This is a genomic window from Metabacillus sp. SLBN-84 (assembly GCF_053629595.1).
The window spans coordinates 634,081-749,423 of record NZ_JBRJIP010000001.1; the positions used below are offsets into that span (position 1 = coordinate 634,081).

General features: G+C 42.7%; 103 protein-coding genes, 1 pseudogene, 8 riboswitches and 1 other annotated feature (2 of these 113 only partly in view). Of the genes and pseudogenes, 71 read left to right on the plus strand and 33 right to left on the minus strand.

Translation table 11 applies throughout. The annotated features are described in order from the left end of the window. On the minus strand, positions 1-506 hold the beginning of the coding sequence (gene msrB / locus RKD52_RS03100; RefSeq protein WP_454098620.1) for a peptide-methionine (R)-S-oxide reductase MsrB. The gene continues 616 nt to the left of window position 1, outside the view; 506 of the gene's 1,122 nt are visible here — the first part of the coding sequence; the start codon lies at positions 504-506; its stop codon lies off the left edge, out of view. Between the two features lie 171 nt (positions 507-677). Between msrB and RKD52_RS03105 the strand changes: the two genes are divergently transcribed. Both RKD52_RS03105 and RKD52_RS03110 read left to right on the plus strand, forming a co-directional pair. Further along, entirely contained in the window at positions 678-1,055 is a 378-nt protein-coding gene (locus RKD52_RS03105; protein ID WP_454098621.1) for a DUF4363 family protein, read from the plus strand. 9 nt (positions 1,056-1,064) lie between these two features. Further along, positions 1,065-1,754, plus strand: coding sequence for a DUF421 domain-containing protein (locus RKD52_RS03110; RefSeq protein ID WP_454098622.1), 690 nt, complete (start codon positions 1,065-1,067; stop codon positions 1,752-1,754). Positions 1,755-1,805: 51 nt separating this feature from the next. On the opposite strand, the gene RKD52_RS03115 is transcribed toward RKD52_RS03110, so the two are convergent. Next, entirely contained in the window at positions 1,806-2,087 is a 282-nt protein-coding gene (locus tag RKD52_RS03115) for a hypothetical protein (protein WP_454098623.1), read from the minus strand. A gap of 197 nt (positions 2,088-2,284) precedes the next feature. Between RKD52_RS03115 and fumC the strand changes: the two genes are divergently transcribed. The 4 genes from fumC to RKD52_RS03135 all read left to right on the plus strand — a co-directional run bounded on the left by fumC (position 2,285) and on the right by RKD52_RS03135 (position 4,491). Next, positions 2,285-3,670: a class II fumarate hydratase gene (fumC, locus tag RKD52_RS03120; RefSeq protein ID WP_454098624.1), complete on the plus strand. Its 1,386-nt coding sequence runs from the start codon at positions 2,285-2,287 to the stop codon at positions 3,668-3,670. Positions 3,671-3,760: 90 nt separating this feature from the next. Next, positions 3,761-3,937: a hypothetical protein gene (locus tag RKD52_RS03125; protein WP_454098625.1), complete on the plus strand. Its 177-nt coding sequence runs from the start codon at positions 3,761-3,763 to the stop codon at positions 3,935-3,937. 72 nt (positions 3,938-4,009) lie between these two features. Continuing rightward, on the plus strand, positions 4,010-4,165 hold the full coding sequence (locus RKD52_RS03130; protein ID WP_454098626.1) for a hypothetical protein: 156 nt from the start codon (positions 4,010-4,012) through the stop codon (positions 4,163-4,165). A gap of 86 nt (positions 4,166-4,251) precedes the next feature. Beyond that, positions 4,252-4,491, plus strand: coding sequence for a hypothetical protein (locus tag RKD52_RS03135; RefSeq protein ID WP_454098627.1), 240 nt, complete (start codon positions 4,252-4,254; stop codon positions 4,489-4,491). 10 nt (positions 4,492-4,501) lie between these two features. On the opposite strand, the gene RKD52_RS03140 is transcribed toward RKD52_RS03135, so the two are convergent. From RKD52_RS03140 to RKD52_RS03150, 3 genes are read right to left on the minus strand one after another with little or no spacing between them, the layout of a single operon-like run. Next, on the minus strand, positions 4,502-5,500 hold the full coding sequence (locus RKD52_RS03140; protein ID WP_454098628.1) for a peptide ABC transporter permease: 999 nt from the start codon (positions 5,498-5,500) through the stop codon (positions 4,502-4,504). Next, the gene (locus RKD52_RS03145; RefSeq protein ID WP_454098629.1) at positions 5,501-6,385 is read right to left on the minus strand and encodes a hypothetical protein; all 885 of its coding nucleotides are present in this window, start codon (positions 6,383-6,385) and stop codon (positions 5,501-5,503) included. Beyond that, the gene (locus tag RKD52_RS03150; protein ID WP_454098630.1) at positions 6,379-6,687 is read right to left on the minus strand and encodes a TIGR04104 family putative zinc finger protein; all 309 of its coding nucleotides are present in this window, start codon (positions 6,685-6,687) and stop codon (positions 6,379-6,381) included. The genes RKD52_RS03145 and RKD52_RS03150 overlap by 7 nt, the downstream gene beginning before the upstream one ends. A gap of 150 nt (positions 6,688-6,837) precedes the next feature. On the opposite strand from RKD52_RS03150, the gene RKD52_RS03155 reads away from it, so the two are divergent. The 3 genes from RKD52_RS03155 (at position 6,838) to RKD52_RS03165 (ending at position 10,581) form a co-directional block, all read left to right on the plus strand. Further along, positions 6,838-8,496, plus strand: coding sequence for an AMP-binding protein (locus tag RKD52_RS03155; RefSeq protein ID WP_454098631.1), 1,659 nt, complete (start codon positions 6,838-6,840; stop codon positions 8,494-8,496). Further along, positions 8,493-10,052: an acyl-CoA carboxylase subunit beta gene (locus RKD52_RS03160; RefSeq protein ID WP_454098632.1), complete on the plus strand. Its 1,560-nt coding sequence runs from the start codon at positions 8,493-8,495 to the stop codon at positions 10,050-10,052. The genes RKD52_RS03155 and RKD52_RS03160 overlap by 4 nt, the downstream gene beginning before the upstream one ends. A gap of 70 nt (positions 10,053-10,122) precedes the next feature. Further along, complete coding sequence (locus RKD52_RS03165) at positions 10,123-10,581, plus strand: NUDIX domain-containing protein (RefSeq protein ID WP_454098633.1); 459 nt, start codon at positions 10,123-10,125, stop codon at positions 10,579-10,581. Positions 10,582-10,715: 134 nt separating this feature from the next. Here the strand turns inward: RKD52_RS03165 and RKD52_RS03170 are convergent, their stop codons facing one another. From RKD52_RS03170 to RKD52_RS03180, 3 genes are all read right to left on the minus strand, one after another. Then, entirely contained in the window at positions 10,716-11,267 is a 552-nt protein-coding gene (locus RKD52_RS03170) for a dihydrofolate reductase family protein (RefSeq protein WP_454098634.1), read from the minus strand. 147 nt (positions 11,268-11,414) lie between these two features. Beyond that, positions 11,415-12,758, minus strand: coding sequence for a sensor histidine kinase (locus RKD52_RS03175; RefSeq protein ID WP_454098635.1), 1,344 nt, complete (start codon positions 12,756-12,758; stop codon positions 11,415-11,417). Continuing rightward, positions 12,758-13,426 (minus strand): response regulator transcription factor, encoded by a 669-nt coding sequence (locus tag RKD52_RS03180; protein ID WP_454098636.1) that lies wholly within the window; start codon positions 13,424-13,426, stop codon positions 12,758-12,760. Before RKD52_RS03180 ends, RKD52_RS03175 begins: the two co-directional genes overlap by 1 nt. 268 nt (positions 13,427-13,694) lie before the next feature. Here RKD52_RS03180 and RKD52_RS03185 point away from each other — a divergent pair, with 268 nt between their 5' ends. The 16 genes from RKD52_RS03185 (at position 13,695) to RKD52_RS03260 (ending at position 34,047) form a co-directional block, all read left to right on the plus strand. Continuing rightward, complete coding sequence (locus RKD52_RS03185) at positions 13,695-14,948, plus strand: S1C family serine protease (RefSeq protein ID WP_454098637.1); 1,254 nt, start codon at positions 13,695-13,697, stop codon at positions 14,946-14,948. A gap of 360 nt (positions 14,949-15,308) precedes the next feature. Beyond that, positions 15,309-16,787, plus strand: a complete 1,479-nt coding sequence (locus tag RKD52_RS03190) for a UDP-N-acetylmuramoyl-L-alanyl-D-glutamate--2,6-diaminopimelate ligase (protein ID WP_454098638.1) — start codon at positions 15,309-15,311, stop codon at positions 16,785-16,787. 331 nt (positions 16,788-17,118) lie between these two features. Beyond that, on the plus strand, positions 17,119-20,853 hold the full coding sequence (locus tag RKD52_RS03195) for a S8 family peptidase (RefSeq protein WP_454098639.1): 3,735 nt from the start codon (positions 17,119-17,121) through the stop codon (positions 20,851-20,853). Between the two features lie 128 nt (positions 20,854-20,981). Next, complete coding sequence (locus RKD52_RS03200) at positions 20,982-21,188, plus strand: helix-turn-helix transcriptional regulator (protein ID WP_454098640.1); 207 nt, start codon at positions 20,982-20,984, stop codon at positions 21,186-21,188. After that, the gene (locus tag RKD52_RS03205) at positions 21,185-21,508 is read left to right on the plus strand and encodes a hypothetical protein (protein ID WP_454098641.1); all 324 of its coding nucleotides are present in this window, start codon (positions 21,185-21,187) and stop codon (positions 21,506-21,508) included. Before RKD52_RS03200 ends, RKD52_RS03205 begins: the two co-directional genes overlap by 4 nt. Before the next feature lie 85 nt (positions 21,509-21,593). Beyond that, positions 21,594-22,040, plus strand: a complete 447-nt coding sequence (hutP, locus tag RKD52_RS03210) for a hut operon transcriptional regulator HutP (protein WP_320154577.1) — start codon at positions 21,594-21,596, stop codon at positions 22,038-22,040. A gap of 118 nt (positions 22,041-22,158) precedes the next feature. Next, complete coding sequence (hutH, locus tag RKD52_RS03215) at positions 22,159-23,691, plus strand: histidine ammonia-lyase (RefSeq protein WP_454098642.1); 1,533 nt, start codon at positions 22,159-22,161, stop codon at positions 23,689-23,691. Continuing rightward, the gene (gene hutU, locus RKD52_RS03220) at positions 23,688-25,340 is read left to right on the plus strand and encodes a urocanate hydratase (RefSeq protein WP_454098643.1); all 1,653 of its coding nucleotides are present in this window, start codon (positions 23,688-23,690) and stop codon (positions 25,338-25,340) included. The genes hutH and hutU overlap by 4 nt, the downstream gene beginning before the upstream one ends. Before the next feature lie 11 nt (positions 25,341-25,351). Further along, entirely contained in the window at positions 25,352-26,635 is a 1,284-nt protein-coding gene (gene hutI, locus RKD52_RS03225; RefSeq protein ID WP_454098644.1) for an imidazolonepropionase, read from the plus strand. Continuing rightward, positions 26,607-27,548: a formimidoylglutamase gene (hutG, locus tag RKD52_RS03230; RefSeq protein ID WP_454098645.1), complete on the plus strand. Its 942-nt coding sequence runs from the start codon at positions 26,607-26,609 to the stop codon at positions 27,546-27,548. Before hutI ends, hutG begins: the two co-directional genes overlap by 29 nt. A gap of 63 nt (positions 27,549-27,611) precedes the next feature. Further along, a complete protein-coding gene (locus tag RKD52_RS03235) occupies positions 27,612-28,256 on the plus strand; it encodes a nitrite reductase (protein WP_454098646.1) in 645 nt (214 codons plus the stop codon). An 891-nt stretch (positions 28,257-29,147) separates the two neighbouring features. Continuing rightward, positions 29,148-29,894: an IclR family transcriptional regulator gene (locus RKD52_RS03240; RefSeq protein ID WP_454098647.1), complete on the plus strand. Its 747-nt coding sequence runs from the start codon at positions 29,148-29,150 to the stop codon at positions 29,892-29,894. A gap of 31 nt (positions 29,895-29,925) precedes the next feature. Beyond that, on the plus strand, positions 29,926-30,879 hold the full coding sequence (locus tag RKD52_RS03245) for a sugar kinase (RefSeq protein ID WP_454098648.1): 954 nt from the start codon (positions 29,926-29,928) through the stop codon (positions 30,877-30,879). A 26-nt stretch (positions 30,880-30,905) separates the two neighbouring features. Further along, positions 30,906-31,538: a bifunctional 4-hydroxy-2-oxoglutarate aldolase/2-dehydro-3-deoxy-phosphogluconate aldolase gene (locus RKD52_RS03250; protein WP_454098649.1), complete on the plus strand. Its 633-nt coding sequence runs from the start codon at positions 30,906-30,908 to the stop codon at positions 31,536-31,538. Between the two features lie 17 nt (positions 31,539-31,555). Next, positions 31,556-32,704: a galactonate dehydratase gene (dgoD, locus tag RKD52_RS03255; RefSeq protein WP_454098650.1), complete on the plus strand. Its 1,149-nt coding sequence runs from the start codon at positions 31,556-31,558 to the stop codon at positions 32,702-32,704. A gap of 11 nt (positions 32,705-32,715) precedes the next feature. Beyond that, complete coding sequence (locus RKD52_RS03260) at positions 32,716-34,047, plus strand: MFS transporter (RefSeq protein ID WP_454098651.1); 1,332 nt, start codon at positions 32,716-32,718, stop codon at positions 34,045-34,047. Positions 34,048-34,224: 177 nt separating this feature from the next. On the opposite strand, the gene RKD52_RS03265 is transcribed toward RKD52_RS03260, so the two are convergent. Continuing rightward, positions 34,225-35,100 carry a 5'-methylthioadenosine/S-adenosylhomocysteine nucleosidase gene (locus tag RKD52_RS03265; protein WP_454098652.1) on the minus strand — a complete coding sequence of 292 codons (876 nt, stop codon included), beginning with the start codon at positions 35,098-35,100 and terminating at the stop codon, positions 34,225-34,227. A 157-nt stretch (positions 35,101-35,257) separates the two neighbouring features. Then, positions 35,258-35,361, minus strand: a riboswitch (purine riboswitch). A 159-nt stretch (positions 35,362-35,520) separates the two neighbouring features. Between RKD52_RS03265 and RKD52_RS03270 the strand changes: the two are divergent. Next, a pseudogene (locus tag RKD52_RS03270) lies at positions 35,521-35,772 on the plus strand (IS3 family transposase); the annotation flags it as partial. A gap of 394 nt (positions 35,773-36,166) precedes the next feature. Here RKD52_RS03270 and metG read toward each other — a convergent pair. Then, the gene (gene metG, locus RKD52_RS03275) at positions 36,167-37,783 is read right to left on the minus strand and encodes a methionine--tRNA ligase (protein WP_454098653.1); all 1,617 of its coding nucleotides are present in this window, start codon (positions 37,781-37,783) and stop codon (positions 36,167-36,169) included. A 51-nt stretch (positions 37,784-37,834) separates the two neighbouring features. Then, positions 37,835-38,092 (minus strand) — a binding site (T-box leader). A 163-nt stretch (positions 38,093-38,255) separates the two neighbouring features. Here metG and RKD52_RS03280 point away from each other — a divergent pair. Continuing rightward, positions 38,256-39,221 carry a cell wall-binding repeat-containing protein gene (locus RKD52_RS03280; RefSeq protein WP_454098654.1) on the plus strand — a complete coding sequence of 322 codons (966 nt, stop codon included), beginning with the start codon at positions 38,256-38,258 and terminating at the stop codon, positions 39,219-39,221. Between the two features lie 94 nt (positions 39,222-39,315). Here RKD52_RS03280 and RKD52_RS03285 read toward each other — a convergent pair whose 3' ends face one another. Both RKD52_RS03285 and RKD52_RS03290 read right to left on the minus strand, forming a co-directional pair. After that, a complete protein-coding gene (locus tag RKD52_RS03285) occupies positions 39,316-40,239 on the minus strand; it encodes an ATP-binding cassette domain-containing protein (protein WP_454098655.1) in 924 nt (307 codons plus the stop codon). Beyond that, positions 40,239-40,934 carry an ABC transporter permease gene (locus RKD52_RS03290; protein WP_369734324.1) on the minus strand — a complete coding sequence of 232 codons (696 nt, stop codon included), beginning with the start codon at positions 40,932-40,934 and terminating at the stop codon, positions 40,239-40,241. The genes RKD52_RS03285 and RKD52_RS03290 overlap by 1 nt, the downstream gene beginning before the upstream one ends. Before the next feature lie 395 nt (positions 40,935-41,329). Here RKD52_RS03290 and RKD52_RS03295 point away from each other — a divergent pair, with 395 nt between their 5' ends. Then, on the plus strand, positions 41,330-41,824 hold the full coding sequence (locus RKD52_RS03295; protein ID WP_454098656.1) for a PH domain-containing protein: 495 nt from the start codon (positions 41,330-41,332) through the stop codon (positions 41,822-41,824). Further along, the gene (locus RKD52_RS03300; protein ID WP_454098657.1) at positions 41,821-43,332 is read left to right on the plus strand and encodes a PH domain-containing protein; all 1,512 of its coding nucleotides are present in this window, start codon (positions 41,821-41,823) and stop codon (positions 43,330-43,332) included. Before RKD52_RS03295 ends, RKD52_RS03300 begins: the two co-directional genes overlap by 4 nt. Positions 43,333-43,414: 82 nt before the next feature. Here the strand turns inward: RKD52_RS03300 and anmK are convergent, their stop codons facing one another. Beyond that, positions 43,415-44,569 (minus strand): anhydro-N-acetylmuramic acid kinase AnmK, encoded by a 1,155-nt coding sequence (gene anmK, locus RKD52_RS03305; RefSeq protein ID WP_454098658.1) that lies wholly within the window; start codon positions 44,567-44,569, stop codon positions 43,415-43,417. Between the two features lie 29 nt (positions 44,570-44,598). Beyond that, the gene (locus RKD52_RS03310) at positions 44,599-46,161 is read right to left on the minus strand and encodes a family 10 glycosylhydrolase (protein WP_454101126.1); all 1,563 of its coding nucleotides are present in this window, start codon (positions 46,159-46,161) and stop codon (positions 44,599-44,601) included. A gap of 280 nt (positions 46,162-46,441) precedes the next feature. Between RKD52_RS03310 and murQ the strand changes: the two genes are divergently transcribed. The 10 genes from murQ (at position 46,442) to RKD52_RS03360 (ending at position 55,720) form a co-directional block, all read left to right on the plus strand. Next, positions 46,442-47,326, plus strand: a complete 885-nt coding sequence (gene murQ, locus RKD52_RS03315; protein ID WP_454098659.1) for an N-acetylmuramic acid 6-phosphate etherase — start codon at positions 46,442-46,444, stop codon at positions 47,324-47,326. A 31-nt stretch (positions 47,327-47,357) separates the two neighbouring features. Next, complete coding sequence (locus tag RKD52_RS03320; protein WP_320154560.1) at positions 47,358-47,666, plus strand: PTS sugar transporter subunit IIB; 309 nt, start codon at positions 47,358-47,360, stop codon at positions 47,664-47,666. A gap of 36 nt (positions 47,667-47,702) precedes the next feature. Beyond that, the gene (locus tag RKD52_RS03325) at positions 47,703-48,998 is read left to right on the plus strand and encodes a PTS sugar transporter subunit IIC (protein WP_454098660.1); all 1,296 of its coding nucleotides are present in this window, start codon (positions 47,703-47,705) and stop codon (positions 48,996-48,998) included. A gap of 388 nt (positions 48,999-49,386) precedes the next feature. Then, positions 49,387-50,739, plus strand: a complete 1,353-nt coding sequence (locus RKD52_RS03330; RefSeq protein ID WP_454098661.1) for a 6-phospho-beta-glucosidase — start codon at positions 49,387-49,389, stop codon at positions 50,737-50,739. A gap of 35 nt (positions 50,740-50,774) precedes the next feature. Then, the gene (locus tag RKD52_RS03335; protein WP_454098662.1) at positions 50,775-51,101 is read left to right on the plus strand and encodes a PTS lactose/cellobiose transporter subunit IIA; all 327 of its coding nucleotides are present in this window, start codon (positions 50,775-50,777) and stop codon (positions 51,099-51,101) included. Positions 51,102-51,121: 20 nt separating this feature from the next. After that, positions 51,122-52,207: a DUF871 domain-containing protein gene (locus RKD52_RS03340; protein WP_454098663.1), complete on the plus strand. Its 1,086-nt coding sequence runs from the start codon at positions 51,122-51,124 to the stop codon at positions 52,205-52,207. 60 nt (positions 52,208-52,267) lie between these two features. After that, positions 52,268-53,167 carry an N-acetylglucosamine kinase gene (locus tag RKD52_RS03345; RefSeq protein ID WP_454098664.1) on the plus strand — a complete coding sequence of 300 codons (900 nt, stop codon included), beginning with the start codon at positions 52,268-52,270 and terminating at the stop codon, positions 53,165-53,167. Positions 53,168-53,186: 19 nt separating this feature from the next. Further along, entirely contained in the window at positions 53,187-54,050 is an 864-nt protein-coding gene (locus RKD52_RS03350) for a MurR/RpiR family transcriptional regulator (protein WP_454098665.1), read from the plus strand. Positions 54,051-54,242: 192 nt separating this feature from the next. After that, on the plus strand, positions 54,243-54,998 hold the full coding sequence (gene nagB / locus RKD52_RS03355; protein WP_454098666.1) for a glucosamine-6-phosphate deaminase: 756 nt from the start codon (positions 54,243-54,245) through the stop codon (positions 54,996-54,998). Then, positions 54,995-55,720 carry a GntR family transcriptional regulator gene (locus RKD52_RS03360; RefSeq protein ID WP_454098667.1) on the plus strand — a complete coding sequence of 242 codons (726 nt, stop codon included), beginning with the start codon at positions 54,995-54,997 and terminating at the stop codon, positions 55,718-55,720. Before nagB ends, RKD52_RS03360 begins: the two co-directional genes overlap by 4 nt. 399 nt (positions 55,721-56,119) lie before the next feature. On the opposite strand, the gene RKD52_RS03365 is transcribed toward RKD52_RS03360, so the two are convergent. After that, positions 56,120-57,472: a PTS transporter subunit EIIC gene (locus tag RKD52_RS03365; protein WP_454098668.1), complete on the minus strand. Its 1,353-nt coding sequence runs from the start codon at positions 57,470-57,472 to the stop codon at positions 56,120-56,122. 318 nt (positions 57,473-57,790) lie between these two features. Here RKD52_RS03365 and RKD52_RS03370 point away from each other — a divergent pair, with 318 nt between their 5' ends. The 3 genes from RKD52_RS03370 to RKD52_RS03380 all read left to right on the plus strand — a co-directional run bounded on the left by RKD52_RS03370 (position 57,791) and on the right by RKD52_RS03380 (position 61,373). Continuing rightward, on the plus strand, positions 57,791-58,990 hold the full coding sequence (locus tag RKD52_RS03370; protein ID WP_454098669.1) for an enolase C-terminal domain-like protein: 1,200 nt from the start codon (positions 57,791-57,793) through the stop codon (positions 58,988-58,990). A 139-nt stretch (positions 58,991-59,129) separates the two neighbouring features. Further along, on the plus strand, positions 59,130-59,846 hold the full coding sequence (locus RKD52_RS03375) for a GntR family transcriptional regulator (protein ID WP_454098670.1): 717 nt from the start codon (positions 59,130-59,132) through the stop codon (positions 59,844-59,846). 501 nt (positions 59,847-60,347) lie between these two features. Next, the gene (locus tag RKD52_RS03380) at positions 60,348-61,373 is read left to right on the plus strand and encodes a serine hydrolase domain-containing protein (protein WP_454098671.1); all 1,026 of its coding nucleotides are present in this window, start codon (positions 60,348-60,350) and stop codon (positions 61,371-61,373) included. A gap of 579 nt (positions 61,374-61,952) precedes the next feature. Here RKD52_RS03380 and RKD52_RS03385 read toward each other — a convergent pair. From RKD52_RS03385 to RKD52_RS03400, 4 genes are all read right to left on the minus strand, one after another. Continuing rightward, a complete protein-coding gene (locus RKD52_RS03385; RefSeq protein WP_454098672.1) occupies positions 61,953-62,825 on the minus strand; it encodes a 5'-methylthioadenosine/S-adenosylhomocysteine nucleosidase in 873 nt (290 codons plus the stop codon). 141 nt (positions 62,826-62,966) lie between these two features. Then, a riboswitch (purine riboswitch) is annotated at positions 62,967-63,069 on the minus strand. Positions 63,070-63,897: 828 nt separating this feature from the next. After that, positions 63,898-64,095, minus strand: coding sequence for a helix-turn-helix domain-containing protein (locus tag RKD52_RS03390; RefSeq protein WP_454098673.1), 198 nt, complete (start codon positions 64,093-64,095; stop codon positions 63,898-63,900). A 340-nt stretch (positions 64,096-64,435) separates the two neighbouring features. Beyond that, on the minus strand, positions 64,436-65,038 hold the full coding sequence (locus tag RKD52_RS03395; protein ID WP_454098674.1) for a hypothetical protein: 603 nt from the start codon (positions 65,036-65,038) through the stop codon (positions 64,436-64,438). Between the two features lie 31 nt (positions 65,039-65,069). Beyond that, positions 65,070-66,044 (minus strand): LacI family DNA-binding transcriptional regulator, encoded by a 975-nt coding sequence (locus RKD52_RS03400; RefSeq protein ID WP_454098675.1) that lies wholly within the window; start codon positions 66,042-66,044, stop codon positions 65,070-65,072. A 177-nt stretch (positions 66,045-66,221) separates the two neighbouring features. On the opposite strand from RKD52_RS03400, the gene RKD52_RS03405 reads away from it, so the two are divergent. The 10 genes from RKD52_RS03405 to RKD52_RS03450 all read left to right on the plus strand — a co-directional run bounded on the left by RKD52_RS03405 (position 66,222) and on the right by RKD52_RS03450 (position 82,497). Next, entirely contained in the window at positions 66,222-67,679 is a 1,458-nt protein-coding gene (locus RKD52_RS03405; protein WP_454098676.1) for a glycoside hydrolase family 32 protein, read from the plus strand. Positions 67,680-67,727: 48 nt separating this feature from the next. After that, entirely contained in the window at positions 67,728-68,732 is a 1,005-nt protein-coding gene (locus RKD52_RS03410) for a carbohydrate kinase family protein (RefSeq protein ID WP_454098677.1), read from the plus strand. Between the two features lie 139 nt (positions 68,733-68,871). After that, entirely contained in the window at positions 68,872-74,850 is a 5,979-nt protein-coding gene (locus RKD52_RS03415) for a GH32 C-terminal domain-containing protein (RefSeq protein ID WP_454098678.1), read from the plus strand. Between the two features lie 210 nt (positions 74,851-75,060). After that, positions 75,061-76,032: an ABC transporter permease gene (locus RKD52_RS03420; RefSeq protein WP_454098679.1), complete on the plus strand. Its 972-nt coding sequence runs from the start codon at positions 75,061-75,063 to the stop codon at positions 76,030-76,032. A 12-nt stretch (positions 76,033-76,044) separates the two neighbouring features. Next, entirely contained in the window at positions 76,045-76,962 is a 918-nt protein-coding gene (locus RKD52_RS03425; RefSeq protein ID WP_454098680.1) for a carbohydrate ABC transporter permease, read from the plus strand. Positions 76,963-76,992: 30 nt separating this feature from the next. Further along, the gene (locus tag RKD52_RS03430; RefSeq protein WP_454098681.1) at positions 76,993-78,585 is read left to right on the plus strand and encodes an ABC transporter substrate-binding protein; all 1,593 of its coding nucleotides are present in this window, start codon (positions 76,993-76,995) and stop codon (positions 78,583-78,585) included. Between the two features lie 75 nt (positions 78,586-78,660). Beyond that, the gene (locus RKD52_RS03435) at positions 78,661-79,431 is read left to right on the plus strand and encodes a LamG domain-containing protein (protein WP_454101127.1); all 771 of its coding nucleotides are present in this window, start codon (positions 78,661-78,663) and stop codon (positions 79,429-79,431) included. Continuing rightward, the gene (locus RKD52_RS03440) at positions 79,376-80,821 is read left to right on the plus strand and encodes a glycoside hydrolase family 32 protein (protein WP_454098682.1); all 1,446 of its coding nucleotides are present in this window, start codon (positions 79,376-79,378) and stop codon (positions 80,819-80,821) included. The genes RKD52_RS03435 and RKD52_RS03440 overlap by 56 nt, the downstream gene beginning before the upstream one ends. Positions 80,822-80,845: 24 nt before the next feature. After that, positions 80,846-81,457: a DUF624 domain-containing protein gene (locus RKD52_RS03445; RefSeq protein WP_454098683.1), complete on the plus strand. Its 612-nt coding sequence runs from the start codon at positions 80,846-80,848 to the stop codon at positions 81,455-81,457. A gap of 17 nt (positions 81,458-81,474) precedes the next feature. Next, positions 81,475-82,497: a LacI family DNA-binding transcriptional regulator gene (locus RKD52_RS03450; protein ID WP_454098684.1), complete on the plus strand. Its 1,023-nt coding sequence runs from the start codon at positions 81,475-81,477 to the stop codon at positions 82,495-82,497. Positions 82,498-82,984: 487 nt separating this feature from the next. Here the strand turns inward: RKD52_RS03450 and RKD52_RS03455 are convergent, their stop codons facing one another. Next, positions 82,985-87,514, minus strand: coding sequence for an Ig-like domain-containing protein (locus RKD52_RS03455; protein WP_454098685.1), 4,530 nt, complete (start codon positions 87,512-87,514; stop codon positions 82,985-82,987). A gap of 519 nt (positions 87,515-88,033) precedes the next feature. On the opposite strand from RKD52_RS03455, the gene RKD52_RS03460 reads away from it, so the two are divergent. Beyond that, positions 88,034-88,408, plus strand: a complete 375-nt coding sequence (locus RKD52_RS03460) for a YciI family protein (protein ID WP_454098686.1) — start codon at positions 88,034-88,036, stop codon at positions 88,406-88,408. 105 nt (positions 88,409-88,513) lie between these two features. Here the strand turns inward: RKD52_RS03460 and RKD52_RS03465 are convergent, their stop codons facing one another. Beyond that, positions 88,514-89,248, minus strand: coding sequence for an AAA family ATPase (locus RKD52_RS03465; RefSeq protein WP_454098687.1), 735 nt, complete (start codon positions 89,246-89,248; stop codon positions 88,514-88,516). A 29-nt stretch (positions 89,249-89,277) separates the two neighbouring features. Further along, on the minus strand, positions 89,278-90,048 hold the full coding sequence (locus tag RKD52_RS03470; RefSeq protein ID WP_454098688.1) for an alpha/beta hydrolase: 771 nt from the start codon (positions 90,046-90,048) through the stop codon (positions 89,278-89,280). 70 nt (positions 90,049-90,118) lie between these two features. After that, positions 90,119-90,225, minus strand: a riboswitch (SAM riboswitch). Between the two features lie 148 nt (positions 90,226-90,373). On the opposite strand from RKD52_RS03470, the gene RKD52_RS03475 reads away from it, so the two are divergent. The 5 genes from RKD52_RS03475 (at position 90,374) to RKD52_RS03495 (ending at position 94,982) form a co-directional block, all read left to right on the plus strand. Further along, positions 90,374-90,796, plus strand: coding sequence for a DUF4395 domain-containing protein (locus RKD52_RS03475; RefSeq protein ID WP_454098689.1), 423 nt, complete (start codon positions 90,374-90,376; stop codon positions 90,794-90,796). Positions 90,797-90,861: 65 nt separating this feature from the next. Then, positions 90,862-90,967: riboswitch (SAM riboswitch) on the plus strand. 83 nt (positions 90,968-91,050) lie between these two features. Continuing rightward, a riboswitch (SAM riboswitch) is annotated at positions 91,051-91,155 on the plus strand. An 87-nt stretch (positions 91,156-91,242) separates the two neighbouring features. Then, the gene (locus RKD52_RS03480; protein WP_454098690.1) at positions 91,243-92,274 is read left to right on the plus strand and encodes a methionine ABC transporter ATP-binding protein; all 1,032 of its coding nucleotides are present in this window, start codon (positions 91,243-91,245) and stop codon (positions 92,272-92,274) included. Continuing rightward, the gene (locus RKD52_RS03485) at positions 92,264-92,914 is read left to right on the plus strand and encodes a methionine ABC transporter permease (RefSeq protein ID WP_454098691.1); all 651 of its coding nucleotides are present in this window, start codon (positions 92,264-92,266) and stop codon (positions 92,912-92,914) included. The genes RKD52_RS03480 and RKD52_RS03485 overlap by 11 nt, the downstream gene beginning before the upstream one ends. A 12-nt stretch (positions 92,915-92,926) precedes the next feature. Further along, the gene (locus tag RKD52_RS03490) at positions 92,927-93,757 is read left to right on the plus strand and encodes a MetQ/NlpA family ABC transporter substrate-binding protein (protein WP_454101128.1); all 831 of its coding nucleotides are present in this window, start codon (positions 92,927-92,929) and stop codon (positions 93,755-93,757) included. Between the two features lie 19 nt (positions 93,758-93,776). Continuing rightward, positions 93,777-94,982 (plus strand): M20 family metallopeptidase, encoded by a 1,206-nt coding sequence (locus RKD52_RS03495; RefSeq protein ID WP_454098692.1) that lies wholly within the window; start codon positions 93,777-93,779, stop codon positions 94,980-94,982. 150 nt (positions 94,983-95,132) lie between these two features. Here RKD52_RS03495 and RKD52_RS03500 read toward each other — a convergent pair whose 3' ends face one another. Continuing rightward, positions 95,133-95,330 carry a PspC domain-containing protein gene (locus tag RKD52_RS03500; protein ID WP_454098693.1) on the minus strand — a complete coding sequence of 66 codons (198 nt, stop codon included), beginning with the start codon at positions 95,328-95,330 and terminating at the stop codon, positions 95,133-95,135. Positions 95,331-95,622: 292 nt separating this feature from the next. Between RKD52_RS03500 and RKD52_RS03505 the strand changes: the two genes are divergently transcribed. Beyond that, entirely contained in the window at positions 95,623-96,579 is a 957-nt protein-coding gene (locus RKD52_RS03505) for an alpha/beta fold hydrolase (RefSeq protein ID WP_454098694.1), read from the plus strand. 2 nt (positions 96,580-96,581) lie between these two features. Here the strand turns inward: RKD52_RS03505 and RKD52_RS03510 are convergent, their stop codons facing one another. The 3 genes from RKD52_RS03510 to RKD52_RS03520 form a co-directional block, all read right to left on the minus strand. Further along, positions 96,582-97,427: an SDR family oxidoreductase gene (locus tag RKD52_RS03510; RefSeq protein WP_454098695.1), complete on the minus strand. Its 846-nt coding sequence runs from the start codon at positions 97,425-97,427 to the stop codon at positions 96,582-96,584. 310 nt (positions 97,428-97,737) lie between these two features. Further along, positions 97,738-98,193 carry a DUF3278 domain-containing protein gene (locus RKD52_RS03515; protein ID WP_454098696.1) on the minus strand — a complete coding sequence of 152 codons (456 nt, stop codon included), beginning with the start codon at positions 98,191-98,193 and terminating at the stop codon, positions 97,738-97,740. Then, positions 98,190-98,390 (minus strand): helix-turn-helix transcriptional regulator, encoded by a 201-nt coding sequence (locus RKD52_RS03520; RefSeq protein WP_454098697.1) that lies wholly within the window; start codon positions 98,388-98,390, stop codon positions 98,190-98,192. Before RKD52_RS03520 ends, RKD52_RS03515 begins: the two co-directional genes overlap by 4 nt. 255 nt (positions 98,391-98,645) lie before the next feature. On the opposite strand from RKD52_RS03520, the gene RKD52_RS03525 reads away from it, so the two are divergent. The 4 genes from RKD52_RS03525 to RKD52_RS03540 all read left to right on the plus strand — a co-directional run bounded on the left by RKD52_RS03525 (position 98,646) and on the right by RKD52_RS03540 (position 100,806). Continuing rightward, on the plus strand, positions 98,646-99,137 hold the full coding sequence (locus tag RKD52_RS03525; protein WP_454098698.1) for an RNA polymerase sigma factor: 492 nt from the start codon (positions 98,646-98,648) through the stop codon (positions 99,135-99,137). Next, positions 99,127-99,675, plus strand: coding sequence for a hypothetical protein (locus RKD52_RS03530; RefSeq protein WP_454098699.1), 549 nt, complete (start codon positions 99,127-99,129; stop codon positions 99,673-99,675). Before RKD52_RS03525 ends, RKD52_RS03530 begins: the two co-directional genes overlap by 11 nt. Positions 99,676-99,762: 87 nt before the next feature. Then, positions 99,763-100,197, plus strand: coding sequence for a MarR family winged helix-turn-helix transcriptional regulator (locus RKD52_RS03535; protein WP_454098700.1), 435 nt, complete (start codon positions 99,763-99,765; stop codon positions 100,195-100,197). A gap of 84 nt (positions 100,198-100,281) precedes the next feature. After that, positions 100,282-100,806 (plus strand): NAD(P)H-dependent oxidoreductase, encoded by a 525-nt coding sequence (locus tag RKD52_RS03540; RefSeq protein ID WP_454098701.1) that lies wholly within the window; start codon positions 100,282-100,284, stop codon positions 100,804-100,806. A gap of 218 nt (positions 100,807-101,024) precedes the next feature. Here RKD52_RS03540 and RKD52_RS03545 read toward each other — a convergent pair whose 3' ends face one another. From RKD52_RS03545 to RKD52_RS03560, 4 genes are all read right to left on the minus strand, one after another. Beyond that, a complete protein-coding gene (locus RKD52_RS03545; RefSeq protein WP_454098702.1) occupies positions 101,025-101,924 on the minus strand; it encodes an EamA family transporter in 900 nt (299 codons plus the stop codon). A gap of 12 nt (positions 101,925-101,936) precedes the next feature. Beyond that, complete coding sequence (locus RKD52_RS03550) at positions 101,937-102,251, minus strand: DMT family transporter (RefSeq protein ID WP_369734302.1); 315 nt, start codon at positions 102,249-102,251, stop codon at positions 101,937-101,939. Further along, positions 102,251-102,589 carry a DMT family transporter gene (locus RKD52_RS03555; protein WP_282035336.1) on the minus strand — a complete coding sequence of 113 codons (339 nt, stop codon included), beginning with the start codon at positions 102,587-102,589 and terminating at the stop codon, positions 102,251-102,253. Before RKD52_RS03555 ends, RKD52_RS03550 begins: the two co-directional genes overlap by 1 nt. Positions 102,590-102,946: 357 nt before the next feature. Further along, entirely contained in the window at positions 102,947-103,516 is a 570-nt protein-coding gene (locus tag RKD52_RS03560) for a TetR/AcrR family transcriptional regulator (RefSeq protein ID WP_454098703.1), read from the minus strand. Between the two features lie 214 nt (positions 103,517-103,730). Between RKD52_RS03560 and RKD52_RS03565 the strand changes: the two genes are divergently transcribed. Then, entirely contained in the window at positions 103,731-104,909 is a 1,179-nt protein-coding gene (locus RKD52_RS03565) for a D-alanyl-D-alanine carboxypeptidase family protein (protein ID WP_454098704.1), read from the plus strand. A gap of 47 nt (positions 104,910-104,956) precedes the next feature. Here the strand turns inward: RKD52_RS03565 and RKD52_RS03570 are convergent, their stop codons facing one another. From RKD52_RS03570 to RKD52_RS03580, 3 genes are all read right to left on the minus strand, one after another. After that, the gene (locus tag RKD52_RS03570; protein ID WP_454098705.1) at positions 104,957-106,339 is read right to left on the minus strand and encodes an amino acid permease; all 1,383 of its coding nucleotides are present in this window, start codon (positions 106,337-106,339) and stop codon (positions 104,957-104,959) included. A 259-nt stretch (positions 106,340-106,598) separates the two neighbouring features. Beyond that, positions 106,599-107,933, minus strand: a complete 1,335-nt coding sequence (gene glnA / locus RKD52_RS03575) for a type I glutamate--ammonia ligase (RefSeq protein WP_454098706.1) — start codon at positions 107,931-107,933, stop codon at positions 106,599-106,601. 107 nt (positions 107,934-108,040) lie between these two features. Next, positions 108,041-108,174, minus strand: a riboswitch (cyclic di-AMP (ydaO/yuaA leader). 253 nt (positions 108,175-108,427) lie between these two features. Next, complete coding sequence (locus RKD52_RS03580; protein WP_369734296.1) at positions 108,428-108,796, minus strand: DUF2294 domain-containing protein; 369 nt, start codon at positions 108,794-108,796, stop codon at positions 108,428-108,430. 345 nt (positions 108,797-109,141) lie between these two features. After that, positions 109,142-109,278, plus strand: a riboswitch (cyclic di-AMP (ydaO/yuaA leader). A gap of 368 nt (positions 109,279-109,646) precedes the next feature. On the opposite strand from RKD52_RS03580, the gene RKD52_RS03585 reads away from it, so the two are divergent. The 7 genes from RKD52_RS03585 to kdpC form a co-directional block, all read left to right on the plus strand. Further along, entirely contained in the window at positions 109,647-110,036 is a 390-nt protein-coding gene (locus RKD52_RS03585; RefSeq protein WP_454098707.1) for a hypothetical protein, read from the plus strand. Positions 110,037-110,097: 61 nt separating this feature from the next. Beyond that, a riboswitch (cyclic di-AMP (ydaO/yuaA leader) is annotated at positions 110,098-110,249 on the plus strand. A gap of 153 nt (positions 110,250-110,402) precedes the next feature. Beyond that, complete coding sequence (locus tag RKD52_RS03590) at positions 110,403-110,786, plus strand: hypothetical protein (protein ID WP_369734294.1); 384 nt, start codon at positions 110,403-110,405, stop codon at positions 110,784-110,786. 18 nt (positions 110,787-110,804) lie between these two features. Further along, positions 110,805-110,912, plus strand: coding sequence for a signal peptide protein (locus RKD52_RS03595; RefSeq protein ID WP_454098708.1), 108 nt, complete (start codon positions 110,805-110,807; stop codon positions 110,910-110,912). Continuing rightward, positions 110,912-110,989 (plus strand): potassium-transporting ATPase subunit F, encoded by a 78-nt coding sequence (locus RKD52_RS03600; protein WP_369734487.1) that lies wholly within the window; start codon positions 110,912-110,914, stop codon positions 110,987-110,989. Before RKD52_RS03595 ends, RKD52_RS03600 begins: the two co-directional genes overlap by 1 nt. An 18-nt stretch (positions 110,990-111,007) precedes the next feature. Beyond that, positions 111,008-112,684 (plus strand): potassium-transporting ATPase subunit KdpA, encoded by a 1,677-nt coding sequence (gene kdpA / locus RKD52_RS03605; RefSeq protein WP_454098709.1) that lies wholly within the window; start codon positions 111,008-111,010, stop codon positions 112,682-112,684. A 19-nt stretch (positions 112,685-112,703) separates the two neighbouring features. Beyond that, complete coding sequence (gene kdpB / locus RKD52_RS03610; RefSeq protein ID WP_454098710.1) at positions 112,704-114,827, plus strand: potassium-transporting ATPase subunit KdpB; 2,124 nt, start codon at positions 112,704-112,706, stop codon at positions 114,825-114,827. A gap of 20 nt (positions 114,828-114,847) precedes the next feature. Beyond that, positions 114,848-115,343, plus strand: partial view of a potassium-transporting ATPase subunit KdpC gene (gene kdpC / locus RKD52_RS03615; protein ID WP_454098711.1) — the 5' portion only. The gene runs 89 nt beyond the window's last position; the window shows 496 of its 585 coding nt (coding positions 1-496); it begins with the start codon at positions 114,848-114,850; the stop codon falls past the right edge of the window.

Below are 115,343 nucleotides of genomic sequence, written 5' to 3' on the forward strand. Positions count from 1 at the left end.
TCAAACCGTCCTGACTCGGCAAGCGCGGCTTTTGATGACTCCGCTTCTTTTTTCTGCTCTTCGCTGTGGAAGAAGATGGCGGTTGAATACTGCTTTCCCCGGTCGACAAACTGTCCGTCTGGATCGGTTGGATCTACCTGTCTCCAGTAAACGTCCAGAATTTCCTTATAGGAAATGGTTTTCGGGTCGTACACAATCTGGACGGATTCAACATGTCCTGTCTGACCTGATGAAACGTCGTTGTACGAAGGATTCTCTTCTTCACCGCCCGTATAACCAGAGATGACGTCCTCTACCCCGTCAAGCTTTTCAAACGGCGGTTCCATGCACCAGAAGCAACCGCCTGCGAACGTTGCCACTTCAAGGTCTTCTTCCTCATAACTCGCTTTTACAGCCGTGCTTCCAGTCGATCTAGTAAAGAGGGCTTCGCCTCCCTTGACCATGACAAAAACAAGACTTGGTATCAGCACAATCGACATGATGATTTTCGCGTTTCGTTTTTTCATATCATCCCATCCTTTACCTTTATAAAAGGTAAAACGTTAATTGAGTTAAAAAAGATCACTTTTCTATATAAAAACTACCTAATTTTTTTCAGCAGGGACAGTTTTAATGTGCTGTCTGATTACACGGGCCGCAACATGTCCAAAATGAAAAGAAAAGAAGGTGGGGCCAGTATGTCGCAAAGACGGATTTCAATCAGCCTGTTTGCGCTTTTGTTTGTTTCCTATATCGGGCTGTTTGCCTGGCAGCAGGCTGTCTTTTTTCAGAAGCATCAGTCGTTCTATGATGAGCTTCATGCTGTCATGAAATCATCAAGAGAAGGTGACTGGACAGAGGCTGCGGAAAAAGCAGAGAACGTGGAAAACATGTGGGAGCGCGGAAAGGTCATTATATCCATTAAAAGCGGAGGGACAAACCAGGCTCTCCTCAATATTTCACTCAAACAGCTGAAGGGCGCGATTAAGGAAAAAGATTTAAAATCCGCCATCCGGGAGGGTGAAACTTCAATGATGCTGTTTGAAAATCTGACCTCTGTTACACCAAGGTTTTAGGAGGAAACTATGGGCGATTTCTTAACAGATTTATCAATCTATATCATCCGCTCTGTGATTGTCATTGCCGGAACGTGGCTTGTAACCAATTTCATCGGGAAAAAATCAATCGCACAGCTGACGCCTTATGAAATAGCGATCCTATTTATCCTTTCAAATGTGGGCGCACAGCCCCTCGTGTCCATTGATACGTTCAAAACAGCGTTCGGAATGGTGATCCTTGGCATCAGTATTATCCTGATTTCAAAAGTGTCGTTATCCAAGATGTTTTACGGAATGAATGCAGAACCGGCGATTGTTATCTCAAACGGCCAGATTGACCGCCAGCAGCTTAAAAAGAACCGGATGAGTATTTATTCTCTGTTATCTATGCTGAGAGTACAGGGTTATTTTAAGGTAGAGGATGTAGAGTACGCCATATTGGAGCCGAGCGGGGATTTGTCCGTGCTGCCGAAAGTGAGCACAAGGCCGGTTACGCCGGAAGACATGAATCTTAAGCCGGAACAGGATGTTCTCTCCTATGCGGTCATCATTGACGGCGACATCAAGGAGCATGCCCTGGCGTCTGTTCAGCAGTCTAAAGAGTGGCTGATCAATGAGCTGATGGCCCAGTATAAAACAGCGAGCAAAGATGTGCTGTACGCTGAAGCCGACAGCCAGGGGAATTTATTTGCAAACATTAAAAAAAGCGGGGCGTAATGCCCCGCTTTCTTGTCTTTCAGAAATTATTTTGCGCTTCCGCTTTTCTTCTCAAGCATGGCTCTTCACTCTGCGGGAGTAAAAACGTCCGATGAAAATGACGACCGCAAGAGCCGAACCAGCTGTTAGGAGCATGCCGTCCGGAGTATGATGGCTTCCGGCGAGCTGCCATAGTTTATAAGGGATAACAGAGATGGAAGCGATAATAAGAAACCCGAGGTAGATTTTAAGTATTCCTTCTTCTTTTTTCTCGGATTGTTTTAATTTTGCAAGAGAGTCCAATGAAAAAACCAACAGAAGCAAAGCAGCAGCAATAACAGCGATATCTCCCATTTTTTCACCTCATTTATTTTTAAACAAACGTTTGATTAACCGGTTTAAGCTTGATATACGGGTCTTTTGATATGAGCAGATTTTCTTCTGTTTCTTTATTTTATCAAAAAAACCAGCTGGAAAATGGGGAGAATGAAAGGTTTATATGAACATTTCTTGAATAAAAAGGGTAAAGAAAAAGAGACGGAGGTGGAAGCATGGATTATCGTATTGAAAAAGATACAATGGGTGAGATCAAGGTTCCTGCTGATAAGTTTTGGGGTGCTCAAACACAGCGAAGCAAAGATAATTTTAAGATTGGGACAGAGCGTATGCCGATGGAGATGATTGATGCATTTGCGGTTCTAAAGAGAAGTGCCGCTAAGGTGAACAGCAGCCTTGGCATGCTGAGTGAAGCGAAGGAGCAGGCGATTGTTCAGGTGTGTGATGATATTCTGGCGCGGAGACTGGACGGACATTTTCCTCTTGTTGTCTGGCAGACCGGAAGCGGTACCCAGAGCAACATGAACGTCAATGAAGTCATCGCGAACAGGGCAAATGAGCTCTTGAGAGGGACGGATGAGACCGTTCATCCAAATGATGATGTGAATATGGGGCAGAGCTCCAATGATACATTCCCAACAGCGATGCACGTGGCAGGAGTGCTTGCTGTCTTTGATTCTCTTATTCCCGCGATTGATAAACTCTATCTGACACTCTTGAATAAATCAAAGGAAAATGAAGATGTCGTGAAGATTGGGAGAACCCACCTGCAGGATGCTACACCGCTTACTCTTGGCCAGGAAATCAGCGGCTGGGTTCACATGCTTCACAAGTCCAAGGACATGATCAGGCTTTCCGTTGAAAAGATGCGCGATCTTGCCATCGGCGGAACGGCGGTAGGAACCGGTATTAATGCGCATCCTGATTTCGGAAGGCTTGTGGCAGAGGAAATCAGTCTATACACAGCTACAAAATTCCAAACTTCAGAAAATAAGTTTCATGCACTCACCAGCCATGACGAAATCGTATTTGTGCATGGTGCCCTTAAGGGTCTTGCCGCAGATTTAATGAAGATTGCAAACGACGTCAGGTGGCTCTCAAGCGGACCGAGGTGCGGAATCGGCGAAATCACCATTCCTGAAAATGAACCCGGAAGCTCCATCATGCCCGGAAAAGTCAATCCAACTCAAAGCGAAGCCATTACCATGGTCGCCGCTCAAGTAATGGGAAATGACGCAGCCATCGGCTTTGCAGCAAGTCAGGGAAACTTTGAACTCAACGTGTTCAAGCCGGTGATCATTTATAATTTTCTGCAGTCTGTCAGGCTTCTGTCCGACTCGATCCATTCCTTTAATGACCACTGTGCCATTGGCATAAAGCCAAATTTAGCAGCCATTGAGAAAAATCTGAATGAATCTCTGATGCTTGTCACAGCCTTGAACCCTCATATCGGGTATGCCAATGCGGCGAAAATTGCAAAGGAAGCCCATACAGAAGGGATGACGCTCAAAGAAGCAGCCGTAAAGCTGAACCTTCTGACCGAATCAGAATTCGATGAGTATGTAAATCCCCTTGATATGATTGGGCCGAGAGGAGAATAGACAGGTGTGCCGCTCACTAATAGAGCGGCATTTTTTATGGAAAAATATAACTTTTAGTGTATAATCACTTTTGAAGGGAGATGGAAGATTATGTCCAGGAGGATTATCGGAGCTGTACTTATTTTACTTGGTGCAATTGTTATGGCAGTCAATGTTCTGTGGTTTCAAAACCACGAACTGTACGATACTGTGAGAATCGCTTCGTTTGTCAGTTTCATAGCAGGATTTTTGCTGATTCCGAGGTATCAGGAAAGAAAGAATTCATAGTAGAAGGTTAGGCCGTTATCTAAGAAAAAACTTTCAGACCAGTTTCCTCCCACGGGAATGAAGGAGAAATTTATGCAAAGGAACGATAAAAAAAGGCTCATAGATAAGAAATACAGAGAGATCATCAACCAAAAGAAAGATGAAAAGAAGCACACGACAGAAGCGTTCTTCATTATTTTGTTTTTCGTTTTGATTTTTGTTCTGAATGCATTCTTTAAAGGATTTTAATTGTCTGGAAGGCTGTAAGAAAGTGTTTCTTCGTCTTTATAAACACTCAGAGTTAACTTAAATTAAACAATCCATGGGGTGATAGAATGGAAGAAACAGAAAATAAAAAGAAAAGTCCGCCGGGGATAATAACCGGACTTATGGTGTTTATACCGCTGGTTCTTGGCGGATTCATGCCTCACATCGCATGGATCTATTTAATGGGTGCTGCAATCTTTGGATACAGTATTTACCTTAACCGAAAATCAAAGAGTATTGTTTTAAAAGATAGTTCTTTGTTTTTGTTCTTTATCGTCTGTATTTATCTTATGGAAAAACTAATTTAATAATTTCCACCTATTGTATAAAGTGAAAGGGACCGCTGCCTGACTTGCCGGAGGACCTTTCTTCAGCACTTGTGCCAGATGTCCCCGTTTGACCGCCGTTAAAAATAACCTCTTTCAATGCATCATTCATCAGAGCAAAGCAGATGGCCGTGACAGCGAAAAAAGATATGGGAACAAGGGCAATCCATTGCTGAACATACAAGTAGCCGAGGCTGTCTCCAATCATACCGGACCACTCATAGGAAAAGGTCCGCGGCGGATCACCACCCATTCCATACGAGACAACGGTTCCTCCGAAAAAAAGTTTAAAGACCCCTAAATGTGCAAGAAGAAGCAGCACCTGAATGAGCTGCTGGCCAAATAAAAGCATCCAGCGTTCATAGAGGACAGGGATGATGTGTTTCATGAAAAGGTGTGATTTTCTTCCGCCAAGCGTTTTTGAGGCTTCGATAAAGCTCTCATCCAAGGTCATCCGAATTTCTCCTGAAAGCTGCATCGAAAGGGACGGGACAGCGATCAGGACAAGAACAGCCGTATGAAAAGCAACTCTTTCAAACATCGTGGACTGAAATCCTTCGGGAGGCATCCACAGGACACTATGCAGAAGAAAAAAGGCAATGATGGTCTGCGGAACGACTGAAAAGGGTTCGCTTAGAGTCTTGATGAGCTTAAAAAAGAAAGGCTTCATGGAGCAGATGAAGTAACTGAAAATCAGGGAGCAAATCATCCTCAAAAGCGCAATCAGAATGGTCATGCCAATTGTATACTTTGCTCCTTCCACTATCATGTGAAGAAGATCGAATCCGAAACGGTCTGAGCCCAGCAGAAATACTTCAAGAGGAGCATAGGGCGGAGCGTGTTTTATTCCGCCATCTGAATCTTTTACATATCTGATCTGCTGGATCTCGCCGTCATTAATGAGTGTATTTCCAATACTTAAAATCAGAAGGGCAGATAGAAAAAGAAAGCTGATCAGAAATCTTTTTTTCTTAAATAATTGGACAATCATTTACTGAGTTTCCTTTCTAATAGAGCTGCTGATTCTCTCGAAAACCCTGTATAAAAGGAAGAGCGGAATAAAAAGAGTGATACAGCTGAGTGTAAATACTTCGGGTGTAGAAGCAGTAAACACAAAACTCAACAACCCGTTTAAGTTAAACAGGTATTCAACAACAGCCATGGTAGACAGCATGGACCAGAACACTGTTTTTGCCGAACCGAACAATGCGCCTGCAATGTTTCTCATTACATGCATGTTCAGAATATAAGAATAGGAAAAACCCATCGAGCGCACCAGCTCTATGTATCTCTTATCTAACTCTTCTGTAATGTATTGAATCAGCATTTTTGAAAGGGAAAAAGAGACTGGCAGGGCAATGCACAATATGGGAAGAAGGACGGCCTGATTTTCAGAGCCCGTCGTTGCAAACTGGGCAAGTTTAATGCCTGTAGCTTTTAAAAAGGCAATGACGCCTATCTGAAAAATGACGAAAATCATCACATCCGGAACAGATTCAAGGATTCCCAGCATGTTAGTGATTACTTTCAGTTTTCTCCGCATAAGCAATAAGGAAGCGAAGGCTGCAACAAACGAAAAAAAGAATGCCGCCGCAGCGCCTCCGAGGAAAATCGGGATGGTGATACCGGCGCGTTCCGCGATGATCGGCACCATGGGCACTCCTTCATATGTCATTTCATGCAGCATGAGCAGCTGCATGGCGATTTCTGCTGTCTTTTCCGCGTAGCCGGCTGGATCAAATTGAAAGCCATTGATCAGTACCGGAAGTGAGCCAATCAGGATGAAAACCGCGATGGAAAGAAGAATCTGCAAAGCGAGCAGCAGGAGCTGCCTGCCGAAAAATTTCACGCGCCAAGAAAGCTCTGCCTCTACCAAAGCGGCTTATCCTCTTCAATATATTCATAGTAATAAGGCGATAAAAGAACAGACAAAAGACCGGCTGCAACGATGGCGCTGACTCTCACACCGGTCGATGCACCCATCATAGTACTGATAAAGCTTGCAGCGATGATGGGAACGGCAATAAGCAGCGTTCCCTTTGTCCGTGATTTCGGTGTCGGATACAGCTTTGTGCCGCATTTAGGGCAGGTTAGGATTCGGGTGAATTTCAGAGATGTCATAAGCGTTTCCTTCCAGGAGAAGGAATAGCGGCAGGATGTGCAGACTGGCAGTTTCAATGGTGGAGCCCCCTGTTGTTTTCTTTTTATTTTAGCATGTTTATAGAAAAATTTAACATAATCATTTCTATGAGAGTGATCTATTTGTATAATAAGAGGACAACATACTAACCGGTCAGTCTGAAAATCTCGATGAAATGGGGAACGTATATGACAGCCTATTGGCCAGATTATCTTTCTGAAACGTTAGTCTATCAACAAGGAGAGAAACCTCTTCATGAGTACATGAAGAGGCACGCCGAAGAAAAGCCTCACTCGCCAGCCTATATTTACTATGGAAATAAGATTACGTGGAAAGAACTTTACAGAAAAACCTGCCAACTGTCAGCATACCTGAGCCGCAATGGAATTGGCCAGGGTGATGCCGTTGGGCTCTACATGCAAAATTGTCCGCAGTATATTATCGCCCACTATGCCATTCAAAAAATTGGCGGGGTGGCTGTTCCGCTTAATCCGATGTACAAAGAATCCGAACTGTCTTATTTCCTGAAAGAGTCAGGCATGAAAGCTGTCATTGCAGGACAAGAGCTGTTTCAAAGAGTAAAAACAGCCGCGGAATCAAATAAGACTGATCTATTGGCGGTAACGGTCCACTACGGGGATTTCCTGCCTGATAATCCAATCTTTAAGCTTCCTTCCGAATTGGAAAGGCAAAAACAACAAAAATCGTCTGCCAAAGATATTCAGGACATTTTTCAGCATGAGGACCCGCTGGAAGAGAATGCTCCTATTGATTTATGGGAAGGCGAAGGTCTGATGGTCTTTACTTCGGGAACAACAGGCAGGCCTAAAGGAGCCCTGCTCTCTTGCGGAAGTTCCCTTTACAAAACGGCTGCAACAGCTCAGGCAAATGAGATGAGAGAACAGGATGTTTCTCTTGCCGCAGCGCCGCTCTGCCATATTGCAGGGATGGTCATGGGGGTAAACATTCCTGTTTATACAGGAAACACGTGTATTCTCCTGACAAGGTTTGATCCTGAAACTGCCGCCGAGGCAATTGAAATCTATAAAGTGACTGCCTGGTACAGCATAGCCCCCATGAATGAAGCAATTCTGAAGACTCCCGGAGCAAAAGACAGAGATTTATCATCCTTGAAGCATAATCCGGCGACAAGTTTTGGAACGGCTGTAACAAAGGAGCTTGCTGACAGGTGGAGAGAGTTTACAAAAGGATGCCTGATGCACGAGGCATCTTACGGACTCAGTGAAACCCATACATGTGATACCTTCATGCCGAAAGATAAGATTAAGTTCGGAAGCTGCGGAATACCCGTCTATCAAAATCACATTCTGATCGTGGATCCCGAAACCGGTCAGCCGTGCGAACAGGGAGAGCGCGGAGAAATCGCGGTCCGCAATCCGGGAATTTTTAAAGGATATTTGAACAGACCGGATGAAACACAGAAAACAATTGTAGAGGGCTATGTGAGGACAGGGGATATCGGAATGCTGGATCCGGATGGCTATCTTTACTTTTACGGGCGGTTGAAAGAAATGATAAAAACGTCAGGCTACAGTGTGTTTCCTGAAGATGTCGAGGCGCTGCTGAACGAGCATCCAGCGGTTTTGCAGAGTGCGGCAATCGGAATTCCCGATGAAGAAAAGGGAGAATGTGTCAAAGCTTTTATCGTTCTTGATCCCGAATACAAAGACAAATTGACGGAGAATGAAATTTTAACTTGGGCAAAAGCGCATATGGCCGTCTATAAATCTCCGGCAGAAGTTGAATTTCTGGATGCTCTGCCTGCCACAAGCTCAGGCAAAGTGCTGAGAAGGGAATTAAAATCAGCGAGGGAGGCAGCGAAATGAAAACACATTTAAACGAGATCGATTATGCAGTACTTGATTTGGACAAAAGAAAACAAAAAGCGCTCCTAGGAGGAGGACAGGACAAAATAGACCGTCTGCACAGCAGCGGATTTTACACGGCGAGAGAAAGAATTGCCCTGCTTGCAGATGAAGACAGTTTTCTTGAGCTCGGAATGCTGAATCATTCAGACAAAGAAGGAGCAGCCGAAAAAAGCTACGGGGACGGTCTGATTACAGGTCTTGCAAAAGTCGACGGACGGCCTGCCGTTGTAATGGCCGGTGATAAAACCGTTTTTGCCGGCACTGAGGGAGCAGTCCATATCCGCAAATCAAAAAAAGTACATGAATATGCTTTAAAAAGAGGTCTGCCTCTTTTTAATCTGAATGAAGGCGGAGGACTCAGAATGCCTGATGGAATGGGATCTGACGGGATCAGCGACAAGCTTTTCCCGCAGGAAATGCTGACTCATTCGAGGCAGGTTCCTTTAATGACGGCGATTCTCGGCGACAGCTTTGGCGGCCCGACATGGATGGCCGTTTCATCTGACTTCGTCACGATGCTGAAAGGAACCTGCATGGCGATTGCGGGGCCGAGAATGCTTTCTATGGCTACCGGACAAAAAGTAGAAACGGAAGAGCTTGGAGGCTGGAGGGTTCATGCAGATCACACAGGCCAGTCAGATTCTTTTGGCAATACAGAAGAAGAATGCATCCTGCAGATGAAAAAATTCTTCAGCTATATGCCTCTGAATAGCGGGGAGGAACCCCTGTTTAAAGAAACAAATGACGATCCGTACAGAAAGCTTGAAAGGGTTCTTGACATTCTTCCGAAACAGAAAAACAGAGTCTATGATATGAAAGAGATGATTAAAGACATCGCTGATGCAGGGGAGATGTTTGAGTATAAAGCGATGTACGGGGAAGGCCTGATCACGGCTTTTGTGAGAATGGGAGGAAGAACGGCAGGCATTGTAGCCAATCAGCCGAAGAAATTTGCCGGTGCAGCAGGCCCGAAAGAGTGCGATAAAGCCATTGATTTCATTTGTTTATGTGATTCTTACCATATTCCGCTAATTTTCCTGCACGATACTCCCGGATTCAGAATAAGCCAGGATGCTGAACGTGAAAAAATGCCGACTAAAATTATGATCTGGAACCAGGCTCTTGCCCAGTCCACTGTACCTAAGATTTCAGTTGTCATCAGAAAAAGTGTCGGGGCAGCATACGGCAATATGTGCGGTCCTTCAATGGGAGCGGATTTCGTTTTTGCCTGGCCGACAGCCGAGATTAATTTCACGGGACCTGAAGTGGGTATTAATGTCGTGTATGGAAGACAGCTGCAGGAAGAAGCCAATCAGGAAGAGGCACGGAAAAAGCTGCTCGAGCAGTGGGCTTTTGACAGTTCTCCCTATAAAGCAGCTTCCAAACACTACCTGGATGATGTCATTGATCCAAGAGATACAAGGAAATATTTGTGCAAGGCGCTTGAATACGCCTCATACAAAAATGGAACGAAAAGCGAGCGCAGGCTTGCCAACTGGCCGACCGGCTATTAAAATACCTGTTCGAATACCGGAAAGTCCTCTATAATAAAAAAGCTATTATTTTCCAAAGGGGGATTTCACTATGGTTCGGACAGCATCAAAAGCCATCATTTTAAAGGACGGAAACCTTGTTGCCATCAAGAAAGAGGATGAGCAGGGCTATTATTACATTCTGCCTGGAGGCGGACAGGAGCAGGGAGAGAATCTGCACGAAAACCTGCGCAGGGAATGCCTTGAAGAAATAGGAGTGGAAGTAGACATTCACGAGCTGGTGTTTGTCAGAGATTACGTCGGCGGAAATCACGGATTTGCTGATCACGGATTTCATCAGTTGGACATGATGTTTCTCTGCACCATCAAAGAGGGCCAGCCGGAACCTTCAGCGGGAACGGTGCCGGATGACGGGCAGGTTGGGGTGGATTGGCTTCCTGTAGAAACATTGAGGGATCATAGGCTGTATCCCATCACTGTGAGGGATGAGATTATGAAGCTTCATCTTGGGGAAAAACCGGAGAAGGTTTATTTGGGGGATGTTAATTAGCTCACCTGTGCTAACAGCGGATCCTGCTAGATGGTTATTGAATGTCTACCGGGTTCAGTTGCAGAGCGCTGATCAATTTAAATAGTAAATAAAAGAGCATACCAATTAGCTGCTGGTATGCTATTTAATGTACATCAAGGATAAATAATATCGTAAGTAGCTTTAAAGACTCCGCTGGAATATTGTTTTATGTCCACCAGCCCTAATTCATAACATGGCTTCTCACTGCCAAATAAAGAGATGCCTTCACCGACCATGATTGGATTAACCTTGAGTACTAATTGATTTATGAGTTTATGTTTAAGCAATGAACCAGCCAACTCTCCGCCGCCGCATAGCCATATCTTTCCGGTTTCTTTTTGTTTAAGTTTTTCAATAAATCCTATAGCATCTTCTTTGACCAGTTCGACTTCTTCGTTCGACTCAAATTGCATGGAGTTCGAGAAGATATAGTGTTTTATGCCCTTATAGCCGGGTTCACCAGGTTTAGCGCCGAATTGAAACCCAAACTCATATGTTTTTCCACCCATTAAAACTGCATCGTATTGCTGAATATCTGATAAAAAATACGGGACATGATCCCCTTCGAATAAAAAGAGAGAATTATCTATATTTCCATCTATCATCCCTTGATCTGCTATAAAGTTGTCCAGTGAAACAGCAACATGATATATGATTTCACCCATCTGTCATCCCTCCAATAAAATAACTGATATTTCCATGTTAACATAGGTGCTCTCTGTAAATAGTTCATTTTATAATGAAAAAGCAAACCATAACATGTGTTAAATGGTTTGCTTCGTTTCTCATGTTCTTTTTTAAATTGCAGATTATCAAATCGGAACCTTCACATAAAATGTACTCAAACCCTGTTCATTGACTGCCCAGACCTTTCCTCCGTGCAGCTCAGCAATACGCTTGACAATGTTCAGGCCGAGGCCGAATTCTCCGTTGCTACCTTTATGAAATGGTTCGAACAGGTGCGGCAGAATATCTTCCTCAATCGGAGGGCCGTCGTTCCAGATTTTCATCAGATAGTCAGAGCCTTCACGGGTAAGCCTGGCGCCGATGATTGTACCTGCATATCTCAGCTGATTTTCAAACAGGTTTTCGAGGAGTTTCATCCACAGCTCCACGTCTCCGTGGATGACGGCTTCTTCAAGCTGGATGGTGTAGTCAAGTTCCTGCCGGCTCCATCTGATCCGGTCGATGACCTCCTGGACAATCCGGTTCAGATGCAGTTTTTCCTTTGAAGCATTCCGGGATGAGAGATAATCAAGCTTAGTAATATAGAGAAGATCTTTGATTTTTTTCTCAAGCCGTTCTGATTCTTCTTCAATGACGTCCATGGTGCTGGTCAGGTCGCCCTTCGGATAGATGCCGTCATTGACGGATTTGGCATAGCCTCTGATGACCATGACGGGCGTTTTCAGATCATGGGAAATGTTCTGCAGCAGCGTGCGCTGGGCTTCATCTTTTTTCACAAGCCTCTGACGCATTTGTTCGATGGAAGAACCAAGCTTTCCAATTTCATCGCTGCGCTCAAGAACGACAGGCTCATGCCAGTCCTCATTAGATATTCGTTTAACATCTTTTTCGAGTGAAACAAGCGGGCGCGACAGGTATTTAGCAAGCCAGATGGACGGAATCCAGCTGAACAGAAAGACGATGATCATGACTAAGACAAGCTGTTTAAACAGGGTCAGCACAAGGTCGTTTCTGTAGGAGTCCCATGCATAGGAAAGCAAAAAGGCGGGCTGCCCGTCGAGCGAGACTTTTTTGATGACAAAAAAGAGCCGTTCATCGCCTATCACTCTTGAATATTCCTCTGTAATGGCTTCCTGTTTCGCTGCAAGAGACTGGGTCTCCTGCAAAAAGCGGAGCGGTAACTTTTTTTCGTTATAAAAAAAAGGCGCATTTTCAGGAAGAATGATGTGCTGAACCGAGCGGTCCGGAGACAGCTTTTCTCCGTTTGGATTCAGCGGGTCCATATCCATATCCCCCTGCAGCCGGTATTCCGTCAGGATGTGCTGTTCGTTTTCAATCGTATTGTAGATTTCATTTGTAAAAAAGTTTCTCAGGGTTGTAGGGAAAATGATCATTAAAACAAGCGAAATTAATAAAAGAATGCCTGAAATGACAATCCAGATCTGAAAGGCGAGGGATTTGTTTTTCATCAGGCAGTCAGCATCCTGTATCCGTACCCGTAAATGGTTTCAATTTTCAGGTCCGGCATTTTCTTTCTCAATCTCCGCACAAGATCATCCACGACCCGGTCCGTCCCGAAATAATCACTGCCCCAAATGTGCTCAATCATCTGCTCGCGTGAAAAGGCCTGTCCTTTGTTGTGCAGGAACAGCAAAAGTAGGTCAAATTCCTTTGATGTTAAGTTCAGGTTTTTCCTGTCAAGCGAAACGGAACGGATGCTTTCGTCAATTGTGTACGGCGGCAGCGTCACCGTATTTTTCGCCGGGGCGGATTCGTATAAACGGGTCAAAAGCTTCTGAACCCGGATGACGAGTTCCCTCGGGAGAAACGGCTTCGATATGTAATCATCGCTCCCAAGCTCAAGGCCGAGCACCCTGTCAATATCCGTATCCCGTGCGGATATGAAAATGACAGGTGTATCCGGTGAAGCCGCTTTGATTTCTTTAATAAGCTGGTAACCGTCTACACCGGGGACCATGATATCGAGCACCCACAAGTGCGGAGTCTTCTCTATTGCCGCGCGCGCGCTTTCTCCGTCTGTAAACGCGGTCACGCTGTATCCTTCTTTTTCAAGGTATTTTGTCAGTAAATCATTGAGATTCTGTTCATCTTCAACAAGGAAAATCGAATACGTCATTCTGATTCACCCTCCTCTTAATGGTCATTATACTATGGGGGAGCGGGGGAAATCATTTTTTTGTGTCTAGCTCCATCGCTCAACTCCTCTGCCAGAACAAATCCGTCAAAAAAGTCAAACCCGGACTTTTCCGCCGGATTCTTATCTGGCTCCCGGAGCTAAACGAGCGATTCCGCTTTTCTTACAATTTCCCACATTTCTCTCATCTTTCTCCCAAAAAGATTTCTTATAGTAGAGTCAACAAAGAAATTCACCGGGAGGAATGAAGATGGGATATTACGATGATACGGAACGGAAAGAGGCAATGGAGCAGGAATCACGGGAGACTTTCAGATCCGCAAAGCCAGAGAAGAAGCCGTCCAGAATGCGGGGCGTTCTTTCATCGGTTATCAGCGGTGTAGTAGGCGGAGCGCTGGTTCTTGGTGTTCAGCCGTATTTTGAAGAAGAGACCGGCAGCAATCAGCCATCTTATTCTGTTGATTCCAACACGGCTCAGGAAAACAGCACGAATGAGGTGAATACGCAGCCGATCAGCCAGACGAATGATATTGCTGATATGGTCGAGAACCTGTCCCCTGCGATTGTCGGTATTTCAAATAAACAGCAGCAGCGCAGCTTTGGAGGCGGCACGCAGAGTGCTGAAGCGGGCACCGGCTCAGGGGTTATTTTCAAAAAAGACGGGAACACAGCATACATCATTACAAATAATCACGTGATTGAAGGCGCAAGCAGCATTGAAATAACGTACTCGGACGGAGAGAAATCAGAAGCTGAACTGGTAGGTGCTGATCCGCTGACAGATACGGCTGTTTTGAAAATTGACAGCAAGTATGCAAAAGCCGTCGCGCAGTTCGGAGATTCAGGCAAGCTTCGTGCAGGAGAGCGGGTTGTAGCGATTGGAAATCCGCTTGGTCTGGATTTCTCCCGCACAGTGACGGAAGGAATCATCAGCGGAACAGACCGGACTGTACCGATTGAAACGTCAGAAGGAAATTGGGATTTGAGCGTCATCCAGACGGATGCTGCGATTAACCCGGGAAACAGCGGAGGCCCTCTGCTGAATATGAACGGTCAGGTTATCGGCATCAACAGCCTGAAGATTACCCAGGACGGCGTTGAAGGCATTGGCTTTGCGATCCCAAGCAATGACCTGCAGCCGATTGTGGATGAACTGCTTGAAAAGGGAAAAGTTGACCGCCCGTTTCTTGGAGTAGGCCTGATTGATCTGAGTCAGGTGCCGGAGCAGTACCGCACAAATACACTTAAGCTTCCTAATGATGTGGCAGAAGGTGTGTTTGTACAGGGTGTAAGCCCGGGTTCGCCTGCATCTGAAGCAGGCATGAAAGAAGGAGACGTCATCGTTGCCATGAACGGCACGAAGATTAAAAGCTCAGGTGAACTGCGCAAATTCCTCTATTCACAAACGGCGATCGGGGATGAAATAGACGTAGAATTCTACCGTCAGGGAGAGAAGGTCACGGAAAAGGTGAAGCTTTCTCAAAAAGAGGTTGTGAATAGTTAACATAGATCCCCCTTTTGTTGGCGGCTCCTTGAATGGAGCCGTTTTTTCTGTTTGGCTTGTTAGGATGCCTGTTTGGACTGTTAGAAAGGCAAATTCGCTTGTTAGAGCGCTGATTTGGCTTGTTAAAGCGGTCTGTTGGACTGTTAGCTTGTATTTAGCCTGTCCTTGGCAGTCATCATTGTCCCACAAATACCAGCCTTACGACCCATTTCGACAATATCCAACATTTTCATCCTCCGCTTCCCTCAAAAAAACGGAATGGTTTCGAACAAATATGGTATCACAAAACGCATAATTGATAACAATGCTCTTTTTGATGCAACATAACAGAACGGATGCCATGAAATAAGGAGATCAACGATGAATTTACTAACTTTGCTTGAGCAGACCGGTCATTCCATTTTTCATCAGGATGAACTGGGAGCTTGTGAAATTACGGGAATTGAAGCAAACTCAGCCAAAGTCAAAGAAGGCTGCTTATTTGTAGCGATCTCAGGCTATGCACGGGATGGCCATGATTATATAGAGGATGCAATCAGAAGAGGGGCTTCGGCTGTTATTGGAGAAAAAGACCTGACAGGTTTACCTGTGCCGTATGTAAGAGTGGAAAACAGCAGAGACTCACTTGCCAATCTGGCGGCGCATTTTTATGACTATCCCTCAAGAAAACACATCATGATTGGCATCACAGGTACAAACGGAAAAACGACCACTTCCTTCATGCTGAGACACATTTTGCAGCACGCCGGGTATTCATGTGCGCTTTTTGGCACGGTTCACAATGTCATCAATGGACAGGCATACAGTTCAAAGAATACGACGCCGGATGCGCTTGAACTGCAGCGGTTGTTGGCTGAAAGCAAAGACGAGGTTGTCATTATGGAGGTGTCCTCTCACGGCCTTTCTCAAAAAAGGCTGGAAGGAATCGAATTTGATCTCGGTCTTTTTACGAATCTTGCTCATGAACATCTCGATTATCACAATACAATAGAGGAATATTTTGAAGTAAAGCAGCAGCTGTTTTCAAAACTGAAGCAGGGCGGACAGGCTATTGTCAGCACGCATGATGAATGGGGCCAAAAGCTCACCGGCATTCTGCGGGAGCGGAATATTCAGGTGTCTACATTCGGGCCGTCGACAAGTGATGATCTAAAGTTTACATCTGAAAATGATGTTCACTGCTCTGATTTTGAAGTGACTGAGAAGGGTGAAAAGCTTCATTTTTCCATGAGCATTCCGGGTCTTCATAATATTTATAACGCTTCTATGGCGTATTTGGCCGGGCGTAAAATCGGCGTGGATGGTGCGAAGCTGATTGCAGGCTTCAGATCGTTTAAAGATGTACCAGGACGTTTTGAAATGTACGATCATCCGGAAGGCGCCACAGCTGTTATTGATTATGCCCATACGGCGGATGCGTTTGAATACATCTTGAAAACCGCAAGAGACTGCGGAGCAAAGCGGATCTATCATGTGTTTGGATTCAGAGGCGGACGCGATGAAAGCAAACGGGCGGAAATGGTGGAAATCTCATCAACGAAGAGTGACTGCTCTATTTTGACATATGACGATCTGAATGGTGTCAACCCAGAAGAAATGACAGAGGAATTGAAAACGTATCTTATCGATTGCGGTAAAAAAGAAGACATTGTCATTTCTGACCGGACGCTTGCCATCCAAAAAGCATGGGAACTGGCTGAAGCGGGTGACTGGATTCTTGTGACCGGAAAGGGAAGTGAAACGTACAAAGATTCATACGAACTTCCTGCAGGTTCAGACCAGGAGACGTTTCACCTTTTATTAAAAGAAAAAGAAGCGGCAGCATCATTTCCTCTTTAAAAAATAGATTTAACCCTAAAAGGAATCTCCATTAAAAGGAGGTTCCTTTTTTCATGTGTAGAAAAAGGTCGTTTAAGCAAAAACCCCAATTTAAAACCTCTTGCACTAGATATTTAGAATCAGATACCTGCTGTTTTTATTCAAATACCTCTCAATTTTGATGATAAATAGGTCTCAAAGTCCGCTTAATAACCCCGATTGTACCTTCCAGTCCGGCAATATACAATTCTAGTAACTTATTCAAATCATCTTATGTGATCACATTCTTTTCAAGTCTATTGCATCCAGATGAGCGCAGGGAACCAATTTAATTTTTTTAGGGGGATGTTTGGTGAAAAAATCTGTTTTAAAGTCGCTAATCGCAACATCTGTATCTGCCGTTATGCTTTCCTCAACGTTCAGCAGCGTCAAAGCTGTTGATCAGACAAGTGTCGAAAAAACGAATCAATCTTCTGCCATCGTTCATGCAGCAGCGGGTAAGGGCGAGCACAAAATCACCCTTATTACAGGTGATGTGGTAACGGTTCAAGAGATTGGTGACGGCAAAAGTGCAATCAATGTGGAGCCTGCCGATCAAAATGGTGCAGGAGCACAGGTCATGACCATCGGTGAAGAAACGTTCGTGATTCCAAATTCGGCAATGCCATACCTGGCAGCTGATAAATTGGACAAAGATCTATTTAACGTAACGGAATTAATTGAAAATGGCTATGACGACAAGAGTCTCACTTCTCTTCCCGTAATCGTGGAATATGAAGAGACGAAAGCGCGGGCAGCTCAAGTGAAATCGGAGCCAAAAGGAGCTAAAACAGTACGTACACTTGAAAGTATAAACGGGGCTGCGATTTCTGCATCGAAAAAAGAAGCAGATACCTTCTGGAAAGATATCACACCGGAATCAGCGGCTTTAGAAAAAACGAAGCCGGAAACAGCTGAGTTTGAAAAGGGAATTGAAAAGATCTGGCTGGATGGAAAAGTAGAAGCATCTCTTGCACAGAGCGTGCCGCAAATCGGTGCTCCTCAATTATGGGAATCCGGGTTTACAGGGGAAGGCGTAAAAGTAGCTGTGCTTGATACGGGGATTGACCCGGCCCATCCTGATTTCTCCGGCCAAATCGAGGCGTCAAAAAGCTTTGTTCCAGGCCAGCAGGTGGACGACAAACACGGTCATGGCACACATGTTGCATCAACCGTTCTTGGAACAGGTGCTGCTTCTGAAGGGAAGAATAAAGGGGTTGCCCCTGATGCCCGTTTAGTAGTTGGCAAAGTACTTGATGACTCAGGAAGCGGTCTTGATTCCTGGATTATTGACGGCATGGAATGGGCAGCTGAAAACGCGAAAATCGTGAATATGAGTCTTGGAAGCTCTGAACCTTCTGATGGAACCGATCCAATGGCACAGGCAGTCAACCGGATCAGTGAAGAAAAAGGAACGCTCTTTGTCATCGCAGCAGGAAACTATGCAGCGGAAGGGGCGATTGGGTCACCTGGAGCAGCAGATGCCGCCTTAACAATTGGAGCGGTTGATAAGTCTGATAAGATCGCGAACTTTACATCTAAAGGACCGCGATACGGAGATAAGGGACTAAAACCTGACCTGTCAGCTCCGGGAGTCGGCATCGTTGCTGCACGCTCAGGCCTTTCAGCAGGAACCGGCTTTTATAAGAGTTTAAACGGAACGTCCATGGCTACACCGCACGTTGCCGGTGCTGCAGCCCTTCTTTTGCAGAAGAATCCCGGCTGGAGCGGCACTCAGTTAAAAGAAGCACTGATGAGCACGACTAAAAAATTGCCGTATTCTCCTTATCACATCGGTACAGGCCGTCTTGATCTGCCGGCTGCTGCAGAAAGCAAAATCCGGGCAACCGGTCCTTTGTCCTTCGGTTTCTTTAAATGGCCGAACGCCGATGCACAGCCTGTTCAAAAAACAGTCACGTATACAAATGATTCGGACACGGCTGTCACATTAACTCTTCAGGCTGATTTTAAGAATACAAACGGAAACGCCGCACCAGATGGTATGCTGACGATCTCTGAAAACGAAATCACGATTCCGGCAAATGGAACAAAAACTGTTTCTGTCACGCTTGATCCGCAATTTGGTGAAGCAGGAAGCAGGTATGAAGGTCAATTAACGGCATCGGAAAACGGCAAACAAGTGGTTCATACAACAATGGGTATGGTGAAAGAAGAGGAAAAATACTCATTAACGCTTACCGCTAAGGACCGCAGCGGCAACCCTGCTATTGCATATGTCGGCCTTGTAAATAAGGACATGGATCCAGAGTTTGTAGCTGTAAATGGAACGGCAGAATTCCGTTTGCGTCCTGGAACATATTCCGCTATGTCCATGATGGAAGTAGATACAACTACAGACCACCGCGGGGTTGCATTAGTCGGAAACCCTGAAATTGTTCTGGACGGCCCGCAAACCGTGGAACTTGATGCCAGAAAAGCAAATGAAATAAAAGTGCATGTGCCAAAAGAGACAGAGCCAAGCTACCAGCGCCTCGAATATTACCGCTCTCTTGACGGCAAAACGATGAACCACGTGTACTTAGCTCCGGTTTGGATCGATAAACTGTATGCTGCTCCGACAAAGAAAGTGAATAATGGGGAATTTGAAATGCTGACCCGCTGGCGTTTAATCAAGCCTTATCTTCAAATTCACTTTAAAGATAAAGTGCTCGATGATATTCCTTTAGCAGGCAGCACGCTGCTTGATGGAAAATATAACTTATCAACGGTTTATGCAGGCAGCGGATCTCAGGCTGATTTTGAACGGTTGAATGCAAAAGGAAAGGCTGTCGTTGTTGACCGCAATGCAGATGTCACTCCTTCACAGCAGGCTGTTGCCGCACACGCAGCAGGAGCGAAGCTGTTAATCATCGTCAACTATGAAAATACGGAGTTCAGCGTATATGCTGGAAATCCGGATTATACAGACATTCCCCTTGCTGTTGCCGGCATCAGCAAAAGTGAAGGAGACAAGGTGATAAAGGCTGCACGTTCAGGCAACCTGAAGCTGTTTGTTGAAGGTGAGCCGAACACGCCATATGTCTATGATTTAATGGACGTTCATGGTGAACATATTCCTAAGGATCTCACTTATGCTCCTTCTACGCGTGAGCTTGTAAAAATTGATGCACGCTACAAGTCTGATCAGGAAACTCCTGGCGGAGAATTCCGTTTTGACCTGCGTCCGCATACATTCAGAGCGGTAGGTTTCTTGTATAAAATGCAGTTTCCTTCTGTTCGAACCGAGTGGGTCTCAGCAGTTGAAGGGACGCGCTGGTATCATCAGGCAAGAGTTCTTGACAGTCCATGGGAGGTCCGTCAGCCGGCTGTTACGTATGAAGAAGGCGAAAGACTCAACGAAGAGTGGTTCTCTCCGGTTGTCCGTCCGCGGCTTGGAGTCGGCTACTGGACACCTAACCGTCAGGGGAACGTACTTCAGTTCAACATTCCTGCCCTGGCAGATTCGGGAACTGGATCAACCGGAGGCTCGGAATATGACATCGCTCAAAATACACAAACACTTAAGCTTTATCAAGGGGACACACTGATTAAAGAAGGAAAAGGACAGGCAATGAATGTATCAAGCGGCATATCAGAAGAAAGAAAACAATACCGCTTAGTAACAGATGCAAAGCGTGATTCAAACCGTTGGGATACGTCCGTAAGCACCCATTCGGAGTGGACTTTCTGGTCTGAAAAAGGAAAAGATTTCAAAGTGGTCCTTCCGTTCTATTCACTTGACTACAAGGTTGAAACGGACATGAACGGCGATGCATTAGCAGCTCCATCAACGAACCTGGAACTGTCTGCAGCAAAACTGGATGGAGTTGAAGGGTACGGAAAATTGCAAGGTGCAGCGCTCGAAGTTTCTTTCAATGAAGGGAAGTCATGGAAGACAGTAAAGCTTGAGCAAACAGCAGAGAACAAATGGATCGCTAAAATCAACAATCCAAAAAACAGCAAACATGTTTCACTCAGAGCGTCTGCGTGGGATGATGCCGGCAATAAAATCACGCAGGATGTGATTAAGGCATACGGATTGAGATAACCGCAAGAATGGAAAGCAAGAAGAGAGGCGTATGCTTCTCTTCTTTTTATTTTAAGCGGAAAAGAGTTTACTTTTTATTCCATGTAAAGTAAGCTTAACGTAAAGGAAGCTTTACAAGGTGGATTGACATGAAGAACAGAATCAGGGAAATGCGCGCAGAAAAAGGAATGACTCAGGAACAGCTGTCGGTTCAGGTAGGCGTTTCAAGACAATCAATCATTGCGATTGAATCAGGAAAGTACAATCCGTCTTTGGAACTGGCGTTTAAGATCGCCAATTCGTTTACGTGCAGAATTGAAGAGATTTTTATTTTTGAGGATGGGGGAGAGGAATGATGGAATCGGCTGGGGCTTTTATCGGGTTATACGGAGGCATGGCAGCGGGTCTTATGGCCTGGTGGCTTGGTCTTTATTTTGCGAAGAAAAAAAGGGGAGTGGATGAAGTTTTTCACTTCATTGAACAGAAATCACGGTCAGTCGCATGGATCTTTACGATGATTGCCATCTATTTTTTCTTCACCCTTCTGCTTTTCGGAGTGGATTTGAGCCCTGCGATGATGCTGTCTCTTCTCCTCTTTGTTCATTTGGGCAGCTGGGCGATTGCAAAAGTTATTCTTTCGGTCCGTTTCAGCAGTACAGGGTCAGACATCAATTAAACCCTTGACACTTTTTACATTCAATCATAAACTAACGATAGACACTAGTTTATCAGAAAATTCAGTACGAAGTGAGATATGACGCATGAGCATACAGCCAGATCACCGTATCGGAAAAAATGCCATGCAGCTTGTTCTGCTTGAAGAAGAGGAGCAGCTGTACGGAGAAAAGCTGAAAGAACAGGGATTTCAATTTTGCCTTGGCAAGACAGGATCAATGGAGACGCAGAAAGTAGTGGCGGCCATTGAAACGGCAGCGAAGCGTTCTGGCGTGATTTCGCCCGACGGATACCGGGAAACGCATGCTTTGTACCATGCGATTATGGAAGCGCTTCACGGTGTGACGCGCGGCCAGGTTCAGCTCGGAAGCGTGCTCAGGACAGTCGGTCTCAGGTTTGCGGTTGTCAGAGGCAAACCGTACGAGGCAGAAACAGAAGGCGAATGGATTGCCATTGCATTGTACGGAACCATCGGTGCGCCGGTGAAAGGCTCCGAGCATGAGGCAATGGGGCTTGGAATTAACCACATATAAGATGCGCCCATAGTTATGAGATAGCAGGGGGCTGTATCAGTAGAAAACACGTTTCGAGTGTTTCTATTGGTATGGCCTCCTTTTTGTTTGTCATTTTTCTATAAAAAGGAGCAGCGGCATGATTGAATTAACGGGACATTCCTTAACAATTGAAGCGGCCAGAAAGATTATCTATGACAAAGAAGCAGTGCATATACCTCAGCATGTATGGGGAAAAGTCGAGAAAAGCCGGAAAGCGGTTGACGCCATTGTGGCGCAGAAAAAAGTTGTATACGGCATCAATACGGGATTTGGAAAGTTCAGCGATGTGCTGATTGATGCCGAGCATGTGGAAGAACTCCAGATCAACCTGATCAGAAGCCACGCCTGCGGTGTCGGGGATCCATTTCCTGAAGAAGTATCAAGAGGGATGCTGCTGCTCAGGCTCAATGCACTTCTGAAGGGCTTTTCGGGGGTGCGGAAGGAAGTGCTCGAGCTGCTTGCCGAGCTGATCAACAAGAAGATTCACCCTGTGGTGCCGCAGCAGGGATCACTCGGTGCAAGCGGGGATCTCGCTCCGCTTTCCCACATGGCTCTCGTTCTTGCTGGAGAAGGAGAGGTCCTTTATCAGGGGAAGCAAATGGAGACAGCTGAAGCCTTTCATACAGCAGGCCTGGAACCTGTTACTCTTCAGGCAAAAGAGGGCCTCGCTCTCATTAACGGCACACAGGCCATGACGGCGATGGGGCTTGTCAATTACATCGAAGCAGAATCAGTCGCCCTTCAGGCGGATTACATTGCGTCCATGACACTAGAAGGATTAAGAGGAATCATTGATGCATTCGATGAAGACATTCACCTTGCCAGGGGCTATAAGGAACAGACGGAAGTAGCCGAGCGTATTAGAGGCATCTTAAACGGCAGCTATCTCGTGACGCATCAGGGAGAGCTCAGGGTGCAGGATGCCTACTCGCTAAGATGCATTCCCCAGGTACACGGAGCAAGCCTTCAGGTGCTTTCATACGTAAAAGAGAAGCTTGAAATTGAAATGAATGCCGCGACAGATAATCCGCTCATTTTTGATGAAGGCAGAAAAGTGCTCTCAGGCGGCAATTTCCATGGGCAGCCGATTGCGTTTGCGATGGACTTTTTAAAAGTGGGAATGGCAGAGCTTGCAAATATTTCAGAGAGGAGAATTGAGCGCCTCGTCAATCCGCAGCTGAATGACCTCCCGCCGTTTCTGAGTCCGATGCCGGGTCTTCAGTCAGGTGCCATGATCATGCAGTACTGTGCGGCGTCTCTTGTTTCTGAAAATAAAACCCTCGCCCACCCGGCAAGCGTTGATTCCATCCCGTCATCGGCGAATCAGGAGGACCACGTCAGCATGGGGACGATTGCCTCAAGGCATGCCCACCAGATTATCCAGAACGTGAGAAGAGTGCTTGCGATCGAACTTATTTGTGCCATGGAAGCGGCGGCTTACAGGGGAATCGAAAAAATGGCGGAGACAACGAGACGCTTTTATTTTCACGGCCGGAATGCTGTACCAGCAATCACGAAGGACCGGGTGTTCTCAAAAGATATCGAGGCGGCGGCAGCCCTTCTGAAAAAAACAAATATGAAACGGTTTGAAAAAAATCATAACGACACAAAGGGGGAAATTGTATCATGACATTGAAATTTACGGGGGCAAAACGGGGAACAGAGCTTGAATGCAAAGGCTGGGAGCAGGAAGCGGCTCTTCGGATGCTGATGAATAACCTTGATCCTGAGGTAGCGGAAAAACCGGAAGACTTAATTGTCTACGGGGGGATCGGAAAAGCGGCGAGAAACAGGGAGGCGCTTGACGGTATTATCCGCTCGCTGAAATCACTTGAAGGGGATGAGACGCTGCTCATTCAGTCAGGCAAGCCTGTCGGGATCTTTAAAACCCATCAGCATGCTCCGCGCGTTCTGCTTTCAAACTCCGTTCTTGTCCCGAAATGGGCAGACTGGGAGAACTTCCATGAGCTTGATCAAAAAGGGCTGACGATGTACGGGCAGATGACAGCGGGCAGCTGGATTTATATCGGCACGCAGGGAATCCTCCAGGGAACATATGAAACCTTTTCTGCTGTAGCTAAAGAGCATTTCGGCGGAAGCCTGAAAGGAACCATCACGCTGACGGCTGGACTCGGAGGCATGGGCGGAGCGCAGCCGCTCGCTGTCACAATGAACGGCGGCGTAGTCATTGCGGCAGATTCGGATCAAAGCAGAATTGAGAAAAGACTTGAAACCAAGTACTGCGACAGGCTCACACATTCATTCGACGAAGCAGTGAAGTGGGCGGAGGAAGCGAAGGCAGAAGGCCGTGCGCTTTCAATCGGTCTTGTGGCAAATGCCGTGGATGTGCTTCAGGAAGTGCTGGCAAGAAAGATAAAAATTGACGTTCTTACTGACCAGACCTCTGCCCATGATCCGCTGAACGGCTATTTCCCGCATGGAATGACGGTAGATGAGGCACTGCAACTGAAAAAGGACCATCCAGACCTTTATGTTCAAAAATCAAAGGCATCGATGGCGGAGCATGTCCGCTGCATGATTGAGCTGCAACAGCGGGGAACCATCGTTTTCGACTACGGCAACAACATCCGCCAGGTGGCAAAAGATGAAGGAGTGGAAGATGCTTTTGCCTTCCCGGGGTTTGTTCCGGCCTATATCCGGCCGCTTTTCTGCGAAGGGAAGGGTCCGTTCAGATGGGCGGCACTATCAGGGGATCCTGCTGATATCCACCGTACAGATGAGCTTATTAAAGAGCTGTTTCCGGAAAACGAAGCTTTGCTTCGATGGATTGACATGGCTCATGAACACGTTGCCTTTCAGGGGCTGCCTGCACGGATTTGCTGGCTTGGCTACGGAGAGCGGGTGAAGATGGGCCTCGCCATCAATGAACTAGTCCGAACAGGAGAGCTGAAGGCTCCGGTTGTCATCGGCCGCGACCACCTTGACTGCGGCTCTGTCGCCTCGCCGAACCGGGAGACAGAAGCGATGAAGGACGGCAGCGACGCCATCGGAGACTGGGCCGTATTGAATGCGCTCGTAAACACATCTGCAGGAGCTAGCTGGGTTTCCTTCCATCACGGCGGAGGTGTCGGCATGGGATATTCCCTCCACTCAGGCATGGTCGTGGTGGCGGACGGGACGGAGACAGCAAAGAAGAAGCTTGAACGCGTGCTCGTTTCAGATCCGGGCATGGGCATCATCCGCCATGCAGATGCCGGCTACGCGGAAGCTCAGGAGTTTGCAAAAGAACACAATGTCCGCATCCCGATGCAGGAATAGGAGGAGGCTTTATGCAATTCGACTTAATACTTGAGAATATCGGCCAGCTCCTGACAATGGATTATGGAAAAGAAGGACCGCTCTGCGGAAAAGAAATGGATCAGCTGATTGTTCGTGAAAACATGACAGTCGCTGTTAAAGACGGCAAGATAGCGGAGATTGCACCATCATCTGCGGCAGCGGACTGGGAGGCGGACAAACGGATTGACTGCGGCGGCCGCCTCGTCACTCCCGGTCTCATTGACCCGCATACCCACCTTGTCTTTGCAGGATCCCGTGAGCACGAGATGGGCCTCAAGCAGCAGGGCATGCCGTACCTGGAAATCCTGAAGCGGGGCGGGGGGATTCTTTCGACTGTTGAAAAAACAAGAGCCGCAAACGAGGTGGATCTATATAAAAAAGCAGCCGGGCACCTGAATGAAATGCTGTCATACGGAACAACTACGGTTGAAGCGAAAAGCGGGTACGGGCTTCAAGCCGATGCGGAGCTTAAACAGCTGAGGACGGCCAAAAAGCTAAACGCGGAACATCCTGTCGACGTCGTTTCCACGTTTCTCGGCGCCCATGCCATTCCTGCAGAGCGCAGGGATCAGCCTGAGGTGTTCTTAGACGAAATGTTCCAGCTGCTAGATGTCATTGAAAAAGAAGAGCTTGCCAAATTTGTGGATATTTTTTGTGAAACAGGTGTGTTCACAATCGAACAGTCCCGTGCCTTTTTAACAAAGGCTAAACAGAAGGGATTCGGGCTTAAGATTCATGCAGACGAGATTGACCCGTTAGGCGGGGCAGAGCTTGCCGCAGAGCTCCGCGCTGTCAGTGCCGAGCATCTGGTAGGCGCTTCTGACACGGGCATTAAGCGTCTTGCAGAGACCGGCGTCATCGCCTGTCTTCTTCCGGGAACCTCTTTTTACCTGAACAAACCGGATCATGCCAAGGCGCGGAAGATGCTTGATGAGGGTGTTGCGGTGACCCTTGCAACAGATTTTAATCCAGGCAGCTGCCCGACTGAAAACCTGCAGCTGATCATGTCGTTTGCAGCCGTCATGTACAAAATGACAGTGAAGGAAATCTGGAATGCGGTCACGGTAAATGCCGCCCATGCCATTGGTCTCGGCGGACAGAGAGGCGTGATTGCCCCGATGCAGCAAGCTGACCTTGTCATCTGGAACGCAGATAACTATGAGTACATTCCGTACCATTTTGGCGTGAACCATGTAGGGACCGTGATAAAAAAAGGCGCTGTCGTGTATGAAAAGGGGGACTGTCATGAGCGGGCTTCCCTATCTTTCACATGAAGCAGGATTTACAGACAGAGGCATTACCAAGGCCGGAAAGCTGCTTGAAAAATGGAAAGAGGGAGACGCTTCAGGCATCGGTCTGATCGGAGTCCCCCTGTCAAAACCGTCAATCAGCCACTCCGGCGCATCCTTTGCGCCGCAGACAATCCGGAAAATGATGAACGCTTTTACCACATATTCCATCCAGGATGATATGGATATACAGCGAATCACAGATTTCGGGGACATCACCATGCATGTAACCGACCTGTCAGATTCAATCAGACGAATCGAAGAAACAGCAGCAGGCATTCTGAACAGGTACTCTGATATTCTTCCAATCTTCCTTGGCGGGGATCATTCGGTCACGGCCCCTCTTTTTAAAAGCTTTAAAGAGACAAGGGGCAAAGCGGGGATCATCCAATTTGATGCCCACCACGATCTCAGGAACCTTGATGATGGAGGCCCGTCCAACGGAACGCCCTTCAGACAGCTGATTGAAAAAGGCGTCCTTGAAGGGAAGCATCTCCACCAAATCGGAATCCGCAATTTTTCTAATGGCAAAGTCTACACGGATTACGGAAAACAGCATGGCGTCCGCATTTATACGATGCAGGATGTCTATGAAACCGGCATTCTGCCAATCTTGGAGGCAGCCGTTCACGAACTGCTCAAAGAAACAGACCAAATCTACGTATCTCTTGATATGGATGTCATGGATCAGGCGTTTGCTCCGGGGTGTCCGGCGATTGGTCCGGGCGGAATGGATGCAAGGATGCTGATTGAAGCCATGCGTTTTCTTGGGGAAACGCCTCAGGTGAAGGCCCTTGATATTGTGGAAATTGATCCCGCCGTCGACTTCAGGGATATGACGAGCAGACTCGCTGCCCATGCCATCTTAACGTTTCTGTCAGGCTATCAAACCCGGTAATAGTTGTTCACACTTTTCTGACAGAAAGGTATACTTAAAAGAAAACGGGGGAGTGTGCAGCTTTTGATCACAGAAGAAAAAACCGTAAAATTGGCGGTGAATGGAGGAATCGGCTTCGGGGCCAAATTGACCGCCAGGCAGCTTTTGACGCTTGCCGCCTATATGGAAGAGGACCAGGAACTTGAGCTCACAACCTTTCAGCAGCTCTATCTCGACATTCCTGAAAGCAGGCTGGAGGAAGCCAAAACAGCCTTTCAGCTCTGCGGTCTGCAGTGGTATCCCGTCGGCAGCTTTGTCAAAAGCCTGCGCACCTGCAACTTCTGCAAAGGCGCTGAAGAGGAAGGAATGCCCACCGCAATCGAACTGAACGAAAGAATACAGGGAAAACCGGTCCCGTTTCCGCTCAAAGCAGCCTACACCGGATGCCCGAATGCCTGTGGTGAGCCTCTCGTAAACGACATCGGCGTGATTAAAATGAAAGATACCTACGACCTGTACGTCGGCGGCAGGGCAAAAGGCATGAATGCCCAGACCGGCACGCTGCTGTTCGAAGGACTCACACCCGCGCAGCTGTACTCTGCTGTTGAGAAGATCATTGACATTTACGCGGCAAACGGAAAAAAGCGGGAGTATTTTGCGAAGTTCTTGAAACGGTACGGGGTGGAGAAGCTGAGAGGGGAAGCTTCGTTTGAGGTTTTTAAAGTATAAATATCCCCTTTATTGAGGCGTGTAAAAGCGGATTGCATCAGGAAACTCCGGACTGGAATGAGTTCGGAGTTTTTTCTGAATATAAGGCTTTTTAGTACTGCCACATACAAAAGGGGGATCTTTCACAATTTGGCGTTATTTCCTAAAGTGGTGCCACTTTTCAGGGGAAAGTGTCCGCATAAATGGTGCCATTTACCGAAGTGGTGCCTTTTTTAGGGGAAAGTGCCTGCATAAGTGGCGCCATCCCAGGTAGTGATGCCACTTTCCAAGGGGTAGCGTCGTCATAAGTGGCGCCATTCTCCGAAGTGGAGCCACTTTTCAAGGGGTAGCGTACACGTTAGTGGCGCTATTCTCTTTTGTGTTGCGGAGAATGTCACTTTTTAAGCTTTTACGTTTCCTCCCCAATTCTCTCCGGAGACCAGCTGGGTCATTAATTGCAAATAGATTGAGTGTTTAGTAGACGATAGCCAGATCATGTTTGCTGTAAAAACTCTGGTGATCCATTCAGTTATGGTGTAGTGCTGCTGCGACAATCCTCCTAGTTTCATTGATATCCCTCTGATTAATCGAATACGTTTTTATCATTTACTCTATTCATAGCATATCCATTTTGAAACTTTGGACGGCGGAATATCGAATTTTCTATTGGAAAAATAATTGCAATCGGTGTGTAGACAAACCACCGTGGATAACAAGAATAGATACAGTTCCTGCTGTAGACAAAGCTCTCTTTTCTTTAATTCATGCTCTCAATTTAGAAAACGACACTAGCGCCCATTACATGCCTAAGCAAAAATAAAATAATTGTATAGGGTATTATGATATGGTATTATAAAAATATTAAATCACATATATGATTTAAAATCACATATATGATTTAGGGGGTATGACATGTCAGTAAAATCTGCAGAACGAGTATTAAGAGTCTTTGAATTAGTAGCTCATCACCCAGAAGGTCTAACCATTAAAGAAATTAGTGAAAATCTTTCGTTCCCACAGAGCAGTACATCTAATTTAGTTGGTACTCTTTTTGAGGAAGGATATCTAACCCAAGATTCCCTTAAACGATATAAATTAGGGCCTAAACTGGTTCAGCTTGGAACGCTTGCAATGGAATCTCTGGACATTTCTTCTCAAGGAACACCACATCTTAAAAAACTGATGGAAGATGTGCAGGAAACAGTATTCATGGCTGTATTATCTGAAAAAGAGTTAGTTTACGTGGCTAAGATAGACAATAATCGGTCTATTCGAACAACCGCTCAACCGGGTTACCGGAAACCTTTATATTGCACGGGACTAGGCAAAGTATTTCTGGCTTTCCTGCCCCAGAATGAGAAAAATGCTATTTTGGACTATGCTGAACTTTCCCCTATTACAAAAAATACAATCACGGATCGCCAAGAATTAGAGAAGGAATTGAAAAGGTTTGCAGGTTTGGGATACTCCATTGATGATGAGGAAAATGAAGAGGGTTTATATTGTTTAGCAGCACCCATTTTCGGTGCAGATCATACCATTCAAGCAGCCATTAGTGTAGCCGGGCCGAAAGAAAGAATGATCAGCCGCAAGGAGTTCATAGCGGATAAACTTCTTCAAACATCAAAGAAAATCTCCAAAAGCATTGGGCATTCATAAGAGCTGCAAGAGATAGAAAAGGAGGCACAGTATGGATGTAGTGAGTATGGGAGAAACGATGGTTTTGTTTACTCCGGATACACAAGGGCAGATGAGGTACGCCAGGAATTTCTCGTCAAAAATGGCTGGTGCCGAAACTAACACATTGATCGGGCTGGCAAAGCTCGGTCACAAGACAGGATGGATCAGTCGTGTAGGGAAGGATGAATTTGGATCGTTCGTCCTTTCAGCAGTCAGGGCTGAAGGAGTCGATACAAGTCAAGTCACCACTGACAAAAATGCACCAACAGGTATCTTTTTTAAAGAGATGCTGAATGAAAAAAATGTTCGAATTTACTACCACCGAAAATATTCTGCGGCCAGTTTTCTGGATCCTAGTCATATTAAAGAAGAGTATATCGCAAGCGCGAAATACCTATACATAACAGGTATTACTCCAGCACTAAGTCAATCTTGCCTCGATAGCATTTTCTATGCTATCGAGGTAGCAAAGAAACACGGGAAAAAGATTGTCTTTGACCCTAATATTCGCCGTAAATTATGGAGCGATGAAGAAGCTCGAACAACACTTTTGGCAATAGCAGAAAAAGCAGATATTGTACTCCCGGGCATTAATGAAGGAGAATTTTTGTTTGGAACAGAGGATTGTGAAGAAATAGCTGAGCTATTTCATAATCATGGAGTTGCAACCGTTATCATCAAACGTGGAGAAAAAGGAGCTTATTATTCGACTTCTGCTGAAAAAGGATATGTACAAGGCTTTGAAGTGGAAAAAGTAGTGGATCCAGTCGGTGCAGGTGACGGGTTTGCAGCTGGTGTGATTTCAGGTTTATTGGATGGGCTTCCTCTTGAGAAGTGTGTGCAGAGAGGCTGTGCCATTGGAGCTTTAGTAACGACTGTTAGCGGAGATATCGAGGGGCTGCCTGACCGAGAAATATTGGAAGCGTATACTAAGTTGCCGGGTTCAGATGATGTTACACGTTAAATAGAAAGAGGAGGACCATAATCTCTATGAATACATTGTCAAGCATTCTAGAAAACAAAATTGTAGCTATTATCCGCGGTGCAAATCCAAATGATGTGATAAAGATTGCAAAAGCACTTCATGAAGGCGGAGTAGGCGCTTTGGAAATTACGATGAATTCTCCAAAACCTTTATCTGTGATTGAAAAGGTATCAGATGAACTGGGAGATCAAGTGATAATTGGGGCAGGAACAGTTTTGGATCCTGAAACGGCCCGTGCCGCTATCTTAGCGGGAGCTAGTTTTATTTTGTCTCCTACTGTCAATATTGAAACGATTAACATGACAAAGAGATACGGGGCGGTAAGCATTCCGGGTGCGTTTACTCCGACTGAGATTCTATCAGCCTATGAAAATGGAGGAGATATTATTAAAGTTTTCCCTGCTGCTTTAGGACCTGGTTTCATAAAAGATATACGGGGACCTCTTCCGCAAATTCCATTACTTCCAACAGGCGGTGTTGATTTAAGCAATATTCAGGCATTTATGAAAGCGGGTGCTATTGGCTGTGGACTTGGAAGCGCTCTCGTGAATACAAACCATGAGGTAACAGATGAATATTTAGTGCAATTAACAGAAAAAGCGAAACAATTTGTTTCAGCTGTAAAATCAAACAACTAAAAAGGGGAGTATTTATTATGAAAATTACTAGTTATGAATTGTTTCAAGTACCGCCGCGATGGTTGTTTTTAAAAATTGAAACAGATGAGGGAATTATAGGATGGGGCGAACCTGTTATTGAGGGGAGAGCTGAGACGGTAGGAACAGCAGTAAAAGAATTAATGGAGTATTTGATTGGAAAAGATCCGTTAAGAATTGAAGATCATTGGAATTATATGTATCGCTCAGGTTTTTATAGGGGCGGCCCTATCTTTATGAGTGCAATTGCAGGAATCGATCAAGCTCTTTGGGATATAAAAGGAAAATTTTATAATGCTCCCGTTCATCAGCTATTAGGAGGAGCATGCAGGGATTCTATTCGTGTTTACTCATGGATTGGCGGAGATCGTCCTGCTGAAGTGGGATCATCAGCAAAGGCAGCTGTTGAAGCCGGATTTACTGCGATAAAAATGAATGGAACCGAGGAACTGCAGATCATTGATTCCTATGAAAAAATTGATCAGGCAGTCGAACGTATTGCTGCTGTTCGTGAAGCTGCCGGACCTTATGTCGGAATAGGTATTGATTTTCACGGTCGTGTACATAAACCAATGGCTAAAATATTAGCAAAAGAACTTGAAGCTTACCGGCCGATGTTCATCGAAGAGCCAGTGCTTCCGGAGAATAATGAGGCGTTAAGGGAGATTGCTCGGGCAACCAATATACCGATTGCAACAGGTGAAAGAATGTTTTCAAGATGGGAATTTAAGAACCTATTAATGGATGGTTATGTAGATATTATTCAGCCGGATTTATCCCATGCAGGCGGTATTACAGAATGCAAAAAAATAATTTCGATGGCTGAAGCATTTGATGTTGCTGCAGCTCCGCACTGTCCTTTAGGGCCAATAGCATTAGCTTCATGTCTTCAAGTTGATGCTACGTGTCACAATGCGTTTATTCAAGAACAGAGTCTTGGCATTCATTATAATCAGGGCAGCGATTTACTGGATTACATTGTCGATAATCGTGTATTCAAATATGAAAACGGTTACGTGAAAATACCTGAAGGTCCTGGTTTAGGAATTGAAATTAACGAAGATCATGTGAGGAAGATGGCAGAAATCGGTCATAATTGGAGAAATCCAGTATGGAGACATACTGATGGAAGTATCGCAGAGTGGTAAAATAAATACGGATGAAGCGGGTGGTTAAAGTGAGCAAGAGAATGACAAAAGTGCGGTATGGTGTTGTTTTTATGTTGTTTATCACCGTCATTATTAATTACATGGATCGAAGCAATATTGCAGTAGCTGCCCCATTTATTTCAAAGGAACTAGATTTAGACCCTGTGCAGATGGGACTTATATTTTCGGCGTTTGGATGGACCTATTGTGCTCTTCAAATACCTGGTGGATGGATACTGGACAAGCTGGGAAACAGAAAAACCCATGCCATAGGCATTGCTGGATTCTCTATAGCAACTTTACTGCAGGGGTTTGTAAACGGCTTCTCCGGATTTATCTTACTTCGCGTTGGATTGGGAGCGTTTGAGGCACCAGCTTTCCCGACAAACAGTAAAGTAGCGGCCAGCTGGTTTCCGGAAAAAGAAAGGGCTAGAGCTGTTGCGATTTATACCTCTGGACAGTTTATAGGATTGGCCTTTTTAACTCCAGCCTTAATTTTTTTACAACAATGGTTTGGCTGGCGGGGCCTATTTATTATTACAGGAATTATAGGAATTTTTTGGGCAATTCTCTGGTATTTACTTTATCGTGATCCTCAGCACAGTAAAAAGGTTAATAAACAAGAACTAGATTATATTCGTGAGGGCGGGGCAATCTTTGATGCTATTGCAGATGATAATTCTGTAAAATCTACAATAGGATTAAAAGACTTTGCAATCGTGTTAAAAAGCAGGAAGTTATGGGGTATTTACATCGGACAATTTGCAGTGGCATCAACACTATGGTTTTTCTTAACCTGGTTTCCCACGTACCTTGTTGAGTACAGAGGTTTAACGTTTGTAAAAACCGGCTTACTAGCTTCATTACCATTTTTAGCAGCATTTGTAGGTGTATTATCTTCTGGATTCTTGTCTGATTTTCTTGTGAAAAAAGGAATTTCTGACAACGTTGCTAGAAAAGTGCCTGTTATTACTGGGTTACTGCTGGCCACCTCTATAATAGGAGCAAACTATGTGGAAAATACGAATCTAGTCATCATGTTTATGTGTATAGCTTTTTTTGGTAACGGTTTCGCGTCAATTACCTGGGTGTTTGTTTCACTGTTGGCACCAAAACGGCTCGTTGGAATAGCTGGAGGAGTGTTTAACTTCATTGGCGGTACGGCATCTATCATTATTCCTATTGTAATTGGTTTTTTGGCGAAAGGAGGAAATTTCGCTCCTGCACTTACCTTTATCGCCATTGTTACTCTGATGGGAGCTTTATCTTACATTTTCTTAGTTGGAAAAGTTGAGCGGATTCAAGTAAAAGAAGAATCTTTAAAAGGTTATGAATCTGCATAACTTAATAAATCGTTATATTCAATAACATTGGTGCCTGACCCTAAGTTCGTTAGACAGCAAACATGTAAACAGTGTTTGCTGTCTTGTTTTTTAAACATGATTTCCGCGATGAGGGTAATAACGTGCACCTTATTTATGGTATCCGTTATGCAGAAGATAGTCACCGTAAGAAATAACCTAATTGGATTTAGCAGTAATATATTGTTTTACAACTTCATAGACATAATCTTGATTGGCAGCTGCCGTATTTGGGTTGTATTTCCCGCCATTTACTTTATTATTCGATAGAACACGAATACCTAGGAAAGGAACGTCGTAAGATTTAGCGATTTGTGCTGCAGATGCTCCTTCCATCTCTTCCACAGATGTACCAAACTTCGAGTGAAACCATTCAATGCGATCGACTTCGTTATTCCAAACATCTGCCGAACCAATCGTACCTTCAACAATTTTTCCCTTTGTATACATATCCTTCACTTCATGGGCAGCTGCAAGCAGCTCCTTGTCACCCTCGTAGTAACGGGCTTTTTCAGCATTCGGATCTTCTCCTGCACTACCTTCAGAAGCCATTAAATCCATAGGTTTCCATGCTGTTGGATCAATTCCTTGTCCAGCTTCTTTATCTGCTGTTTTCAAAGAACCCAGGTTTACCGTTCTTTTTCCCAGGACAATATCGAAAACATGTAGATTTGGATCATGTCCTCCTGAAGTTCCTTGATTGATGATGGCAATGGGGTTGTATCTTTCAATGGCGATTGCAGTGGCTGCTGCCGTATTCTCCATCCCTTTACCTGTTTTTACAACGATTACAGGATACTTGTCGAGCGTCCCTTTATAGAAAACGAAATCTCCGGATTTTTCTTCTTTAACATTTTTTAAGCGTTTTGCAAAGTTCTCTGCTTCTATGGGCATTGGTCCCTGTACAATAATCGGGCGTGCTTTTTCTTTTCCAGGTGCAGCTTTTTGTGAATCGTTCCAGCCGGCCAGTACAGAGGTGAATAGGACAGCAAGTATTGCTAAGAAAGCATACTTTTTCAGTTTTGCGTTTACCATTTAGACAGTCTCCCTTGTTGTTTGATTTACTCGGTCAAAAAGAAATGGTCCAGAAGTAGACGTGATTCTACGTTCCGGACCATAGTGAGCCAAAGTATGAATAATGCAGCAAAAACACAATGCTGCATTAACCAGTAATGCAGCTGAAAAATCAGGGCGACTGGTTACTTTAACTCGTAGTCCGGTTCGTTTATTGGGAACCAGGTAGAAACACTCAGACCATATTACCGAGCATATACGAGTAATGATAAATAAGACTAATACTTTACTAATATAGCAGACTGATGTGAGAGATACAAGTAAAAAACGAACATTTTATGTATTTTCTTTATTTATGTTCGTATTTAAAGGCTGTCAGTAAATATAAGACGAAATAGCTATACCTTTGAACTTGTATCACAAAATATCAACGACATCGACGCTTTAGAGACGTTTGGAATCAAACGATCACTAAGTATGAAAGGCTGCCCCTACGATAATGCGGTAGCTGAAGCCACGTTCAAAATCATCAAGACAGAGTTTGTAAAACGTCGTCATTTTGCCAGTTTAGAAGAGTTAACACACGAATTTAATCAGCACGTTCATTGGTTTAATGATGTTCGAATCCACAGAACATTAGGTTACATAAGCCCGAATGAATACAAACAAAGACACCTTAAAAAAACTGTCTAGTTTAGTGTTGACCTACCAACTTTCCAAGGGGTAGCGTCGCCATAAGTGGCGCCATTCCCCGTAGTGGAGCCACTTTCCAAGGGGTAGCGTCGTCATAAGTGGCGCCATTCCCCGTAGTGGAGCCACTTTTCAAGGGGTAGCGTCGCCATAAGTGGCGCCATTCCCCGTAGTGGAACCACTTTTTAAGGGGTAGAGTCCCCATTATTGGCGCCATTCCCCGTAGTGGAGCCACTTTTCAAGGGGTAGAGTCCCCATAAGTGGCGCCATTCGCCGTAGTGGAGCCACTTTTCAAGGGGTAGAGTCCCCATTAGTGGTGCCATTCCCCGAAGTGCCGCCACTTTTCAAAGGATAGCGTCGCATAAGGGCGCCATTCTCCTTTGTGCTGCGTAGAATGTTACTTTTTAAGCCTTTCTGTTTCCTCTCCAATCCTCTCTGGATCAATCCGTTCAAACAGCGGGTTCACATCCTGAACGGTAAATGACTGCTGCTCTAAAAATGTCCATGCTTCTGCTGATAGGTTCAATGTCTCCTGTAATTTGAGGCAGGAAAAAGGCAGAAAAGGCTGCAGGATAACCGACAAGTTGGCAATGGCCAGCGTACAGGTGAAAAGTACTTTTTGGCAGTCTTCTTTATCTTGCTTGACTGAAATCCATGGTTTCTTTTCATCAAAGTATTTATTCAAATGCCGGATGAAAGCGAAAATGGTTTCAAGCGCGGCTTTGAACTGACCGCTTTCTATCAGTGCTCCTGTCTGATAATAGAGAGCCTTCATTTCCTGTTCAATCCCTTGATCAGCTGATCCTGAAATCGTTCCATCAAATGACTTTTCAATAAACTTTAACGTCCGGTTTACAAGATTTCCAAAAGCTCCAAGCAGCTCTCCGTTGTGAGAATGGATAAATTCTCTCCACGAAAAATCGGTGTCTCTTTTTTCCGGACCGTTAATCGTCAGGAAATAGCGGATGGAATCGGGATGATAGCGTTCAAGAAGATCAGGCGCCCAGACAGCCCAGTTCTGGCTGGTGGACAGCTTTCTTTTTTCAAGGGTTACATACTCACTGGAGATGATATGCTCAGGCCGTTTCAGTCCGCCAAGGGCTGTAAGGATACCAGGCCAGATGATGGTGTGAAACGGAATGTTATCCTTGCCGTGAACGTAGTAAGAGGAAGCATCATCATTCCAGAAGTCTTTCCAGTTCTCTCCGTTATCTTCCGCCCAGAGCCTGCTTGCAGATAGATAGCCTGATACCGCCTCGATCCAGACATAGATTTTTTTCTTTTCATAGCCTTTGACCGGAACCGGCACGCCAATCGGCAGATCACGTGTGGCACACCTGTCCTGAAGGCCTTCTGACAGGTATCGTTTTGTGAGATTCACCGCATTTTCCCGCCAATTTGAACCGTTTTCGAGAGCATACTCTTCCAGCGCTCCCTGAAGGGAAGCAAGACTGAAATAATAGTGGGCGGTTTCTCTGGCTTCAGGCTCATGCCCGCAAAGCTTGCATTCTTTGTCAATCAGATCAAGCGGGTCGAGAATGGCAGAGCACACGTCACACTGATCTCCCCGGGCCCGCGATGAACAGGAGGGACAAACGCCTTCCACATACCGGTCGGGCAAAAACTGTTCACAATGTCCGCAGTATGCCTGCCGGGTTTCTTTTTCGTAAAGAGCCCCGTTCCCAAGTAAAGAAAGGAAAATTTCCTGGACGGTCCTGTGGTGATGGGGCGCATCTGTTCGTGTATAGCAGTCATACGTAAAGCCAAGTCTTCTGAAACAATCGGAAAATTCCTGGTGATAGCGGTCTGCAATAACAGCTGCCTCCACGTTTTCCTGTCTGGCTCTGATTGAAATAGGTGTTCCATTGCAGTCACTCCCTGAAACATACAGTACCCTTTCTCCTTTAAGCCTGTAATAGCGGGCCAGAAGATCACCCGGCAAAAGACTGGCAATATGTCCGATATGCAGGGATCCATTTGCATACGGCCAAGCTCCTCCAATAAAAATACTCATTATTTTTCCTCCTTTTCCACGCAAAAAAACCCCGTCCATAGACTGAAACAGTCTAAGGACGAGGTTTGAAGTCGCGGTACCACCTTAGTTTACAGGTCAATTGACCTGCCTTTGTCCGTACGGGGCATGAAAGCCTGATACGTATGCCGTTGTAACGTCGGCAACCACGTCACAGTCTACTTGTGCACGTGCACGTTCGGTGTGAAGCTCAAAGGTCATTTTCCGTGCGGGCTGCCACGCTTCTTTTCAGCTGCCGAAGCTCTCTTTGGAGGTGTCCCTGCATGTACTTTTCCTTCTCATCGCTTTTCATTTGTTCTCATTTTATCCAAAAGAAGGAAGATTGTAAAGGGGGGGATTTGTCGAAAAATTTTAGACTTTTTATGTAAAAAATTGTAATATATTGCATTCCGTTTTATTCTTTCAAAAAGTATAATAGAGAAGTTTGATAGATTAAATACAGGGGGATCTTTACATGAAAAAAACGATTGTACTATCTGCGTTATTTGCTTTAAGCCTTCCGTTTGCCCAAGTAAGTGCAGCAGAAACAGCGCCTACTTACCGCTATGCGGGAGAAAACCGCTTTGACACATCAGTGGCGCTTGCTGATGAGTGGCTTGAGTCAGATGTGGCTGTTCTTGCTACTGGAAGAAATTATCCGGATGCACTGAGTGCGACTCCGCTTGCTGTGAAGCACGAGGCTCCGCTTCTTCTTACAGACACAAAGGCTGTACCAACAAAAGTGCTGGCAAAATTAAAAGACCTTGGCGTAACAAAGGTTTATCTGATTGGCGGAACTGGCGTTATTTCAGCTGATGTTGAAACTCAACTGAAAAATAACGGAGTAAAAACAATTGTCCGAATCGCTGGAAATGACAGATACGAAACATCTGTAAAAGTGGCAAAAGAAGTAGGAGTTGATGGCGGAATCGTTGTAGCTTCTGGTGAAAATTATCCGGATGCCCTTTCCATCGCTCCTGTTGCAGGAATCATTGGAGCTCCAATTCTTCTAACGCGCAGCGCTGATCTTCCGGGCGTTGTTAAGACGTATGTGAAAACAGCTGGTGCGGACTACTCCATTGTTGCGGGCGGATCTTCAGTCGTTTCTGCTAAAGCAGCTGCATCCCTTCCGGATATGACCAGACTTGGCGGAAGCAACCGTTATACAACAAACACTCAGATTGTAGATTATGCATTTGAGGAAGGAATCTATGACATGGACTATCCGTTCATCGCTACTGGCGCTGATTTCCCTGATGCCCTGTCTGCTTCTGCACTTGCAGCAGGCTGGTCGAACGGTATCATTCTAACTGATCCAAATGAGCCAAAAACAACGACAAAAGAGACTGTTCAGTATTATTCTGATCTGGTTGAAGAATATGAAATTGTCGGCGGAGTAAAAGCACTGCCTGACAGCACGGTTGCGAAACTGTTTCAATAAGAATGAGTGAGAGCCCTGATTAAGAATCAGGGCTTTTTTAAGTGTCATTTTTTATTTTTTATAGAAAAAAGCATTTCATTGGGCAATTATCCCCCTAAACAACGCTCTGTTCCTTACGAAGAAAGATATCCTGAAGAGTGGGCTCCTCTACTTCAACACGTAAGATATCAAGATCAGAGATAATCATGGCACGGATGACGGCTGAAATTTTATGTTCTTCTGCTACTGTAAAATGGACATATTCATTCGTATACACAATATCATCAGCCATGCCTGAAAGGACTTTCTTCAGCACGGTCTTTTTGCTGCCTATATCCTGCCTTAGTTTGATTGATACTCTGTACGCTTTTTGATGCTGCTTTTTCAGCTGGTCCATCGAACCAAGACTGCTGATCGTGCCGTCTCTCATAATGCCGATCTTTGTGCAGATTTTTTCTACCTCGTCAAGATTATGGGACGTCATGAAAATGGTTTTTCCTTCTTTATGGAGTTCAAGAATCAGCGAGTGTATGTCAAGGATGGATTCCGCATCTACACCTGAGGTTGGTTCGTCCAGAAAGATAAGGTCAGGATCATTAATGAGGGCCTGCGCAATTCCCAGCTTTTTTTTCATCCCAAAAGAAAATTTCTTGGTTTTCCTGTGAGCTGCCTCACTTAAACCGACGCGATTCAGCAGATGGAGTAAATCAGTTCTGCTTTTTTTCGTCTTAAGGATGCTCGAATAAAACTCCAGGTGCTGCAAAGGGGATAGGTCATCATAAAAGGATGAATAATCAGGAAGGACGCCAATTTTGTCTTTCATTTTTTCTATCTCGTCCATGCCTGAACCGAGAAGCTTGTATTCACCGGAAGTAGGCAGGATGATGCCAGTTATCATATTAATAAATGTTGATTTACCGGCGCCATTTGTACCAAGAAATCCAAAAATCTCTCCTGCTTCAATTGTTAATGAAATGTCGTTAACGACTGTAGTTGCTCCATATTTCTTTGTCAGAGACTTCGTTTCAATCACGTTCATTAAAAATCCCTCTTTCTGAAGATAATGACCGATCCCATCACCATAAGCAAGGTTAAAATAAGCGTTAAATAACTGAGAGCCGGAGTGTCTGTAAAACTGAAGAAATAGTAGGGCGTAAAAACACTCAGGATATTAATAATCATATTGCTGTCACTCACAAGGCCCCATATTCCGATTACCGGCAGAGCTATGCTCAATATGATTCCTGAAAACATCGTCAGGGCAGGGCGGCCGATTATGATGCTCATCAGCAGGCTCAGTGCGATGAAATAGGACAAGAAAACGATGTTTTCAATAAAAGGAAGAAGATAAAATGATTGAGTAAAGATCGAAATCAGCACCAGTGCTGCAAACAGACAGGCAGTCCAGAAAGCTGTTATTCCAAAGAACTTGCCGAGCACAATGTCATCCCGTTTTACTTTTGTTATCAGAAATCTCATTGTTCTGCTCTGGGTTTCCCTATTAATGATGTCGTGGGAGAGACTTGTTACAAACAGCGGTCCAAAAAAATACATTAAGAACATCAGGCCTGATATGTATCCATTTTTAAGACCGAGTTCTTCTAGTTCCTGAGGGGGAATGCCGGACATTACATCACCTATCAAAAATGTCATCCCGGTTATAATCAGGATGAAAATGACAGACTTCATACTTTTAAATAAGCTAAGAAATTCTCTTCTGCAAATGGCAATCATGATAATCCTCCTTTTTTTTCATCATACAACGAAAAAATTAACCTAAAACAAACAACGGCTTAAACTTACCTTAAATTGTAAAAAACACGGGGGCAGTGCATTTTTGGGATCCTGCTTTGCAGATGATTCATTTCACAAAGCATCAAGCAAAAGAGATGAGGACATAAACAGAGTGGTTCTTGAACAAAAGCCTTCATATGATAGCGTCTTCAAAGATGGAATAAGCCGACTGCCTTCACGTATTTACTAGAAGAAAATAGGAATTAAGTAAAAAATAAGGATGTGTTTCGAAGAGGATAAGAATAAAGAGATAGAATGATGGTGGAAATGGAGTGGAAGCAGAGGTTTTTTCTCCTGAAAACAAAAAAGTTTAGACATTTAGGAAGTGACTATTTATGTATACTCAAATGAATGCACCTGAAAAAAGATTATCCAAGGATGCGGTTAAAGTTTGGCTTATTAGTGAAGCAATCACGAACCTTATTGGATTCATGATCCTTGGACTATTGTTTTACCTGGATTACCGCTTTTCATGGAAAGAATGGATTGGCTGGATTCTGATCGGCTTAACAGTGATTTCTGTAATAGGTTCTGTCTGGTCATGCATCAACCCGTTTTTGCTGTATAAAAACTGGCGCTACGATGTAGATGAAGAGTTTTTGCAAGTAAAGTCCGGCGTCTTATTTGAAGAGCATCAGCTAGTCCCAATGACAAAAATCCAATCGGTAGCAACCAAACAAGGTCCGTTACTCAGAAGATACGGACTCTGCACAATTTCTATTGAAACGACGGGATCATCCCATACAATTCCCGCTCTTTCCAAAGAGGTAGCTGCTTCATTGAGACATCAGATTGCCCGTTACGCAAAGATTAAGGAAATCGAATCATGACAGAGACGACACGATATCATCCACTGCTTGTTCTTTTTCGCTTATGGAAACTGGTCAAGAATTCCATTTTCTTTGTTGTTTACTTGTTCATTATTAAAGCTGATTCAGAATCTGCTTTTGTAGAGTATGGCAGGCTTCTTTTTTTCGCGGTCTTTGGAATCATCTTTATTTCCATCATCTTGAAGTGGTTTACTCACAAATACAAACTGGATGATCAATCTTTTCACCTTTATAATGGGATTTTCAGTAAATCAGAGCGAACCATCCCCTTTTCGAGCATTCAAAATGTGAATCGGCATACCTCTTTATTTCACAGGATGTTCCATGTAACGTCGACCAGTTTTGAAACGGGAATGACAGGGGAGGAAGCTGGGGTGAAATTTGAAGTGATTTCTCAATTAGATTCAGAACGAATCGAAGCCCATATAGCAAGGGCAGATCACAGCGGGCCGACCACGGTCTCTCCTGACGTTGCCAATATCGAATTATCTTCTCAAAAAGAAACGGAAAGAGTGAGTTTGAATCGAACCACTCATTTTAAACCTTCCAAATTGTCCATTTTAAAAGCATCCTTTACATCACTTAGCTTTTTGGTGCTTGTTCCTATAATCGGCTCTTTTTATTTCAAAATCGATGAGATTTTTCATGTGAAAGAAGAAGCAGAAGGTCTATTCTCTGCTGTCATGAGCTCTGCATGGCTGGTTATAGTCATCACCATCATACTCGTTGCTGCTTCAGCAGTTTTCGGCATTGTGCGGACATTCTTAAAATACGGGAAATATCACATCTCTTCAGACAATGAACGCATCTACATTACGAAAGGTATCATCGAAGAAACAACCTTTTCCATATCCAAAGATAAGGTGCAGGCGATCGAAATCAATCAATCCATCATGAAACGCTTGCTAGGACTTGCAGAAGTAAAACTGATAAGTGCAGGCAGTCTGAGTCTTGGCGAAGATACCCTTGAGATAAATTCTCTCTATCCATTTTTGCCTGTTAAAAGGGCATATGAAATGATATCTGAAATTTTGCCTACTTATGAGGTAACATCAAAGATGACTCGCCTGCCAGTCAAATCCCTTTGGGTCCGTATGTTTAAGCCGAGCTGGATCTGGATCACAGCAACGGCCGCCCTCTTTTATTTCAAACCGGCCGTTCTTGGTATGGAACAAGCTTGGTGGATATTATCCGCTGTCCTGTTCATCACGATCAAAGGAATAAGGGTGCTCGACTTTTTAAATACACGCTACACGTTGAACGATCGCTTCGTCCAATTCAAAACCGGCAGTCTGACTACGTGTTTATTCGTTTCCAAACGAGATAAAATCATTGAAGTAAAAGTAACCCGGAACATCTTGCAGAAAATGGCCGGCCTCGCATCGATCGGAACCATCAACCGGGCTAAGCCGGTCCGTCATGCCGGTGTCAGTGATGTGCCGTTGGAGATGGCTGCCTCGCTATACAAGTGGTATATGGAGCGGAGAAGAGAGATCGAGGTTGAGTGATTTCCAGGTTGCTGAAGCGATCATTTTAGTGTATAAAAAGACGCTTTATCTTGAATGGATAAAGCGTCATGTCATACTGAATTTATTTTCTGCCCTTAGGAGGATATGTTAAACTTCCGAGGATAACAGCCTGTTTAGCACCTGTAGCAGATGGGACGTTACCTGCATTTCCGTTGTACGTTTCATTTGCAAGAAGAGCAAAGGCCACTGCTTCTTTTGATTCCGATGAATAACCCAATTCTTCTTGAGTCATCACTTTAACGGAGCTTCCAAGAAGGGTTTGCATCATTTCCAATAGTGTGTGGTTGTAGCTGCCGCCTCCGCCTATAATCACCTCATCTATTTTGGTCTTTTGGAAAACATAGGCCTGGTAATTCGCAACGATAGATTTTGCGGTAAACATGGTAACAGTTGTGACTATGTCTTCTTTTGAGAGGTTTTTAAATTCTTCTAAGAGTTTCATGACGTATTGTTTTCCAAACAGTTCTCTTCCGGTCGATTTTGGAGGAGCGCTCATAATGTATGGGTGGTTCATACAATAGGATAACAGCTCCTCATTCACTTTTCCCTGCTTTGCAATCCTACCGCCCTTGTCATAATTCACCCCGAACAATTGGCGACACACTTCATCGATGATCATGTTTCCCGGTCCTGTATCAAACGCTACCATATCACCTAATGACGCCCCTCTTGGAAGAACCGTAACATTTCCTATTCCTCCAATATTCTGGAGAAGTCTTCCCTTTGTCTCACTCCGATAAAGAATATATTCGGTGTAGGGAACTAGAGGTGCACCCTGCCCTCCGGCGGCCATATCCATGGTACGGAAATTGGATACGACCATTGTGTCTGTATCGTGGGCTATGACAGCAGCTTCTCCAATCTGAAGGGTAGACGGTATGAATTGGTTTTCTTTTTGCGGCTGATGATAAATGGTTTGGCCATGAGAACCAATGAGATCTAGTTTTTCCAATGGAAGATTCGCTTTTTTACATACTTCCTTTACTGCTTCAGCAAATAACTTCCCTAATTTAAAATTTAAACTGCAAATCAGCTGAACATTAGAGTTCTCAACTGATAAAGATTGGATGATTTCTGATTCAATGTCTTTTGGAAAGGGATAAGTAATGAACTCCATTATTTCCAGTTCAGTGTCAAGTCCGCTGCCGCAAACCTTAACGAGTGCAGCATCTATTCCGTCTAAAGATGTACCTGACATTAATCCTGCAATGTACATTTTATTTACCTGCTTTCTTACGTTAATTTTTATTTCACATGTATTGGTCCAGAGGGTTTGCTTTCATTGTGGGTCCGGTCAAGAGCTGTTACAGCGTATGTATATGACCGTCCTTTTACTGCTGTTTTATCAGTGAAGATCTGATGGTCCATTTCCTTGCGCACAGTGGCTATTAGATTTTTAGGATCTTCTACATTTCCACGTTTTTTTCCTTCAAAACGGTAGATGGCATAATAGGATGCATCACTGCGCTCATGGGTTTCCAACATGAGTTGTATGCCACCTGGGTGTTGCTTAGCCTGCTTCACTTTCGGAGCATGGGGCGGCTTGTCGTCTATCCATGCCATCGGCGGAACCAGAGCAGGCTGCTTATAAAGATCTGCTGTTAGGCGGTCTGCGATGCCAAGTGGATTTTTACGCAAATCTTTCGCGCTGAAATGCATACTTCCATCAAATTCGTTGTAAGTTCGATTCAGCTTAATCTGATTTGGCATTTCTTCTGGATTAAACCAGTTTTGTACACCGTTAGACACTGTATTTATTTTATAGGTTGCTTGTCCAATATATAGGTGAACATTTTTTCCTTTAACCTCTTGTGTCCACCAATCAAGGAGCTTGGCATAATCTGCAACAGGGAGGCCTATATTCCAATACAGCTGGGGTGCTATGTAATCTATATAGCCATTGTTGATCCACGTTCTGGTATCAGCATATAAATCATCATAATTTGTCTGCCCTGCCTGTGTATCAGATCCGGTTGGATCAACTGATTTATTGCGCCACACACCAAATGGGCTTATCCCAAATTTGACATAGGGTTTTTCAGTTTTAATAGCTTGATTGATGTCCTTTACTAAGTTATTAACATTACTGCGACGCCAGTCTTCAACATTAGAAAACTGACTCATACCGTATTTTTGATAGGAAGCTTGATCGGGGAACGGCACTCCAGCAATCTTATATGGATAAAAATAATCGTCCATATGCACAGCATCAATATCATATTGTTTTACGACTTCCAATATTCCATCGATTACAAATTGCTGGACTTCAGGATGGCCCGGGTCAAAATACAATTGTTGCCCATATGGAATAACCCACTCAGGATTCTTTCTGGCAGGATGGTCCTTGTGCAGTTTTCCAATGTCTGATAATTCAGCTGGTTTGCCTAATGACATTGTAATTCTGTAAGGATTAAACCAGGCGTGGAACTCCATATTCCGTTTGTGTGCTTCTTCAACCATGAATGAAAGCGGATTGTAGCCAGGATCTTTGCCTTGAACTCCAGTCAGATACTCAGACCAAAGCCCGTACTCAGATGGATAAAACGCATCAGCCGTTGGTTTAATTTGCATGACGACTGCATTCATCCCCATTGCTTCTTGTTCATCCAAATATCGTATGAATTCTTCTTTCTGAGTTTCAATAGGCAATCCCGGTTTTGATGGCCAGTCTATATTCAGTACACTTGCCATCCATGCTGCCCGCAATTCTTCTTTTAAGTGCACAGTGTTTTCTGGAATCAATCGTGACTCTGTGCTTGCAGCTGAGTGAGAGGGGAGGAGAAGAGAACCTCCTATAATTGCAGCCATCGCGAGTGAACCTGCTTTTCTTTTTACCCTTTGCATACCCATAATCCGTACAACCCCTTTAAATTATTTATATAAATTATTTGTAAGCGTTAACAAATAATCGATATAGAAAATCACATTATTATTTTCAAGAAAAAGAGATTTTTAGAAAATTCTACTACATTATTCTAAAATTTTTTTTTAAAAATGTATATACTATATTGATAATTATTTTTAGAAGTGTTATATTTTCATATATTAAAGCGTTTCCATATCTGTTGATAAAAAGGGTGATGATAGTATGCTAGATCATTTAACGACCGAACGTCGTAATGAAAAAACAATGCGTTTAGATGAAATGAAAACGCTTGAATTTCTTGAAGTGATGAATGAAGAAGACAGTAAAGTAGCTGCTTGTGTAAGAGAAGAGCTTCCTCAGATTGCAAAAGCTGTAGATGCGATCATTGAAGCCAAGAAGCAGCATGGAAGGCTGATCTATCTTGGGGCAGGGACCAGCGGACGCATTGGTCTATTGGATGCAGTAGAATGTCCGCCAACGTTTAATACGGACCCGAGTGAAGTGGTAGGACTTATTGCAGGCGGAGAAAACGCATTCATTAAAGCCGTTGAGGGTGCAGAAGACAGTTTGGAACTCGGCCTCGAAGACCTAAAGCGAATTCAGTTGACTGATAAAGACGTTTTGGTGGGGATAGCCGCCAGCGGCAGGACGCCATATGTAATCGGCGGTTTGAAATATGCTGCACAAATTGGGGCAAAAACAATCTCGTTAAGCTGCAACAAAGACTCAGAAATCGGTAAAATAGCTGACATTGCTATCGAAGTTGTTAATGGTCCAGAGGTGTTGACTGGTTCAACCAGACTGAAAGCAGGCACTGCACAAAAGCTTGTTTGCAACATGCTGTCTACAGCTTCCATGGTTGGTGTAGGCAAAGTTTACGGAAACTTGATGGTAGACTTGCAGCTTACAAATGAAAAATTAGTAGAGCGTGGGAAACGCATAATTATGGACGCGACTGAATGTAGTTATGAAGTCGCAGAAGAATATCTAAAAAAAGCTCAATCACAACCGAAGATTGCAATCGTTATGATCTTAACAAATCTTTCATATGAAGAAGCATCCAATCGTTTAAGGACCGCACAAGGTTTTATAAGACAGGCGATTTAAATTTCATTACTAAATTTTAGGAGGAATAAAAATGAAAGTATTATTCGTTTGTTCAGGTGGAATGTCTAGCGCAATCGTTGTAAACGCCCTAAAGAAAGAGGGAGAGAAGAAGGGACAACCTATTGAAGTATTAGCCGTAGGCACGCAGGAATTTGATTCGGAGGTTAAAAACGGATGGGATGTAGCAATGGTAGCACCACAGGTAAAACACCGTTTTGACGGATTCAAAGCATCTGCTGACGAAGCAGGCATTCCTTGTGGAATCATCCCGGCTCAAGCATACAGCCCACTCGGTGGACCAGCATTATTAAAAATCATCACTGAGACAGTTCAAAAATAATCTATTAAAACTCTTCAATCAAAGGGGGAAAAATGTATGGAAAAATTCGTGTCTTTTTTAGAGAATAATTTATCGACACCAATGGCCAAATTGTCTGAGCAAAAGCATCTCAGAGCAATTCGTGATGGAGTAGTATCTGCTTTGCCGTTTATTATTTTCGGAAGTCTTTTCCTTCTGATCGCTTTTCCGCCAGTGTCAGCAGATACTGCTGTAGGTGAGTGGGCGGCAAAACACATCGCAGAAATATTGATTCCATATCGTTTAACGATGTATATTATGACACTCTATATCACGTTTGGTATAGGATACAGTTTGGCCCAAAGTTATAAAATCGATCCTTTGTCGGGCGGACTGCTTGCACTGGCAGCATTTCTCTTCACGATTGGAATTAACACGATGGAGGGTGTCGGTTTTGTATTGCCGATGGTAAACCTTGGCGGACACGGACTTTTCGTCGGGATGCTTGTATCCATTTTTGCTGTAGAAGTTTTACGCCTTTGTAAAACGAAAAACATCACGATTAAAATGCCTGATTCTGTTCCAACGTCTGTGGCACGTTCGTTCGAGGCATTAATCCCGGTAACAATCGTATTGGTTGTTATGACAATTATCACAGTTGTTCTTGATGTTGACATGCATTCTCTAGTAGATAAAGCTGTAGCACCATTGGTCAGCGCAGGGGATACGTTGCCAGGAGTACTGGTTCCGGTATTTTTGATTACGTTTTTCTGGTCATTTGGTATTCATGGAGTATCTGTTGTCGGAGCCGTTGCACGTCCGGTTTGGGAAGTCTATTTAGCGAATAACTCTGCAGCAGTTGCTGCTGGCAAGGCAATCCCTCACGTTGCTCCTGAAACGTTCTTTCAATGGTTCATTTGGATTGGAGGATCTGGAGCTACCCTTGGTTTAGTCATTGCCATGCTGCTGACAGCAAAATCAAGCTACAGTAAAGCAATGGGTAAGGCGACAATTGTTCCGAGTATCTTTAACATTAACGAACCAGTTATTTTCGGGATGCCGATTGTCTTAAACCCAATTTTAATTATCCCGTTTGTAATCACACCACTAATTGGTGCCACTCTTGCCTACGTTGCTACGTCTATTGGACTTGTAAGTCCCACCTATGTGATGGTTCCATGGACATTACCGGCACCAATAGGCGCATACCTCTCGACAGGTGGAGACTGGAGAGCGATTGTTCTTTGTCTGACAAATATCGCTATTTCAGTTATCGTTTATTTACCATTCTTTAAGATGTACGATAAGAAACTTCTTGCAATGGAAACGGTTGATAATGAAGTGACTGCAGACAGTAAAAAAATTGCCCTATAAGAGTGTAAAGGGAGTTTGGATCACTTAGAGTCCCAGACTCCCTTTATTCATTGGAAAAGAGGAAGATCGCCATGAAGCCAGTGCATAAAATTCATTTTTTTTCATATAAAAGTGCTTTCCTATTTTTTTGTTTTGTTCTTGCCCTGAACCTTATTGTCAATCCGCTGTTAATCGGACTGGGAATGGATGAAAGACTGTCTTTGCTTCTTATAAATACAATTGGGATAAGTGCAGGTCTTGTGTTAATTCTTGTATTAATTGAAGGCAAGTTTAGAGATAAGAAAAAGTCAGGCCTTTTATTTTTATGTTTACTGCTCTTGAGCGGCCTTGTTTGTTTTTCAATTCTTTATGGCTAAGCCAGACAAAACTCATAACAGAGGTGGATTAATTGGGAAAGAACGTTGGTTTAAAGGTAGCCACTATAGGCGGCGGATCCAGCTATACCCCGGAATTAATTGAGGGATTTATCAAACGTTATCATGAATTGCCAATAAGTGAATTATGGCTTGTAGATATTGAAGCCGGCAGAGAAAAACTTGAAATTGTCGGAGATTTGGCACGAAGAATGGTAGAAAAAGCGGGAGTTCCAATGGAAATTCATCTCACCTTGGACAGACGCAAAGCTTTGAAGGATGCATCATTTGTTACGACTCAAATGAGAGTGGGATTGTTGGATGCGAGAATTAAAGATGAGCGTATCCCTCTTCAAATGGGATTGATAGGTCAGGAAACGAATGGTGCGGGCGGTCTGTTTAAAGCACTTAGAACCATTCCGGTCCTGTTGGAAATTGCAGAAGAAATGCAGGAACTTTGTCCTGAAGCGTGGCTTATCAACTTTACAAATCCAGCAGGTATGGTAACAGAAGCACTGCTGCGCTACACCGGGCATAAAAAAGTAATTGGCGTATGCAATGTACCTTTTAATATGCATCTTTCTATTTCTAAAATGCTCGGTGTTGAAATGAATAGAGTTCATATTGATTTTGCCGGTCTTAATCATATGGTGTTTGGACTCCATGTTTATTTAGACGATCAGGAAATCACTGATAGAGTGCTTGAAATGCTCGGAGATCCTGATATACAGATGACGATGAAAAATGTTGCACCTCTTCCATGGAATCCAAGGTTCCTAAAGTCATTAGGCGTTGTTCCTTGTCCATATCATCGTTACTACTATAAAACTAGCAACATCTTGGAAGAAGAGAAGGAAGCATTTAAATCAGGAAAAACGAGAGCCGAAATCGTGAAAAAATTAGAAGAAGGCCTTTTTGAATTATATAAAGATAAGGACTTGGACATTAAGCCACCTCAACTGGAACAGCGCGGGGGAGCATACTACAGTGATGCAGCATGCAATGTCATTTCGTCCATCTATAATGACAAAAAGGATATTCAAGTCCTAAACGTTCAGAACAAAGGCTCGATTAGTGATATTGAATACGATTCAGCAGTCGAAGTAAGCTGTATCGTGACAAAGAATGGACCGATTCCTTTAACTATGGGAAGGCTGCCGGTTCAAATAAATGGATTAGTTCAGCAAATTAAATCGTTTGAGCGAATTGGTGCAGAAGCTGCTGTTACAGGGTCATATGATAAGGCGCTATTGGCGTTAACAATCAATCCGCTTATACCAAGTGACGATTTAGCTGAAAAAGTGCTTCAGGAATTACTGGAAGCGCATAAAGAGTACTTGCCGCTTTTTTTAAAAACAGAAAAACTGCAAGAATCCGTTAAGATATAAAGGCTCATTTAATACATTTTCAGGGAGTGTTTGAGATGGAAGAAATCAAAAATCAAGAGATGGATATATTTGAAATTATTTCACATGGCGGAAATGCAAGAGGGCTTGCTTTTGAAGCATTAACAGAAGCAGAACAATTTAATTTTGAAAAAGCGGAAGAATTGATTAAACAAGCTTCCGATGAACTCAACTTAGCTCATAAAACTCAAACGAAATTAATTCAGGCTGAATTAAATGGTGCGCCAAGCGAAAAAACACTGCTGATGATTCATGCTCAAGATCATTTAATGACGGCAATCAGTGAACAGAAGCTTATTGAGCACATGATTCGAATTATAAAGAAATTAGCTCCTAAAGATTAAATAATATGAGGTGAAAATAAATGAAAAAGCTTGGTATTTCTATTTATCCCGAGCATTCAACTGTGGAAAAGGATAAAGAGTATATAGCTCTGGCCCATAAGCATGGGTTTAAAAAAATCTTTACCTGTCTCTTATCGGTAGAAGGCGATAAAGAGAAAATTATGAGAGATTTTAAGGAAACGATTTCATATGCGAATGAATTAAATATGGAAGTGATGATTGACATTGCTCCGAGAGTTTTCGGTAAGCTTGGCATTTCATACAATGACCTATCATTTTTCGCAGAGCTTGGTGCTTATGGAATCAGACTTGATATGGGATTTACGGGGAATGAAGAGGCCATTATGACTCATAATCCATATGATTTAAAAATAGAGATTCCAATGAGCAATGCCAATAAATATTTGGACAATATCATTTCATATCGACCTAAAAAAGAAAATCTGGAAGGTTCACATAATTTCTATCCACATCGGTATGCAGGATTAAGCTATGCACACTTTTTAAAATGCTGTGAGCAATTCAAAAAGCAGAATATCCGTACAACTGCATTCATTAACTCACACGCGGCAGCTTTTGGACCATGGCCGGTTACAGAAGGGCTATGTACGCTTGAGATGCATCGTGAATTGCCAATCACCACTCAGGCCAAGCATTTATTTGCAACAGGATTAATTGATGATATTGTCATTGCCAATGCTTATGCATCAGAAGAAGAGTTAAAGGCCCTAAGCATGGTAAACAGCGAGATGATAACGTTCAAGATTGATCTGCATAGCACCATAACAGATTTAGAGAAAAAGATTGTACTGGAAGAGCTTCATTTTTACCGCGGGGATGTATCAGAATATCTTGTCCGCTCCACTCAATCAAGGGTGAAATATAAACAAGAAGAGTTCAAGCCTACGTATACTCCTGATATAAAACGCGGGGATATTCTAATTGAAAATGAGCTTTACGGACAGTACAAAGGTGAACTGCAAATTGCATTAAAAGATATGAACAATTCAGGAAAAACGAATGTCGTCGGCAGAATAGATGAAAATGAAATTATGCTGCTGGATTATTTAGAACCGTGGGATAAATTCCAGTTTTCAATTGAATAAAATGATGGAGAAGGAAGGAATAAAACAATTCCTTCCTTTTTTTACTGAAAGGAGAAGGAAATGGATTACATTATTGGAGTAGACGGCGGAGGAACAAAAACAGAAGCAGTAGCTTATGATCTATACGGCAACAAGTTAAATGAAGCTAAATCCGGATTCGGCAATTTGCTTATAGATGAGGCAAAGGCCATTGAGAATATTATTCAAGCCATACAAGATTGCATCGAGCCATTTAATAAGCGAAATTGCAGATACATTTGTTTAGGATTAGCCGGTTTTGGCGGTGTTGAAAACCCTTTGAATATAAATAATGCACTAAAGGAAGCATTTTCTGCTCCCTTTACTATTTTTAATGATGGGGTAATTGCACATGCAGCTTCACTGAAAGGCCAAGACGGAATTTTAACCATTTCTGGTACAGGCTCAGTCAGCTTTGGTATTAAAAATGGTGTTGAAAGAATGGCAGGCGGCTGGGGACATCTTCTAGGGGATGAAGGGAGCGGCTATTGGATTGCCATGCAGGCATTTATCAAAATGACAGAGGAAGAAGATTGTGGTCTTCCATACAGCCCTTTGACAGAAGAAATTCTTTCTGTGCTAGGGTACAACCGCGCATCTGGAATAAAAAAATTCATTTATAAAGCATCAAAGACAGATATCGCTGCCTTTGCTCCCATTATTGTCAAACATGCTCATTTTGGAGATGCGTTTGCCTGCAGTTTACTAGAGAACGCAGGATTTTATCTGGCAAAATCAACTTTAAATGTATGTGATACGTTAAATTCCCCTCAAAATGTTACAATAGCAATTAAAGGAAGTATATTGACCAATATAGAAATAGTGCAAGATTCTTTTGTGAAACATCTTAAGCAAAGCAAACCAGAGGCTAACATTATCACAGAAGAGGTATCTTCTACATTAGGATGTTATTATCTTGCTCTTAAGGTTATTGGTACATGATGAGGAGAGCAGACCCACTATGCATGTTGAAAATGTTTTATTGAGAATCGAAAGCTTACTTAATCAATTGCCTAAGTCTGAAAAGAAAATTGCGGTGTATATTTTAGAAAACCCCAATGATATAGCGAGAATGACGATACATGAGCTTGCTTCTCAAGCTGCTGCAAGCAGTTCAGCAGTAACCAGGTTTTGCCGCTCTATCGGGGTAAACAGCTTCTCGGAATTGAAAGTTTCTTTGTCTTCTCTTCTAGCGTATCCTGAGAAACAAGGTTTCTTTGATATCGAACTAAATGAATCGATTTCTGCAATCAAGGAAAAGATTGTTTCAAACTCAGTTCAAGCTATCCAAGAAACAGGACACTTGCTTGACGATGCTATTATTGAACAGGTCATTGATAGCATTGAAGGAGCAGACGTTATCTACGTTTATGGACTGGGAGCTTCTTGGCTTATTGCTGAAGATATTACACAGAAGTGGCTGAGGCTTGGGAAGGTCGTAAGTGCTTATCAAGATCCTCATATTACGGCAACTGCACTTGCAGCTTCTCCAAAAAATACCGTATTTTTCTGTATTTCCAATAGCGGTGAAACAGAGGAAATTCTTCAGCTTGTTGATATCGCAAAAGCATATGGCATAAAAACGATTGGCTTATCGAGGTTTGGCAGCAATCGATTAGCCAAAAAAGTAGATATGCCCCTTCACCACGTTCGGGCTCCTGAAGCTAAATATAGAAGTGCAGCAACCAGTTCTTTGTTTGCCCAATTCATCACCATAAGTATTCTCTTTTATGCTTACTTGTCAAAATTTTACAACGAAAACAAAAATGAAATTGAGCGTTCAAGAGAATCTGTTCTAAAATTCACAAAGAGAAATACTGAGTGATTTACTTGAAGGTTTGACATTGAATACTCAACTTATCAGCATAACCTAAATTAGGTTGTGCTTTTTTATGATAACTACAATATTTTTGATATTTAATTTCAAATTAATACACTTAATGTTGATAATAAATTTTAAATTATGGTATCATTTTAATGATAACGATTTCATAAACCATTAAAGGGGTTAGGAAAAATGAAACTTCTTGAAGCTAAAGATCATTTGGATATGAGCAAACTTGCAACGGATATTATTCTTGAGCAAGTACGTAATAAAAGCAATGCAGTACTTGGACTTGCTACTGGAGGAACAGTTCTAAAAACGTATCAGGAACTCATTTTAAACCACAAAGAGAATGATATTTCTTTTTCCCAGGTAAGAACATTTAACTTGGATGAATATGTCGGATTGTCCAAAAATGATGAAAACAGCTATCATTCGTATATGCAAAAGCACTTATTTAATCAGATAGACATTCAGTCCTCAAATACATTTCTTCCTAATGGAGAAGCAGAGGATTTAGAAAGAGAATGTTTTTCATATGAAGCAATGATTCATCATATGGGAGGCATTGATTTGCAGCTTCTTGGTATTGGTCAAAATGGTCATATAGGATTTAACGAACCTGGAACTTCATTCGATTCAAAGACGCACATTATAGAGCTAGAAGAATCTACGAAGCTGGCAAATTCCCGATACTTCAATTCTCTGGAAGAAGTGCCGACTCATGCTGTTACAATGGGTATATCCACTATTATGCAGAGCAGAAAAATACTTCTCCTTGCTTCTGGTCAGCATAAAGCATCTATTTTACAACAACTTTTCAATTCAGACGTTACACCTGATATACCGGCAACAATTCTAAGAAACCATCCAAATGTCATTATCATTGCAGATCAGGAAGCGTTGTCTAAATTGCATCAATTTAAGGGAAACGTGTACGCTCAATGATTGAAAAGGTTGCTATGCTTCCACTTTACTATCAGCTGCAGCAGACTATTCAGAAGGCTATTCAAGAAAATGAATTAAAACCTGGAGAAATGATACCCTCTGAAAGAGAATATGCTGAAAAGCATAATATAAGCAGGATGACTGTTAGACAAGCGCTGACAAATCTCGTTAAAGAAGGATATTTGTATCGGGAGCAAGGAAAAGGAACATTCGTCTGCCAGAAAAAAATTGAGCATTTTTCTGGTGAACTGTCAGGATTTTCTGAAAGTATGATTTCAAAAGGAATTGAGCCGAGTACCCAAGTCATCAGCTTTTTAGAAGTTAAGGCAAGCATAAAACACGCTGGCAAACTTAAAGTTGATCAAAATAGTCTGCTCTATGAAATAAAGCGTGTAAGATATGCAAATGGTTATCCCATAGGCTATGAGATACTCTATATTCCCAAAAACCTTGTACCTGATCTTACAGAACATGCTGCAGCCACCTCTATTTATGATTATATTGAGAGAAGGGCTGGATATAAGATTCGTCTAGGAAGGGAAATCATTGAAGCATCAATTGCACTACAAGCAGATGCTGATATTTTAAAGATGCAGAAAGGGGAACCTGTTTTGCTAATTGAACGTATAAGTATTCTCAGCTCAAACAAACCTTTTGAAATAGTCCAGTCGGTTTATAGAGCCGACAGATTCAGCTATTCTATTGAAATGAAGCGTAATTGAAATACTAATAGCAGCCTTAACGGCTGCTTAAAGTGTAACTTGCTCACATGTAGTACGGCGGTTATGGGACTATAATCAACTCTCTCAGAGCTCCTAATGAGTTTCTTTCAATTTCAGTTCACCCATTGGAAGAGGCGCATATAACGATAATAAAAGCGCTATCCATCACTCCAAGATTTTGAAGTGGATATAGGTTGTTTTCTTATCGAACCTTTTCGTAAACCTCTACTATCTATAGCTTCCTATAGTTCAATCCAAAGTAAGTGCTGAACTGTTTTTATACAGTTCAGCACTTACATGTTTCATTATAAACATCTTCTTTATTTTGTTGTTTTTACATACAACATCAGAGATGACGTATTTTTATTATGTTATTTGGGGAATTCTTAGTTCCAAGAATTAGTTAGTATATTGTACCCTTTTGACAGTCATGAAAGTAATAGCGAATGAAGTGCCTATTGCAATAGTGATTCCTATTAGGGCATATGGGAAATAAGGTCCGACGTATGCTACTAAACTTACAATACTTGAAAGGATATATCCATAAATTCTAACGCCCATTGTAGCAAAAAATACTGAGGCTACTGCACTGCCAATTGAACAGGCTATAAAGGCTTTTCGATTTTTAATAAGCACTCCGAATAGGGCGGGTTCTGTAATGCCTAGTAGAGCAGAAATGGTTGCCGAGAGAATAATTGATTTTTCTGTTTTACTTTTAGCTTTAAAAAACATCGCAAATGTTGCACCTGCGATAGCCATATTCGTCATAAACATCATAGGCATTAACATGTCGTAACCTTTATCGGCGAAGTTTTGAAGCGCGATTGGAGTTACAGCGTGATGCATACCAAATACAATTTCAATTGGCCTTGCTCCACCCATAACAACCCCTGCTAAAATAGGAGATATATCAAATAATGATTCAATAATGTAAGCTAAACCTTTTCCTACGTAACTGCCTAATGGTCCAGATACGATTAACGCAAAAGGAATCGCGATAAACAAAGTTAAGGTAGGGGTAAATACAGTTTTTAAAATGTCAGGCATATATCTGTCAATCCATTTGTGGATATAACTTAATGCCCAGACAGATAAAATGACTGGAATAACAGCACCAGCGTAGTTAATAACTGGAATTTGCAAACCTATAAAATGAAATTGACTTACCTCGCCTAGTTTAGCAGCATCAATTAAAGATGGATACATAAAACCACCAGCTATAGCAATGGCAAGATATTGATTTGTCTTAAATATCTTGGCTGCAGAAGCAGCTAAGAAGAATGGCAAGAAATAAAAAACTCCACTTGCAATCAAGTCCAATATTATAATTGTTTCACTTTCTTTTGATAAGATATTTAAAGCTATCAGACCGGCCAGAATCCCTTTAAGCATCCCTGCTCCAGCTATTGCAGGAACAATTGGACCAAATACACCGGATACAACATCCAATAAGCGAGAGAAGAGACCTTTTTTCTTATTATCTTGCTCACTTTCCTGCTCGCCGTTGACCTCAAGTTCTTCTATTAAAGCTTTATAATATTGTTGTACGTTTGTACCGATTACTATTTGATATTGATCGTTTTGTAATTGTTCTCCGATAACACCATTCAATTGTTTAACCTTATCATGTTCTATCAAAGAATAATCATTTAAATCAAAGCGTAATCTAGTCATACAATGCCAAACTTTATTTATATTTTCTTTACCCCCAACATATTCTATGATTTTCTGTACACTCTCTTTTTCTTTCATGTTTGAATTATCCCCCTTGCTAGATAGTATTATTTCAAATTTCAGATCCTTCAATATTGCACTTCGATTTGACAGGCTAATAATAGCATAATTATTGCGATGGATGAAAACGCTTAAATCAACCAAAAACATTCAAAAATCCTTATTACATCAATGTTTAGATCTGAATAGTATTAAAAATTGGTATGGTAAATTATCGTATTAGACCTTCTTCTCTTACCAAATTGACGATGGGTTTTCACTGTGTTTTAATCAGATTAATTAATTCACTTCGATTTGACAAAATGCATGAAATTAAAGGGAGAAGGAGAATCACTGTTGGAACCCACACTAATAACAGATATAAAATCATTTGTGACTAACCCACATAGACATAATCTTATTGTGGTTAAAATAGAAACTAATAAAGGTATTATTGGGTATGGTTGTGCAACTTTTCAGCAACGACCTTTAGCGGTTCAAACGATGATTGATGAATATGTAAAACCGCTTTTATTAAATCGTGATGCGAACCATATCGAAGATATATGGCACATGCTGATGGTTAACTCATATTGGAGAAATGGTCCAGTTATCAACAATGCAATTGCTGGGATAGACATGGCTTTATGGGATATTAAAGCGAAGTTAGCTGAAATGCCTCTCTATCAATTATTTGGAGGGAAGTCAAAAAATGCAATTGCGGCATATACACATGCTGATGGATTAACATTAGAGGAACTTTTCAGCAATGTTGATTCTTTAATTGTAAAAGGATACCGCCATATTCGCTGTCAACTTGGGAAATATGGCGGTAAAAATCAAGACATGCATTTAACAAAACAGTTAAGTGAAGGAGAATATGATAATCCAGATGTCTACATTAATGATGTTGTAACTATGTTTAAAGCATTGCGTGAAAAGTATGGTAATTCAATTCATCTGCTTCATGATGTTCATGAAAGACTATTTCCTAATCAAGCGCTTCAATTGGCAAAAGATTTAGAGCCATTTAAGCTATTCTTTTTAGAAGATATTTTACCGCCAGATCAAAATGAATGGTTATCTCAACTAAGGTCTCAATGTACTACACCTATAGCATCAGGTGAATTATTTAATAACCCAACGGAGTGGAGAAATCTAATTGTCAATCGACAAGTTGATTATATTCGCTGTCATGTTTCACAAATCGGAGGAATCACTCCTGCTCTTAAACTAGCTGCACTATGTGAAAACTTTGGAGTTCAAATTGCTTGGCATGGCCCATCTGATATGACTCCTATTGGAGTTGCTGTTAATACACACTTAAATATTCATCTTCATAATGCAGCTATACAAGAGATTCAAGAACCGGATGAAACCACAAAAAAAATGTTTCCAGGCTCAGTAGAAGTAGTGGATGGATATATCTATCCTATCGAAAGAACTGGCATAGGCGTCGAATTTAATGAAGAAATGGCCAAAGAGTATCCAGTCATTTATCGAAAACATGAATGGACTCAAGCACGTCTTCCAAATGGTGCTATTCACACACCCTAGCGAACAAAGCTGTACTCTTACAAATACCCCTGAAGCATTTGGAGCTTCAGGGGTATTTAGTTACAAGTAAACTAATAAAAATATCCTTTATGCTAAAATTAGATAAAGCTAACTAATAAATACTTTCTTGAGGTAATGAATGATGAAAAAACGTGATTTTATTGCGGATGATATTTTAAGTAAGGTTTATCAAAATAAATACAAAGCAGGCGAAAAAATACCCACCGAAAGGGATCTTGCGGAACAATATAATGTATCGCGCTACACAATTCGAGAGGCATTAAAAAAACTGATGAATATTGGATGTATCAAAATCATTCAAGGATCAGGAATCTTTGTAAACGATACAAAATATAAAAGTCCATTAATTTATAATTCATTAACAGAAAAAAAGTTCAAAGATATCCAATCTGACATTATTTATCTGAAAAAAATTAAACCTGATCATACATTAGAAAAAATTTTTGATATCAGCGGACAACCCGCGAAATTATGGGAATATAAACGAGTCAGGATGATAGATTATCAAAAAATGCAAATCGAAACTTCAAGACTACCATGTTCTTATTTTCCAGAACTGAATAGTGAAGAAGTTAAAAAATCAGTTCATGATTATGTGCAACAATGTGGCTATCAAATATCTCACTTTATCACTACTTACAGTGCTGTAAATGTAAGCAAAGAGGATGCTGAACTTCTAAAGTGTAAAAAAGGGGTTGCAGCGATGAAAATCATTAATAGAGGAATTCTTCAAAATGGCAGAGTGTTCGAATATAGTGAAATGCTTAATTTGGATTATTCATGTTCTTACTTTACGCCTTTTAACCCATACAGTCATCAATACAGAAAAAATTAACTCTATATTACTTAATCTTCACTCTAAGTCAAGAAGCGTACTAGCCCTTCTTTTTTGAATGAAATAGATCTTCTTCTCTTAATAGAAGCATGATCAAAGATAATTATTAGTTAAATGGAAGTGCTGGATAGTCGATCATGCTATTCAGTTTTTTTTATCATTGAAGCTTGAAGACACCTTCCAAGTGATAATTTATAGTGAAATCTTTTCTTGTAGAATTTCTAATAAAAGTCGCTCCAAGTCTTTTATTTGTCCCTCGTTCACTTATTTCATTTTTATAGGTATCTATTCTTTTATTTGACTAATTACCATGAAGGGTAAGGCTGAGGCTCAATCCTGCAGCTGCTCTTTTTTAAAATAGGATAAGAAAAGCAATTTCCACAAGGTTAATGGAAATTAAAGAGGAAGGTCGGTTTAACACGCAAAAGTAAGTGATATACATTAGGCCCTTTATTAGAAGGTTTTAAATAAATTGATCTGATCTAGAATGGAGGGTGTAAATTGACTAGAGATTTAAAGGTAAGTGAATCGATAGAAAAGGTTATAGACAATGAGGGATTCTCAGGAGTTGTTTACGTGAAAGATAGCAATGAAGTCTTATTCGAAACAGCATCTGGCTTTTCCAATCGTGCCGAAGAACGGTTGAACACCGTGCATACACGCTTTGGAATTGCTTCAGGCTGTAAAGTGTTCACCGCAGTTGCGATTTGCCAACTCGTTGAAAACGGCATTCTATCTTTTGACATTCGTCTTAAAGATTGTTTGGATGTAGTATTTCCTTATTTCGATGAAAATGTAACTATTCATCACTTATTAACCCACAGTTCTGGCATTCCGGACTATTTTGACGAAGAAATCATGGATAGCTATGAAGATCTCTGGATGAGTACACCTATGTATCAAATGAGAAATTCGGTCAATTTTTTGCCATTGTTCAAAAATGAAAAAATGATGTTCAAACCTGGAGAGAGATTTCATTACAACAATGCTGCATTCATTATCTTAGGACTGATTGTTGAAAAGCACACCGGAACTTCATTTACAGACTACATTGAAATGAATCTATTTGAAAAGTGCGGAATGCACGATTCAGGATACTTTTCATTTGACCGGCTCCCTAAAAATACAGCCATTGGATACGTCGATAACGAAGATGGGACATGGAGAACAAATGCATACTCAATCCCAATTAAAGGTGGTGCTGATGGAGGAGCCTATATCACAGCACCGGATATGATCAAATTTTGGGAAGCATTATTGAATCATCGTTTACTAAGTAAGAAATATACGAAACTACTTACGACTCCACATATTCATGTGGAAGAGGGAGTCGATTATGGGTATGGGATTTGGATCAACAATAAGGATAATACCCCTTTTAAGTATCATGTAATGGGATATGACCCTGGAGTAAGCTTTCACTCAGCCGTTTATCCACAACATGGCATCAGGGTTGCAATTCCTTCAAATGAAAACTCAGGACCTTTTAAAATGATGAAAACGATAGAGGAATACTTTCATATTTAACCGCTGTTTACTGTTAAGGAGTATAAAACGCTTGTATCTTATGTTTTTTTTAATTATCGTTTCTCTTAAGAAGACAGGACGCTATCACTTAAGGACTCGTAATTTTTTATGAGCTTGTTAAATCTGGAGGGGCTTGGGATTTTAAAAAAGTTTTAGGGAAATGTTTGGGGATGTTTATAAAACAGGGGAGTCTATCGGGAATCATCATTACGCACGCTAGGCGCCAAAGGCAGCTATAGTCTGTACAGGTACTTCATCTTCATCTAAAGACCTTACTTCACGTTTTATCTTTCTGCACTGATCAAGCCAAGTTAGGATTAATTATAAATGTTTTTTATGTGACGGCCATATGCCATATGCAAATCAAGCAGTTGGTAAAACAGGACTTTGAACTATTTTCCTTACCCTGTATCGCAATGCAGCGATTGCTTGGTAGTTAAGAAATAAAATTGTTTTTGAAAATAAAAACAACATATACTTGTATGTATACAATAACATACAAGTATATGTTGGGGTGGTGGCACTTTTCCTCTATGTTAAGTTACTCTATCAAAATTAGAGAACCAATTAATTGGAAAATCACTTAGACTTAGAAGAAATGTATTGTTTAACTACCTCGTATACATAATCTTGATTGGCAGCTGCCGTATTTGGGTTGTATTTCCCGCCATTTACTTTATTATTCGATAGAACACGAATACCTAGGAAAGGAACGTCGTAAGATTTAGCGATTTGTGCGGCAGATGCTCCTTCCATCTCTTCCACAGATGTACCAAACTTCGAGTGAAACCATTCAATGCGATCGACTTCGTTATTCCAAACATCTGCCGAACCAATCGTACCCTCAACAATTTTTCCCTTCGTATACATATCCTTCACTTCATGGGCAGCTGCAAGCAGCTCCTTGTCACCCTCGTAGTAACGGGCTTTTTCAGCATTCGGATCTTCTCCTGCACTACCTTCAGAAGCCATTAAATCCATAGGTTTCCATGCTGTTGGATCAATTCCTTGTCCAGCTTCTTTATCTGCTGTTTTTAAAGAACCCAGGTTTACCGTTCTTTTTCCCAGGACGATATCAAAAACATGTAGATTTGGATCATGTCCTCCTGAAGTTCCTTGATTGATGATGGCAATGGGGTTGTATCTTTCAATGGCGATTGCAGTGGCTGCTGCCGTATTCTCCATCCCTTTTCCTGTTTTTACAACGATTACAGGGTACTTGTCGAGCGTCCCTTTATAGAAAACGAAATCTCCGGATTTTTCTTCTTTAACATTTTTCAATCGTTTCGCGAAGTTCTCTGCTTCGATTGGCATTGGCCCTTGTACAATAATTGGGCGTTCTTTTTCTTTTCCAGCTGCTTTCTTTGAATCATTCCAGCCTGCCAGTATAGACGTGAATACGACCGCAAGAATTGCTAAGACAGCATACTTCTTTAATTTTGCGTTTAACATCAGTCAGTCTCCCTTGTTGTTTTATTTACTCGGCCAAATAAAATGGTCCAGAATTCCACGTTCCGGACCTACTGAGCCAAAGTATAAATAATGCAGCAAGAAGAAAATGCTAAATTATCCAGCGCCAAGTGAAAAAATGAGCGACTGATTACTTTAACCCGTAGTCCGGTTCGTTATTGGGAACCAGGTAGAAACACTCAGACCATATTACCGAGTATATACGAGTAATGATAAATATGAATAATACTTTACCAATATAGCAGACTGATTCAAGGGATTCAAGTTAAAAAACGAACATTTTTTTTGTTTGTTTAATTAATATTCGTATTTAACTCCGGAGGAAGGTTATAGGAACTCTGTATACATCGTTTATAAATGATTTAAATATGTGATGTGAAATTGAAAGAGGGGATGAATGGGGAAGATGTAAGTTCAAAGGGGCATAAGACTCATACAGTTGTAAAAGAATTTTCTTAAATGATGATACGCGTGGATTGAGTTTTGCGGACTTTAGAAGCAGAACAAAGAATCAGTCAAGCAATCACCTTGTTACATGGAGTGAAATTTATACATGTTTATTTTGAGTAATATGATCAGAAGCTTCGGAAGGTTCGCCATAGAAGGGGCAACGAGTTGATATTCTTTTTGGGAAGTCGCTGCGAACTAAATATATTGGAAACATATACATTGCAGTTATTGTATAAGATAACCTATACATCAATACATATGTTATCTTATATTGATACGCATATTTTACGAGAAAAGTGAGAGAGGGAGCATGCGTCCGTCGGGAAACTTGAAATTCACTTGTTTTCTTGTATGATATAAATAAAATACTCCCGTATACGGTAATAATGACAACTGCACAAAATATGTGAAACCTTCTATATGCAGGAAATTTAATTGCACTGAATATAGCTGCTGTACTCATTAGTACTGCCAGTGTTACAAGAGTCATTGTATTCCAATTTAAGGGCATAGATATACCGGCCTTTCCATTCATTCATTTAATGGTTGGTTTCAACTTGTCGTTGATTTTATATCAATCATTAGTAGGAAAAGAATGATAAACTTAAAGTTCAGTCAGAAGATCACACTTTTTCATGTCGAACATCCCGCAAATTACAATAACCTGCTTCTTAATTGCATGCTTTTTCCCTCTTTCAATAGCTATAAGGGTACTGACTGACACGCCAAAAGCTTCAGCAAGATAGCCCATTGGAACTCCGTGTTCTTCCCTGATTTTTCTCAAACGTGGTCCTACAATCATCTTTAGTCCTTTCTTATAAAGCAACTATTCCTATCATGTTTTCTATGGGATTTAAACTTTCTTATATTTATAATAATACTCTCAAACGGGGTTTTAGGTCATAAATATCGCTTATAGGTAAAACCTTTTCTTTTAATTAGATTCCAAAATTAAAAAACATACCAATACTGTCTATTAGTATGACATTAACGATTCTCCAACAAATAAAATATACCTATCTGCTGCTTTTTTGATTTTTTTTAAAATCATCGAGATTCTATATTCTCGTATGTTTGAGAAGTGATGGGATAGGCTTGTTATTACTCTTCAGCGAATAAATCTTCTACCCCATGACACCATTTTATGGTATAAGGACATCGTGGGCCTCCTTTACGATGCCTTTTTCCTTGCCACATAAAATCTTCTGCCAAATCATCCAAGAACGATTGCTCCAGCCACACCTACACCTGCAACTGCCGTTTTTCGTTCCCTTTGATTTTCTTTTCTTTATATCCCATTTTGTAGTAGTGCTTATAGATAGTTTCACCTTGTTTGTATTTGCCGGGAACTTTATACTCTTCACCGACTTCACCCGAAGGGCTGCTACTTTAATTTTTTCTATTTCATTATTTGATTCAAAGCCTTCTTTGTACCAGCCTGTTGCCTTTTCGTTAGGCAGTGAGGGATCCTTGTATTTCAGCATCGTAAAGGCAGCTTCATACCCTTGTTTCGTATATTCTTCTTTGAGCTCTGCCTGAGCCTTGTCATAGGACTCTTGATAAGCTTTTATAAATCGCTCATCGACATTAGCTGGTAGGTTGAGTACATCTTTCTTGCAGTTAGAATATCCTTTCTCCTCATATTCCTGACGTTTCACTTTCATCCGTTCGTTTACAGCTTTTGTAAATGCTGCTTTTTTCCTGACTGAGAGAAAAATTTTTGACACTATTATTTTTTGAATCAATACATACCGTTCTCAGTTTAATATGAACTTTTTATGTCGTTCCGTTTTCAATGAGTTCGATAGGAAGTATTAATTCAGAAGACAGGTTGTCTGTCTCACCATTAATTCTTTTGACCAGACGTTCTATTGCTGTCTTTCCAATTTCATATATAGGCTGTTTGATAGTAGATAACTCAGGAAGGAGCTTACTTGTTGTTTCAGTTCCATCGTAGCCAATCACCTTAATATCTTCTGGAATTTGTTTTCCTCGTCTCTTAGCTTCGTTCATGAACATGGCAGCAAGGAGGTCATCACTTGCAAACATTCCATCGACATCCGGATAATCCCAAGACATTTGTCTTACAATGGGGGCAGGATCTTCATTTGCTGAAAATTCATAGATAATAGGATCTCGCATATTCTTAATCATTACATCTTCGTATGCTTTCCTTCTGAGGGCTGCAGGTGTTCTCAAATCTTTAGGACCGTTAATGTGAATAATGGTTTTGCAGCCCTTTTGAATAAGCAATTCAGTCGCTGACTTCCCTCCTTCATAATTATCGGAACCTACCACAGGAATCGTATCTGATAAGTAATGATCAATTGATACGATGGGGAGCTCCTTTTTAGCTGAATTCAGGACTCCGCGATTATAAGTGACCGCTATCACACCATCCACCTGATTGCCAATAAGCATTTCAAGGTATTTTTGTTCTTTATCCATTCTATTTTGGCTATTGCAGAGAAGCAGCTTATAGCCAAGAGATTCACACACATTTTCTATATGAAAGGTTAACTCTCCAAAAAAGGGATTACTAGTGTTTGGAACAATCAACCCAATAATATAGGTTCGTTTATGAAAGAGGGAGCGAGCTAAATCATTTGGAATATATTGAATTTCCTTCATTGCTTTATACACTTTCTCCCTTGTTTGTTCACTTATATAACCACGATTATTTAACACGCGCGAAACAGTTGTTGGAGATACGCCGGCTGCTTTTGCCACGTCTTGAATATTGGGACTCATAAATGTACCTCCTTATCAATTTCATATACATTTTAAAGTAGAATATTGGTTTATTTGTTTTTATCATATCTTAAAATAACTGATTATTTCAAAAAAATTTTGACTTATGAAACCGGTTGACATAAAATTCAGAGAAAGCGATAAATTTTAGGCTATAGAATAGTTAGGAGGACAACTATGACTGGTACAGTGAATTTGCAGCAGGCAGAGGAAGCAATCAACAAAGCAAAAAATGAGGTGAATAACCGCTTTCGGCTAGGATATCATATTATGGCTCCGGCTAACTGGATCAACGACCCAAATGGCTTTGTTCAATTTAAAGGAGCCTTTCATGTTTTCTATCAGCACCATCCATACAGTACAGACTGGGGACCAATGCATTGGGGACATGTAATAAGCAAGGATCTCGTAAACTGGGAGCACCTTCCCATCGCACTTGCTCCTGGAGATTATTGCGATAAAGATGGATGCTTTTCAGGCAGTGCTGTAGATAACGACGGGGAACTTACCCTCATTTATACCGGTCATCATTATGTAGATAAAGACAAAGATGTGTTTTACCAGAATCAAAATATAGCTGTTTCTTCGGATGGTGTTCATTTTGATAAAGTAATAGAAAATCCAGTCATTTCTGCACCTCCTTCAGACAGTTCCCAGCACTTTCGTGATCCCAAGGTGTGGAAACATGAAGATCATTGGTATATGGTTGTCGGCAATTCGTCAAAAGATGAGACCGGAAGAGTCATTTTATACCGTTCTATCAATCTTAGAAACTGGGACTATATCGGTGTTCTTGCAGAGAGTGACGGAACAAACGGATATATGTGGGAATGCCCGGATTTCTTTGAGATCGGAGGTAAATACGTTCTCATGATTTCCCCTCAGGGTATGGATGCACAAGACGACTGTTATAACAATCTGTTTCAAACCGGTTATCTTGTAGGTGATTATTCATACGAGACGAACACATTTAACCATGGTGGTTTTAAAGAGCTTGATCATGGACATGATTTTTATGCCGTTCAAACTCTTAAAGATGACAATGGACGCCGTATTGCCATTGGCTGGATGGATATGTGGGAGTCGAGTATGCCCACCAAAGAAGATGGCTGGTGCGGTGCTCTGACTCTTCCAAGGGAAGTTACTCTAGATGGACAGGATCGCATTAGGATGAATCCTGTTGATGAGCTTGAACTGCTTCGTCTGGACGAAAACACAATATGCCATAAAAAGGTCACTTCCAAAAGTATTGCTGCTGAAACAACTGAAGACTTGCTAGAGATTAAAGCCGTTATAGACCTTGCCTCTTCAAACACTAAGAATATTCAAATGAGAATTTCGTATTCGTGCGGCCAGCATACACTTATTACATATGATGCTGAAAGAGAAAAGCTGATATTATCTGTGGCTGATGGCAAGGGTTTACGAAGTGTCGCTCTTAAGAACAGCGGCCAGCTTTCACTGAGAATATATTTGGACCGCTCTTCTATTGAAATTTTCGCTAATCATGGGGAAGCAACGATGACAAGCAGGATCTACCCGGAAGGTAACCGACGAGAACTTACACTTTTATCAAATGATGAATTCACTGTAAATGAATTCACATACTGGAAGCTTAAGGATATTTGGAAGTGAGAGAGAATCTTTAGAGACAAATATTTAAACAGATTGAGGTGTTAAGGCATGAGAAAAGTATATTGTATCGGCGAAACGCTAATAGACTTTATTTCTCTTGATAAAAACAAAACGTTAAAGAGTTCCGTTGCTTTTGCAAAAGCTGCCGGCGGCGCACCGATGAATGCAGCTATAGCAGTAGCAAAGTATGGAGGGCACTCGGTTATGCTGACCAAAGTAGCAAAAGACTCTTTTGGAGAATTTTTACTGCACGTGATGTCCTCCAATGGAGTCGATATTTCTCATATTGTGAGAACAGACGAAGGAGAAACCGGACTTGCGTTTGTCTCTTTAGGTGAAGATGGTGAACGAACATTTTCCTTTTATCGAAAGAATGCTGCTGATTTGCTTCTCTCGCCAGAAGAAGTGGGAGACATCCCATTTCAGGAAGGAGATTTTCTTCATTTCTGCTCCGTTGATTTAGTAGAAAGTCCAATGAAGCAAACTCATATTGAATTAATAAATAAAGTACGAAATGCTGGTGGTGTTGTATGTTTTGATTTAAACGTCAGGACCGCTCTTTGGCCTGATGAAACAATGTGCCGAAATACAATCCTGCAATTCGTCACTAAAGCTGACATAATCAAAGTATCCAGCGAAGAACTTGAATTTGTTTCTGGGATTACGAATGAGGAAGACGCAATCCGCTCCCTTTTAAACGGGCACGTAAAAGCTGTTGTTTACACAAAAGGCAACGAGGGTGCAGCAATTTACATTAAAGACGAAGGAGTGTATGAACATTCTGGATTCAAAATAACACCGGTAGATACAACAGGAGCAGGAGATGCCTTTATTGGGGGTTTTTTAAGTGAACTTGTGAGGCTAAATACAAATCCTTTAAACCTTACTGAACTTTTGCGTACCCATCATAACAAATTGCTGATTTTTGCTAATGCAAGCGGTGCTTTGGCGGCAACTGTGAAAGGAGCAATTGACTCGACACCAGGAAGAGAAGGTGTAATGGAGTTTATAAGAACAATGCGTGAGCAGTCCCCTAATTATAATTCTTGGTAATGGGATTCATTAGAATTACTGAAAGGAGGCGGATAAGCTTTGCTAACAAGGATTAAAATGTAAGCGTTTAATTTTGGTCTTATACGTAATCGATTACGCGAAAACGATTTCCTTAAAGTTTTATATTAGGAGGCCACATATGAGAAGAATGTTAATTCTGGTACTTTCTTTCTTTCTGGTTTTATCTAGTCTGGAGCTCAGCTTTTCTGACAAACGGGTTCAAGCGGCAGAAACGATTACGAATCCAAGCTTTGAAACTGGCGATCTATCAGGATGGAGCGTCGTAAGCGGTAATGCGTTTAGCACGGCAGATGTTGCTTCCGAAAATGATTATTGGAGTAAGACGCCATTTAATCAGAGTAATCTCTGGCATATTTGGGGAGGTAGAGGTAATGATTCGAAGGTAGGGGTCATGGAATCAGAAACCTTTACTCTGGGCGGAGACGGTAAAATTAATGTCTTAACAGGCGGTAAAAATGATCTTACAAACTTATATGTTGCGCTAGTACGTGAATCAGACGGTCAGGAACTATTGAAAGCAACGGGCAGCGGATCCGAGACATTTGCTAAAGTAGAGTTGAATGCAGCTGCTTATGTAGGAACCGTAGTGAAATTTAAGGTAGTGGATAAGTCCAATTCTGGTCATATAAACGTTGATGATTTCAATGTACCTCCAACGCCTTCTCTTCACGGACATACAGAACCAGCATTATATAACCATGATTTTGAATATACGTCGTTGACACCTAATCAGATCAAAGGCTGGAAAGTGATAAGCGGGGATGCTTTTACTCCCGAGAGTTTAGTAAGGGAAAAACATGCTGGTAAAGGAGATTCGTTTGGCCACAATGGTTCTAAGCATTTATGGAGCTTTAAAGATGGAGGTGACGCACAGACCGGAGAAATCAAATCGGAGAATTTTACTGTTGGAGGAAATGGCGGCATAGATTTTCTGGTTAGCGGAGGAGAAGATCTTGAAAAGCTGTATGTGGCACTTGTAAGAGAATCCGATGGTAAAGAACTTTTCAAAGCTACCGGTGGAAATTCGGAACGGTATCAGCGTGTATTTTGGGATGCGTCTCCGTATGTCGGTCAAGTTGTTTCTATTAGGGTGATAGATAAGGCGACAGGCGAATTTGGCCATATCAATGCAGACGATTTTCATGTCTTAAACTCTAAATTTGGCGGTGGGATTTTTGGACAGTGGAGTTTAAATGAGGGATCGGGAAAAGTAACGAAGGATCAGACAACGGGATTATCCAATCAGATAAATTATCATCTATCTAAGGGTGCTTATCAAACTGCAAAGGATCCATTATGGAGACAAGACGGCATTTCTGGAAGCGCCTTGCTTTTTGACGGGTATTCAACATGGCTTGAACGTTCTCCAAGCGAAACTCCTTCCCCAGATTCTTTCATGACGATTGAAGGCTGGGTTGCACCACGTAACTTTGAACATGGTGACGAAGGGCGTATTTCTGCAATTATCAGTCAGCATAATCGTGAAGAAAAAACCGGATATGTTTTAGGAAATTATAGGCATGGAACATGGGGGCTGCAATTCGGAACAGGAAAAGAATGGCGTGAAGTCATGTCGGACAGTGTTTTACCCCTTAATGAATGGTCATATATCGGTGCCACTTTCGATAGTGTTAAGGGGGAAGTGATTCTTTATTTAAACGGAGAAAAAGTAGCATCTGAAAATTTTCCAATTGGGGAAAAAATCAAAAAAAGCAACGAAAAGCTGATGATTGGAAAAAATAATCAGGGTATGTGGTTATATGGTTTTACTATGAACATGTACAGCGGATTACTCGATGAGCTGAAGTTGCGAAACAACGTTTTAACTCCGGGGGAAATCAAGAATCAGTACAATACTTACTTACAAGCTCTGGGAGGAAATTTGCCCACTCCTGACATGAGAATGGATCGGAGTCTCTTGGCAAACGACAAGCATCGTCCTCAATTCCATCCATCACCGCCAAACCATTGGGGGAATGAGCCGGGTGGACCCATTTATTTTAATGGACAATACCATATGTTTTATCAAAGCAATCCACGCGGACCATTTTGGAACCATATTAGATGGGGACATCTTATAAGTGAGGATATGGTTCGGTGGAGAGATGCAGAGGATCCTATCATTCCGGGACGGCATGATACTGATCCAGATGGCGCCTGGGCGGGGGGAGCTGTAGTGGATGATACAAATACACCAGTGATTTTTTACACAGCCGGTGATGATCGAGATTCACCAAATCAGAGAATTAACATTGCGAGAAGCCAATACCCTAAGGATGGAGACAATGATCTGAACAAATGGGAAAAAAATCAGGGAGTTGTCCTTGAACAGAAGGCTGGAGAGGGAGTTAGAGGGGAGTTTAGGGATCCGTTCGTGTTTAAAGACGGGGATACCTGGTTTATGCTCGTTACGTCCGGTAAAGAGGATTCGGGTGGAAATCCGATTGGCGGAACAGCTCTGGTTTACTCCACTAAAGACCCTAGCTTTAAAGATTGGCAATTTAAAGGAGATCTTTTTGTAGGTGACTCTAATGCCTATCCTTTAACAGGAAGGGTTTGGGAACTCCCTATTCTTCTGCCGCTTGGGAATACAGGAAAATACATTTTTCTGATTAATCCTGCCAAAATGGAAAGAGATGAATTTCAATCAAGATATACATGGTATTGGATTGGAACATGGGATAAGGAAAAAGCAAAATTCACACCGGATACTGTGAAGCCTGAGCTGTTGGATGTTGGGGATCACTTTACTGGACCAGCTGGACTTATTACACCGGATGGTCGGACAGTCATTCATAGTATTACACAGGGCAGGCGAACGGCAATGCAGGATTATGATGCCGGGTTTGCACACAATTACGGTTTGCCAACTGAGGTATTTTTAAAGAGTAACGGCAAGCTGGGAATTAAGCCATTAAATGAATTGGCATCATTAAGAGGAAATCAGCTACTAAATATCAACTCCGATACAACATTTACGGAAGCAAACCAGCAACTTGCCAATGTAAAAGGTGACATGCTTGAAGTCGAGTTAGTGCTTGATCAAGGTTCAGCAAATGAGGCAGGACTCAGCGTTAAGCGATCTCCAGGAGGAGAAGAAGAAACAACCATTTTTTATAAACGCAGCAGCAGGGAGTTTTTTGTTGACAGAACAAAGTCAAGTCTTAATCCAGATGTAGAGAAATGGTACCAAGGAGGCATTGCTGATATCGGAAATGAGGACATTACCCTCAGACTATTTGTCGACCGGTCAGAGATCAATGCTTATCTGAATGAAACGAAGGCACTTACAACAAGGGCATACCCAGAGAGGAATGATTCAACGGGGTTGAGGCTGTGGGCAAATGCCAATTCAGACACAGTAAAGGTAAAATCATTGAAAATCTGGGAGATGAAATCAGCTTACCCTAAAGTCAGTGCAACAGGTGCAGCCTTAAAGCCATCCAGTCTTCAATTAAAAGCAGGTGATACAGAGCAACTTACTCCAGTCATATCACCTTCTAATGCGGCAAATAAAGATGTTATCTGGAAATCCAGTAACCCATCCATTGCAGAAGTTGTAAATGGCAAAGTAAAAGGAAAGGCCGAGGGTGCTGCTACCATCTCAATAAAGACAAGAGATGGGCAATTTTCTGCCAGCAGCACCGTTACGGTCGTGCCTGAACCTGTACATGGTTCTCTAGTAAACCATGACTTTGAAACTGGTGACTTATCAGGGTGGACCATTGAAAGCGGTGATGCCTTCTCTGCGCTGGATGTAACAGCGAGGACTGATTGGGGGTGGGGCGGACCGTTTAATCAACATGAATTTTATCACTTATTTGGCTTGGATGAAGGATCAGACAGCCAGACGGGTATTTTGAGATCTCATTTGTTTAAGCTTGGCGGAAACGGTCAAATTGACTTTCTTTTGTCGGGAGGAAATGACATATATAATCTGTATGTTGCTCTTGTAAGAGCATCCGATGGAAAAGAAGTTTTAAAAGCCACCGGCGGCAATAGAGAAGGATATCAGCGTATCCACTGGGATGCCTCTGAGTATATTGGAAATGAGTTTTATATAAAAGTAGTTGATCGGTCAACAGGAGCCTGGGGTCATATTAATGTTGATGACGTAAACGTTCCGGTGGAGCCGCCTCCTAAAACAAGTATAGCCAATCCAGACTTTGAAACAGGTACACTCGAAGGCTGGACCGTTGTAGGAGATGCATTTAAACCAGCAGATGTCGTTAAGGACGAAGGGTGGAGCTGGGAATGCTGTTTCGAGCAAAACAAGCAATATCACTTATGGGGGTTTAAAGACGGCGGAGATGCACAAACCGGAGAGTTGAAATCTGAAACGTTTACCCTTTCAGGATCCGGTTGGATAGACTTTCTTATTGGAGGAGGGAAAAATATTGATCAGCTCTATGTTGCTTTAGTCCGTTCTTCAGATGATAAAGAACTCATGAAGGCGACAGGAAGAAATGAAGAGAAATACTCCAGGGTATATTGGAATGCTTCCAAATTTGCAGGAGAGCAGGTTTATATAAAAGTTGTGGATCGTGCAGAGGTGGGATTTGGACATCTAAACTTGGATGATTTTAACGTACACAATAAGGAAGAAGATTTATTTACTAAACCCTCTTATACAGAGTCAAGGCCGAAATTTCATTATACATCCGAACGTAATTGGTTGAATGATCCAAACGGTCTTGTGTACTTTGAAGGAGAATACCACATGTTCTATCAGCATAATCCAACGGGAACTTCGTGGGGACCGATGCACTGGGGCCACGCAGTAAGCACGGATTTGGTTAACTGGAAGAGACTACCTATGGCGATAGAGTCCGATAATAATGGCTTTATATGGTCCGGCAGCGTAGTTGTAGATTATAACAATACAGCTGGATATGGCGCGAATACGATGATTGCATTATACACCCAGGAAAAAGGGGGAAATCAGGTTCAAAGCATGGCTGTTAGTAAAAACAAAGGACGCACATGGAAAAAAGTTGATGATAACCCAGTGCTTACTAATGGAGATAACCTTCCTGTTTTCCGGGATCCGAAGGTATTCTGGCATGCCCAGACAAACAAGTGGATCATGCTCCTTGCAGCTGAGAATAGTCAAAGGGAACAATTTGTTAAAATCTATACATCTTCAAACTTAAAGAATTGGACCTTTGCCAGTGACTTTGGAAAAGCAGATGGTTCACATGGCGGTGTTTGGGAGGTTCCAGATTTATTTGAACTTCCAGTAGAAGGGAGCTCAGGTGTCAAGAAGTGGGTTATGGCAGTAAGTTTAAGTGAAGGGATGCCAGCTGGGGGATCAGGAGTGCAATATTTTGTTGGGACATTTGATGGAGTGACATTTAAAAATGAAAATGCCCCTGGTACGATCTTGTATGCTGATTATGGTGCAGATAATTATGCGCCATTAACTTTTAATCATATTCCTGAGTCAGATGGTAGAAGAATTTTAATTGGGTGGATGAATAATTGGAGATATGGCCAAGGAACACCGGCCTCCATCTGGAGGAGCGGAATGACTGTCCCGAGGGAACTAAAACTTGTCAATGTACCAAATCAGGGTATAAGGCTTTCTCAAACTCCTGTTAAAGAACTGAACTCTTTACGCGGGCAGGCTCAGACGTGGTCAAACCAGACCATTCAATCCGGAGGGCCTAACCTTTTGTCTAATGTGAAGGGAACAGCGTTAGAAATGATAGTTGAATTCGATGCAGGAACAGCAACTGCAGAAGAGTTTGGCTTAAAGGTTAGAAAGGGAAAAAACACTTTTACTTCAATTGCTTACAACCATAAATTAAAATCATTAATTGTGGATCGAACCAAATCAGGTGAGACAAGTTTTGCTGAAGGCTTTGGTGCAAAGCACACTGTTTCGATGCAGCCGGTTGAAGGTAAAATACGTCTTCACTTACTGATTGATCAAACTTCTGTAGAGGTTTTTGCCAATGACGGCCAAGTTGTTATGACAGATCAAATCTTTCCATATCCCAACAGTGATGGACTGGAACTTTACTCAACAAATGGAAGTGTTAAAGTAAATAGCCTTACAGTGTATCCAATGAAGGGCGCTTCCTATACAAAATAAAACAGATGCTGACCAGCCCGGTTCCAATCTTATATGTGCTGAGAAGAACCGGGTAAAAAATGATTAATCATTTTTCAGAATTATTTTAAAAATAGATTGACCTAGGACCTAAGTATGGTTTACTATCAAATTAGTAATCGATTACGTAATCGATTACCTCTAACATGTAAACGGTAACAATACAATAACTGCCAGTAAAAGGAGGTTTAAATGAAAATAGAACAAAAACTACAGTACAGAGAAGTCTTAAGGCTGAAACTCGAAGCCGGAAAACATACCAGAACATCCAAATGGAAGCGCATTCTTCAAAATTATGAGTTATATCTTTTTCTATTGCCTACTATCGTTTATTTTATTGTGTTCCACTACATTCCAATGCAGGGAGTCATCATTGCCTTTAAGGATTTCGTTCCGACTCTTGGAATTAATGGAAGCCCATGGGTAGGATTGGAGCATTTTGAGCGGTTTTTCAATTCCTTTCAGTTTGCAAAGCTAATGGAAAACACGATTACCTTAAGTTTGCTGCAGCTTTTATTTGGTTTTCCTCTACCAATTATTTTGGCTTTGATGCTTAATCAGCTTGCTCAAGAAAGGTATAAACGTTTTATTCAGACAGTTATTTACGCTCCTCATTTTATTTCCGTTGTCGTACTGGCCGGTATGATTTTCGTCTTTTTCTCGAATAAGGGGCTTGCGAATTCCATTATCGTTCTTCTAGGCGGAGATCCCATCAATTTCATGGCAAAGGCCGAATGGTTTCAGCCGCTGTATATAGGATCAGGATTATGGCAGGAAACAGGGTGGGCAGCAATTATTTATTTAGCGGCACTAGCAGGAGTAAGTCCCGAGGTGCATGAGGCTGCCATCATGGATGGAGCAAATAAATGGCAAAGAATTCTCCATGTTGATATTCCTGCGATATTACCCATTGCTGTCATCTTATTGGTTTTATCAGTTGGAAATATCATGAATATCGGCTTTGAAAAAGCTTTTCTGCTGCAAACACCGCTTAATGCACCATCAGCTGAGATTATTCCTACATATGTTTATAAAACAGGGTTACAGCAGGCACAATACAGTTTTGCCGCAGCCGTTGGATTATTTAATGCCGTTATCAACCTAGTTTTGCTATGGCTTGTAAACCGCACAGCAAAAAGAATATCTGGAAACGGTCTATGGTAAGGGGCATTGTCTATGAAACAACTAACTTTAACTAAATCTAAGGGTTCAGCCAGAAAATCTAAAGAAGATCGAATCTTCGATATAATTAATATTTCCGTACTAACAATCATTGCAATTCTTGTCTTATATCCGCTTTATTTTGTCGTGATTGCTTCTATAAGTAATCCAGACCGTATTTATTCAGGAGACATCTGGCTACTGCCAAAAGAAATCACATTTGAGGGATACATTAGAATCTTTCAGGATGAAATGATATGGCTTGGATATAAAAACACAGTGATATATACAGTTCTCGGAACGGCAGTAAATGTTTCTTTGACTCTGATGGCAGCCTATGCACTGTCGAGGAAGGACTTGGCAGGACGTAATTTCTTCATGCTGTTATTTCTCTTTACAATGTTTTTTTCAGGGGGATTAATTCCAACATATCTTGTAGTGAAGAATTTAGGAATGGTAAATACAATTTGGGCGATGATTCTGCCAAAAGCAGTAGCTGTCTGGAATCTAATCGTGGCCAGAACTTTTTTCCAGAGCAATATACCGGACGAACTTCTCGAAGCAGCCAAGATAGATGGCTGCTCCAATACAAAATTTTTCATGAAAGTGGTTCTTCCATTATCTAAACCAATTATTGCTGTATTGATCTTATTTTATGCAGTAGGTCACTGGAATTCATACTTTGATGCACTTATTTACTTAAACGATGAAGGACTATATCCGCTTCAGCTTATCCTGCGGAATATTCTTATTCAAAATGAAGCAGCAGCCAATATGGTTGGAGATGTGGCATCGTATGCAGCACAGAGAAGACTGGCAGAATTAATTAAGTACGGCGTCATCATTGTAGCGGCATTGCCATTGCTTATTGTCTATCCTTTTGTACAGAAATACTTTGTCAAAGGGGCACTGATAGGCGGAATTAAGGGATGATAAAGGACAAATTATTTAGGGGGAAATGAATTGAATAAAAGGGGAAAAGCAATCAGCGCAATTTTAATCAGTGTCACGTGTTTCCTTGGAGCATGCTCCGATCAGACATCTAAAGAAAAAGAGAAAAGTGATGCAGTTTTTAATCAAAAAGGCCTTCCGATCGTAGATGAAAAAGTTACCTTGAATTTTGTTTCACCTAAAGCTCCTCTTGCGCCAAACTATGGGGAAATGGACATTGTGAAAGATTTAGAAAAATCAACAGGAGTCCATATTAAATGGAATAACATACCTTCTGAAGGGTACCAGGAAAAAAAGAATTTGATGCTCTCCAGTGGGGATCTACCGGATGCATTTTATGACGCGCAATTTTCGGACTATGACATCGTAAGTGCAGGTGCCAATGGATCTATTATTCCGCTAGAGGATTTAATTGAGAAATACGCACCGAATATTCAGAAGGTTTTTGAAAAGCGTCCAGAATTAAAGCAAATGGTTACAGCTCCGGATGGCCACATTTATTCATTGCCTCGTGCAGAAGAAATGGGTCTTGGAGCAGTGCCGAACTTCCATTCAATTAACAAAACATGGCTGGATAATCTTGGTTTAAACGTGCCGGAAACACTTGAAGATTACCACAAAGTATTAAAAGCTTTTAAAGAACAAGATCCTAACGGAAATGGGAAACAGGATGAAATTCCTCTAAGCTTTATGTACAATTTCTGGACAGGAAACAACGGAGACCTTTTTGCACCGTTTGGACTGGCAGATAATTTGGAGCACAGAGTTGTTCGTGATGGAAAAGTGATTTTCACGGCCGTACAGCCTGAATATAAAGAAGCAATCAGCTATTACCATAAATGGGTTAAAGAGGGGCTGATTGACACTGAATCATTCACACAGGAAGCACCTCAATATCTTGCTAAAGGAAAAACAGCAGATCCAACACTAGGCTCATATATTTGGTGGGAAACAGAAGAAGTTGTGGGACCTGAACGCAAAGGGGACTATGTACTTCTTCCACCTCTTAAAGGTCCAGATGGAACACAATTAATTGGACGTTCCAATAACTCAGATTATGGAAAGGCAGCGTTTGTCATTACATCGGCCAATAAAAATCCTGAAATTACAATGCGCTGGGTAGATCAGCTTTATGAGCCAAAGATGTCTGCTCAAATCAGCTGGGGACCAATCGGAACAATATTTGAAGAGGACGAAAACGGAATGCTTGTTAATAAAGAGCTTCCTAAGGATGTGGCAATGGGTGAGCTGCGTCAGAAAGTTGCACCAAATGGACCGGTTGTTATATTGAAAGAAGACTTTGGAACTATCGTAGAAATGGAGCCTCGAGCAAAAGAAAGATTAAAAGATCTAGAGACTGTATATGCTCCATATATGGAAAAGGATAACTATCCTCAAGTGTTATTCACAGAAGATGACTTAAGAACAAAAGAACAGATTGAAGCGGAAATTAGAGAAGTGGTGAATCAAAAGCAGGCTCAGTGGCTTCTTGAAGGCGGGATAGAAGAAGAATGGGATGAATACGTACAGCAGCTTGAAGACATGGGACTGTCTGAATTAATGAAGATCTATCAAAAAGGTCTTGATGAGTTTAATAAAAATTAATACCTAGCAGAACCGGAGCTGCTGCTCCTGTTCTGTTTTTAGTTTACAACAGTAGGAGGAGAGCCGTTGGAAAAAATGATTGCTCGATGGGTATTTAATGAAAAGTCAGATGGAAAAATTGAAAATGACGTGCATGATGAATTTGCTCCGTATATTTTAAAAAATGAAAGACTTACGCAGGGATTTCTCCCGGAAATAAGAACGGGCATTTCTTCTTCTGCAGTCTGGCTGGACGGGTATTCAGATTATATAGAATCAGCTTTCAAAATGCCCTCAGTACAAAATTTTTCTATTAGTGCTTGGATTGCACTAAGGACATACACTGGGTATAAAAAGGCTTCAGCAGCAATAATTAATCAATGTGACTTTACCAAACAAGAAGGCTTTTTTTTAGGAATTACGGGAGATGGTTGCCTAGATTTCCAAGTGGGTACAGGAAATAAGTGGGTAAGGCTTGCATCAGACTTTATGCTAAATAAATCCGAATGGCACCATATTCAGGCATTCGTTTCAAATAAAGAAATTAATTTATATGTTAATGGAAAGCCTGCAGCAAAGGCAGTGCTTCAGAATTTTACATTTAAGCCAGCATCTGTCCCGTTGCTAATCGGTAAAAACAATTGCGAAGAGAAGATTGAAAATGTTTTTATCCCTAATATGTTCAGCGGACTGATTAATGAAATAACTTTATCTGAAACTATGAACTTACCAGAGGATAAATTCATTGATTATGATTTACTCCCGAAAATAAGTGAAGAACAGATTTCGTTGGACAGAAACAGGTGGAAAAGTGATCCTCATCGGCCACAATTTCATGCATCGCCACCCGGTCACTGGTATGAATGAACCTCATGCTCCTTTTTATTACAAAGGGAAGTATCATCTATTCTACCAGCATAACCCTCAAGGTCCTTTTTGGGGGAATATTCATTGGGGACACTGGGTAAGTGAAGATCTAGTCAATTGGAAAGATACCCCTGTGGCCCTTGCTCCAAGTAAAGATGATATTGACACGATTGGCACATGGTCCGGCAGTTCTTCATTCGATGAAAATGGTGATCCAGTTCTGTTTTTTACAGCTGGAAACGACGCATTTACTCCAAATCAAATGATAGGATTGGCAAAACCTACTGTTAAGGAAGACGAAGACCTGGATTTGAAACATTGGATAAAGCATCCAGAATCAGTTTTACAGCAGCCTAAGTGCATGGATCTGCACCATGATGGATTTAGAGATCCATTTGTCTGGAAAGAAGGTGACCAATGGTATCAACTAGTGGGATCAGGCTTTGAGAATAAAGGAGGAACAATTCCGGTTTTCACTTCTAAAGATCTCATACATTGGGAATTCAGAGGTTCTTTAATCGATATTCCCCATGAAAAATATCCTTATTTGGGTGAAATATGGGAGCTCCCCATTTTATTGCCAATCAGCAATGAAAAGCACATCTTATTCATCAGTCCTATAGGAAAGAACGCTGAAGTGGAAATATTTTATTGGCTTGGCAAGTGGAGCCCAGAACATGCAACCTTTAGCCCAGACAGCGAGCAGCCAAAAAAGATTGATCTTAGCACTTTTCATTTTACAGGCCCAAGCGCAATGGTGGATCCAAAAAGTGAAAAGATTGTCCTATTTTCAATCGCTCAAGGAGAGCGAAGTATGGAGAAAGAGTTTGAATCTGGATGGGCGCATACGGCAGGAATGCCTGTAATGCTCTCACTTGCCAAGGATGGGGAACTTTCGGTAGAGCCCGTGGAATCTGTTGCTTCACTTAGAAATAAAAGTCTCCTGTCTTTAAATGATGAACCAGCTAAAGCAGCTAATGTCCTTTTGCAGAAAGTAAAGGGGGATATGCTTGAAATCATGCTCGAAGTGGAAACAGAAAAATCCTTTGATTTAATTGTTCGAAAAACACCTGACGGAGAGGAACAAACAGTATTTAGCTACAATGCAGATGTCAATTCCCTTTCGGTCAACAGAACAAAAGCAACACTCGACGCATCTGAACGGACTGGCGGAATTCAAGGAGGAACCCTCAGCAGACGTTTATCTACCATAAGTATTAGGCTTCTGCTTGATAAGTCACTGCTGGAAGCGTACATCAACAAATCCAATAGTTTAACAACAAGAGTTTATCCTAGTAGATCAGATGCTCTCGGAATTGAAATTTCAGGACCAGATGACTTGATAATACACAGCCTCCAAATTTGGGAAATGAAATCTATTTATTATTAAAGGAAAAGCAAAGGAGGGGACTGCATGAACCTCATGAGTATGAAAAATGTTAAACTGGTAGAAAAGACTGTAGATTTCCTGTTTGTTAATTTGATTTGGTTCGTGAGTTGCCTGCCGGTGGTAACCATTTTTCCAGCTACAGCAGCGATGTTTGGTGTAGTACGCCAGCAATATTTGAGGAAAGAGAATTCACTGGGAATAATTAAATCCTATTATTCATACTTCTTTCAAGTTTTCCGCCAACACAGGCTTCTTAACATAGTCTGGACTTTAATGGTACTTATCATTTTCGCAGATTTGATTTGGATAAAAACAGTTGAACAGCCATTCTATGAATTTCTTTTTTCTTCATTTGCATTTCTCTTTTTTAATGCAAGCTTAATCATGTTTTCGGCTATTGTCCATTTTGAAACAGATTCAAAAGGTATCGTTCGAAACTCTGCAACGATTATCCTGTCATACCCTTTTAGGATACTAATGGTAGGGATTACATTATATATATTTCTAATAACTTTACTTACTTTTCCTGCTGCGGTTCTCTTTGCAGCAAGTATTTACACGCTGGTTGTTTTCAGCTATTGCCATTCCCTCTTTGATCGTTTTGCAAAAAGAAAAGTTAAAATGACGTTACAATAAAAATAATAGGTGATTACATGCTTAATACAAATGAAAAATTTTTTTCAATGAAGGATGTTGCTCAGAGGGCAGGTGTCTCCACAGCCACCGTTTCACATGTCATCAATGAAACTCGGCATGTATCGGAAAAAACGAAAAAGAGAGTCGTCCAGGTAATGAAGGAACTTGATTATCGTCCCAATTCAATTGCACGCAGTCTCAGAAGTTCCAGGTCAAAAACGATTGCCCTCCTCGTTCCTATAATGGGTGCGGACACATCGAATTTTTTCTTTATGTCTATAGCACAGGGAATCGAACATAAATTTAAAGAACATAACTATCATCTCCTGTTAAGCAATTCCAATGAGTCAATTGAAAACGAAAAGGAGCAAATCAAGGTTTTTAATACTCAATTGATAGATGGAATGATTATTGCTCCAGCCATGTCCGGCCCCTCACATTTACATGAAGCCCTGAACGGACACTATCCGGTTGTTTTTATTGACCGTAAGCCTAAAGATGTTGCTGGAGACTGCGTGCTTGCTGATAACCTGCAAGGCACTTATGATGCAGTTCGCCTTCTCCTGGAAAAAGGAAATGACAGAATTGGTTTTATCTCGGGAGGGCTGGGCCTTACAACCAGCAATGCTAGGATAGAAGGCTATAAGAGGGCATTAAGTGAAAACGGTGTGATCTATGACCCGAATCTCGTTAAAATAGGAGATGCGACATTTGAAGAAGGCTACAGGCTTGCAAAAGAATTGTGGGAGCAACAAAAAACGTCTTCAATTATGATTGCAAACAACATCATGACTATGGGAGCTGTCGCTTTCTTTAATGAAAAACAAATTAAAATTCCGGAAGAACTAATGATTATAGGCTTTGATGATTACGATTGGACCAAGATTACTTCACCACCGTTAACGGTTGTTAAACAGCCTGCCTATGATATAGGAATTAAAGCAGCTGAAACTCTTATTGCAAGGATTGAAAACCCTTCTCTTGAATACAAGGATTATTATCTTCCAACTGAACTTGTCATTAGAAAAAGCACAATGTGAAAAATAGTAATAGCAATTTCAATTTTTTTAGCAATTAAACATTTAATCCTACCGGCAGACCGACAGGCTAATCAAAAGAAGTTCCCTTTTAATTAGCCTGTACCGTGTCACTTCCCCAGTGAAATTTCCGACTGTATACAGACAGTCCTTAGGCTCCTGTGCTGTTTGCGGCAGGCCGCCGCGGCGAACGATCCGGGAGTTCCTCTTTATAGATTTGTAATATTTTATTAAAAGGGCTTGATAAAAAAGAGTATTTTATATTTGTAACGAAAACGGTCGTTTTTGTTACATGATTAGTAGTTTTATAAAAACATCCATAAACTCAGAAAATTGATGTAACAAAAATGTATAACAAAATAATATGTAACTATTTTGTACTCTCAGAGATTTTGTTACATAAAATACATCTCACCAAAAAGCATGCAGATTAAACCCTGCATGCTTTTTCACCTTCATATTTTGTTTTCACGGTCTGCTTTCTTGCTGCTTACTTCACTTTCACACTCGCAGCTTTGCTCACATTCCCTGCTGCATCAGCAGCGGTGATGCGGAGGGTGGTACCTTTCTTTTGTTTGGGAATTACAGCGTTGAACTTCCCTTTAAGGTCTGCCTGGGCGCTTCCGATGACCTTTTTGCCGACTTTAATTGTGATGGTGGCATGAGCCTCTGATTTGCCTGTGACAGATGTAGAACGGCTGACTACTTTGTCTGCTTTTGGAGCTTTAGGCGCCGTTTTATCTGTGACAATGACCGTTCTGGTGCCACTGATGTTGCCGTCTGCATCCGTTGCTGTAAGGTAAATGGCTGTTCCAGCTTTTTGTTTAGGTATCTTCACTTTGAAATTGCCTGAAGCATTTGCAGTTGCCGTATACTTTTTCTTTTTTGTTCCGATTGTCACCGTTACAACCGAGCCGGCTTCTGCTTTTCCGGTTACTTCCTTAGAGTGATCTGAAACTTCGTTCGCTGTTGGAATCGTTGAATCAGCCGTTGCTTTTACCGTAATGCTCAGTTCCTCGCTCACATTTCCAGCTGCATCTGCTGCTGTCATTTTCAGAACGGTTCCTGCTTTTTGCTTAGGTATGGTTACCTTGTAAGAACCTTCGGAATCCGCGGCTGCTGTATATTTATCTTGTCCACTCATAACGGTAACAGTCGAGCCTGCTTCTGCTTTTCCTGTCACTTCTGTCGATTGATCTGATACTTCACCCGCAGTAGGTTTGCCAGGAGCTGTTTTATCTTTTACTGTAATGCTCAGTTCTTCGCTCACATTTCCAGCCGCATTTGCTGCTGTAATCTTCAGCACGGTGCCTGCCGTTTGCTTAGGAATCGTGACTTTAAAGGCGCCTGAAGAGTCTGCAGCTGCCGAATATTTCTCTGTCCCGATCGTCACAGTCACCGTCGAACCGGCTTCCGCTTTTCCTGTCACTTCTGTCGATTGATCAGATACTTCATCCGCTGTCGGTGCAGGGACGGCAAACTTATGCGTATAAATCTGCTCGCTGTATTCTGCTTGTCCTCCGGCATCTAAGCCATAGGTAAACCAGTATTTAATGACATCCCCCTCTTTTACATCATTCAATGTGTAAACGGAGTAGTTATCACCGGCTTTATTCATCATGATGTTCTGCTGCGTAGTGCCATTTTTAATGTAATGAATAATGGCCCAAGGAGCATCATTCACATAAAACTCTACAGAATTTTCCTTGATGGTTCCGACACCGTAGCCTTCTTTTTCCGGCGCTGGAGGATCAGCCGGATCTGCAGGCAGCTCTGGGATTTCATAAAGATGCACGTTATCAATCGTTACGGTATGCTCTGCCAGTGCGTCTTGTCCATCCACTTTCCCTAATGCGAAAATAAGCTTTGCAGCAGGGTCGGTATTCTTTTCATGAGTAAATTCGATCGCATAGGTATTTGCCTCTTCATTTACTTCAATCGTTTCCCACACATATTTGTCATAGCTGGCGCTTTCAAGAATTGCATCTATTTTTCTTCCAATGGTAGAAGACATATCAAAAACCAGTCGGTAGGACTTTGATTTTTCTAATGAAAGGCCAAGCTGGCTGAATTGAATGCTCCAGAAGTCACTGCCCAGTGATGGGATCGTTATTTGCTTCTTTTCGCCTTCATTGCTGGAAGTTGCTCCAACATTCGACCATACTTCCCATGAAGCATTTCCATCTTTAAATGAAGGGTTTTTAATCTTGTTTGAAGCAGGATTTTTCATTTCAAGGACGACATGATCAATGGTAATGCCATGCTGGTCATAATCAGCATATTTACCTAATAAGAAATTTAATTCGACGATTTCTTCTGCTGTTGCTTTGAATGAATAGGTATATCTTTTACTTTCCTGTGTTAAAGATAGAGTTTTCTCAAATACTCTGTTATATGCCGCGTTTTGAACAACCAATTCCATATCCCGCGGAATTGTTGAACTGGCATCAAAGGAGACTACATACTCCTTGTCTTTAAGAAGCTGAAGTCCGGTTTGCTTGAATTGTACAGCCCATTTTTCAGCTCCCGCACCACTGGCATCAAACTTTGGAATGGTGATTTCAGCTTTACTATCCTCTGCGTTTATCTCATTGATAAAAGCATCATTGTTTTTCCAGCTCCATGCAGACCATGAAGTCAGCTTCTGGCTGAACGAACCGTTTTTTAACGGGAATAGCTGATCTGCCGGTACTTGCGGTTCAATTGCGACAGTCACCGTGCATGCTGCTGTTTTTTGTCCATCTTCGGTTGTTGCCGTAATGGTCGCTGTTCCATTTTTCACAGCCGTTACAACACCGCTGGCGCTAACTGTAGCCACAGTTTCGTCGCTTGAGGACCAGGTTACTTTCTTATTCGTTGCATTTGACGGTTCAACTGCCGCTGACAGAGTTGTTTTTTGCCCTGCAGCTGTTAATACAGCTTCCGTTTTATTAATTTTTACGCCTGTAACAGGAACTGGTTCTTCTTCCTTCACTTCCTGGTCATACACGCGAACATAGTCTACTTGCATGGAAAGAGGGAAATCATCCGGTGATGGTTCTATTCCTCCGTCGAACCATCCTCCCAATGCAAGGTTCATGATGATGTAAAAGTCCTGATCAAATGGGGCACGCGGATTCTCCCTAGCCGCTGCTGAATACCATTGTTCCTTTGTCACGCTGTAAAAAAACTTGCCGTCCACATACCAGCTGAGGATATCTTCCTCCCATATTAAACTGTAAACATGGTAGTCTGTATCAATTCTTCCTCCGTCAGCAAAGGTTTGATCACCGGAAAGATACTTATTTAATGGCCATTCATCGCCAAAGTGGATCGCTCCGCTTGTCGATTCGGGAACACGTCCCCTTGCTTCCATGACATCTATTTCACCAGAAGAAGCCCAGCCTCCATATACATCATCATTCGGCAACATCCAAAGTGCAGGCCAGGCTCCGGTAACGGCAGGAAGCTTTGCGCTGAAATCAATTCTGCCATATTTAAACGTGAATTTATCCTGTGTCGTGATTTTTCCCGAAGAGTAGGGGGCTACACGGTTCGGATCCTGCGGGAATGTCTTCGGATCGTCGAGCGCCTTTATGTTTAATTTCCCGTCTTCTACAAAAACATTATCCTCACTGTCCGTATAATGCTGAAGTTCATTGTTGCCCCAGCCCCAAGTGCCGGGGTCATCATTCAGATAGTATCCTGTGGAATAATTCCATTTGGTTTCATCTAGTTCAGTGCCGTTAAATTCATCGCCCCAAGTTAAATTCCAACCTGCAATTTCTGAGTTCTCAGACGTGCCGATTTGGATATCATCTAACTTTGTTTCGTCCGGGCGATAGGCATCCGGATTTCCGATGAATTTGTACTGAACATAGTTGTCTCCGATTTCTCCGCCTTTTTCTCCATTCAGCGGATAGCCAATGCGGAAATCCATGTCCTCCTGAATAGGCTGGAACCAAAGCCCAAAGATGTAATCCACCCAGTAGCCCCACTGATTGGCAGAAGACATCCGGTTGTATCCATTAGAAGAATAGCTGAATTTAGTTAAACTGGATTCCAGGATATTGACCCACTCGCCATCAATCTTCACTTCATAAACAAATTTATCAACTTCACTTTTTATAGCGGAGCCGCCGTCTATTTTAGGAATAGGCAGGCCAATTGCCCCGTTTTGATCCGCTTCAAAAGTGGATCTGCCGTCAAAATTCGTGATCTTGAAGGAGTTTCTCACAGGCACCGTAACCTTCAGCGTGTATTCAACAAACACATCAGGATTTGTTTTAGATGCCACTTTCACCTGCGTGGTTTCTTCTACCGGATTAAACCAATAGCCGCCGGGGCCTTCCCACCAGTTTCCGAAATTCTTATCGTAGATCCATCCACTGGCTGCATTGTTATCAATCGAAACCCAGTCACCATCCTGCTTTACAAAGAGGGCGATATCATCCTTTACATCTTTAAAGGTAGCCCCGTTGTTAAATCTCGGAAATTCAAACCCGACCCCGCCTGAAGGTGATACATCAAGTGCAGTAGCACCAGCCGGGGACATGGATGTGATCGGCTGAGGAACCGCAGGTGTAACGTTTAATGTGTACTCAACAAAAATGCCTGGATTCGTTTTGGAAGCCACTTTAACCTGCGTGGTTTCTTCTACCGGATTAAACCAATAGCCGCCCGGACCTTCCCACCAGTTTCCGAAATTAGAGTCATAAATCCATCCGCTGTCCGGATTGTTATCGATTGAAACCCACTCATTATTCTGTTTCACAAAAAGGGCAATATCATCTTTTACGTCATCGAACGCTGCCCCATTATTGAATGTTGGAAATGGAAATCCCGCACCGCCGTCAAATCCTACTTTTATAGAAGGATCGCCGACCGGAGTCATGGATGTAATAGTCTGCACAGCGGCAGTTCCGGCCTCATTCTTGCTTAGTCCCTCTGCATTGCCTGTTAGTAAACCGGCATTGAATATGAGCATTTGAATGGCCAATAAAAGAATCAGGATCCGCTTTGCTTTAGGCTTTCTTGTCATGTATTCATCTCCTTATTTCATTTTTTCTTCGCGTAAAACGTTTTGAATAGTTGAATGACATCTAGTCTTATAGAACTATAACCTTCACCCCACAGTTTGTTAGCGCTTTCATTTGATTTGACCATTCTATCTTTAAATGGAGTCATTTGTTAGGGAGGGAATTTTGTATAGAGTGCAGATATTTTGTTTTCGCCTTGAAACATGAGGCAGTTTAAGAGATTTGGAGAAGATTCAGATGTTTTTTGTTTTATGGAAAGAAGGAAAGAGGGAAGTATGACCTATGATTATGTGTAACATCTAAGGATTTGTGCATGCTTAAGCAGGATCGGTTCTAACTCTTCCTTTTTTTAAAAAAGGAGAATAGCCTCTGATTATTGAAATGATAGAGAAGGTTATAAAAAGTTTGATGTTTTTGGTAGCTTTAGTCGGATTTCTTACACTTACAGTCCAAGTCCATTTGTGGTGAACAAAAAAGCGGTAGTATTAGTTGGAAATTTGAGAGCTGAAGGAGAGGAAATCATGATCTTTTTATGTATGGGCTATTTCAGCCCGCAAAAAATGAATGCACGGCCAAGAGAAGAAATTGAGGCGGTTATGAGTGAATGCCAGCCTGTAATCGAGAATTTTTATGAAAGCGGTAAGGTGCTTCTTGATGCAGGTCTTGAATCTGAAGTTAAGAGTCTTCGCCGTGTAAACGGTCAGGTTGTTGTAGCAGATGGTCCATTTAAAGAAACGGAAGATCTGATCGGCAGTGTCTTTGTTTTTGAAGCAGAAAGTATGGATGAAGCAATTAAACTGGCCTCTCTTCATCCAACAACGCAAATCAGCCGAGGAGAAGAATTCGGCTGGCGGATTGAAGTCCGACCTGTTCATTTCTTTAAGAATGAAAAATGAGCTGCCTTGATAAAGTGTAACTGGTGATCAGAATGAATCTCCCACTGCCGGAACTCCAATGGAATAAAAGAAAGGGAACTCCAATTTCCGGTGGAGTTCCCATTTTTATTCCTCTTTAAAAAGCTCCTCCAAAAACCGCTCCCGGTTTTCGAGAAAGTATTTCGTTATTTGATAGTGATCCGTATCTTCGTACGTCCTTTTTGTAATTTGTTCATCGTCAAAGCTTAGAATGTCAGCGCCCGGAAAGCCAAGCAGGATGGGGGAATGAGTGGCAATAATGAACTGAGTGTCTCCGCTTTTCGTCAAGTCGTGAAGGATGCGGAGGAGGGTCAGCTGCCGTGACGGGGACAGCGCTGCCTCCGGCTCATCAAGCAAATAAATGGCTTTGCTGCCGAAGCGGTTTAGGAACAGGGACAAGAACGACTCACCGTGAGACTGTTCGTGAAGCGATTTTCCTCCGTATGCACCGAAGACATCTCCTGATAGAGGATCTTCACTGAGCTCTTCAAGATGGGAGGCAAACTGGAAAAAAGATTCTGCTCTGAGAAAGAAACCATTTTTCACTTTGGGCATCCATCCGAGCCGTATGTAATCGCCAAGGTCTGACTCCGAGCTTCTCGGCTTGTATAGATGGTGGCTTCCGCCTGCAGTGTTAAAGCCGCACTGATAGGCAACGGCCTCCATCAGGGTCGATTTTCCCGAGCCGTTTTCACCGACGAAAAAAGTAACAGGGCTTGTCAGCCTCAGCTCATCCATACAGGCAATGGCCGGAATGGAAAAGGGATATGTTTTAAAAGAGGGGATATTCTCTTTCAGCAGTTTGATTGATTTTAAGAACATGTTCATCACCTGTCTACAGTTTAGCAGATTCAGACAGACAATTTATACTCCCTGGAGCAGCAAAGTTCAATATAGCCGGCTGTTTTTTCTGCAATGATATCTTTGTCAAAATCCATTGAGGCCACATGATAGGAATTCGTGAGGCTGACCATCTGTTTAAAAGGAGATGAGATGGCATGGAAAAGAACATCTGAGCTTGAGGCCGGAACAACATGGTCTTCTTCTGATTTGAAAATCAGGGCCGGACAGGTTACTTCAGAAAGCACGGGTTTCGTTGTATTGATGAGCGTCAGCAGGTTGTGGACGGCTTTAATCGGAACGGCTTCATACGTAATTTCTTCAATATCGTCCGCTTTGATATCCGGTCTTCCTTCTGGAATGAAACGGGGTTCGATTTCGTGCTGAAAAACCTCATAGCCTGGAACACTGAGTGCTGCATTGATGGTGATAAGGCCGTCAATTTCCTGGTGCCTGCAGGCAAGGTGAGCCGCTAATATTCCGCCCATGGACTGCCCGGCAACAAAGATCCTGCGACACACTTTTCTAAGCTTTTTATAGGCTTCTTCGATATTTTGAATCCAGTCTGTAAAGCAGCAGTCTTCAAAATCGAGGGGAGTAGTTCCGTGGCCTTTCAGGCGCGGGGCATAAACGGTATAGCCCTTTGCGGCCAAAAGTTTTCCAAGCTCGCCTACACTCTGAGGCGTACCGGCAAATCCGTGGCACAGAAGAATGCCGATCTCATTTCCTTTATGAAAAAAGCTTTCAGCTCCTGCAAGGACAGGCACATGTTTCGTCGTCATCATCATTTCCTCCCAATCAATTTTGAACTAAAAAACCCTCTCCTGCTTACAGCTGACAAGAGAGGGTTTGTCTTTATCGGCCAAAGCATCGTGCTTTGCTGGTTGGAGCACCTTTCCGGCGTGCGGCGGCTGCTGTGAAGTCATGGAGCCAGATCTCTCGTTCACTCTTGATAGTTTATATTTAATTCTTATTGGTTTAGTTGGTTTTAATGATCTTATCATGCTGGAGAGATAGCTGTCAATCACTTCCTTAAGCAATCCTCTTCACAAAGTTGCCTGCCTGGAGTAAAATACTTATATTCCAATCAGACAGGTGGGTTTTAGTGTGAAAACCATTCCAAAACCTCTAGTGTTAGTCAATCAATGGGTGATCGTTCTATCCGCTGCAGCGTTCTGGATCAGCGGCATGGGCGCTTTTTTACTGGTGCCTCTTACGGCCGGAATTATGGGACTGCTGTTTAAAGTAAACCCGATTATGAAAGCTGCAGGCATCTTTTTGAAAAAAGAGCCTTCAGCCTATATACAAGAAGATTTTGATCAGCAGCAGTTTAATCAGGTGATAGCAGTGATCTGCCTGAGCCTTGGGTTTGCCGGACACATGCTTGACTGGACGGTGCTTGCCTATGCGGCGACTATTATGGTTGCCATTGCTGCATTTGTTGCGATTCTCGGTTTTTGCATCGGCTGCTTTATCCGTTTTCAGTGGCAGCAGTTTAAATTCCGCAGACTTTCTAAGCAGTCCAACTGATTTTTTAAAAAAGTGTTGACTTTTAGAAAATACGAGAGTAAAGTAAGACACATCGAAAATATAGCTTCTTATCACGAGAGGTGGAGGGATATGGCCCTTTGAAACCTCGGCAGCGGACTCATTATGAGAACTGTGCCAACTCCAGCAGGCGTGAAGCCTGAGAGATGAGAAGAGCGAACGGTCTTTTTTTGCAGATCCAGCCTCTTCCTGTCTTTCAGGGAGAGGTTTTTATTTTTCAAAACTAAATCATGATTTTCTTATCCAGAGAAGCGGAGGGACTGGCCCCATGATGCTTCGGCAGCGGACTTTTGAAAAAGTACTGTGCCAATTCCAGCAGGCGATTGCCTGGGAGATGAGAAGAGAACCGGTGATTCGTTATGCCATGCCCTCTTCTTGTCGGATAGAAGAGGGTTTTTTTAATGCAAAATAAATGGGAGGTTACATAGATGATTGAATTTAAAGGCGTCACAAAGGTATACGAAAGCGGCGGCAATGAAGTGAAAGCCCTTGACGGCATTGATCTAGAGGTGAAAAAAGGGGAAATTTGCGGAGTTATCGGATTCAGCGGAGCGGGCAAAAGCACGCTGATCCGCACGGTAAACCTGCTCGAGCGTCCAACAGCAGGACAGATCATTGTTGATGGACTTGACTTGACGGCTCTCTCCAAAAAGGATGTGCGAGGAGTCAAACGGAAAATTGGCATGGTGTTTCAGCATTTCAATCTGCTGAATTCAAAAACGGTCTATGCAAATGTGGCGATGCCGCTGCTTCTCTCAAAGGCCTCGCCGAAAGTCATTAAGGAGCGGGTTGCTGAGCTGCTCTCGTTTGTAGGACTTGAGGACAAAGCGAATCAGTACCCTGATCAGTTATCAGGCGGCCAGAAACAGCGTGTCGGAATTGCAAGAGCACTTGCTACCCAGCCATCCATTCTATTGTGCGATGAAGCTACCTCAGCGCTTGATCCTCAGACAACAGCTTCGATTCTGAAGCTTTTGAAAAAAATCAACGATGAATACAACATTACGATTCTCATGATCACGCATGAAATGTCAGTTATCAGAGAGGTTTGCGATACAGTGGCCGTGATTGAAGGCGGGAAAATCATCGAATCAGGCTCTGTGTTTGAGGTTTTCTCAAATCCGAAAACAAAGACCGCTTCAAACTTTGTCAGCTCTGTTCTGAATGATTCTATTCCCGAATCGGTCCTGAAGCTTGTTCAGGAGGAAAACAGCCAGGCACAGATTTTCAAAATTAACTTTGTCGGCAAATCCTCAGGACAGCCGCTCCTTTCGCAGATTGCGAAACGATTTGACCTCCATATCAACGTCCTGTTCGGCAACATTACGGAGCTTCAGGGAATTCCGTTTGGACACTTAATCGTTGAACTTCAGGGGACAGAAAGTGAAATAAAAAGAGCGCTTCTGGTGATGAACCAGGAGAACGTATCAGTGAAAGAGGTGAATGCACATGCTAGTTGATTCTCAGCAAATAATTGATGCTTTAGTCGAAACACTCGCAATGACAGGTTTTTCCCTGCTTTTCTCCACGTTGATCGGCCTTCCGCTCGGCGTGCTGCTGGTCATTACCCGAAAGGGGCATCTATGGGAAAATGCCATTATTTTTAACATCCTGAACGGGATTGTGAATCTCTTCCGGTCAGTGCCGTTCATCATTTTGATGGTGGCGATTGTTCCGCTGACGAGACTGATTGTCGGAACGTCGATCGGAACAGCTGCAGCTGTTGTGCCGCTTGTCTTTTACGCAGGTCCTTATATTGCCAGATTAATAGAGAACTCGCTGCTTGAAGTTGACCCGGGAGTCATTGAAGCGGCAGAAGCAATGGGGGCAACGCCAAGCCAGATTATCTTTAAATTTATTGTTCCGGAAGCATTAAGCTCGCTTGTATTAAGTCTTACGATTGCGACAGTCGGACTTGTCGGCGCATCTGCGATGGCAGGGGCTGTCGGCGGAGGCGGGCTTGGAGATCTCGCCATTACATACGGCTACCAGCGCTTTGACACGGTTGTCATGATCATAACAGTGGCCATTCTTGTTGTCCTTGTTCAAGGACTGCAGACTTCAGGAAACATTTTATCGAAAAAAATCAGAAGACGATAGGAGAGAACAATGATGAAAAAATGGATCATTTTAACGCTCATTGCAGCACTTGCTGCTTTTGCTGCAGGATGCGGAAATAAAACAGCAAGCGGAAAAGAAGAGGTGGATGTAAAAATCGGTGTCAGCGGATCTGATAACCGCATATGGGATTTTGTTGCCAAGAAGGCAGAAAAAGAAGGCATTAACATTGAGATTGTCAGATTTTCAGATTATGTGCAGCCGAACCTGGCACTTTCAGAAGGCGAGCTAGATGCCAACGCGTTTCAAACGATTTCTTACTTTAATGCCTTCAAAAAGGAACATAATCTTGACCTGACTCCAATCGGAACAACGGTCATCGCGCCTCTAGGCCTCTACTCGGATAAATACAAATCTGTTGAAGACATTCCCGAAGGCGGAAAAATTGCTGTTCCGAATGAAGCGACTAACATGGGAAGAGCGTTCCTCCTTCTTCAGTCAGCAGGCTTAATTGAACTTCCTGAAGACTTTGACGGCAACGGATCTCTTGATAAAATCGTCAAAAATCCGAAGAACCTTGAAATCGTGCCTGTCGTCGCAGGCCAGACACCGCGTGTCCTTCCCGACGTAGCGGGATCCATCATCAACAACGGAATTGCCGTTGATGCAGGATTTAACCCGATCAAAGATTCTATTTTCCATGAAGATGATACAGCCACACCATATATCAACATTATCGCAGCACGCACGGAAGATAAAGACCGCAAAGAACTGAAACGTATCGTTGAGCTTTACCAGGAGGAAGACACGGCTGACTTTATCAAAAAAGAATATGACGGAGCCACGATTCCTACATTTGTCCCTCTAAGTGAAATTGGAGAATAACCATTGAGGAGGAAAGAGCATGAGCACAGCAGCTGTTACGCTTAAAGAGCAAATCATTGATGAAATAGAATCAAGAAAGGCAGAGTACCTGAAGATTAGCCATTCGATTCATGAAAATCCTGAAATCGGCAATGAGGAATACTTTGCTTCAAAGCTCCTTTCCGACTTGCTTGAGGCAGAAGGATTTACAGTTGAACGCGGAGTGGCAGGACATGAGACGGCGTTTCTGGCCCGTAAAAAATCGTCAGTAAAAAGCGGCCCATCTGTTGCTTTTCTGGCAGAATACGATGCGCTTCCTGGACTTGGCCATGCATGCGGCCACAACATCATCGGCACCGCAAGCACAGCAGCAGCGATTGCCATCGGCAAACAGATTGATGAAATTGGCGGAGAAGTAGTCGTTTTGGGAACACCAGCAGAAGAAGGCGGCCCGAACGGCAGTGCGAAGGGAAGCTTTGTCAAGCACGGGCTGCTTGAAGGCATCGATGCGGCACTAATGGTGCACCCGTCGAACGCTACGAGAATAACGGGGAACTCCCTTGCAGTGGATCCGCTCGATTTTGAATTCATTGGAAAGCCTGCGCATGCTGCAGCTGCTCCTCATCAGGGAATCAATGCCCTGGATGCAGTGATTCAGCTTTTCAACAGCATCAATGCCCTTCGCCAGCATGTAACGGACGATGTGAAAATTCACGGAATCATCACGCACGGAGGCGATGCCCCGAATATCGTCCCACACTATGCGAAAGCTCGATTCTACATCCGCGCGGCAACAAGAAAAAAGTGCTCAGAAACAACAGAACGCATCAAAGCTGCAGCACAGGGATCCGCCTTGGCGACAGGCGCTAAGCTGAACGTGATTGCTTTTCAAAATGAAGTCGACAACCTGGTGCTAAACCGGACATTTGATTCCGTTTTTAAACAGCAGCTTGAAAGTCTCGGAGAAACAGTGGAAACGTCTGAGCGCGAAGGCCTCGGCTCAACGGACGCCGGCAATATCAGCCACGTTGTTCCGACGATCCATCCGTACATCAAAATTGGACCCGATACCCTCGTCGGCCACACAGACGAATTCAGGGAGGCAGCCAAATCAGAGCAGGGGGACGCAGCGCTTCTGCTCGGTGCAAAAGGCCTTGCCCTGACCGCGCTTCAGCTGCTGACAGACCCTGTGCTTCTGGATGAGATTAAGGAAGAGTTCAGACAGCGGAAGGAATTGGAGGGATAGGAAGGGTAAAGGACCGTCTTGAAGCACCAGTTGAACAGCATTGAGAGATTTTCATCTTTCTGACATGACAAGGGGACTCCAGTTTTTGGCTGGAGTCCCTTATCCTTTTCCAGTTAGTTTCCCGCGGCCTGCTGGCTTTCTTACATATAGTCATCTCTTAATTTCTTTATCTGCTGGCAAGACAATTGCAGCTATGATATAAATTAATAATGTTATTCCGCCAGTAAAAAAGAATGACAGTGCAACAGCTATTCGAAGAATGCTGACATCAATTTTATACTTATCGCTTAAGCCTCCTAGTACACCTGATAATTGCTTATCTTGCGTGGATTTATATAAGCTTTTCATCTAAACACCCCAATCTGATTAGATAAGATTTGCTCAACCAGCCTGCCTTAAAGCCTGATAACAAATTATTTCCATTTTAACATAATTTTTCTTGGGAGACGGACAAAGCCGATTATTTTCCGCTGCTGTGCTGTCTGATCTGCCGCATCTAAACTTTACCCCTTTTAAGCAAATGAGTTTTTCTTTGCAGCGAGAACCAATTTTAAACAATTCTTTTACAAATCATAACCTCGTCTTAAACTTTGTCCGCTAAACTAGGTGAATACCTTTATTAAAGAAAGCGGGACAAACCATGAAAACAAAATGGAAAAAAATCATCCGGACTCTTTTTATGCTGATTGGAGCAATCATATTGCTGAGCTTCATCCTTCATCAAGTGATCACATTCTATGAGCAGAAGAAATACCAGGCTCCGGGTCAGCTTGTCGAAGTAGACGGAAGAAGCATGCACGTTTACACAAAGGGTGAAGGAGAACATACGATTTTGCTATTAAGCGGACTCGGAACGGCTGCGCCAGTCCTTGATTTTGAGCCGCTGGTAAATGAATTGGCAAAGAACCATAAAGTCGTTGTTGCAGAACCATTCGGCTATGGATGGAGTGATGGAACGAATGAAGTGCGCACAGTGGAGAACATGGTGGAAGAGGTGCGGACGGCACTGAAAAAAACCGGCATCAACGGTCCGTATATTTTGATGCCGCACTCAGTCTCCGGGGTTTACAGTATGTACTTTGCCAATGCCTATCCAGATGAAATTGAAGCTATTATCGGAATTGATCCAACCCTGCCAAAGGCTTTTGACTTTTTTAATGAAAAAGCTCCGTCGGTTCCTTCGTTCGTTCGTGCTGCCTCTGTACTCGGTGCTGCCAGGTGGGCGGCGGCATTCACGCCTGAAGACTTTCTTCCGATTGCAGAGGAAGAAACATATTCAGAAGAAAATAAAAGCATGACCAAACGAATTGCCGCATGGAAAAACTACCATAAAAACGTCATAGATGAAGCGAATGAACTGAGCAGAAGTGCGGAAAAAACAGAAGATATGACGTTCCCCCCGCATATTCCCGTTATGATTTTTCAAGCGGAGGATAAGGATCAAAAAGCAAAAGACGAAAAAATTAAAACGTTCTATCTGGATCAAATGAGCCATGTGAAAGAACACAAACTTGTTTCGCTTACAGGACATCATTATCTCCACTGGACAAAGTCAGCGGAAATAAACGAGTATACGACAGAGTTTCTGAATAAGTAAGTTTACAATTCGATCTTCTTCCTGAGCAGTTTTCCAATAAGAATGGATTCCCACATGCGCCAGGGTAGTATCCGTTTTAAGAACAGGGATATCCGGACGCCTTTTCCAGCCGGATATCTGAGCTTAGTCAATGAGTTTTTTGCACACAGCTTAACAATCAGTTCAGCGACATCAGCCGGATCCCCAAGCTTTTCCTTTCCCTGTTCAAGTTCGTTTTCAATGGCATTCATATACACAAGATACGGAGAATCTTCTATTGAAGATACTTTTCTTCCCGTTGTCCAGATGTTCGTAGAAAAAGAGCCCGGTTCAATCAGTGCGACATCAATGCCGAACGGCTTCACTTCAAGTCTTAAGCTCTCGCTGTATCCTTCAAGCGCATGCTTTGATGCTGCATACGGCGAGAGGCCGGGAAAGCCGATCAATCCGCTGATGCTGCTCATGTTGATGATTTTTCCGCTGCGCTGTTTGCGCATATATGGCAGGACCGCCTGGGTAACAGCAATGACACCGAAGAAATTCGTTTCAAACTGGCTTTTATAATCAGCAACCGTTACTTCCTCTCCAAATCCGCCAAAGGCAAATCCGGCGTTATTGATCAGTATGTCGATTTTGCCGGTCTCTTTCAAATACTTCTTCAATGCATCAATGGATTCCGGTGACGTGACGTCAAGCTCAAGAACCGTCACTCTTTCTTCGTGTTCTCCAAGCATCCTGAAAAGGTCCGTTTGTTTCTCCGTATTCCTCATAGAAGCGATGACGCGGTATCCTTCCGCTGCAAGTCTGCAGGCGGCGAGCATCCCAAAACCGCTTGATGCACCTGTAATGAGCACTGTTTTTTCATTCATATGGCATTTCCTCCGTGTAGACATGTCTTTTCTCCATTATATATGGCGGCGGTACGTAAGGGTTATCTTGCGTATTATTGTCCGAATTGTTATAAAACTTATGGGAGATCCATTTTTGGGAGGATGAGGATAATGGAAAGTAAAAAAGAATGGGCCGGGCAAGTATAAGATATTGGTGATCATAGAACTGTTCAACTCAATGCTATAAACTTGCAAAACACCGCCCATCCATGGGCGGTGTTAAAAAAATTTGTTTGATTTTCAGATCAAAACACACTCCTATATAAAGAATACAGTCATTTTAAAATCATTATAATAACTCTTTATTTTTTTTATAGGAACACTTTAAGGAAATGTAGTTGGAGAAGAACATCACTGTACAAAGAGTTAATAAAAGTCCTGAAATTTCTATCCATTCATTCGGACTGTCAGGTACCTTAATAAGAGTCATATATGCTGCTAAAAATATAACTATAAAAGTGACTGTTTTAATAAAAATGGACCTTAATTCTTTAACGTATGCCTTTTCTGACGTGATATCGGTATATTCAATTCCGGATATGATGTATCGTCCATATACATAAAAGAGAAAGACAGCGATAGAACAAAGCAATACTACCTCTGCACTTATGTCAAAATACCGGCCGGTAATAACCATCACAATTAGAAAAAGGAAGAGGACTATTCCACCTTCAGATAAAAAATACAGCATTTTTCTTTCTTTATATTCATCATCCGGTATTAGTAAAGATATCCAAGATTTCATTCGTTTTCTACCTCCCAGAATAAATCATTTAACGTTTTATTAAGTACTTTCGCTATGGCAATACAGAGTTGAAGACTCGGATTGTATTCTCCTTTCTCAATTAGTCCAATTGTCTGTCTGGTTACACCCGTTTTTCTAGCTAATTGTTCCTGGGTCATTGAAATGCTGATTCGAGTTATTTTGACATTATTTCTCATTATCCCACCCTGCACCTAATGTAATATATACATTGCATTTGTAATGTATATATTACATTTAATGAAGTGAAAAATCAAATCATATTTAACTAAACTGACCGATTTTTGAATAATCGACCGCCGTCTTAGATTAAACCGATGATCAAAACGGAAAAAATTCAGTCTGAAAAGAGACTGAATTTTTTTCGTTTCAGTGAGAGAATGGAAGAAAGAAAACGTCTAATGGGGCAAAGAGGGCAAAATGGGGTGAATGGGATGGACGGACAGGAACTGGAGAGGATGTTCAGCGAATACGGCGACGATGTGCACCACTTTCTTGTGTATTACAAGGGCACACATGATGTCGAAGATGATGTTCAAGAAGTGTTTATAAAAGCGTTCAAAAGCAGGTTCCGGGAAGAGAGCCATCCGAAAACATGGCTGATCAGCATCGCGAGAAGACTTGTCATCGATCAGTGGAGGAGGAAGAAATTGCTTGCTTGGCTGCCCGGTCAGCGGGATATAAAAACACCGGACGAGATTTTGGTTGAACATGAAGAGCTGAGTGAAGCATACAAAGCGATTTCAGAGCTGAAGGCAGAATACCGCGACGTGATTATGCTCAGAATGGTCTCCGAACTTTCAGTAGAAGAAACAGCACATGTTCTTGGCTGGCCAAGAAAAAAAGTAAGCCGGACGTATTACCGGGCTCTTCAGAAATTAAAGCAAAACCCACGGTTGGAAAGAGGTGCTGAGCTTGAATTATGAGAACATGAAATTCCCCAGAAAAAACATGTCTCCTTCACAAAAACAGTCCATTCGTGCACGCTTGCAGAGAAGGCAGGCTCCTATTACACTCATGCACCGTTTTTTTCAGATAGCTGCTGCCGCTGTCCTGCTCCTTGGCATTGGTCTTTTCTCTGTCTATCTTGCAAATGAATCCGGCAGGAGCGGCGAGCAAATGTACACAATTGATCTGCCTCAGGGAATGGACATTTTGAAAAGTGACAAAGGTCTTGTATTTAAACAGGGAGAGCGCACAGTTGGAGGAGCTGTACTGAGTTCGACTGAGGAAAAACAAAGTCTTGAAGGCGGTGCTGGAATACTTGAGAAAAAGGAGATCACGAACCTGGCCTATCCTGCAGAACGATTGCTTCAGCACGTAAAGACAATGACCGCTGTGCAGACCTATCATTATTTCTTGGAACTTGAAGACGGGACAGTTGTTCGTGTTTATTTTCATACACCGTATGTAACAGAAAAGCAGGCAGAGGAAGCAATTAAGACGTTTCGGGCAGGGGATTGACGTTCTTCCTGCTCCTAATTACTTACTTGACATTGCATTTAAAAACATGTTAATTTGTATATGCAAATGATAAAAGGAATGATGCAAATGAACGAAGAAGAACAAGTACTCATGCACTGTTTGTATTTTACGGCGAGCCGATTCGCTCGAAACATGACAAAACTTGCTGAAGACGTTTTTGATGCGGGTGACCTTGCGCCATCTTATTTATACTTAATCATGACCGTTAAATTTCATCCGGGAATCACTCAAAAAGAGCTGTGCAAAAAGCTTTCCATTGCTCCATCAACAAGCACCAGATTTATCGACAAGCTTGAGAAGAAGGGGCTTGTAAACCGGAAAGTAAACGGCAAGCAGTCTTTCATCTCACTTACAAGTGAGGGAGAAAAGATTTATACACAGTTCCGGGCATCGCTGAAGGATCTGTTTGAGGAATACTCCGCTGTTCTTGGAAAAGAATTCAGCCTGGAATTAAGCAAGTCGCTGCATGAGGCGAGCAATAAACTAGAGAAAAGAACGTAAATTTTTTTGTGTATTCATTTGCATGTACAAATGTTTTCTTTTTACGCAATCATTTGCATATACAACTATTTAAGGAGAGATATAATGAAAACATTAGTCATAGCTGCCCACCCGAATTTATCAGGGTCAAACGTTAATAAAACATGGTTGAACCATTTAAATAGAGAAGAAGATGTTACGGTTCATGACCTGTACAGTAAATATCCGGATTTTAAAATTGATATAGAGCGCGAGCAAAAGCTCCTGCTTGAACATGACCGGATTGTCTTTCAATTTCCGTTCTACTGGTACAGCAGTCCGTCTCTTCTGAAAGAATGGCAGGATGTGGTGCTGGCATACGGCTGGGCATATGGCTCACAGGGAACAAAGCTTCACGGAAAAGAGTTTATGCTCGCTGTTTCAACGGGAGGACCGGAAGCTGCGTATCAGTCAGGAGGCTACAACCATTACAGCATGAGTGAACTGTTCAAGCCGTTTCAGGCAATGGCTAACCTGACGGGCATGCGCTTTCTTCCAGCGTTTGTCGAGCATGGGGTAAGAACACTGAATCAGGAACAAGTAAACGAAAGTGCAGAGGCACTGATCCGCCACATTAAAGCAGATTTTTAAGGCGCAGCATATAGAAAAGAGGCTGGGATATAAATATAAAAGGGTGAATTTGAGAATAACAAATTCACCCTTTCTTTCTATATCAGGCTTCTGTGTCGTACACTCTATCTATCTTTCTTTCTATATCAGGCTTCTGTGTCGTACACTCTATCTATCTTTCTTACGTTATAATCTTCATCCCATGTACAGATAGCGTACGATTCGAGTGCATATTCACCTTACATTCGCAGTGTCTGACTCACATTCTTTTTCTGCCGGAAAAAATAGACCAGCTGCGGGACGGCAATACCCAAAAGGATAAGCATAATGCCGGCCGTCTGCAGCAGGTTCACCGATTCTTTCAGAAAAAAGACAGAGCAGAGAACGGCTGCAGGCAGTTCGGCAGCCCCGACAATAGTGGCGAGTCCTGACCCGATTTTAGGAGTTCCGACTGAAAACAGCACAACCGGGATAAACACGCCGAAAAAGCCGAGAGGCAAGGCGAATTTCCATAGGCCTGCCTGCAAAGAACCATTTGTCATAAAATCGGGAGTGAAAAGAATGGTGAGGAAGATGGCTGCCCCAAACGACATGAACAGGCTTCTGTTAAGCGATGGAAGCTCAGCTGCTACCTTCCCGCTTGCAAAAATAAACAGAGAAAACGAGACGGCAGATAGAAGACCCCAAATGATCCCCGGATCCGTCAAGCTGATGGCTTCTTTCCCGAACAGATTGCCTGCCATAAAGGTGTCTATGAGCAAAAGAAGGACAGCGAAAAGCTTTGCGCTGTCAGGTCTCTTTTTCAGATAAAATGCCTCAATTAAGATGCCGATCCACGTAAATTGAAACAGCAGGATAATTGCAATGGAGGCAGGAACGGTCTCGAGTGATTTTCCGTAAAAAATTCCTGTAAAACTTGTCGTCGTCCCCGTCAGCATTAAGAAAAGCGCCTGTTTCCATGTTGCTTTTTTTCTCGAAAAGAGAAGGGCGCAGGCCAAAAAGAGAAGAAAGCCAGTCACATACTGGCTCCCGATGACTTCTTCCACTGAATAGCCCTGTTTATAGGCAAGCTTGATAATCGTAGAAATAATGCCGTAGCTGCACGCTCCAATAAACACGAGAAACGAATATTTAATCAAAGTGACAACTCCTTACGAAACCAGTTTGAGGCCGACCGTTGCCGAAATGATCATGCTGATGAATAAAATCCGTTTCCAGCTTTTTGAATCCCCATAGAACAAGATGCCGATCAGCGCACTCCCGGCAGATCCAATTCCTGTCCAGACGGAATAGGCAGTCCCAAGTGAGATCGTCTGCAGGGACTGATTCAGCAGCAGAAAGCTGAGCGAAAAACCTGCAATCATAATCAACAGCGGAACAATTCCTTTAGATTCCTTCATTTTATTAATCCCGATAACACCGGCTACTTCGAACAGACCGGCACCAATTAGAAACACCCAGTCCATTATATGGAAGCCTCCTCTTTTTTGTCATCAGACAGTGTTTTTAACCCGATAACCCCGCATACTAAAACGGCGATTAAAAGAATTTTAACCAGCTGGAAAGGCTCGTTAAAAAACAAAATTTCTGCTATCACGGTTCCGGCTGCCCCAAGTCCTGTAAAAACGGCGTAAACCGTACTGACAGGCAGTCTTTTCGATGCACTGATCAGCAGGTAAAAGCTGATGCAGATTGTGATGATGGTTCCAAGCCATTCAAGCCAGCTGTCTGAATACTTCAGGCCGGCAACCCAAATGACTTCAATAAAACCGGCCATAAATACTTTTGTCCAATCTTTGTTCATGATAATTGCCCCTTCCTTATCTTTCCATACCGGCAATAAGAATTGATGATAGGCAGAAAAGCGCCTTCTTTTTCGAATGATATTTTGGATGCCTGTCAGGGCTAACCGGTCGGGTCCGTTTTTCGTGGTGTCCAGCTCCGCCTCCCAGCCCTTCCGTCAGAACAAAATCCCCGCAAAAGTCAAAACCGGACTTTTCCGGTGATTTCTTTTCTGCCTGTCAGGGCTAACCGGTCGGCTCCGCTTTTCGTGGTGTCTAGCTCCACCGCCCAACTCCTCTGTCAGAACGGAACCATCGGCAAAGGCAAAAAGCGCCTTTACCGCCGTTTCCTTATCTGACTCCCGGAGCTAAACGGGCGATTACGCTTTTCTGGTAATGCCATTCCAATAGACTTTAAAACAGCTGTTCAGCCGTTTTTGCACGCGCGAAGGTCCGCCGTACAGCATTTCGGCGAAGACAGCATCTGCGACACCCATATACGCCGTAGCCGCTTCAGCCGGTTTTACTGCAAGATCAAGCTGTTTTTCGAAAACACCGATGAGCAGTTCTTCGAACGTATCGAGGTACACATAAACTTTTTCCATGACCTCCCGATATAAATGTGAGGGGGGCAAAAAGCTGATTCTCAGCATGAATTTTGTTTCCGCCTCTTTTTCAAAGCGGTGCACGTAATCCGTCAGATAACGGAACAAAATGTCGTTAAGCTGGGGCTGTTCTGGAGAAGAAAATGAAGCTTTTACATACTCAATCTCCTTCTCAAGAACATCAGTCATCGCCTTAAGGAAGAGTTCATCCTTATTTTTAAAATGGGTGTAAATCGACTGTTTCTTTATTCCAACTTCAGCAGCAATGTCAGCCAGTGAAGTACCTTCATAGCCATGATCGGCAAATAGGCGGATGGCCGCCTGTTTAAGCTGTTCTGAGGTCACATTGAAAACCGCCTTCCTGACGTTCGTTAGGTGAAGTATATGACAGGCAGAATTGGAAGTCAAATCAATAAAAATACAGATTTTTCTATAAATTCAGGTAAAATGAACGTTTATGCATCGATTTCTATAACTTTACATTGTCATGCCGTTTTATTACCTGTTATGCTTGTATACGGAATGAATATAGACTACTACAATCAGGAGATTTATATAGATGAAAAAAACCCCTTTGATTCTTGCAGCAAGCTTCTTTTTAGGAATGATTTTTTCTTCAAAACCATCAGCAGAGGAACTAACAGCAAATGAACCGGCGATTGAAAGCGAATCCGCCGTCTTGATCGATGCTGACTCCGGCCAGATTCTCTATTCGAAAAAAAGCGATGCTGAGATGTACCCTGCAAGTGTGACAAAAATGGCCACAGCCATCTATGCGATTGAAAATGGGAATTTGGATGATATCGTAACCGTCAGCGAAAATGCCAGAAATGCCGACGGGACAAGAGTATATCTTGAAGCAGGTGAACAGGTGACTCTGAAAAAACTGATTCAGGGGCTCATGATCAATTCCGGGAACGATGCCGGTATTGCCATTGCTGAACATATAAGCGGAAATGTAGAAACATTTTCAAAGGAAATGAATGAGTTTTTGAAAACGAAGGTAGGGCTTGAGGATACCCATTTTACGAATCCGCACGGTCTTTTTGATCCAAGTCATGTCACCACAGCGGAAGATTTGGCTACTCTGACTCAGTATGCATCACAAAACGAAATCTTCCGCGAGATCTTTTCAACAGCAGAGCTGAAATGGGACGGGGAAACCTGGGATACAACTCTCCACAATCATCACAAACTTCTGCAGGCGACACCGTATGAAGGAATGGTGGGAGGGAAGAACGGATATGTCAGCCAGTCCGGTTTTACGCTGTCAACTCTTGCTGAGAGAGAAAATATCCGGCTGATCGCTGTAACGCTGAATGCAAAGACAGACCGTATGTCTTACAAAGATACGGTCAAGCTGCTTGATTACGGCTTTGCCAATTTTACATCGGAGTTTGTCGCTTCTGGAACATATTATAAGGATCAAGAAGGACAGGAGTTCACATTGGAGGAGCCTTTGTATTATGCCAGAAAAACAAATGAAACCATTTCTGCTGATGTGGATACGGAGGGAAACTTGACGATTGACGGTGAAGATGGCCGGGAACTCGCCAAGCATCCTCTTGATCCTGTGAACCCTGAAAAAAATGAGCTGATGAAAAGTACAGTTGCAGATGTAGAACCATCATTCACCAAAAGCGTTCTGCATGGTCATCTGAAGTTCATTGTCATGATTTCATTTGCTATAGTGCTGCTGCTTGTCGGGTACTTTTTCAGGCAGGTCAGACGTTCATAAAGAGTAAAAAACCTTTCTCCTGCAACGGAGAAAGGTTTTTTTGCGATTTATGCAAGTTTGCTGTTTTTTCTTGCGTATACGAAGTAAATCACAGCTCCAATGGCTATCCAGATGATAAAAGAAGTCCATGTGATAGCCGGAAGGCTCGTCATGAGATAGATGCAGAACAAGGCGCTGACTGCCGGGAATACAGGAACGAATGGCACTTTAAAAGCACGTTCCAGATTCGGATGAGTCTTCCTCAAAACAATTACGGCTATCGAAATGAGTGTGAAGGCAGCGAGTGTACCCATATTGACAAGATGGGCAAGGGTTGTCAAATCGACAAAGCCTGCAATTGCTGCTGCAATAAACCCTGTAATCCATGTATTTTGAAAGGGTGTTTTAAAAGATGGGTGCACCTTGGACAGTCTTTTTGGAAGGAGTCCGTCCCGGCTCATGGCATAAGAGATTCGTACCTGTGCATACATCATCACTAAAAGAACGGTTGTAATTCCTGCGATAGCCCCCACTGATATAAGGCCTGCAAGTGAATTCTGCCCCACAAACTGAAGGGCAAAAGAAACCGGATCTGCTACATTGAGTTTTGTATAAGGAACCATGCCTGTAAGAATGAGAGATACAACCATATATAGTGCCGTACAAACTGCAAGGGAAGCAATAATGCCAATTGGAACATCTCTTTGCGGTTTTTTCACTTCCTCTGCAGCAGTCGCTACAGCGTCAAATCCAATGTAAGCAAAAAAGACAGTAGCCGCGCCGGTTACGATGCCTTCAAATCCAAATGGCACAAACGGGGTCCAGTTTTCAGGCTTTACATACCAGACGCCTGCCACAATGAATAATAGAATCACAGCCAGTTTAACAAAAACCATAATGTTATTAACCCGCGTGCTTTCTTTAATTCCTTTTGATAAAAGAGCAGTGATCAGCAGGATAATAATGACCGCCGGCAAATCAATCATTCCGCCTTTACCAGCTCCGGGAGCTGATGTCATGGCTGCAGGAAGCTCCAGTCCAAAGCCTGCTAAGAGAGATTGAAAATAGGCAGACCAGCCGGTCGCAACGGCAGACGTTGCAAGCAAGTATTCAAGCATCAAATCCCAGCCGATCAAGAAAGCGAAAAACTCTCCCAAGGTTGCATATGTGTAAGTATAGACACTGCCTGATATTGGAACGGTTGAAGCGAATTCCGCGTAGCAGAAAGCTGCTAGTGCACAGGCAATACCGGAAATGATAAAGGAAAGAATAAGGGCAGGACCTGCTGTCTCAGCTGCTACGACACCGGTCAGTACAAAAATTCCTGTTCCTACAATCGCGCCTATCCCGAGTAAAGTCAGGTCGAATGCGCCCATAGTCCGTGCCAGGGATTTTTGCTGACTTTGCGCGAGCAAGGCAGTAATTGACTTTTTTCTAAAAAGTGAGCTCATGTATATCCTCCAGTGAGTTAGTCTTGAGAGTGAATAAAATGTAGTATAATGTCGAAAATAATAATTGTCAATTATTTTAGAATATTCTTTTATTATAAGCAGTCTTTTTCTTTTCCTGAAAAAAGTTTTTCAAGGTAATAAGCTGATTATGCAGTATGATCAGCTTTTACTTTATCCAAATTTACGGAATTTATTTACCGGCACTTCTTTCTGCACCAAAAAAGCCCGATTCACACGCAAATCGGGCTTTTGGTTCAAGTCAAAACTTCATCTGATAATTTTCAATTTCCCATAAGTGGACAGTATTCCTGTATTCGTGCCATTCCGCTCTTTTATGAAGAAGAAATTGCCGGTATACATGAGAGCCGAGAACCATTTTGGCAAGCGGACCCTTTTCCATTAAATCAAGCGCCGTTTCAAGGTTGTCCGGGAGATGCTTGATTCCTCTTTCCATCCGGGCGGATTCCGTCATGCTGAAGATGTCATCATGAACGGCGGGCTTCGGAAATTCCGACAGCGCGATACCGGCCATTCCTGCTTCAGCAATTGCGGCGTATGCAAGATAGGGATTGGCGCTTGGGTCCGGATGCCTCACTTCTATCCGTGTTGCGGAGCCCCTTTTTGCAGGTATACGGATAAGGGTTGACCGGTTTGAAGTTGACCAGGCTATATAGCACGGGGCCTCAAACCCCGGTACGAGACGTTTGTAAGAATTAACAAGCGGATTGGTAATGGCAGTCAGCTCTTCAATATAGGTGAGCACCCCATTAATAAAATAATAGGCTTCGTTTGAAAGCTGCATATCATCATTTCCATCAAAGAAGATATTTTCCCCGTCTTGAAGGAGGGAGATGTTAACATGCATACCGGAGCCGTTTACCCCTTGCAGAGGTTTAGGCATAAATGACGCATGCAGGTTAAATTGTTTTGCGACATTTTTTACGACCCACTTGTATGTTGTGGCATTATCTGCTGACGTCAGGGCATCATTGAAACGAAAATTGATTTCATGCTGCCCGTTGGCCACTTCATGGTGGGATGCTTCAATTTTGAAGCCCATTGCTTTCAGGGTGCGGTAGATTTCAAGACGGACTCTTTCTCCCAGATCATGTGCGGGCTCAAAATATCCCCCAGTATCGTGGGGATTTGTCGTGGGATTTCCATTTTCGTCGGTTTTAAACAGGAAAAACTCCAGTTCCGGCCCGATGCTGATGCTGTATCCAAGCGACTTGGCTCTTTTTGCGGCGAGCTGCAGGACATATCTTGGATCTCCTTCATAAGGCGTCATATCCGGATTTAATATGCTGCAAAGAAATCTTGCTTCTGCATATTTTTCCTCGACTGACCACGGAATAATAGCGAACGTGCTCAAATCCGGCTTGAGGTATAAATCAGACTGGTTAATAGGACAAAAACCCCTTATGGACGAACCGTCAAACATCATTTTTCCCTCTGCAGCCTCATCAATCTGATCGGCCGTAATGGTGACGTGCTTTAAATTTCCTTCCAGATCAACAAACTGAAGATGCAGCAGTTCGACATGCTTTTCAGCTATTTCTGCTTTTATTTCGCTTAACGGATCTAAAATAGTCAACACAAAGAACACCCCGATTTTTTAGTTTTAATTTCGTTTACGAATGAATTTGAAAAATCGAAGGATTGTATTTTTTGTTTCAGCAGGCTGCGCTGAACGGTCACACCTTCCTCTCTCAAACAACGCATACGGAGTTAGCTGACGGATTCGGACGGTAAGAGTCGCCCGGCCGCTTGATTCAGCGGCTTCACCCCGGAAAATTGGGTCCCCCGTTCCTTAACGGATTCTGCGGATTAGGAAATAAATTGAGCCTATCATACTCCTGGATAATTTTACTTGTAAAGGGATGAAATACCGGGTTTTTACAGATGAATATTCAATCAATCTCTGTTTTTCTTCTGTTTACTCTCGTTTTCTCTCTTTCTCAATTTTATTTGAGCAGATGTCGTTTTTGCAGTCTGGTATAGACAGTGATTTTTTAGAAAAGATGAGGCAAAGAAAAAAGAGTATGCTCAATTTGCATACTCCCTTTTTGTTCCGGTTATTTAGTTCTTTCATTCAAGGAGCCGCTCCAGATCCTTATCAACCACAAACACTTCAATTCGTTCGCCCATCTTTGTGCTGATATCGCTGTGGCTTGAAAGAACCCTGCAGCCCGTGCAGTTTTCTACAATTTCTTCAAATTTTTTACTGTACATTTCACGCAGAACCTGTCTCATTTGTTTAACGAGTTTTCTGCCATTTTCGTTTTCAACCAGATGTTTTTCCTCAACTGTGAGAACGCCCTTAAACCGGGCAATGACCATATCATGGACAATGTAGGTTCTTGTTTCCTGCGGTCCGCGTCCGATTAAATCCCTTTGAAGCTTGATAAAGGCTTCACTTAATTCCATTTCCAATTTCTTTTTAGGCGACACAGCCATTTGATTATACCCCCGGCACAAATGCTTTTGATTAGGATAAACGGATGCCGTTCAAGAGGATTTTAGAAGATGGCAAGATCCCCCTTGAGCTTTGCATCATTAGACGAGTTTATCTTACTTACCCGCCATGACCCTGTCAATAGCATTCTGTAAATGACAGGAAACAGAGTGTACAGTTGACAGGCTGATACAAGCGGGAGAGAGAAGTGAGATTTTTTAAAAACGTGAGGAAATGAGAGTAAGAGAGAGAATAATAGACTAAAGGTCACTAAAGTCCCTGTTTTTTAGTGTATTTCCTTGTTTACACAGTTTTATCGCGGGAGTAAGATAATCTCGTAATCACGAATTGCATATCGGCCTAGTCCCGTGACACGGGAACGGAGGAACCAATTTTTTGGGGTTAATTCTGCTTTTGCAGAAAGGATGAGATCTTTCGCCATCCTACCCGTCAGCTAACTTCGTCGGCTAAAGCGAAGGAGGTCCAAAGACCGCCTTAACAGGAGTCTTTTTTTTACTGCCTTTTTTTAGGCAGAGAAGAGGCCTGGGGACTGTAGAAGGTCTTTTTGATTCAGCAATTCGTTTGAAAAAGGAAAAACGGAAGACGGAACGCAAAGAGGGCTGCGGCTTGCTGGGCGTTAAGTAGACCAATGAGTACTTTTTCTCCAAAACAGCCATATGAGAATCAATCATGCCGGGCAGCTGCCTGCTGATTTGATTACATGTGTACTGGGTTGGGGGAAGAGTAAGCATTGGTCTCTTTTTTTGTTCTATGGCTGATTGATCCTGAAAGGGTTAATTCAGCAAGAGAACAAAATGCACTGTCAATCATGGAACGATTCGGGGGATAACGATGAATCAGACACTGGTTATAGGCAAGGGGGATTTATTCGTTTCTGTAATAGAGGAGATTAACGTTCACCGCAAATACGCAGATGTGATGTCTTATGAACAGTATGCGTTTGAGCTGACAAACTCAAAGGAAGGCAATACAAGGCTGGATAATCTGCTTGAACTTGAAAAGAGATTTGACGGCTATCAATCTGTCTATATTATCTCGGATTCAATCAACGAAGGATTTGAACTGACGGCTTTTTTCTCTGATCTGGGAACAATGAGGATTGTTGTGATGACAGATGACAGCAGGCATTATGATCTTTACAAAAAATTAGGCGCCAGATATGTCATTTTAAGCAAGCCGGCATCATGCTCCTATTGGCTCGGAGAATTGAATCAAGTCTAAAGCAGACAGCAAAAATCAATTAAGGAGGTGGATCTCTAAAAGAGATATCAAACCAGAACTGAATACTTAATCGCTTAATTTCACAATGAAATCGGGGGATCCAATCTTTTGCGGCAAATTGCCGCTTGGGGTGAATCCATCTGAATATGGTGGCAGGGCAGCTCTCATAGCCCGAATCCGACAGCTAACCCCGAAAGCGCGATGAGGGAAATCGAAACTGCAGGTGCGGCATGCTTTTTAAGTGATGCCTAAAAGCCGCGGAAGAACCCTCTTCCGCGGTTTTTTACTGGAATAAAGAGTGAATTCAGGTGCTGTCCGGCTGTTTGGCTGCCGGAGCAAAGACGGAGCGAAAAGGCGGGGAAGGTTATGGAAGCAATGCTGATTTGCATACCGAGCTATACGAGGCTTGGGTGCCTGGATGAGATTCTCCCTGAGAACTCGTCGCTGTCCTTTATTACGGGAGATTACAGTGTAGAAAGTCATTTAAGATCCAAAGGGTTTAAAACCATTTATTTTATCAGGCAAAATGCCCAGTATCTGCTAATAAACGAGCCTGTCTCAAGAGTGCTTCTTCTCGAGGACAAAATAGCCGAGACCTGCAGGCTGATGGAAATACTCAAAGCAAGCGTCAGAGCGCCGATTACCGTTATTACTAAAAAGGCGAATTACCCGGCCAGGCTCTATGAACTGCTCGGTGCCCAGCATGTCATGTATTCAAAAGCAGATAGCGTGAAATTTTTGATTCAGTAAGAACGGGGGGATTTTACTATGCTTGACATCATCATGGCGGTGTCTTTTGCAGCTCTTGCGCTGCTGATGGCCGGACTGATCAGCTGGTCTGAAAAGATTGTGAACGAAGGAAGGGAAGAAAAGTGATGATTGTTTTGCTTGGCGGAATTGCCGCCATAACGCTTTATTTGCTTTATGCACTTGTTAACCCGGAAAAATTTTAACTTGCGGAGGAAAAGACTTTGAGTGTACTATCCATTCTTTCAATTATCCTGACATTGGGGCTAGCTGTGCTGCTTTCCAAGCCGGCTGGACTATATATTGCACAGGCATTTTCTTATGAAACAACAAGGCTTGATTCCATTTTTGGACCTTTTGAGAAAGCAATTTATAAACTGAGCGGCATTAAACAGAAGAATCAAGGTTTCAGGCAGTATGCTATAGCTCTGTTGCTTTCAAACATCTTTATGATTTTCATCGTTTATCTGGTGTTTCGTTTTCAGGGTTCGCTTCCTTTGAATCCAAGCGGTATTGCCGGAATGGATCCAACGCTTGCTTTTAATACGGCCATCAGCTTTATGACAAATACGAACCTTCAGCACTACAGCGGGGAGAGCGGCCTGTCCTATTTCTCACAGATGATTGCCATCACGTTTATGATGTTTACGGCACCTGCAACCGCTTTTGCAGCTGCGATTGCACTTATTAGAGGATTATCGGGTAATCCGCTTGGAAATTTCTTTGTTGATTTAATTCGTGCGATCACAAGGGTTTTTCTGCCGCTTGCCTTTGCAGCCGGCCTGATATTTGTCTTTCTTGGCGTTCCTCAAACGCTTGATGCCAGTGTCACGGCCAGCACAGTGGAAGGAGCAGAGCAGACAATCGCAAGGGGACCTGTTGCTTCTCTCTTATCCATTAAAGAAGCAGGAAATAACGGCGGAGGATTTTTTGGAGTCAACTCAGCCCATCCGTTTGAAAATCCCAACGCAGTGAGCAATGTGCTGCAAATGCTTTTAATGCTTCTCATCCCGACAGCCCTTCCATATACGTACGGAAAAATGGTAGGCAATAAAAAACAGGGACGAATTTTATTTGCGGCTATGGCAATGATTTTTGCAGTGTTTCTTGGAACAGCTCTTCTATCTGAATTTCAGGGGAATCCGAGACTGGCTGAAGCAGGTCTTGAGCAGGCTTCAGGAAGCATGGAAGGGAAAGAGGTGCGGTTTGGTACCGTTCAATCCACTCTCTATGCGGTTGTCACGACGGCTTCTGAAACAGGGGCTGTCAATACCATGCATGATACACTTTCTCCCATTACCGGAATGCTGGCCTTGTCGAATATGCTTCTGAATACCGTGTTCGGCGGTGCAGGTGCCGGATTCATGAACATTATGATGTACGCTATTATTGCAGTTTTCTTATCAGGCCTTATGGTTGGGCGCACGCCGGAATTCCTTGGCAAAAAAATTGAAGGAAAAGAAATGAAGCTGATTGCGGTCACTCTGTTGATTCATCCGTTTTTGATACTTGGATCAACAGCCCTGGCGCTTTATACGCCGCTTGGATCTGACGGCATTTCAAATCCAGGGTTTCACGGGCTTTCCCAAGTGCTGTATGAATACACGTCTTCTGCAGCCAATAACGGTTCAGGCTTTGAAGGTTTGGGGGATGCCACTCCGTTTTGGAACATCTCAACAGGTATTGTCATGTTTATCGGAAGATACTTTGGAATCATTGCCATCCTTGCCGTAGGAGCATCTTTAGCGGCTAAAAAGCTTGTTCCGGAAACGATAGGAACATTCCGTACCGACACAAGTCTGTTTGGAACCATTTTTGTCGGAGCGGTATTCATTGTCGGAGCATTAACCTTCTTCCCAGTATTGGTTCTTGGGCCAGTGGCAGAGCTGTTAACTTTATAATTCAATTGGAGGATCCAAAATGAGTAAGACACTAGCAACAGCAGCGAAGGCTGCTGATGAAAGATATGATCAAAAAGAAGCTGCCGGACAGACAGAACCTGAAGGGCACAAGCCGGCAAACCGGACGAAAGCAGGTCAAGGGCTGATCTTCAATGCGGTAAAGGCTTCCTTTCTGAAACTTGATCCCCGGATCATGGTCAAAAATCCAATCATGTTTATAGTAGAAATCGGTTTTTTCTTAACTCTGCTGCTTACTTTTGCACCAAATGCATTCGGACCTGCGGAAGTCAGCACGGCGTTTAATTTAACCGTCTCCCTGATTCTTTTATTCACCGTTTTATTTGCCAACTTTGCAGAAGCATTGGCAGAGGGGCGGGGGATGGCTCAGGCAAACTCGCTGAAAAATTCCAAGAAAGAAATGACGGCAAACAGAGTAAAACCAGGCGGGAATATTGAAAAGGTTGACTCCGCGTCGCTTCGCAAGGGGGATGTGGTCATTGTGTCCCAGGGCGAATTTATTCCTGGTGACGGTGAAATCATTTCCGGTCTTGCGTCTGTTGATGAATCCGCGATTACGGGTGAATCCGCTCCGGTCATTAAGGAAGCGGGAGGGGATTTTAACTCTGTAACAGGCGGAACAAAGGTGGTCAGCGATCAGATCAAGGTGAGAATCACGAGTGATCCTGGTGAATCTTTTCTTGATAAAATGATTGCTCTTGTTGAGGGAGCCGAGCGCCAGAAAACACCGAATGAAATAGCGTTGAATACGGTTTTAACAAGCCTCACTCTTATTTTCATGATTGTCGTTGTGACTCTTCCTTTTTACACGGACTACCTCGGGTTTCGTCTTGAAATACCGGTTCTGATTGCCTTGCTTGTCTGTCTGATTCCTACGACAATCGGGGGATTGCTCTCCGCCATCGGAATTGCCGGGATGGATCGTGTAACACAGTTCAATGTCATTGCCATGTCAGGAAAAGCCGTTGAAGCTGCAGGGGACATTAACACAATCATTCTGGACAAAACAGGTACTATCACATTCGGAAACCGAATGGCAAGCGAGTTTATTCCTGTGGGCAATGCCCCGATGCAGGATTTGGCGCAATGGACGGCCGTCAGCTCGCTGGAGGATGAAACACCTGAAGGAAGATCTGTTCTTGAGCTGCTGAAGAATAAACAGCTTTCATACAGAACGGGTCTTGCAGATGGAGGAACGTTCATTGAATTTAAAGCGGAGACCCGAATGAGCGGAATGGATTTGCCTGACGGATCAGTTGTAAGAAAAGGTGCGGTGGATGCCGTGAAAAAATGGGTTCTCTCACGCGGAGGCACCATTCCGGCTGATCTGGACAAGAAAACGGACGATATTTCCAAAGCAGGCGGTACACCTCTTGCTGTAGCGATGAATGATCAGATATTCGGATTAATCTACTTGAAAGATACCGTTAAGCCTGGAATGAAGGAGCGTTTTGACAAGCTCCGCAGCATGGGAATCAAAACCGTCATGTGTACAGGAGATAATCCGCTCACAGCTGCCACAATAGCAAAGGAAGCGGGTGTGGATGAATTTATCGCAGAGTGCAAACCTGAGGACAAAATTGAAGTCATTAAATATGAGCAGGCACAAGGCAAGCTCGTTGCGATGACGGGAGACGGCACCAATGATGCCCCTGCTCTTGCCCAGGCGGATGTGGGTCTTGCCATGAACAGCGGGACGGCAGCTGCGAAGGAAGCTGCGAATATGGTGGATCTGGATTCAAATCCTACGAAAATCATTGAAGTAGTCTCAATCGGAAAACAGCTGCTGATGACCCGCGGTGCCCTGACAACGTTCAGTATCGCAAACGATATTGCCAAGTACTTTGCGATTATACCGGCCATGTTTATGCTCGCCATTCCGGAAATGAGCATGCTGAATGTGATGAGGCTTGACTCGCCAATTTCAGCCATCCTGTCAGCCCTGATTTTTAACGCGATCATCATTCCGATTCTGATTCCTCTCGCAATGAAAGGCGTCAGCTACAAGCCGATGAGTTCAAATGCCCTTCTCAGAAAAAATCTGCTTGTATACGGTTTGGGAGGAGTCCTGGTTCCGTTTATCGGCATCAAATTCATTGATCTTTGTCTTGCCCTATTTATATAAGAAGAAAAGAGGTTCATAAAGTGGAAGAAAAACAATCAATCATAGGACCGATTATTAGAATGAGCCTGGTGTTAATGGTATTCTGCGGACTGGTATATCCGGCTGCTGTAACAGTCATTGCCCAGGCCGCTGCTCCGGACAAGGCAGATGGGAGTTTAATTTACGATGAGAATAACAAGGTAATAGGTTCTGAGCTTATCGGACAGTCCTTTACAGAAGCAGGTTATTTCCACGGAAGAGTCTCAAGTATAGAATACAACGGTGCAGGATCAGGATCGAACAACTACGCACCATCAAATGAAGATATGCTGAACCGTACGAAGGAATCGATAAAAGAGTGGGAAAAAAATAATCCTGAAACACCTATAAGCGATGTGCCGAATGATCTGCTGACAAATTCTGGTTCAGGACTTGATCCGCACATAAGTCCAAATGCAGCCTATGTTCAGGTCAGCCGCGTCTCAGAAGCAACGGGAATTAAAAAAGCTGAACTTGAAAAGCTGATTGAAAAACATG

Excerpts from the sequence above, each read along its gene's own strand:
- hutH (WP_454098642.1), top strand. The coding sequence starts at position 22,159 with ATGATTGAATTAACGGGACATTCCTTAACAATTGAAGCGGCCAGAAAG.
- RKD52_RS03500 (WP_454098693.1), bottom strand. The coding sequence starts at position 95,330 with ATGAAAAGCTTATATAAATCCACGCAAGATAAGCAATTATCAGGTGTA.
- murQ (WP_454098659.1), top strand. The coding sequence starts at position 46,442 with ATGCTAGATCATTTAACGACCGAACGTCGTAATGAAAAAACAATGCGT.
- RKD52_RS03485 (WP_454098691.1), top strand. The coding sequence starts at position 92,264 with ATGCTAGTTGATTCTCAGCAAATAATTGATGCTTTAGTCGAAACACTC.
- hutI (WP_454098644.1), top strand. The coding sequence starts at position 25,352 with ATGCAATTCGACTTAATACTTGAGAATATCGGCCAGCTCCTGACAATG.
- anmK (WP_454098658.1), bottom strand. The coding sequence starts at position 44,569 with ATGTACATTGCAGGATTAATGTCAGGTACATCTTTAGACGGAATAGAT.
- RKD52_RS03445 (WP_454098683.1), top strand. The coding sequence starts at position 80,846 with ATGAACCTCATGAGTATGAAAAATGTTAAACTGGTAGAAAAGACTGTA.
- RKD52_RS03345 (WP_454098664.1), top strand. The coding sequence starts at position 52,268 with ATGGATTACATTATTGGAGTAGACGGCGGAGGAACAAAAACAGAAGCA.
- hutU (WP_454098643.1), top strand. The coding sequence starts at position 23,688 with ATGACATTGAAATTTACGGGGGCAAAACGGGGAACAGAGCTTGAATGC.
- RKD52_RS03165 (WP_454098633.1), top strand. The coding sequence starts at position 10,123 with ATGGTTCGGACAGCATCAAAAGCCATCATTTTAAAGGACGGAAACCTT.
- RKD52_RS03565 (WP_454098704.1), top strand. The coding sequence starts at position 103,731 with ATGAAAAAAACCCCTTTGATTCTTGCAGCAAGCTTCTTTTTAGGAATG.
- RKD52_RS03175 (WP_454098635.1), bottom strand. The coding sequence starts at position 12,758 with ATGAAAAACAAATCCCTCGCCTTTCAGATCTGGATTGTCATTTCAGGC.
- RKD52_RS03295 (WP_454098656.1), top strand. The coding sequence starts at position 41,330 with ATGTATACTCAAATGAATGCACCTGAAAAAAGATTATCCAAGGATGCG.
- RKD52_RS03290 (WP_369734324.1), bottom strand. The coding sequence starts at position 40,934 with ATGATTGCCATTTGCAGAAGAGAATTTCTTAGCTTATTTAAAAGTATG.
- RKD52_RS03320 (WP_320154560.1), top strand. The coding sequence starts at position 47,358 with ATGAAAGTATTATTCGTTTGTTCAGGTGGAATGTCTAGCGCAATCGTT.
- RKD52_RS03285 (WP_454098655.1), bottom strand. The coding sequence starts at position 40,239 with ATGAACGTGATTGAAACGAAGTCTCTGACAAAGAAATATGGAGCAACT.
- RKD52_RS03460 (WP_454098686.1), top strand. The coding sequence starts at position 88,034 with ATGATCTTTTTATGTATGGGCTATTTCAGCCCGCAAAAAATGAATGCA.
- RKD52_RS03510 (WP_454098695.1), bottom strand. The coding sequence starts at position 97,427 with ATGAATGAAAAAACAGTGCTCATTACAGGTGCATCAAGCGGTTTTGGG.
- RKD52_RS03465 (WP_454098687.1), bottom strand. The coding sequence starts at position 89,248 with ATGTTCTTAAAATCAATCAAACTGCTGAAAGAGAATATCCCCTCTTTT.
- RKD52_RS03280 (WP_454098654.1), top strand. The coding sequence starts at position 38,256 with ATGAAAAAAACGATTGTACTATCTGCGTTATTTGCTTTAAGCCTTCCG.
- RKD52_RS03495 (WP_454098692.1), top strand. The coding sequence starts at position 93,777 with ATGAGCACAGCAGCTGTTACGCTTAAAGAGCAAATCATTGATGAAATA.
- RKD52_RS03310 (WP_454101126.1), bottom strand. The coding sequence starts at position 46,161 with ATGGCTGCAATTATAGGAGGTTCTCTTCTCCTCCCCTCTCACTCAGCT.
- RKD52_RS03555 (WP_282035336.1), bottom strand. The coding sequence starts at position 102,589 with ATGAACAAAGATTGGACAAAAGTATTTATGGCCGGTTTTATTGAAGTC.
- RKD52_RS03570 (WP_454098705.1), bottom strand. The coding sequence starts at position 106,339 with ATGAGCTCACTTTTTAGAAAAAAGTCAATTACTGCCTTGCTCGCGCAA.
- RKD52_RS03470 (WP_454098688.1), bottom strand. The coding sequence starts at position 90,048 with ATGACGACGAAACATGTGCCTGTCCTTGCAGGAGCTGAAAGCTTTTTT.
- RKD52_RS03425 (WP_454098680.1), top strand. The coding sequence starts at position 76,045 with ATGAAACAACTAACTTTAACTAAATCTAAGGGTTCAGCCAGAAAATCT.
- RKD52_RS03265 (WP_454098652.1), bottom strand. The coding sequence starts at position 35,100 with ATGGTAAACGCAAAACTGAAAAAGTATGCTTTCTTAGCAATACTTGCT.
- RKD52_RS03455 (WP_454098685.1), bottom strand. The coding sequence starts at position 87,514 with ATGACAAGAAAGCCTAAAGCAAAGCGGATCCTGATTCTTTTATTGGCC.
- RKD52_RS03130 (WP_454098626.1), top strand. The coding sequence starts at position 4,010 with ATGCAAAGGAACGATAAAAAAAGGCTCATAGATAAGAAATACAGAGAG.
- RKD52_RS03360 (WP_454098667.1), top strand. The coding sequence starts at position 54,995 with ATGATTGAAAAGGTTGCTATGCTTCCACTTTACTATCAGCTGCAGCAG.
- RKD52_RS03115 (WP_454098623.1), bottom strand. The coding sequence starts at position 2,087 with ATGGGAGATATCGCTGTTATTGCTGCTGCTTTGCTTCTGTTGGTTTTT.
- RKD52_RS03180 (WP_454098636.1), bottom strand. The coding sequence starts at position 13,426 with ATGACGTATTCGATTTTCCTTGTTGAAGATGAACAGAATCTCAATGAT.
- RKD52_RS03155 (WP_454098631.1), top strand. The coding sequence starts at position 6,838 with ATGACAGCCTATTGGCCAGATTATCTTTCTGAAACGTTAGTCTATCAA.
- RKD52_RS03600 (WP_369734487.1), top strand. The coding sequence starts at position 110,912 with ATGATTGTTTTGCTTGGCGGAATTGCCGCCATAACGCTTTATTTGCTT.
- RKD52_RS03205 (WP_454098641.1), top strand. The coding sequence starts at position 21,185 with ATGATGGAATCGGCTGGGGCTTTTATCGGGTTATACGGAGGCATGGCA.
- RKD52_RS03400 (WP_454098675.1), bottom strand. The coding sequence starts at position 66,044 with ATGAGTCCCAATATTCAAGACGTGGCAAAAGCAGCCGGCGTATCTCCA.
- RKD52_RS03340 (WP_454098663.1), top strand. The coding sequence starts at position 51,122 with ATGAAAAAGCTTGGTATTTCTATTTATCCCGAGCATTCAACTGTGGAA.
- hutG (WP_454098645.1), top strand. The coding sequence starts at position 26,607 with ATGAGCGGGCTTCCCTATCTTTCACATGAAGCAGGATTTACAGACAGA.
- RKD52_RS03490 (WP_454101128.1), top strand. The coding sequence starts at position 92,927 with ATGAAAAAATGGATCATTTTAACGCTCATTGCAGCACTTGCTGCTTTT.
- RKD52_RS03525 (WP_454098698.1), top strand. The coding sequence starts at position 98,646 with ATGGACGGACAGGAACTGGAGAGGATGTTCAGCGAATACGGCGACGAT.
- RKD52_RS03125 (WP_454098625.1), top strand. The coding sequence starts at position 3,761 with ATGTCCAGGAGGATTATCGGAGCTGTACTTATTTTACTTGGTGCAATT.
- RKD52_RS03520 (WP_454098697.1), bottom strand. The coding sequence starts at position 98,390 with ATGAGAAATAATGTCAAAATAACTCGAATCAGCATTTCAATGACCCAG.
- RKD52_RS03415 (WP_454098678.1), top strand. The coding sequence starts at position 68,872 with ATGAGAAGAATGTTAATTCTGGTACTTTCTTTCTTTCTGGTTTTATCT.
- kdpB (WP_454098710.1), top strand. The coding sequence starts at position 112,704 with ATGAGTAAGACACTAGCAACAGCAGCGAAGGCTGCTGATGAAAGATAT.
- RKD52_RS03350 (WP_454098665.1), top strand. The coding sequence starts at position 53,187 with ATGCATGTTGAAAATGTTTTATTGAGAATCGAAAGCTTACTTAATCAA.
- RKD52_RS03410 (WP_454098677.1), top strand. The coding sequence starts at position 67,728 with ATGAGAAAAGTATATTGTATCGGCGAAACGCTAATAGACTTTATTTCT.
- RKD52_RS03420 (WP_454098679.1), top strand. The coding sequence starts at position 75,061 with ATGAAAATAGAACAAAAACTACAGTACAGAGAAGTCTTAAGGCTGAAA.
- RKD52_RS03390 (WP_454098673.1), bottom strand. The coding sequence starts at position 64,095 with ATGATTGTAGGACCACGTTTGAGAAAAATCAGGGAAGAACACGGAGTT.
- RKD52_RS03375 (WP_454098670.1), top strand. The coding sequence starts at position 59,130 with ATGATGAAAAAACGTGATTTTATTGCGGATGATATTTTAAGTAAGGTT.
- RKD52_RS03140 (WP_454098628.1), bottom strand. The coding sequence starts at position 5,500 with ATGATTGTCCAATTATTTAAGAAAAAAAGATTTCTGATCAGCTTTCTT.
- RKD52_RS03260 (WP_454098651.1), top strand. The coding sequence starts at position 32,716 with ATGAAGCGGGTGGTTAAAGTGAGCAAGAGAATGACAAAAGTGCGGTAT.
- hutP (WP_320154577.1), top strand. The coding sequence starts at position 21,594 with ATGAGCATACAGCCAGATCACCGTATCGGAAAAAATGCCATGCAGCTT.
- RKD52_RS03580 (WP_369734296.1), bottom strand. The coding sequence starts at position 108,796 with ATGGCTGTGTCGCCTAAAAAGAAATTGGAAATGGAATTAAGTGAAGCC.
- RKD52_RS03595 (WP_454098708.1), top strand. The coding sequence starts at position 110,805 with ATGCTTGACATCATCATGGCGGTGTCTTTTGCAGCTCTTGCGCTGCTG.
- RKD52_RS03585 (WP_454098707.1), top strand. The coding sequence starts at position 109,647 with ATGAATCAGACACTGGTTATAGGCAAGGGGGATTTATTCGTTTCTGTA.
- metG (WP_454098653.1), bottom strand. The coding sequence starts at position 37,783 with ATGAGTATTTTTATTGGAGGAGCTTGGCCGTATGCAAATGGATCCCTG.
- RKD52_RS03535 (WP_454098700.1), top strand. The coding sequence starts at position 99,763 with ATGAACGAAGAAGAACAAGTACTCATGCACTGTTTGTATTTTACGGCG.
- RKD52_RS03105 (WP_454098621.1), top strand. The coding sequence starts at position 678 with ATGTCGCAAAGACGGATTTCAATCAGCCTGTTTGCGCTTTTGTTTGTT.
- RKD52_RS03450 (WP_454098684.1), top strand. The coding sequence starts at position 81,475 with ATGCTTAATACAAATGAAAAATTTTTTTCAATGAAGGATGTTGCTCAG.
- nagB (WP_454098666.1), top strand. The coding sequence starts at position 54,243 with ATGAAACTTCTTGAAGCTAAAGATCATTTGGATATGAGCAAACTTGCA.
- RKD52_RS03170 (WP_454098634.1), bottom strand. The coding sequence starts at position 11,267 with ATGGGTGAAATCATATATCATGTTGCTGTTTCACTGGACAACTTTATA.
- RKD52_RS03245 (WP_454098648.1), top strand. The coding sequence starts at position 29,926 with ATGGATGTAGTGAGTATGGGAGAAACGATGGTTTTGTTTACTCCGGAT.
- RKD52_RS03405 (WP_454098676.1), top strand. The coding sequence starts at position 66,222 with ATGACTGGTACAGTGAATTTGCAGCAGGCAGAGGAAGCAATCAACAAA.
- fumC (WP_454098624.1), top strand. The coding sequence starts at position 2,285 with ATGGATTATCGTATTGAAAAAGATACAATGGGTGAGATCAAGGTTCCT.
- RKD52_RS03240 (WP_454098647.1), top strand. The coding sequence starts at position 29,148 with ATGTCAGTAAAATCTGCAGAACGAGTATTAAGAGTCTTTGAATTAGTA.
- RKD52_RS03160 (WP_454098632.1), top strand. The coding sequence starts at position 8,493 with ATGAAAACACATTTAAACGAGATCGATTATGCAGTACTTGATTTGGAC.
- RKD52_RS03550 (WP_369734302.1), bottom strand. The coding sequence starts at position 102,251 with ATGGACTGGGTGTTTCTAATTGGTGCCGGTCTGTTCGAAGTAGCCGGT.
- RKD52_RS03300 (WP_454098657.1), top strand. The coding sequence starts at position 41,821 with ATGACAGAGACGACACGATATCATCCACTGCTTGTTCTTTTTCGCTTA.
- RKD52_RS03540 (WP_454098701.1), top strand. The coding sequence starts at position 100,282 with ATGAAAACATTAGTCATAGCTGCCCACCCGAATTTATCAGGGTCAAAC.
- RKD52_RS03515 (WP_454098696.1), bottom strand. The coding sequence starts at position 98,193 with ATGAAATCTTGGATATCTTTACTAATACCGGATGATGAATATAAAGAA.
- RKD52_RS03325 (WP_454098660.1), top strand. The coding sequence starts at position 47,703 with ATGGAAAAATTCGTGTCTTTTTTAGAGAATAATTTATCGACACCAATG.
- RKD52_RS03135 (WP_454098627.1), top strand. The coding sequence starts at position 4,252 with ATGGAAGAAACAGAAAATAAAAAGAAAAGTCCGCCGGGGATAATAACC.
- RKD52_RS03250 (WP_454098649.1), top strand. The coding sequence starts at position 30,906 with ATGAATACATTGTCAAGCATTCTAGAAAACAAAATTGTAGCTATTATC.
- RKD52_RS03365 (WP_454098668.1), bottom strand. The coding sequence starts at position 57,472 with ATGAAAGAAAAAGAGAGTGTACAGAAAATCATAGAATATGTTGGGGGT.
- RKD52_RS03505 (WP_454098694.1), top strand. The coding sequence starts at position 95,623 with ATGAAAACAAAATGGAAAAAAATCATCCGGACTCTTTTTATGCTGATT.
- dgoD (WP_454098650.1), top strand. The coding sequence starts at position 31,556 with ATGAAAATTACTAGTTATGAATTGTTTCAAGTACCGCCGCGATGGTTG.
- RKD52_RS03385 (WP_454098672.1), bottom strand. The coding sequence starts at position 62,825 with ATGTTAAACGCAAAATTAAAGAAGTATGCTGTCTTAGCAATTCTTGCG.
- RKD52_RS03590 (WP_369734294.1), top strand. The coding sequence starts at position 110,403 with ATGGAAGCAATGCTGATTTGCATACCGAGCTATACGAGGCTTGGGTGC.
- RKD52_RS03480 (WP_454098690.1), top strand. The coding sequence starts at position 91,243 with ATGATTGAATTTAAAGGCGTCACAAAGGTATACGAAAGCGGCGGCAAT.
- RKD52_RS03190 (WP_454098638.1), top strand. The coding sequence starts at position 15,309 with ATGAATTTACTAACTTTGCTTGAGCAGACCGGTCATTCCATTTTTCAT.
- RKD52_RS03435 (WP_454101127.1), top strand. The coding sequence starts at position 78,661 with ATGATTGCTCGATGGGTATTTAATGAAAAGTCAGATGGAAAAATTGAA.
- RKD52_RS03335 (WP_454098662.1), top strand. The coding sequence starts at position 50,775 with ATGGAAGAAATCAAAAATCAAGAGATGGATATATTTGAAATTATTTCA.
- RKD52_RS03110 (WP_454098622.1), top strand. The coding sequence starts at position 1,065 with ATGGGCGATTTCTTAACAGATTTATCAATCTATATCATCCGCTCTGTG.
- RKD52_RS03185 (WP_454098637.1), top strand. The coding sequence starts at position 13,695 with ATGGGATATTACGATGATACGGAACGGAAAGAGGCAATGGAGCAGGAA.
- RKD52_RS03200 (WP_454098640.1), top strand. The coding sequence starts at position 20,982 with ATGAAGAACAGAATCAGGGAAATGCGCGCAGAAAAAGGAATGACTCAG.